This window comes from Acidovorax sp. Root217, assembly GCF_001428645.1.
Classification (GTDB): Bacteria; Pseudomonadota; Gammaproteobacteria; order Burkholderiales; family Burkholderiaceae_C; genus Acidovorax.
Genome location: NZ_LMIH01000005.1, coordinates 289748 through 374426, shown reverse-complemented (window position 1 = coordinate 374426; position 84679 = coordinate 289748). Strand labels below are relative to the sequence as shown.

Annotated in this window: 67 protein-coding genes and 1 pseudogene (1 of these 68 only partly in view); 21 read left to right on the top strand and 47 right to left on the bottom strand. The window is 66.1% G+C overall.

Going from position 1 to position 84679, the window contains the following annotated elements; genetic code table 11:
* Nucleotides 1–114: 114 nt before the first annotated feature.
* The 21 genes from ASE31_RS03260 to ASE31_RS03160 form a co-directional block, all read right to left on the bottom strand.
* Nucleotides 115–891, bottom strand: coding sequence for an enoyl-CoA hydratase (locus ASE31_RS03260; RefSeq protein ID WP_057200246.1), 777 nt, complete (start codon nt 889–891; stop codon nt 115–117).
* A gap of 89 nt (nt 892–980) precedes the next feature.
* Nucleotides 981–1862, bottom strand: coding sequence for an acyl-CoA thioesterase II (locus tag ASE31_RS03255; RefSeq protein ID WP_255357664.1), 882 nt, complete (start codon nt 1860–1862; stop codon nt 981–983).
* Between the two features lie 27 nt (nt 1863–1889).
* Nucleotides 1890–2774, bottom strand: coding sequence for an alpha/beta fold hydrolase (locus ASE31_RS03250; protein WP_057200079.1), 885 nt, complete (start codon nt 2772–2774; stop codon nt 1890–1892).
* A 200-nt stretch (nt 2775–2974) separates the two neighbouring features.
* Complete coding sequence (locus tag ASE31_RS03245) at nt 2975–4174, bottom strand: acetyl-CoA C-acyltransferase (RefSeq protein ID WP_057200078.1); 1200 nt, start codon at nt 4172–4174, stop codon at nt 2975–2977.
* Nucleotides 4175–4189: 15 nt separating this feature from the next.
* Nucleotides 4190–4708, bottom strand: coding sequence for a DUF4442 domain-containing protein (locus ASE31_RS03240; protein WP_057200077.1), 519 nt, complete (start codon nt 4706–4708; stop codon nt 4190–4192).
* An 18-nt stretch (nt 4709–4726) separates the two neighbouring features.
* Nucleotides 4727–7147, bottom strand: a complete 2421-nt coding sequence (locus ASE31_RS03235) for a 3-hydroxyacyl-CoA dehydrogenase/enoyl-CoA hydratase family protein (protein WP_057200076.1) — start codon at nt 7145–7147, stop codon at nt 4727–4729.
* 90 nt (nt 7148–7237) lie between these two features.
* Nucleotides 7238–7678, bottom strand: a complete 441-nt coding sequence (locus ASE31_RS03230; protein ID WP_057200075.1) for a DUF2147 domain-containing protein — start codon at nt 7676–7678, stop codon at nt 7238–7240.
* Between the two features lie 47 nt (nt 7679–7725).
* Nucleotides 7726–9522: an acyl-CoA dehydrogenase C-terminal domain-containing protein gene (locus ASE31_RS03225; RefSeq protein WP_057200074.1), complete on the bottom strand. Its 1797-nt coding sequence runs from the start codon at nt 9520–9522 to the stop codon at nt 7726–7728.
* A 5-nt stretch (nt 9523–9527) separates the two neighbouring features.
* Entirely contained in the window at nt 9528–10262 is a 735-nt protein-coding gene (locus ASE31_RS03220; protein WP_057200073.1) for a TetR/AcrR family transcriptional regulator, read from the bottom strand.
* A gap of 136 nt (nt 10263–10398) precedes the next feature.
* Nucleotides 10399–11067, bottom strand: a complete 669-nt coding sequence (slmA, locus tag ASE31_RS03215) for a nucleoid occlusion factor SlmA (RefSeq protein ID WP_057200072.1) — start codon at nt 11065–11067, stop codon at nt 10399–10401.
* Between the two features lie 178 nt (nt 11068–11245).
* On the bottom strand, nt 11246–12697 hold the full coding sequence (locus tag ASE31_RS03210) for a sensor histidine kinase (protein WP_057200071.1): 1452 nt from the start codon (nt 12695–12697) through the stop codon (nt 11246–11248).
* 69 nt (nt 12698–12766) lie between these two features.
* On the bottom strand, nt 12767–13459 hold the full coding sequence (locus tag ASE31_RS03205; RefSeq protein ID WP_057200070.1) for a response regulator transcription factor: 693 nt from the start codon (nt 13457–13459) through the stop codon (nt 12767–12769).
* A 16-nt stretch (nt 13460–13475) separates the two neighbouring features.
* Nucleotides 13476–14366, bottom strand: a complete 891-nt coding sequence (gene argB, locus ASE31_RS03200; RefSeq protein WP_057200069.1) for an acetylglutamate kinase — start codon at nt 14364–14366, stop codon at nt 13476–13478.
* A gap of 164 nt (nt 14367–14530) precedes the next feature.
* Complete coding sequence (locus tag ASE31_RS03195; protein WP_057200068.1) at nt 14531–15631, bottom strand: glycosyltransferase; 1101 nt, start codon at nt 15629–15631, stop codon at nt 14531–14533.
* A gap of 196 nt (nt 15632–15827) precedes the next feature.
* On the bottom strand, nt 15828–17213 hold the full coding sequence (locus ASE31_RS03190) for a TolC family outer membrane protein (protein WP_057200067.1): 1386 nt from the start codon (nt 17211–17213) through the stop codon (nt 15828–15830).
* A gap of 4 nt (nt 17214–17217) precedes the next feature.
* On the bottom strand, nt 17218–18576 hold the full coding sequence (locus ASE31_RS03185) for an HlyD family type I secretion periplasmic adaptor subunit (RefSeq protein WP_057200066.1): 1359 nt from the start codon (nt 18574–18576) through the stop codon (nt 17218–17220).
* Between the two features lie 58 nt (nt 18577–18634).
* Nucleotides 18635–20383, bottom strand: coding sequence for a type I secretion system permease/ATPase (locus tag ASE31_RS03180; protein WP_057200065.1), 1749 nt, complete (start codon nt 20381–20383; stop codon nt 18635–18637).
* A 21-nt stretch (nt 20384–20404) separates the two neighbouring features.
* The gene (locus ASE31_RS03175; protein ID WP_057200064.1) at nt 20405–22165 is read right to left on the bottom strand and encodes a type I secretion system permease/ATPase; all 1761 of its coding nucleotides are present in this window, start codon (nt 22163–22165) and stop codon (nt 20405–20407) included.
* Nucleotides 22162–22770 (bottom strand): hypothetical protein, encoded by a 609-nt coding sequence (locus ASE31_RS03170; RefSeq protein ID WP_057200063.1) that lies wholly within the window; start codon nt 22768–22770, stop codon nt 22162–22164. Before ASE31_RS03170 ends, ASE31_RS03175 begins: the two co-directional genes overlap by 4 nt.
* Nucleotides 22771–22934: 164 nt before the next feature.
* Nucleotides 22935–24251, bottom strand: a complete 1317-nt coding sequence (locus ASE31_RS03165) for a M12 family metallo-peptidase (RefSeq protein WP_057200062.1) — start codon at nt 24249–24251, stop codon at nt 22935–22937.
* Nucleotides 24252–24987: 736 nt separating this feature from the next.
* Complete coding sequence (locus ASE31_RS03160; protein WP_057266349.1) at nt 24988–26097, bottom strand: carboxypeptidase regulatory-like domain-containing protein; 1110 nt, start codon at nt 26095–26097, stop codon at nt 24988–24990.
* A 313-nt stretch (nt 26098–26410) separates the two neighbouring features.
* On the opposite strand from ASE31_RS03160, the gene ASE31_RS03155 reads away from it, so the two are divergent.
* The 8 genes from ASE31_RS03155 to ASE31_RS03120 are packed head-to-tail and all read left to right on the top strand — an operon-like array spanning nt 26411 to nt 35786.
* Nucleotides 26411–27139: a TetR family transcriptional regulator gene (locus ASE31_RS03155; protein ID WP_057200060.1), complete on the top strand. Its 729-nt coding sequence runs from the start codon at nt 26411–26413 to the stop codon at nt 27137–27139.
* A 3-nt stretch (nt 27140–27142) separates the two neighbouring features.
* On the top strand, nt 27143–28054 hold the full coding sequence (locus ASE31_RS03150) for an SDR family oxidoreductase (protein WP_057200059.1): 912 nt from the start codon (nt 27143–27145) through the stop codon (nt 28052–28054).
* The gene (locus ASE31_RS03145) at nt 28051–29664 is read left to right on the top strand and encodes an acyl-CoA carboxylase subunit beta (RefSeq protein ID WP_057200058.1); all 1614 of its coding nucleotides are present in this window, start codon (nt 28051–28053) and stop codon (nt 29662–29664) included. The genes ASE31_RS03150 and ASE31_RS03145 overlap by 4 nt, the downstream gene beginning before the upstream one ends.
* A 54-nt stretch (nt 29665–29718) precedes the next feature.
* The gene (locus ASE31_RS03140; RefSeq protein ID WP_057200057.1) at nt 29719–30900 is read left to right on the top strand and encodes an acyl-CoA dehydrogenase family protein; all 1182 of its coding nucleotides are present in this window, start codon (nt 29719–29721) and stop codon (nt 30898–30900) included.
* A 13-nt stretch (nt 30901–30913) separates the two neighbouring features.
* Nucleotides 30914–31729, top strand: coding sequence for an enoyl-CoA hydratase/isomerase family protein (locus ASE31_RS03135; protein WP_057200056.1), 816 nt, complete (start codon nt 30914–30916; stop codon nt 31727–31729).
* Nucleotides 31726–33696, top strand: coding sequence for a biotin carboxylase N-terminal domain-containing protein (locus tag ASE31_RS03130; RefSeq protein WP_057200055.1), 1971 nt, complete (start codon nt 31726–31728; stop codon nt 33694–33696). The genes ASE31_RS03135 and ASE31_RS03130 overlap by 4 nt, the downstream gene beginning before the upstream one ends.
* A gap of 13 nt (nt 33697–33709) precedes the next feature.
* Nucleotides 33710–34882, top strand: a complete 1173-nt coding sequence (locus ASE31_RS03125; RefSeq protein WP_057200054.1) for an acyl-CoA dehydrogenase family protein — start codon at nt 33710–33712, stop codon at nt 34880–34882.
* Between the two features lie 13 nt (nt 34883–34895).
* Nucleotides 34896–35786 (top strand): 3-keto-5-aminohexanoate cleavage protein, encoded by an 891-nt coding sequence (locus ASE31_RS03120; RefSeq protein ID WP_057200053.1) that lies wholly within the window; start codon nt 34896–34898, stop codon nt 35784–35786.
* A 55-nt stretch (nt 35787–35841) separates the two neighbouring features.
* On the opposite strand, the gene ASE31_RS03115 is transcribed toward ASE31_RS03120, so the two are convergent.
* The 9 genes from ASE31_RS03115 to ASE31_RS03075 all read right to left on the bottom strand — a co-directional run bounded on the left by ASE31_RS03115 (nt 35842) and on the right by ASE31_RS03075 (nt 51474).
* Nucleotides 35842–36387, bottom strand: a complete 546-nt coding sequence (locus tag ASE31_RS03115) for a hypothetical protein (RefSeq protein WP_157412329.1) — start codon at nt 36385–36387, stop codon at nt 35842–35844.
* 210 nt (nt 36388–36597) lie between these two features.
* Complete coding sequence (locus ASE31_RS03110) at nt 36598–37941, bottom strand: IS110 family transposase (RefSeq protein ID WP_057200244.1); 1344 nt, start codon at nt 37939–37941, stop codon at nt 36598–36600.
* 273 nt (nt 37942–38214) lie between these two features.
* A complete protein-coding gene (locus ASE31_RS03105) occupies nt 38215–39858 on the bottom strand; it encodes a hypothetical protein (protein WP_162261374.1) in 1644 nt (547 codons plus the stop codon).
* A gap of 77 nt (nt 39859–39935) precedes the next feature.
* On the bottom strand, nt 39936–41471 hold the full coding sequence (locus ASE31_RS03100) for a methyltransferase regulatory domain-containing protein (RefSeq protein WP_057200243.1): 1536 nt from the start codon (nt 41469–41471) through the stop codon (nt 39936–39938).
* A 105-nt stretch (nt 41472–41576) separates the two neighbouring features.
* Entirely contained in the window at nt 41577–43895 is a 2319-nt protein-coding gene (locus ASE31_RS03095; protein WP_057200050.1) for a tetratricopeptide repeat protein, read from the bottom strand.
* A 232-nt stretch (nt 43896–44127) separates the two neighbouring features.
* Nucleotides 44128–45837 (bottom strand): bluetail domain-containing putative surface protein, encoded by a 1710-nt coding sequence (locus ASE31_RS03090; protein WP_057200049.1) that lies wholly within the window; start codon nt 45835–45837, stop codon nt 44128–44130.
* Between the two features lie 413 nt (nt 45838–46250).
* Nucleotides 46251–47804, bottom strand: coding sequence for a c-type cytochrome biogenesis protein (locus ASE31_RS03085; RefSeq protein ID WP_057200048.1), 1554 nt, complete (start codon nt 47802–47804; stop codon nt 46251–46253).
* Between the two features lie 55 nt (nt 47805–47859).
* Nucleotides 47860–49932, bottom strand: a complete 2073-nt coding sequence (locus ASE31_RS03080) for a CHASE2 domain-containing protein (protein ID WP_057200047.1) — start codon at nt 49930–49932, stop codon at nt 47860–47862.
* Nucleotides 49933–50025: 93 nt separating this feature from the next.
* A complete protein-coding gene (locus ASE31_RS03075) occupies nt 50026–51474 on the bottom strand; it encodes a FecR domain-containing protein (protein WP_162261373.1) in 1449 nt (482 codons plus the stop codon).
* Nucleotides 51475–51793: 319 nt separating this feature from the next.
* Here ASE31_RS03075 and ASE31_RS32030 point away from each other — a divergent pair, with 319 nt between their 5' ends.
* The 9 genes from ASE31_RS32030 to ASE31_RS03030 all read left to right on the top strand — a co-directional run bounded on the left by ASE31_RS32030 (nt 51794) and on the right by ASE31_RS03030 (nt 60818).
* Entirely contained in the window at nt 51794–52492 is a 699-nt protein-coding gene (locus ASE31_RS32030; RefSeq protein WP_162261372.1) for a Crp/Fnr family transcriptional regulator, read from the top strand.
* A gap of 81 nt (nt 52493–52573) precedes the next feature.
* Nucleotides 52574–53365: an ABC transporter permease gene (locus ASE31_RS03065; RefSeq protein WP_157412327.1), complete on the top strand. Its 792-nt coding sequence runs from the start codon at nt 52574–52576 to the stop codon at nt 53363–53365.
* Entirely contained in the window at nt 53355–54692 is a 1338-nt protein-coding gene (locus tag ASE31_RS03060) for an ABC transporter ATP-binding protein (RefSeq protein ID WP_057200043.1), read from the top strand. The genes ASE31_RS03065 and ASE31_RS03060 overlap by 11 nt, the downstream gene beginning before the upstream one ends.
* On the top strand, nt 54689–55699 hold the full coding sequence (locus ASE31_RS03055) for a GNAT family N-acetyltransferase (RefSeq protein ID WP_057200042.1): 1011 nt from the start codon (nt 54689–54691) through the stop codon (nt 55697–55699). Before ASE31_RS03060 ends, ASE31_RS03055 begins: the two co-directional genes overlap by 4 nt.
* Nucleotides 55700–55776: 77 nt before the next feature.
* Entirely contained in the window at nt 55777–56637 is an 861-nt protein-coding gene (locus ASE31_RS03050; RefSeq protein WP_162261371.1) for a hypothetical protein, read from the top strand.
* Nucleotides 56638–56652: 15 nt separating this feature from the next.
* Nucleotides 56653–57414 (top strand): hypothetical protein, encoded by a 762-nt coding sequence (locus ASE31_RS03045; protein WP_157412326.1) that lies wholly within the window; start codon nt 56653–56655, stop codon nt 57412–57414.
* Nucleotides 57411–58595, top strand: a complete 1185-nt coding sequence (locus ASE31_RS03040; RefSeq protein ID WP_057200039.1) for a bifunctional 2-polyprenyl-6-hydroxyphenol methylase/3-demethylubiquinol 3-O-methyltransferase UbiG — start codon at nt 57411–57413, stop codon at nt 58593–58595. Before ASE31_RS03045 ends, ASE31_RS03040 begins: the two co-directional genes overlap by 4 nt.
* Nucleotides 58586–59719, top strand: coding sequence for a glycosyltransferase (locus ASE31_RS03035; RefSeq protein ID WP_057200038.1), 1134 nt, complete (start codon nt 58586–58588; stop codon nt 59717–59719). The genes ASE31_RS03040 and ASE31_RS03035 overlap by 10 nt, the downstream gene beginning before the upstream one ends.
* A 268-nt stretch (nt 59720–59987) precedes the next feature.
* The gene (locus tag ASE31_RS03030) at nt 59988–60818 is read left to right on the top strand and encodes a hypothetical protein (protein ID WP_157412324.1); all 831 of its coding nucleotides are present in this window, start codon (nt 59988–59990) and stop codon (nt 60816–60818) included.
* A 243-nt stretch (nt 60819–61061) separates the two neighbouring features.
* On the opposite strand, the gene ASE31_RS03025 is transcribed toward ASE31_RS03030, so the two are convergent.
* The 13 genes from ASE31_RS03025 to ASE31_RS02965 form a co-directional block, all read right to left on the bottom strand.
* A complete protein-coding gene (locus ASE31_RS03025; RefSeq protein WP_200961060.1) occupies nt 61062–62246 on the bottom strand; it encodes a hypothetical protein in 1185 nt (394 codons plus the stop codon).
* Nucleotides 62247–62313: 67 nt separating this feature from the next.
* Nucleotides 62314–63486, bottom strand: coding sequence for a hypothetical protein (locus ASE31_RS03020; protein ID WP_157412321.1), 1173 nt, complete (start codon nt 63484–63486; stop codon nt 62314–62316).
* Between the two features lie 373 nt (nt 63487–63859).
* Nucleotides 63860–64375 carry a hypothetical protein gene (locus ASE31_RS03015; protein WP_057200034.1) on the bottom strand — a complete coding sequence of 172 codons (516 nt, stop codon included), beginning with the start codon at nt 64373–64375 and terminating at the stop codon, nt 63860–63862.
* 33 nt (nt 64376–64408) lie between these two features.
* The gene (locus tag ASE31_RS03010) at nt 64409–66205 is read right to left on the bottom strand and encodes a methyltransferase domain-containing protein (protein ID WP_157412319.1); all 1797 of its coding nucleotides are present in this window, start codon (nt 66203–66205) and stop codon (nt 64409–64411) included.
* A 57-nt stretch (nt 66206–66262) separates the two neighbouring features.
* Nucleotides 66263–70135 (bottom strand): glycosyltransferase, encoded by a 3873-nt coding sequence (locus ASE31_RS03005; protein WP_162261370.1) that lies wholly within the window; start codon nt 70133–70135, stop codon nt 66263–66265.
* A 352-nt stretch (nt 70136–70487) separates the two neighbouring features.
* Nucleotides 70488–71384, bottom strand: coding sequence for a hypothetical protein (locus tag ASE31_RS03000; RefSeq protein ID WP_057200031.1), 897 nt, complete (start codon nt 71382–71384; stop codon nt 70488–70490).
* The gene (locus ASE31_RS02995) at nt 71381–72496 is read right to left on the bottom strand and encodes a DUF1972 domain-containing protein (protein WP_057200030.1); all 1116 of its coding nucleotides are present in this window, start codon (nt 72494–72496) and stop codon (nt 71381–71383) included. Before ASE31_RS02995 ends, ASE31_RS03000 begins: the two co-directional genes overlap by 4 nt.
* A complete protein-coding gene (locus ASE31_RS02990; RefSeq protein ID WP_057200029.1) occupies nt 72493–73464 on the bottom strand; it encodes a glycosyltransferase in 972 nt (323 codons plus the stop codon). Before ASE31_RS02990 ends, ASE31_RS02995 begins: the two co-directional genes overlap by 4 nt.
* A 32-nt stretch (nt 73465–73496) precedes the next feature.
* Nucleotides 73497–74060 (bottom strand): dTDP-4-dehydrorhamnose 3,5-epimerase, encoded by a 564-nt coding sequence (gene rfbC / locus ASE31_RS02985; RefSeq protein ID WP_057200028.1) that lies wholly within the window; start codon nt 74058–74060, stop codon nt 73497–73499.
* Between the two features lie 18 nt (nt 74061–74078).
* Nucleotides 74079–74963 carry a glucose-1-phosphate thymidylyltransferase RfbA gene (gene rfbA / locus ASE31_RS02980; RefSeq protein ID WP_057200027.1) on the bottom strand — a complete coding sequence of 295 codons (885 nt, stop codon included), beginning with the start codon at nt 74961–74963 and terminating at the stop codon, nt 74079–74081.
* A gap of 11 nt (nt 74964–74974) precedes the next feature.
* Nucleotides 74975–75865 carry a dTDP-4-dehydrorhamnose reductase gene (gene rfbD, locus ASE31_RS02975; RefSeq protein ID WP_057200026.1) on the bottom strand — a complete coding sequence of 297 codons (891 nt, stop codon included), beginning with the start codon at nt 75863–75865 and terminating at the stop codon, nt 74975–74977.
* Nucleotides 75862–76950 carry a dTDP-glucose 4,6-dehydratase gene (gene rfbB, locus ASE31_RS02970; protein ID WP_057200025.1) on the bottom strand — a complete coding sequence of 363 codons (1089 nt, stop codon included), beginning with the start codon at nt 76948–76950 and terminating at the stop codon, nt 75862–75864. The genes rfbD and rfbB overlap by 4 nt, the downstream gene beginning before the upstream one ends.
* A gap of 111 nt (nt 76951–77061) precedes the next feature.
* On the bottom strand, nt 77062–79047 hold the full coding sequence (locus tag ASE31_RS02965) for an SDR family oxidoreductase (RefSeq protein WP_057200242.1): 1986 nt from the start codon (nt 79045–79047) through the stop codon (nt 77062–77064).
* A gap of 206 nt (nt 79048–79253) precedes the next feature.
* Here ASE31_RS02965 and ASE31_RS02960 point away from each other — a divergent pair, with 206 nt between their 5' ends.
* The 3 genes from ASE31_RS02960 to ASE31_RS02950 all read left to right on the top strand — a co-directional run bounded on the left by ASE31_RS02960 (nt 79254) and on the right by ASE31_RS02950 (nt 81610).
* Nucleotides 79254–79868, top strand: coding sequence for a phasin family protein (locus ASE31_RS02960; protein ID WP_057200024.1), 615 nt, complete (start codon nt 79254–79256; stop codon nt 79866–79868).
* Between the two features lie 246 nt (nt 79869–80114).
* Nucleotides 80115–80777 (top strand): TetR/AcrR family transcriptional regulator, encoded by a 663-nt coding sequence (locus tag ASE31_RS02955; RefSeq protein WP_057200023.1) that lies wholly within the window; start codon nt 80115–80117, stop codon nt 80775–80777.
* Nucleotides 80778–80836: 59 nt separating this feature from the next.
* The gene (locus ASE31_RS02950; RefSeq protein ID WP_057200022.1) at nt 80837–81610 is read left to right on the top strand and encodes a hypothetical protein; all 774 of its coding nucleotides are present in this window, start codon (nt 80837–80839) and stop codon (nt 81608–81610) included.
* 24 nt (nt 81611–81634) lie between these two features.
* On the opposite strand, the gene ASE31_RS02945 is transcribed toward ASE31_RS02950, so the two are convergent.
* Entirely contained in the window at nt 81635–82402 is a 768-nt protein-coding gene (locus ASE31_RS02945; RefSeq protein ID WP_057200021.1) for a type III pantothenate kinase, read from the bottom strand.
* A gap of 192 nt (nt 82403–82594) precedes the next feature.
* On the opposite strand from ASE31_RS02945, the gene lysM reads away from it, so the two are divergent.
* Nucleotides 82595–83077, top strand: coding sequence for a peptidoglycan-binding protein LysM (gene lysM / locus ASE31_RS02940; RefSeq protein WP_057200020.1), 483 nt, complete (start codon nt 82595–82597; stop codon nt 83075–83077).
* Nucleotides 83078–83140: 63 nt separating this feature from the next.
* On the opposite strand, the gene ASE31_RS32400 is transcribed toward lysM, so the two are convergent.
* The 3 genes and pseudogenes from ASE31_RS32400 to ASE31_RS02930 all read right to left on the bottom strand — a co-directional run.
* On the bottom strand, nt 83141–83632 hold the full coding sequence (locus ASE31_RS32400) for a rhodanese-like domain-containing protein (protein WP_369819434.1): 492 nt from the start codon (nt 83630–83632) through the stop codon (nt 83141–83143).
* A gap of 120 nt (nt 83633–83752) precedes the next feature.
* Nucleotides 83753–84253, bottom strand: a pseudogene (locus tag ASE31_RS32395) (MBL fold metallo-hydrolase); the annotation flags it as partial.
* A gap of 66 nt (nt 84254–84319) precedes the next feature.
* Nucleotides 84320–84679, bottom strand: the end of a protein-coding gene (locus ASE31_RS02930; RefSeq protein ID WP_057200241.1) for a M48 family metallopeptidase. 585 nt of this gene lie beyond the right edge of the window; the window shows 360 of its 945 coding nt (coding positions 586–945); its start codon lies off the right edge, out of view; the stop codon is at nt 84320–84322.

The following is an 84679-nucleotide window of genomic DNA, read 5'->3' as shown; positions in this document are numbered from 1 at the left end:
TCTTTGGCGAAGCAAAGAACAAGTACCTCGGCCGCCGGGCCGAGACCCGGCCTCCGCCCTCAATCAAGGCAGGCAGCAACCATTAGCTCAACAAACGCGAGGCAGAATCAGGGATCAAACCTTGCTGAAATCCGGCTTGCGCTTCTCCATGAACGCCGAAAACGCCTCGCGCGCAGCAGGCTCGCGCAGCATGCGCCCAAAGCTCGCGCCCTCTTCCGCCATGCGCTCCAGCACCGGCTGAATCTGCCCCATCTTCATCAACCGCTTGGTCTCGATCAACGCAGACAAGGGCTTCGCAGCCAGCTTCTTCGCCTGCGCCTGCGCGATGCCATTGCACTCCGTCGGCGGCACCACGCGGTTCACCAGCCCCACTTCCAGCGCAGCCTCGGCCATGAAGGGCTCGCCCAGCAGCAAGGCCTCTGCGGCACGGTGGTACCCCATCATCTGCGGCACCAGCAGACTCGACGCCGCCTCGGGGCACAGGCCCAGGTTCACGAAGGGCATGGAGAACGCCGCGTTGTCACCCGCGTAGACCAGGTCGCAATGGAACAGCATCGTCGTGCCGATGCCCACCGCCGGGCCGCATACGGATGCGATGACGGGCTTGGGAAACGCGGCAATGCCATGAAGGAAGCGGAACACGGGCGAATCCTGCGTGGCCGGTGGCTGCTGCAAGAAGTCGCCGATGTCGTTGCCGGCGCTGAAGATCGCCACATCGCCCTGGAACACCACCACGCGCACGGCAGCATCCGCTTCGGCCGCAACCAGTGCATCGGCCATGGCCGCGTACATGGTGGTGGTGATGGAGTTCTTCTTGTCCACCCGGTTGAAGGTGATGGTGGTGACACCGGCTTCGGTGTGGACGAGGATGTCTTGGGTGGAGGCGGTCATGGCTGGAATCTCGGGGTTCGGGGTGAGTGGGGCATCGAAGGGCAGATGCGGTGGGCGCAGGATACTGGGTGCTGCCTCGCATCCATCCATCATTCCTTGTAATAAACGATCTGGTGGCTCGTGGCCAGCATGGTGCCGGCCTCGTTCCACAACTGGGCGGTCTGGTCGAAGAAGCCGTTGCGGAACTCCTGGCCGCGCGCCTGGCCCAGCAGGTGGCCGGTGCCGGTGGCTTGCAATTGCTCCGCACTGGCGTGGAAATACACGGTGATGGACACCGTGCCCGCCGGCACGCGGCGCGCGCGGCGCAGCCAGACGCGCGGGTAGAACACATCGGCCAGGGCTGCGAGCGACAGAAAATCCAGCGGCCGTGGTGGCGCATCGCGCATCCACAACTGCGTGGTGCTGTGGTCTCCGCTGCCATCCCAGGTGTTGGGGATGGGACCTTTCAACGGGCGCATTTCATAGCGGTTGATCCACTCCACCCCTTGCCGGGCAATGGGCGCCAGCTCGCCGGGCGGTGTCACCTCGGGCATGGGCAGGTCCCCCACGCTCCAGGTCTCGCGGCGCACAGCCGTCACCGCCGTGCCGGTGGTGGTCACCACCAGCGCACCCTCGGCATCGGCCTGCAGGATGGACAGTGTCCAGTGCTGGGTGGAGCGGTTGGTGCGCACGGGCACGGCCTGGATGGTGAAGGCGCCCTCCACCAAGGCCCCCGCGTAGTTGACGGTGAGCGACAGCGGATCGCCCAGCCGGTCCGGGTGCAAAAGGATGGCATTCAGCAGGCTGGCCGCCGTGATGCCGCCAAACGGACCGACCATGTTCCAGTAACCGGGGTGGGTCTGCCCCTGGTACCGCCCCAGGGCACCAGCGCTGGTGGACAGCTGCAGCGCTTCGTCGAGCGGGTGGCGGTGTTGGTCGGCGGGTGTTGCCGAAGCGTGGTCGCTGACGTGCGGGGTCTTGGTGCTGGTCATGCGCTGAGTGTGCCGCGAATTACGGGACTACACCGTCGTGCCGGTGACTGTGGCCGCACCCAGCCCCGCCAGCAAGGCCGCCGCCGCGCGCGGCCACAGGCTGCTGCTGAACTGGTCGCGAAAGAAACCGAAATGCCCGATGCGGCGCACCTGCAGATCCGCAGGGGTGATGCTCTCGACCCGGCGCTCGGTGTTGGCATACAGGTTGACCAGGTTGTGCGTGCCGCGCAGCGTCATGAGTTCGTCGTCGCTCATCGACAGGGCCAGCACCGGAAAGCGCACGGCCCCGTAGCTCTGTGCCACGGCAGCCCCTTCGGCCCCCACACTGTAGGCCGGGTTCAGGCACCAGCGGCGCCATTGCAGGATCACGCCGGCCGGCAGGTCGCCGACCTTCTTGAGCGTGCGCCCCGGAAAATAACCGCACAGCCGCGTGGCCAGCGGCACCAGCACCCACCAGAAATACGGAACGATGCGCTTGAGCTGCGGCGCATTGTCGCGCCAGTACCCACTGCCCGCCGCCACGCTGAGCAGCCCATCGACCTGCGCCGGGTTGCGCAACAGCCCCGGCAACTGTGCACCCAGGCTGTGCCCCAGCAGGTACAGCGGCGACGCAGGCAGCGCCGCCTTGGCAGCCGAAATCACGGCCTCGTAGTCCTGCGCCCAGTCGAACAGATCCGCCTTCACGGCCCGCATAGGACCCTGCAGCGAATCCCCATGCCCCCGGTAGTCGAACGTGGTGACCCGAAACCCCTGCTGCGCCAACCAGCGCGCAAACGCTTCATAAAACGCCTGCCGCACCCCCATGGCCCCGCCAATCACGACGCTGGCGCGAGCGGCAACACCGCCCTCGGGCTCGTACACGCGCAGCGCCAACGGCACCCCGCCAACCACCTGCAAAGTCTGCTTGTCCATGTCCGTCTCCTGTGAAGACCGATCTGCGCCGGTTCAATGGAAAACACTTCAAACAATCCCGCTCTTCAAACCCCGCCCTCAAGGGCGTAGCGAGCGGGATGAGCTGCTAGGCGGACGGAGCGGAGCCACCGGAACGTACTGGAGGTACGTGAGGATGGCGAGCACCGCCCAACGACGCAGATCGCCCGCTCGGTAGCCAGTTAAACAGCCTCGAAGATGCCGGCGGCGCCTTGTCCCATGCCTACGCACATCGTGACCATTCCGTACTTGAGCTTGTTGCGCTTGAGCGCATGCACCACCGTGGCCGAGCGGATCGCCCCCGTCGCCCCCAGCGGATGCCCCAGCGCAATCGCGCCGCCCATCGGATTGACCTTGGAGGCATCGAGCCCCAGCGTGTTCATCACCGCCAGCGACTGCGCCGCAAAGGCTTCGTTCAGTTCGAACCAGTCGATGTCCTCGTGCTTGAGGCCGGCGTAGCGCAGCGCCGCAGGAATCGCCTCGATCGGGCCGATGCCCATGATGTGCGGCGGCACGCCCTTGGCGGCATAGCTCACGAAGCGCGCCAGCGGCGTCAGGCCGAAGCGCTTGACGGCGGCCTCGCTGGCCAGGATCAGCGCACCGGCGCCGTCGCTGGTCTGCGAGCTGTTGCCGGCCGTGACGGAGCCGCGCGCGGCGAACACCGTCTTCAACTTGGCCAGGCCTTCGAGCGTGGTGTCGGGGCGTGCGCCTTCGTCCAGGCTCACGGTGCGGCTCTTGGCGATCGACTCGCCGGTTTCCAGGTTGGCCGTGCGGTCAGTCACTTCGATGGGTGTGATCTCGTCGGCAAAGTAGCCGGCCTTCTGCGCGGCCAGGGCCTTCAGGTGCGACTGCAGCGCGAATTCGTCCTGCGCGTCGCGGCTGACCTTCCACTGCTGGGCGACCTTTTCGGCCGTGAGGCCCATGCCGTAGGCAATGCCCACGTCGCCTTCGCGCTCGAAGATCGAGGGCGACAGCGAGGGCGAGTTGCCCATCATGGGCACCATGCTCATGCTTTCCACGCCGGCGGCGATCATCACGTCGGCCTCGCCCACGCGGATGCGGTCTGCCGCCATCTGCACGGCCGACAGGCCCGATGCGCAAAAGCGGTTGACGGTGATGCCGCCCACGCTGGTGGGCAGGCCGGCCAGCACGGCGCCGATGCGCGCGACGTTCAGCCCCTGCTGGGCTTCGGGGATCGCGCAGCCGCAGATGATGTCCTCGATGGCCTTGGGATCGAGGCCGGGCACTGCGGCCAGCGCTGCCTTGAGCGTGGTCGCCAGCAGGTCGTCAGGCCGGGTGTTGCGGAAGAAGCCGCGGTGCGAACGCCCGATGGGCGTGCGCGTGGCAGCAACGATGTAGGCTTCCTGGACTTGTTTGGCCATGGTGGTGAAACTCCTTCAATTCTTGGCTGGGCGGCTGGAGGGAATCCAGGCCCAGGTAAATGCACATTCGACCGGCTCGGCGCCGGCCTCATCGGTCACGGTGACGGTGACCTGGACCTCGCCCTTGTCACTGGCCTGCATGGCGGCGCGCTGCTCGGCGCTGAGCACGGCCACGGCCTTGAGGCCGCCCGTGGCGCGCTTGCGAAAGGCCATGCTGAGCTCCTTGGCCAGCGGGATGCAGTCGTCGCGCACGTTCATGCCCACGACCATGCCGGTGGCCGTCTCGGCCAGCAGGTTCATGGCCGAGGCGTGCACGCCACCGATGTGGTTCTGCACCCGGTGATCGTTGGCCAGGTGCACCTCGACCCGTTCGGACGTGAGCGACACGAACTTCACCCCGGCCGTTCCCGTGAAGGGAACGGCGCGGCGCAGGATGATGTTCTGCACGAAGCCGCGCATGAAGGCCGGGGCTTCGTCCAGCCGCATCAGCGAGCGCTGCAGCTTGTTCGGCGGGCGGGTGGTGGTCTCGCTCATCGTGGCTGGCCTGGTCAATCAGTTGCGCACGGGCTTGCCGGTGGACAGCATCCCGAGGATGCGCTCCTGCGTCTTGGGGTGCTCGATGAGCGCGCAGAACGCCTTGCGCTCCAGCGTCATCAGGTACTCCTCGCTCACCAGGGTGCCGGCATCCACGTCACCGCCGCAGACCACTTCGGCGATCAGGCCGGCGATATGGAAGTCGTGCTGGCTGATGAAGCCGCCGTCGCGCATGTTGACCAGCGAGCCCTTGATGGTGGCGATGCCGCTGCGGCCGACCACCGGGAACAAGCGCTTGGCGGGCGCACGCCAGCCGCCCTTGGCCAGGGACTTGGCCTCGTTGATGGCCACGAACAGCAACTCATCCTTGTGCGGCACGATCACGTCGCTGTCGAGCAGGTAGCCGAGCTTGCGCGATTCGAGCGCGCTGGTGCCCACCTTGGCCATGGCCGCAGCGGTGAAGCCTTCGGTCAGGAAGGGCAGGATGTCCTTGCCCGTGGAGGTGGCCGCGTTCTCGGCCGCGCGGCGGGCGATGTAGGTCAGGCCGCCGGCGCCGGGCACCAGGCCCACGCCGACCTCGACCAGGCCGATGTAGCTTTCCATGTGCACCACACGGCGGGCCGAGTGCACGGCCAGCTCGCAGCCACCGCCCAGTGCCAGGCCGCGCACGGCAGCGACCACAGGCACGTTGGCATAGCGGATGCGCAGCATGGTGTTCTGCAGCTCGGCCTCTGCCCCCTCGATGGCGCTCACGCCCGCCACCATGAAGGCGGGCAGCATGGCCTGCAGGTCGGCTCCGGCGCTGAAGGGCTCGTCGCCCGACCAGATCACCACGCCTTCGTAGTCCTTCTCAGCGATGTCCACGGCCTGGGCCAGGCCTTCGGCCACGTCGGGGCTGATGGCGTGCATCTTGGTCTTGATGCTGGCGATCACGATGCCGGTGCCAGGGGCGCGGTCAGCGCCCTCCAGCGTCCACAGGCGAATCGCATCGTCCTCGTGCAGCGTGGTGCCGGCGGTGGCGAAGTCGGGCAGCGCCTCGCCGAGCAGCTTCTCGGGGAAGTGCTGGCGCTCGTACACGGGCAGCGCACGGCGCGCGATGAACTTCTGCGCCGATGCGCTCCACGAGCCCTGTGCGGTGTGCACGCCACCGGCCTCGGCCACGGGGCCCTTGAACACCCACTCGGGCAGCGGCGCCTTGGACAGCGCCTTGCCGGCGTCGATGTCTTCCTGGATCATCTTCGCCACGTCGAGCCAGCCGGCTTCCTGCCAGAGCTCGAAGGGGCCTTGCTTCATGCCGAAGCCCCAGCGCATGGCCTGGTCTACGTCGCGCGCGTTGTCGGCAATGGTGCCGAGATGCACCGCTGCATAGTGAAAGCTGTTGCGCAGGATGGCCCAAAGGAACTGGCCCTGTGCGCCCTCGGCGTTGCGCAGCAGGCGCAGGCGCTCGGCGGCGGGCTTCCTGAGCATGCGGCCGTACACCTCGTCGGCCTTCTGGCCGCCGGGCACGTACTCTTCGCTCTCCAGGTCAAAGCGCAGCACGTCGCGCCCGACCTTCTTGTAGAAGCCGGCCTTGGCCTTCTGGCCCAGGTTGCCCAGTTCGAGCAGCTTCTTGAGCACAGCGGGCGTACCGAAGCTGGCGTAGAACGGGTCGCTCTTGTCGTCCAGGTTGTCCTGCAGCGTCTTGATGACGTGGGCCATGGTGTCGAGGCCCACCACGTCAGCGGTGCGGAAGGTGCCGCTCGACGCGCGGCCGAGCTTCTTGCCCGTGAGGTCGTCTACCACGTCATAGGTCAGGCCGAAGTTCTCGACTTCCTTCATGGTCGCCAGCATGCCGGCAATGCCCACGCGGTTGGCCACGAAGTTGGGCGTGTCGTGGGCGCGCACCACGCCCTTGCCCAGGCCGCTGGTGACGAAGGCTTCGAGCTGGTCGAGCACTTCGGGCGAGGTCGTGGGCGTGTTGATCAGCTCCACCAGCACCATGTAGCGCGGCGGGTTGAAGAAGTGGATGCCGCAAAAGCGTGGCTTGATGCTTTCGGGCAGGGCCTCGGAAAGCTTGGTGATAGACAGGCCCGAGGTGTTCGATGCCACGATGGCATGCGGCGCGACGAAGGGCGCAATCTTCTTGTACAGGTCGAGCTTCCAGTCCATGCGCTCAGCAATGGCCTCGATGATGAGGTCGCAGTCGCGCAGTTGCTCCAGGTGCTCTTCGTAGTTGGCCTGGCCGATCAGCGCGGCGTCGTCCGCCACGCCCAGGGGCGAGGGCTTGAGCTTCTTGAGGCCTTCGACGGCACGGGTGACGATGCCGTTCTTCGGGCCTTCCTTGGCCGGCAGGTCGAACAGCACCACGGGCACCTTGACGTTGACCAGGTGCGCAGCGATCTGCGCGCCCATCACGCCCGCGCCCAGCACGGCGACTTTCTTCACTTGGAATCTTGACATCGGTATTTCTCCTGGGGGGCGGCAGCGTCGTGGCGCCTCCGTTGTTGCACACGCCGGCAGGGGCCGGTGCGTGCGGTTGTCTTTCTTTGCTTACTGGACCCGCACCCAGGTCTGCGTGCGGCCAAAGGGGCCGATGGAGCCGCGCACCTCGAGCTTCTTGCCGCCCTCGATGGGTGCCATGCGCAGCGTGTAGTTGCGGCCGTTCTCTGGGTCGAGAATCTTGCCGCCCTCCCACACGTCCTTGCCATCGGCCTTCTTGGCGCCGCGGATGAGCTCCAGGCCCAGCAGCGGCTTGCCCTTGCGGTCATCGCTGCACTCCGCGCACACCTCGTCGGGCTTGGCGTCCTTGGCCAGGCGCTTTTCCAGCACGCCGGTCAGGGCACCGCCACCCGCGTCGCGGATGCGGATCTCGGCCTTGGCCTCGCCGGTCTTGTCGTCAACGTTGCGCCACAGGCCTTCGGGCGTCATCTGCGCCCAGGCCGGTGCCGCGAGGGCGACGAACGCAAGGGCGGCTGTTGCTGCTTTGTACATGGACGCTGCTCCGTAGTTCAAGAGGTCGGGATCCGAAGGCCAGCGACTCAAGCCAGGGCCAGGTCGGTGTCCATCAGCACCTTGCTGCCGGCGCGGGCCGTGCGCATCAACGTCGCCGTCTCGGGGAAGAGCTTGGCGAAGTAAAAGCGTGCTGTCTGCAGCTTGGCCTGGTAGAACGGGTCGGTGTTGCCGGCAGCGATCTCACGCAGGGCGACCTGGGCCATGCGGGCGAACAGGTAGCCGAACACCAGATGGCCAGCCACGCGCAGGTAGTCCACAGCGGCAGCACCCACTTCGTCGGGGTTCTGCAGGCCCTTGAAGCCGATCTCGGTGGTGAACTTGGTCATCTGGTCGGCCAGATAGGCGACGGGGTTGATGAACTCGGCCATCTTCTCGTTCACGCCTTCTTCCTCGACCAGCTTGCCCACCAGCTTGCCGAACTTCTTGAGCGAGGCGCCGTTGTTGCCCAGGATCTTTCGGCCCAGCAGGTCCAGCGACTGGATGGTGTTGGTGCCTTCATAGATCATGTTGATGCGGTTGTCGCGCACATACTGCTCCATGCCCCATTCCTTGATGAAGCCATGGCCGCCGAAGACCTGCATGCACGCATTGGTGGCAATGTGGCCGTTGTCGGTGATGAAGGCCTTGACGATGGGCGTGAGCAGGGCCACGAGCTCCTCGGAGTCCTTGCGCACCTTCTCGTCGGCGTGGCCGTGGGCCTTGTCCAGCAGCAGCGTGCAGAAGATCTGCAGCGCGCGGCCGCCTTCGGCATAGGCCTTGGCCGTGAGCAGCATCTTGCGCACGTCGGGGTGCACGATGATCGGATCGGCATCCTTGTCCTTGGCCTTGGTGCCCGACAGGCTGCGCATCTGGATGCGGTCCTTGGCGTAGGCCAGGGCGTTCTGGTAGGCCACTTCGGTCAGGCCCAGCGACTGGTTGCCCACGCCCAGGCGGGCGGCGTTCATCATCACGAACATGGCGGCCAGGCCCTTGTTGGGCTGACCCACCAGGGTGCCGATGGCGCCGTCGATGGCGATCTGCGCGGTGGCGTTGCCATGGATGCCCATCTTGTGCTCCAGGCCGGTGCAGAAGATCGGGTTGCGCTCGCCCAGCGAGCCATCGGCATTGATGTTGAACTTGGGCACCACGAACAGGCTGATGCCCTTGCTGCCCTTGGGCGCATCGGGCAGGCGTGCCAGCACCAGGTGGACGATGTTTGCGGCCATGTCGTGCTCGCCGGCCGAGATGAAGATCTTGTTGCCGGTGATCTTGTAGCTGCCGTCGGCCAGGGGTTCGGCCTTGGTGCGCAGCAGGCCCAGGTCGGTACCGCAGTGGGGTTCGGTCAGGCACATGGTGCCGGTCCACTCGCCGCTGGTGAGCTTGGGCAGGTACAGGGCCTTTTGCGCGTCGGTGCCGTGCGCGTGCAGTGCCTCATAGGCGCCGTGCGACAGGCCGGGGTACATGGTCCAGGCCTGGTTGGCCGAGTTCATCATCTCGTACAGGCACTGGTTGAGCACGAACGGCAGGCCCTGGCCGCTGTAGGCGGGGTCGCAGGAAAGAGCCGCCCAGCCGCCTTCGACGTACTTGGCGTAGGCGTCCTTGAAGCCCGTAGGGGTCTTCACCTCATGCGTGGCCTTGTCCAGCACGCAGCCTTCGGTGTCACCGCTGATGTTGAGCGGGAAGATGACCTCGGCAGCGAACTTGCCGGCTTCTTCGATCACGGCATTGATGGTGTCCACATCCACCTCGGCATGGGCCGGCAGGGCCTTCAGTTCGTCGCTGACCTTGAGCACTTCGTGCATGACGAATTGCATGTCGCGCAGGGGCGGCGTATAGCTGGGCATGGGGGTTACTCCTTGGATATGGTGGTTTGGTTGGAAACTTTGCGGCGTGCCGCAGCGGGTGCTGCGGCCACAGGTGCGGATGCCTGCGCGCTGTAGCGCGACAGGATGTTGCGAAAGCCCGTGACGGAGCGCGCCATGGAGCCGGGGGTTCGCAGAAAGCGCGCCTCGTAGTGCAGCGCGAGGATCAGACCGTGAATCTCGAAGAGCATCTGCTCTTCATTGGTGTCAGGGCGCAGCTCGCCGCACTCCTTGCACTGCTCGATGGCCCGGCGCATGGCGGCCAGCCAGGTGAGGACCGAGCTGGCCAGCGCGTCGCGCACGGGGCCGTTGCGGTCATCGAATTCGACCGCGCCACTGATGTAGATGCAGCCTGAATCGATCTCGATCGAGGTGCGCTTCATCCAGTTGTCGAACAATGCACTCAGGCGGCCCACGCCGCGCGGCGCCGACATGGCGGGGTAGAACACTTCCTGCTCGAAGCGCGTGTGGTATTCGCGGATGACGGAGATTTGCAACTCCTCGCGCGAGCCGAAGTGGGCAAACACGCCCGACTTGCTCATGCCCGTCACGTCGGCAAGTGCGCCAATCGACAGGCCTTCAAGCCCGATGTGCGTGGCCAGACCCAGCGCCGCCTCGACGATGACCGCCTTGGTATGCTGGCCTTTTTGCAGGGCGCGCCCCGTACCGCTGCGGGCGCGGGGGATGCGGGTGACCGCAGGAGAGTCGGAGGTGGCGGGCATGCGTGCAAATAAAAACGAACGTTCGTACTATTCTGCAGCAAATTCGCCCCACCGCCAAAAGCCTCTCCAAAAATAGGGAGACCGCACCAAAACTCTGTTGCACCGCAGCGACCTGCGGGCGCTGCGCCAATGGCGCTTACTTCTGGATCATCAGCGCCAGGCTGGCGTCGAGGTGTTCGGTGGGCAGGCGGCGAAAGCCCGAGCGCGCATAGCGCTGCAGGCGCCCCAGCGCAAACGCGGTGAGCACGCTGGCGGCCACTTGGGCGTCGACCGTGGGCGTGGCGGATGCTGCGCTGGCCGGCCGCAGGCACTGGCGCAGCGTGGACTCGATGCGGTCGAAGAACTGGTTCATGCGCTGCTGCAGGCGCTCGTGCTCGAACACCAGCGCATCGCCCACCATCACACGCACCATGCCCGGATTGCGCTCGCCGAACTGCAAAATCACCGCGACGATGCGGGCCGTCTGGCGCAGGCCCACTTCGGCCGGCTGGTCCGGATCGGGCACGTCGCGACCCGTGATCTGCTGCACGAGTGTGAACACGGACTGCTCGATGAAATCGATCAGCCCTTCGAACATCTGCGCCTTGCTGGCGAAATGCCGGTACAGCGCGGCCTCGCTGACGGAAAGCCGTGCCGCCAGTGCGGCGGTGGTGATGCGCTCCGCCCCCGGCTGCTCCAGCATGGTGGCCAGCATTTGCAGGATCTGTACTCGGCGCTCGCCGGGCTTGGGCCGCTTGCGCGTGGCAGGGCTGTCCTCTGCATCGGCGGTGCTGGCTGGCTCGGGAGGCGTGAAAAGATCGGACATGCGCAAAGAGGAAGTGAGTACGCCCCGGGGCTGGCAGCCCCAGAGCCCTGGGGCCTGTGGTCCCCACCACCTGGAACGCATGCCGGGGTAACAGCATGCCCAGTCTGCGGCAGGGCGTAAATCATGTATGGAAATGATTCTCGCACAGCCCCTGGGGAGCCCCAGGCCAGCAGCCCCGCTAGAGCGGAAACACCACAGTCACCACCAGACCACGGCCTTGCGCGCCGGTGCTCAGGGTCAGCGACGCGCGGTGTACGCGGGCAATCTCGTCGGCAATCGCCAGGCCCAGGCCCGTGCCCTCCCCCACCGTGCCCGGCACCCGGTAAAAACGCTGCATCACCCGGGTGCGCTCGGCATCGGGCACGCCGGGGCCATCGTCTTCCACCTGCAAAAAAACACGCGGCGGTCCGCTCTTGCCCTGGCGCATACCGCAGCGGATGGTAACGATGCCCGAGGGCGGGGTGTACTTGATGGCGTTGTCCACCAGGTTCGACAGCAACTCGCGCAGCAGCCAGCCGTGACCCGTGACGTGCACGGGTTGCACCTCCAGGCCCAGGTCCAGGCCCTTGCCGGTGGCGGGGTCGAGAAAGGTTTCGAGCAGGGTCTCGCACAGGTCCTTGAGGTCCACGCGCTGCGGCTGCTGGGCATCGAGGCTGCGCGCATCGGCGCGCGACAGGGCGAGCAACTGGTGCGCCAGCTGCGAGGTGCGGCGCGTGGCGTTGCGCAGCTTCTCGATCTGGTCCACGCCCAGCACGATGGCGCCCTGGGTACGGCCGTCGGTTGACACGGGGCCCTTCTTGTCCAGGCCAGTCGATGGCTGCCGCTGGGGCGCAGCCGCCTTGGCCATCATGGCCCAGGCCTCGACCTGGGCCTGCAGGCCTGCGAGCGGCGTGCGCAGCTGGTGTGCGGCGTCGGCCACAAAGCGGCGCTGCCCCTCGGCCTGGGCATTGACCAGGGCGAACAGGCGGTTGAGCGAGTGCACGAGCGGCCGCACCTCGGACGGCGAGGAGGCTTCGTCGATGGGACTCAGGTCGCGCGGCGAGCGGTGCTCCACGGCTTCGGCCAGGTCCACCAGCGGCTTGAAGGCCTGGCGCACAGCCCAGTGGATGGCCAGCGCGGCGGCGGCCACCAGCACCAGGTTGGGCAGCAGCACGCGCAGCAGCAGTTGCTGGGCCCATTGCTGGCGCGGGTCGGAACCATCGGCCAGGGCCACCACCATCTCGCCGGCCCCCGTGCGCCCGCGCTGCACGGCCACGCGGTAGGTCACGCCGCCGTACTCCATGCTGTGGAACTCGGGTGCCTGGGTGGTGGGCACGGCACTGTGCACCCAGTCGTCGCCCAGCAGCAGCTTGCCCGAAGGGTCGCGCACGCTGTAGCCCGAGAAGCCAGCGTTCTGGCGCAGAAAGTCCTCCAGCGGCGGGGCCAGCAGCAGCAGGGGCGGATCGTTGTCGCGAATGGCCGGGGCCAGCACCGAATCGGACAGGGCGGGCAACAGGCGCAGCAGGCGCTGGTCGTGCTGGCCGGCGGCCTCGTCCGCCGAGCGGTAGTCCAGCCAGACGCCGATGGTCGCCAGCGCGCACAGGGGCAGCACCAGCAGCAGTAGCAAGCGGTTGCGCAGGTCCGAGGTCATGGCACGCAGCCCGGGCCGTCGCGCAGGAGGGATCCGGGGTTCCATGGTCGGGGCTGTGAAAGAAGGGGTTCAGCCGGCCTGGAGTTCGAGCCGGTAACCGAACCCCCGGATGGAGCGCAGCGCCACGCCATGCGGCTCCAGCTTGCCACGCAGGCGGGAGACATACACCTCGACCGCGTTGGGCGTGATCTCCTTGTCCCAGCCGGTGAGCGCCTGCAGCAGCTTGTCCTTGCTGGCGGGCTTGGGCGCATTGATGAGCAGGTACTCCAGCACCGTCCATTCGCGCGGACCGAGTTCGATCACCTGCTCACCGGTATCGGAGCGGATGCTGGCGCGCCGGCCTGCCGTATCGAGCTCCAGGGGCCCGAAGCTGAGCACGGCGGTGGTGGCAGCCTGCGAGCGGCGCAGCAGGGCGCGCAGCCGCGCCAGCAGCTCGGGCAGTTCGAAGGGCTTGACCATGTAGTCATCGGCCCCCAGATCCAGCCCCTGCACCCGATCATGCAGGGCATCGCGCGCGGTGAGGATGAGCACGGGCATCGAAGGGCTGGCCATGTCCGGGCGGCGCAGGCGCCGCGTGAGTTCGAGCCCGTCCATGGCGGGCAGGCCGATGTCGATGATGGCCGCATCGAAGGATTCGACGCGCAGCACCTCTTCGGCGCGCTCGCCGCTGCCAACCCAGTCCACCGCGTAGCCGGCGTCGGACAGCCCCAGCTTGATGCCGCTGGCCACCATCACGTCGTCTTCGACCAGCAGCAGTCTCATGCCGTCACCAGAATCATCAATGGCTGCGGATCATCGTGCCGTAAGCCTGGTCGGTCAGGATTTCAAGCAGCATGGCATGGGGCACGCGGCCGTCGATGATGTGCACCGCATGCACGCCGGCCTTGGCCGCGTCCAGCGCGCCGGCGATCTTGGGCAGCATACCGCCGGAGATGGTGCCATCGGCAAACAGTGCGTCGATCTCGCGCGCTGTCAGGTCGGTGAGCAGCTTGCCCTGCTTGTCCAGCACACCGGGGGTGTTGGTCAGGAGCATCAGCTTCTCGGCCTGGAGCACGGTGGCCAGCTTGCTGGCCACCACGTCGGCATTGATGTTGTAGCTCTCGTTGTTCTCGCCGAAGCCGATGGGGCTGATCACGGGGATGAAGGCATCGTCCTGCAGCGCCTTGACCACGCTGGGGTCGATGGAGAGGATGTCGCCCACCTGGCCCACGTCATGCTCGATGCTCGGGTCTTTGGTATCGAGCAGCTTGAGCTTTTGCGCGCGGATCATGCCGCCATCGCGCCCGGTGAGGCCTACGGCCTTGCCGCCGGCCTGGTTGATCAGGCCCACGATGTCCTGCTGTACTTCGCCGGCCAGCACCCACTCCACCACTTCCATGGTTTCGGCATCGGTCACGCGCATGCCCTGGATGAACTCGCCCTTCTTGCCCAGGCGGTTCAGGGCCGTCTCGATCTGGGGACCGCCACCGTGGACCACCACAGGGTTCATGCCCACGAGCTTGAGCAGCACCACGTCTTCGGCGAAGTCGGCCTGCAGGGCCGGGTCGGTCATGGCGTTGCCGCCGTACTTGATGACAATGGTCTTGCCATGGAACTTGCGGATATAGGGCAGCGCCTGGGCCAGTATTTCAGCCTTGTCGCGGGGCGCAATCGAGAGAAGATCGGTCATGGGGGCGTGCCATCAAGAGAAAACGAGGATGCGCAAATTGTGCCGCATTCGCGGGCCGGTCTGGCAAGCAGTGCCTGCGCGCCGTCCAAGGAACTGGCGCGGCCCATGCCACACCCCTTGCAAAGCCCCCGGGGAAGACGCGAAGCGTCTCAGGGGCCAGCCGGCTATCTACGCAGCCAGTCAGGTACCTTGAAGCGCACGATGGCCAGATAGGCCACCACGTAGCTGATGACGAAAAGCCAGCAGAAACCCATCAGCACCAAGGTGTTGTTCCAGAACAGGATAGCGGGCACCACGGTGAGCAGCGTGAAGCCCCACAGATAGGGCGAGGTGCGGTTGTTGCGCATGAGCACGCGGCGCGACTCGTCGTCGTGGAACACCCCGCGCACGATGCGCCGGTAGATCAGTTGGTGGAAATGCAGGGCGTCGGCCACCCCGGGCGAAACGCCGCGAACCGCCTTGCGGTAGATCGAGAACACGGTCTCCCAAACCGGGTAGATCAAGAGCAGCATGGGGAACCAGGGAGAGACATCGGCATTGCGCTGTACCAGGGAGATACTGGCCAGGGCAATGACGACGCCCCATACATAGGCCCCGCCATCGCCGGCAAACAGCATGCCTCGCGGGTAGTTCCACACCAGGAAGCCCCCTGTGGCGGCGGCGGTTGTGACCAGTAGCGCCGCCAGGGAGCGGTCCCCGACCTGCAGGGCCACGTGCGCCAGGGCCAGGCAGACGATGATGGCGACCATGCCGGCCAGGCCGTTGTAACCGTCGATGATGTTGAAGGCATGGGGCAGGCCCGCCACGGCCAGCACCACGATGGCCAGGCCCAGCCAGGGGCAGGCCGATAGCAGCATGTCAACCCAGGGCAAACCGATGCGGGGAACGGAAAGATCCAGCAGGAAGATGGCCAGGAGCCCCGAGGCGCCGGTCAGCGCCAGGCGGTAGCGCACGGCCAGCCGCTGGGTCATGTCCTCGGCAATGCCGCCGAGCACGGCGGGCAAAAGCACCAGCAACCAGCTGCCAACCCACCAACCGAGCCGCAGGGAGCCGGGGTCGCCCAGGAAAGACTGCAGCATGCCCAGGCCCCAGGCGCTTGCCAGGCCCAGCAGCAAGGCTGCGCCCCCCAGGCGCGGTACGTCCCCCATGTGGAAACGCTGGGGCATGCCATTGCCATACGCAGATGCATGACCCCGCACCCAGCGTACGACGAACCCTGCAGCCATCGCCGCCACCAGAAAACCCACCACGGACAACCAGATCATGAGGCGCCAATCGTAACTGCAGGGACCGTGTCGTTGCGTAACCTCATGTACCCCGGCGTGCCGCCGGTCACACAATCCGTCCGGGCACCAGACAATAGAAATGCGTCTCGCTTCGGATGAGGCACGCCGCGAGGAACCCCTCCCACTTGCCAGCGACCACCGGCAAGAGAGGCATTTGCGGGGCTACGGCTGCGGGTCAGAGGGCCAGCCAGGCATTGATTTCCGATACGCTGGCCGCACGCTCGTCCCCCGCCAGAGATTGCAGGCGCAGGCGGGAGGCCACGTACAGATAGCGGGCCTGGGCCAGATCGCGCAGCGCTGTGGTCTTTTGCTGCTCGGCGTTCAGCACGTCGAGCGTGGTGCGGGCGCCGGCCTTGAACGACATCTGGTTGGACAGCACGGCCTGCTCGGCCGAGCGCACGGCCTGCTCCAGGGCACTGATGCGCAGTACGCCCTCGGTCATGCCGCGGAATTCGCGGTGCACCCGCACGCTCAGGTCCAGGCGCGTGGCCTCCAGCAGCTCACGGGCCCGCTCTGCACTGGCGACCGCCTGGCGCACCGTGGAGTTGACATAGCCACCGGAATAGATCGGAACGGTCAGTTGCAAGCCTACGGACTTGTTGTCATAGCGCGAATTCACGTTGGTCACGCTGTCGCTGCTGTTGCGCGACCACTGCGCCACCGCATCCAGTGTAGGCTTGTGCCCTGCCTTGGCCTTGTCGATCTCGAAGGTCGCTGCCTCCAGCCGCGCTCGCAGGGCCTTCACATCAGGGCTGGCCTGCTCGGCACGGGCAATCCAGTCTTCCACCAGGCTGGGGGTGGGCGCCCCTGGCGTGAAACGCGCCAGATCCAGCCGCGCTAGGGTTCCCAAGGGCTGCCCCGTGATGGTCTCCAGCTTGCGGCGGGTGAACTCCACGTTCTGCTGGACTTCGAGCTCCTGCGCATAGGTCAGGTCCAGCCGGGCCTGGGCCTCGTCGATGTCGGTGCGCGTGCCACTGCCTGCCGCAAAGCCCTTCTTGGCCGCATCGAGCTGGGTGGTGTAGGTGCTTTTCTGCGAGCTGACAAGAGCGAGTTGCTCCTCGGCCAGGAGGGCTTCGAAGTAGGCTTCGCCCACACGCACCACGAGACTCTGCTCGGCGCTTTCCAGCGTGGCATCTGCATCCTTCACCACCGCCTCGGCCTGCTTGACCAGCGCGCCGATGAACGGGCGGTACAGCGGCTGGCGAATGGTCAGCCCCTGGTTGCCGCTGTAGTACTTGTTATCTGTTGTGACCGGCTGACCCAGAATGTTCTGGGTTTCGCTGGTGAGGTCGTTCTTGTTGCGGCCCGCAGTGAAAGAAACGTTGGGCAGCCGCTGCGCTTTCGCCTGGGGCAATTGCTCGCGGTTGGCATCGGCCGCGGCACGGGAGGAGCGGATGGTCGCATCGTTGGCCAGCGCGGCTTCATAGGCCTGGCGCAGGTCGATGGACCAGGCGGGCGCTGCCGCCAGCAGCCCGGCCACGGCAGCGGCCATGCAGGTCAGGCGGGATGCATATCCGCGCCGGGCGCAGCCCGCAGGCAGGATGGCATATTGCAAAGTCATTGCATCACTCCTCGGTCATGGACGCCGCCAGCCGCTTGGTCAGCGGGTGCAGCAGATAGGTCAGCATCGAGCGTTCGCCGGTCTTGAAGATGACCTCCACGGGCATGCCCGGTTGCAGTTGGCGCGTACCCAGTTTCTTGAGGCCTTCGGGCGTCACCTGGATGCGCGCCAGGTAATAGCTGACATTGGTTTGCGGCTCGACCAGCAAATCGGCGGAGATGGACACCACTTTGCCCCCCACCACCAGCTGGGGCGAATGGGCAAAGGACGAGAACCGCACATCCACCGGCAACTCTGAACGCACGCGGTCAATCAGGTGCGGAGCCACATGCGCCTCCAGCAGCAGCGAGGCATCCTTGGGCACGATGTCCATGAGCTTTTGCCCCGGCGAAATAACGCCGCCCACAGTCTGGACAGCAAGGCCCACCACTTGGCCGGATGCAGGCGCCTTGATTTCGGTGCGCCCTAGGTCATCAGTGACAGCATGCAGTTTTTCGTTGTCCGACAGCACTTCGCGGCTGACCTCGGCCAACTGGGTTTCCACTTCTTTGCGGTACTCCTGCTGGCGTGACAGGGCGCGCTGGCGCAACTCGCCAATGGCACGGCGACCCCGGATCGTATTGCCCACCAGGTCGGCAATCGCGGTGCTGGAGTCCGCGACCATGCGCTCCATCTCCAACTGGCGGTTGCGTGGTGCATAGCCTTCCTTGACCAAACCACGCAAATTCCCCAGTTCCTCATTGAGCAGCGACAACTGGCTCTTGCGGCTGGCCAGCATGCCGTCATAGGCCTGCAGCAGACCCTCCTGGCCCTGGATGTTTTCTTCGATGGATTGCAGGTCAGAGCGCAGCAGGCTGCGCCGGGTCATGAACAACTGCTCCTGGTTCTGCATCTGCTGACGGATCAGCGGGTCCGATGCCGCAGCCTGCAGGTCGGCGTGATAGCTGATACTGGCAAGACCACCCTGCTCTGCCAGCAATCGCCCCTGCATCGCGCGCAGACCCAGGTAGCGCTGACGCACGGATTCGTAGTTGGCCTTTGCCACAGCCGAATCCAGACGGATCAGCAACTGCCCCTCCTTGACTTCATCACCTTCGCGCACCAGCACCTCCTTGACGATGCCGCCACTCAGGTGCTGCACCGCCTTGCGCTTTGTGTCGATGGCAACAATACCTGCGGCCGGAACGCCTTCGTCCAGAGGAGCAAAAGCGGCCCATAGCAGAAAGCCACCAAAGCCAATGGCCAGGGCCCACAGGCCCAATCGGCCCGGCCGAGAAGAGCCCCCGGGCGAATCCGTGGCCGCTTTGTCGGCGTCGAACGAAGCCTCCGGCTTTTTATTCAAAGGAAACAGTGATTTGACCATGTCAGTACCCGACAGAAAGAGGGTTCAATAAAACAGTGCGTGCCATCAGAGCGTGGGCTCAGGCGGTCGTGGGCTGCAGCCCGCCCGTGGCAGCGGCGGGCGGCGGCGATTGCGCAGCAGCCTGTGCTGCACGCAAGGCATTCAAAATTGCATCGCGCGGGCCGTCCGCCTGTACCTCGCCGTCCTGCAAGATCAGTAGGCGATCAGCAACTGCCAGAATCCCCGGCCTGTGGGTCACGAGGAACACCGTGCACCCCCGGGCCTTGAGTTGCTGCACGCTCTGCACCAGAGCTGCTTCACCCACGTCATCCAGATTGGCATTGGGTTCGTCCAGCACCACCAGCACAGGATTCCCATAGACAGCGCGGGCCAGGCCCACGCGCTGGCGCTGACCGCCCGAGAGCAGATTTCCGGCCTCACCAATGGGCGTGTCATACCCTTTGGGGAAACGCAGGATCATCTCGTGCAAACCCGTGCTGCGCGCTGCGGCAATGACCTTCTCGGGCTCGACCTTGCCGAAACGGGCGATGTTCTCGGCAATCGTGCCTTCGAACAGCTCGATATCCTGCGGCAAGTAGCCCAGATGGGGGCCCAGTTCATTGCGGTCCCAGCCATCAATGGGCAGCCCGTCGAGCAACATTTCGCCCGACACATCCGGCCAGATGCCCATGAGGCAACGCGCCAATGTGGATTTCCCGGAACCCGAGGGCCCAAGGACTACCGTCACCGTCCCGGCCTGCACGGAGGTGCTCACACCTTTGAGAATGGGCATGGGCCGGCCTGGAGCCGTTGCGACAACATCGCGCAGAGTCACCGAGCCCTGGGGAGCCACACGAGATAGTGCCGGGTCGCGCTCGGGATGGGCCTGCAGCAGCGACTCCAGCCGCTCGAAGGCCCCCTTTGCACCGATGAAGCCGCGCCAGGTTCCGACCAGCATGTCGATGGGAGCCAGCGCTCGGCTCATCAGCACGTTGGCCGCGATCATCCCACCTGGGGACAGCTGGCCATCGATCACCAGAAGCGCACCGAGACCCAGCGCCAGGGACTGCTGGCTGTAGCGGATGAATTTGCTCCAGGCACTGATCCGGTGCGACAGCGCCTGAGCCTTGCCATGCAGCTCCAGCGCCTTGTCATGCCGGGCCTTCCAATGGGGACGCAGGTTGTGCACCATGCCCATCGACTCCAGCGCTTCTGCATTGCGCAGCTTGCTTTGCAGATACATGCCCGATTCTGCGGTCGCCTTGGACGCGGCTTCCGATGGCGCGACGGTGTGGCGGTGGCCAAACCATGCCAGGGCGCCCTGGATCGCGGCGAAGACCAGCGCCGCATAGCCCAGCACAGGATGCAGGAAGAACAACACGGCCAGATAAATGGGCGCCCAGGGAATGTCGAAAAACGCCAGGATGCCATTGCCCGTGAGGAACTGGCGGATCTGAATGAGGTCGCTGAATGCCCGTGCAACGGAAGCCCCGGTCTGGCCGAGGCGTGCCTCGAAGCTGGCATTGAAGACGCGCGTGCCAAGCACTCCATCCAGCCGCACCCCTGCATGCACCAGAACGCGAGAGCGCATCCATTCGGCAAAGGCCATCACCAGGAACAGGAACAGCGTGATCAGCGACATCACAATCAGCGTCAGGTCGCTGCGACTTGCCATGACACGGTCAAAAATCTGGAGCATGTACATCGTGGGCGCCAGCATGAGCAGGTTGGCCACCATGCTGAAGATGCCGACCACAATGAACTCCTGCCGAAAGGACCACAAGACCTCAGCCAGCTCGCTGCGGTGGAAAAAACCCGTTTTCTTCATGAATGTGAACTCGCGTGGGTATCAGGATGCAGCCAGTGCAGGTGCTGCTGGAACAGGTTGTGCTGCAGGCGCCTGGGCTTCGGCCTGCGCCTGCTGCGCGGCCTTGTTCAGCGCCGCCAGCACCTCATCGCGGGGGCCGAAGACCTGCTGGGTGCCATCGCGCAGCACCAGCAACTTGTCGACCACGGCCAGGACACTCATGCGGTGGGTCATGATGACAAAGGTAGTGCCGCGGGCCTTGGCCGCCGCGATGGCATGGTTCAGCGCGGCATCTCCTTGCTCGTCCAGGCTGGAGTTGGGTTCATCGAGCACGACAAATACGGGATCCCCATACAGCGCCCGAGCCAGGCCCACACGCTGCCGTTGACCACCCGAAAGCCTTGCCCCATCCGGCCCTACTGGGTTGTCATATCCGTGCGGCAGGGACAGAATGAATTCGTGCAGGCCGACACCGCGTGCAGCGGCTTCCACCTTGGCCATGTCCACCTCGCCGAACCGGGCGATGTTCTCCGCCAGCGTACCCTCGAAGAGCTCCACGCCCTGTGGCAGGTACCCCATATAAGGGCCCAGTTCCGCCTTGGCCCAGGTATAAACGTCGGCACCATCGAGGCGCACCTTGCCGCCGGCGGCAGGCCACAAGCCGACCAGCAGACGAGCCAGTGTGGTTTTTCCCGAGGCGGAGGGGCCGACCACGGCGAGCGCCTCACCAGGAGTCAGTGCGAACCCCACACCCCGAAGAATGTGGCCGGCAGAGTTGGGAGCCGAAGCGATGAGTTGCTCCACCTGCAGCACGCCGCGCGGCGCGGGCAGGGCCATCCCCTGCATTGGCGCAGGCAGCGCGGTCAGCAATTGGTCCAGTCGCATCCATGCATCCCGCACGTTTACCACTGACTGCCACTGCGCGACCACCTGGACCAGCGGGGCGAGCATGCGCCCCCCGAGAATGGATGCAACGATCATCATCCCCGCACCGCCGTTGAGTTCATTGCGCAACAGCAACCAGCACCCAAGCCCGAGCAGCAGCGAGCCCAGGATGTTCTGCACCAGCTTGGAGAGGGCCTGAAATCCGCCAGCGCGCTCGGAGGCCAGTGCCTGCAGCCGCAGAAAGTCGCGCTGCCTGTTCAGCCAGCGCTTGTGCGTGTCGCGCAGCATGCCCATGGATTCGATCACCTCGGCATTGCGCAAGGCGCCATCGGCATACTGCTGGGCAGCGATGGAGCTGCCATTGGCCTGCATCAGCGGCGGCTTGGTGGCGCGCTCGTTGAACCACGCTACCGCCACCTGCACCACGCCGAACACCAGCGAAGTCCAGCCCAGCACGGGACTGATCATGAAAAGCAGCACCGCCATCACGAGTGCAATGGGCGCCTCCATTGCGGCCAGAAGCGCCGGCGAGTACAGAAAGTCCCGCACGGAACGGAAGTCATTGAGCGGCTGCTGCGAGCCACCCGGCAGGCGACGCAGGCTCGCATCGAATATCACGCCAAAGATCCGATTGCTCAGCGAGTGATCCAGCTCGACGCTCGCGGCTCGCATGACTTCGCTGCGCGCCCACTCCAGCACCTCCATCAACACATAGGCACCGAGCACAATCAAGGTCAGCATCACCAAGGTAGTATGGTTGCGCGTGTTCACCACGCGGTCATACACCTCCAGCATGTAGCCCGAGGGTGCCAGGATCAAAAGGCTGGAGAAGACGCTGAACCAGCCGGCGCGGACAAAATAAGGTCGCAAGGACGAGATGGCTTGGCGCAGTTCAGAAGGAGGGGCGTTGGGTTTCATACTGTCTCTTGGACCATGATGTATTCAGGAATTTCGCCGTCAGGCATGGGCGTGTCCGGCCGGGTGTCCTTGCCGTCGGGCTCATCTCCCAGCAGAAACGACAGCTCGTAGACGCCATCGGCTCGTCTGGACAGCACAATCTCACGCAGCTTCTTTTCATGGAAGCTCGCTTCGTCCTCCGTGCGCAGCGCCAGCTGAAAGCGCATGCGACCGTCCAGGGTGAACATCGACAGCTGCCCCGCCTTGACGCTCAAGGTGTGGCGGTCAAAGTACACAGGACAGGTATCTGCAAATTGCAGCAGAGGCAGGGGTTTGTCCCCCAGGCGCGAAAGATTGAATGGGCTGGCGGGGTGCTGAAAAATCAGGCGCCCGGTGCGGGACACCGAATAGATGGCGTTGCACACCATCTGTGAGCCCATCTCAGGAAACTGCTCTCGCAACGGCCGGTAGGTCAGGTGGTGTAAGGCCACCCTGTTCCACACCCTGGTCTGCCGAACGACAGGCGCAATGGCATTGCAGACCTTGGCAAACCCCATCTGCAACGCACGCAGCCGCTCCACCTGTTCAGGCGTCGCTTCGAGCGGAATGCGCAGTAGGGAATTCATATAGGAAACGGAGTGTACCAGTTCCTATATGAATTTTTTACCGCAAGCGAAGGCACCTTCTCGTCGGAGTGATTTGAATCACAGTCAGCGCAAGATGGAGCCCAGGCACACGCCACCCTGGGCGGAGAAAAACCCAGCGTCAGGGCATCTGGCGACCGGCGTGGTCAGACGTAGTCGAGCCCCCGTGTGCTCAGCCCCACCAGGTCGATATGGGTCGCATTGATGTCCAGGTTGGCCACTGCCACCGTGAACGAGGCATTGGTGTAGGTACCCGATCTGATCAGGCCGGCCAGCGACTGCACCGTGGCGGCGTCGGCCGACGCCCCCACCACGTTGCCGAACAGCAGTACCACCACCTGCTCCGGCGTTGCCGAAGCACCCAGCACCGCATTCAGGCCCAGTTGCGCCAGTTGCAGCTGCGACGTGCCCGAATCCACCACACCGAGCACCGCCCCCACAAGTTCGCGGCTGCCCAACCCTGCCGGACCGACCAGCGCCCCCAGCAGGCGCGCCGTCGTGCCCGCCGCGCCATCCAGGTCCAGCGCCACCGAGCGGTCCGAAAAGCGCACGCGCTCGATCTGCACCAAGGTGTCCGTACCATCGCGGCCCGCAGTGCCATCCACCAGTTGCCAGCCACCATCCTTGCGGGTGAGCGAGTAGCCGCTGCGCGCGCCGTGGGCCACCAAGGTGTCTACACCTCCCGCACCGTTGAATGTCTCGCTGGCCTGCGTGCTGGTAAGCACGTCCGGCCCCGCAGTACCACTGGGCTGGCTGGCGAAGTTCAGCGTCGGGCCGTTCGTGGAATTCATGCCCCAGGTCCCGCCCAGGCCATCGCGCCCGTAGATCCAGTCCAGCGCCAGTAGATCAAATGCCTGGAACGTGGTCTTGTAGGGGCCAGCACGTGTGTACGACATGACGGTGTTGTTGGTGTTGTCCTGCGCCGATGGCAACGGCCGCGAGGAGTCGAACGGGTGCGCCAGCCCCAGCGCATGCCCTACCTCGTGCAGCAGCACCTCGTAGCCGGCACCGCCCGCCGTGGGCTGGTTGTTGATGCCGGCATGCTCCACGTTGTCCAGGTACACCACCGACTCCGCATTCAGCTGGGTCAGCGTCTGGCTGCCGTTGTAGCTGTAGTTGTAGAACGTCGATGCCAATCCCGCCGTCGATGCCCCCGGGATATTCGTCGCAACAAAATGGAGGTCCGCCTGGGCCGAGCTGCCCACCTCGGTGAACACGATGCCCGTGACCGCCGCCGCATGCTGCAGTATCTGCCGGGTGGCCTGCTGCTGCGCTGTGTTGAATGCCGTGATCGGACGCCCCGCATCGGAAGCCGCCACGCTGCCGGGGCTTGCGTCAAACGTGTAGTAAAGCACCTTGCGGCCATCGGGGAAGAAGTTCCACGGCGACGGGTTGTCCAGCAGGGCATCGGCCTGCGGGTTGCCGGAGTACACGATGCGCTGGAGATCGGAGACGTTGGCCATGGCAGGGCTTTCTTGCGTGTGGTCATCTCCTTCCAAAACCGCCCCAGCCCGCCGTGAAGCAGGCAGCAAGTCAGTGTGAAAAGGCAGGATCTGGCCGCAGGGTGAATCGCTGCACCACTGTATCACCGGTGCCCACACGCCGTTGATACAGAAAACCAATGATCACCATCCGGTGGTGCAGCGAAGTTATCACCCACCGGAGTGCAGACCACCAAAGCAAACGCCGCCCATCCGCAAGGCGGATGGGCGGCGTGAATGCGGTTTTCGGTGCCTTACTTGCCTGCGGGCTTGTCGGCAGAAGGCTTGCCCGGCTGCGGCACAGCCTGGCGAAACAGGTTCTCCAGATCTGCGCGTACCTTTTGGGGGTCCAGACCGGAGGGCGAAGGCGTAGGGGTTTGGTTCGGTGTATTCATGCGCTTACGTTATCACCGTGGCCAGCGTGCCGCCGCATTAACCCTGCAAATGTCTCTGTTAAACGGGCACTACGGATTGTGAGCCAGGCTAACCCATAGGGCTCAAAAGCAGGGCCAAATTGCTGGAAGACTTCGCCGAAATTGCCTCCATCGCTATCAAAAGCATTGCAAACCTGGCGAAGAGCCACATGGTTGCGAAGAACAATCTGTCACCCCTCAGACAATCGCGACGCAATGCAAAAAGCCCCGGCACCTTGGGTGCCGGGGCTCGAATTGGGCAGGACGCGGACACTTCAAGCGCCTTGCGGCGTCTGCCTGCGCAGTTATTTCGCCAGGTTCCGGAACACTGAAGGGCTCTCCGCCTGGCCCAGGCCGGTGCCTTCGGCAATCGGCAGTTCGCGGGCCACGCTGCTCGACGATACGTTCGCCATCACCGAATTGACCGGCGCCACGCCCACCGACCCATCGGCCAGCACCGTCAGCTCATAAACCGTCCAGACATTGTTGGAGCCGGTATAGGGTGCTGCTGGCGGCGTGAAGGTGTAGGCCTGGCCATTGGAAAGCTCCAGCCGCACGTTGGCATTCGACGTGCCGAGGTTGCCAGAGCCCGCATAGTGGTGCACCGAATAGCGGTAGACGCCCGGGCGCAGCGCGCTGGCTGCGCTGGCCGTGGGCGGGCAGGTCACCGTTTCCGGGCCATAGGACGAGATGTCATCCACATCGAGCGCGCACATGTCGCCGGATGTCTTGGCGCCAAAGTACACATGCCAGCGCGAATTGGCGCTTGCAGCAGGGCCCGTCAGGTGCGAATCCAGGTCGCGCGGGTTCTCACCCCAGGTCAGGATGGTGCGGAACTGGCCGGCAGCCAGCCCGCCCGCGCTGCCGCTGGCCGGCGACAGGGCCACCGCCACCTGGTTGGGGGCGGAGCAGTTGAGCAGCACCGTCTGGTTGGCGGGTGAGTAGTTGGGCGCCGTCGTGGTCACGGTGAAGAAGCCTTGCGCCAGCCCCGCGAAAGAGGCCACGCCCTGTGCATTGGTGGTGGCCGAGCGCGTGCCCAGCGTCACCGACGCATTGGCCAGGGGCTGGTTCGCGCCCCGCAGCGCATCGAACACCGTCACCTGGGCCGTGGCGCACTGCACCGAGCCCGACCCGCCGGTCTGCTGCAGGCCCACCGGCACCAGGTGCAAGGTGGCAGGGTCGAAGCGGAACAGGATGTTGTAGTTGGATTCCACCGTGGTCGTGGTACCCGGCTGTTGCGGGTTGGGAACCGGCACCAGCAGGCGCAGGTTTTCCAGCAGCACGTCCGTCTGGTTGACGCCCGCGCCACGCGTGCCGGAGAAATCGATGACCTGTGCCTGCGCACCAAGCGCCAGGGCGGCGGACGCGGCGACCACTGCGCAACGCGCCCAGCGGGCAATGCCGTATGTGTTCATGAAACCAGCCTCTCGTTGAATGGATCGCGGAGCGTAGGAGATAACTGCCGCCGTGCCAAATCACCGCCAATGCGCAAAAGAACACTTTTACGAACATTAAACCGACAAAGCGTGACAGATTTCGCAAAAACCGCCATTTTTGCAGCGCGGCCTGTTTCAACTTGATGGATGAATCAACGATTGGGAACAATTTTGTGGGCGTCGTCCGTGCACTCTGTCCATACACCGGAACCACGAACGCCAACAACCTGATCCGTTATTTTTACAAAGCACTTGCTTGCTAAAAATAAAGTGTTTTGCTATCGTGCAGAGCATGGAAACCCCCGCTGTCCGGCGCAAACGTCCCTCGCCCCCCCGCCCCCCTGAAGCCCCGCCCACACCTGCCGCCCGCATCCGCAAAACCGCCGTCGGGGTGGCAGAGGAACCCCGGCGCCCGCGCGGCCGCCCGCGCAAGACCGCCGAAGAAGTGGATGACGGCAACCGCCGCCGCAAGCTCATGGACGGCGCGGCCAAGCTGTTCCTGACCAAGGGCTTTGCGGCCACCACCACGCGCGACATCGCTGCGGCGGCGGGCATGCACAGCGGCTCGCCGTTCTACCACTTCGAGAGCAAGGGTGCCCTGCTCCATGCGGTCATGAACGAAGGCATGGTCATGGCCCTGCAAAGCCAGCAGCAGGCGCTGGCCGCCCTGCCCCTCGACGCCTCGCCGCGCGAGCAGCTCCAGGTGCTGATTCGCCACCATTTCGAGATATTGCTCGGCCCACGCAGCGGCTTCATTCCGGTGATGCTGTACGAATGGCGCTCACTGACGCCCGCGCAGCGCAAGGGGATCGCCCGCGTCAAGGACGCCTACGAGGCCGCCTGGATGCCCACGCTCGACGCCCTGTCACGGCAGGGCGCACTGCAGGCCACCCCCGGCGTGGCACGCCTGTTTCTTTTCGGGGCACTGAACTGGGCCGTGCAGTGGTTTGCCCCCAAGGGCGGCAAGTCGCTGGACGAGCTGACCGGCGAGGCGCTCGCACTGTTCATACGGGAGGCCTGAGCCATGTACCAGAGCGTGTTCGCACCCGGCCTGTTCGCGGGGAAGGTGGTGATCGTCACCGGCGGCGGGTCGGGCATCGGCCGCTGCACGGCGCACGAACTGGCCCGGTTGGGTGCGCAGGTGGTGCTGGGCGGGCGCAAGGCCGACAAGCTGCAGGCGGTGCAGGCCGAGATCGCGGCCGACGGCGGGCAGGCCTCCTGGCATGCCTGCGACATCCGCTCCGAAGAGGCCGTGGCCATCGTGGTGCAGCAGGCCCTGGCCGAGCATGGCCGCATCGACGCGCTGGTGAACAACGCGGGCGGCCAGTTCATGGCACCGCTGGCCAGCATCTCCGCCAAGGGCTGGGAGGCCGTGCTGAACACCAACCTCACCGGCGGCTTTTTGATGGCGCGCGAGTGCCACCGGCAGTGGATGCAGGCCCAGGGCGGCGCCATCGTCAACATCGTGGCCGACATGTGGGGCTCCATGCCGGGCATGGGGCACAGCGGCGCGGCGCGCGCCGGCATGGTCAGCTTCACCGAAACCGCCGCCCTTGAATGGGCAGCAAGTGGTGTGCGCGTGAATGCCGTGGCACCCGGCTACATCGCATCGAGCGGCATGGACAACTACCCGCCCGCCGCCGCCGACATGCTGCGCGCCATGCGCCACACGGTGCCGCAGGGGCGCTTTGGCACCGAGGCCGAGGTCTCGGCAGCCATCGTCTTTCTGCTCAGCCCTGCGGCCAGCTTCATCAGCGGGACCACCCTGCGCGTCGATGGCGCACGGCCCCAGGCGCGCCTGGGCTGGCCCATGCAGGTGCCCGATGCGGCCACCCAGCAGCGGCCTGCCGTGCGGCCATTCGAGGGCTTTCACCGCGCGCAGGTGCCGCGCGTGTTTGCAGAGCAGCCACAGCAGCCTCTGGAGGCAGCGCCATGACGGCCTTCGCCTCGCGTTTCAATGCCTTGGCGCCCGACGTGCAGCGGCGGCGCAGCGCCCAACTGGCGCGCCTAGAAGCCCTGCGGGCACTCGAAGACCGCGCCGCGGCTGCCTCGGCCCGTTCGCAACCGCAGTTCGACAAGCGCGGCCAGTTGCTGCCGCGCCAGCGCGTGGCCCTGCTGCTCGATGCCGGCACGCCCTGGTTGCCCCTGGCCACGCTGGCCGGCTACCTGCAGGACACGAAAGACCCGGCCCAATCCGTCCCCGGCGGAGGCATCCTCGCAGGCATCGGCATGGTGTCGGGCGTGCGCTGCATGGTGGTGGCCAGCGATTCAGGCATCGAGGCCGGTGCCATCCAGCCCATGGGCCTGGACAAGATCCTGCGCGTGCAGGAGATCGCGCTACAGAATCGCCTGCCCTTCGTGCACCTGGTGGAAAGCGCGGGCGCCAACCTCATGCGCTACCGGGTCGAGGGCTTCGTGCATGGCGGCAGCCTGTTCCGCAACCTGGCGCGGCTGTCGGCGGCCGGCATTCCGGTGATCACCGTGCAGCATGGCTCGGGAACAGCCGGCGGGGCTTACATGCCCGGCCTGTCGGACGTGGTGATCATGGTGCAGGGGCGCTCGCGCGCCTTTCTGGCTGGGCCGCCCTTGCTCAAGGCCGCCACGGGAGAGATCGCCACCGAGGAGGAACTGGGCGGCGCCGAGATGCACACCAGTATCTCGGGCCTGGGCGAGTACTTGGCACTGGATGACCGCGAGGCCATTGGCATGGCGCGCGACGTGGTGGCGGCATCTGGCTGGGCGAGCCAGCCCTGCGCGTCCACGGCCTCAGGCCCGACACTGGATGCCGATGACCTGCTGGCCCTGATGCCCGACGACCTGCGCCAGCCCGTGGACATGCGCGAGGTGATCGCGCGCCTCGTCGATGGCTCCGAGCTGCTCGAATTCAAGGCACGCTACGGCATGGCCACCGTCTGCGCCCAGGCGCGCATCGATGGCCGCCCCGTGGGCTTCATCACCAACAACGGCCCCATCGACGTGGCCGGCGCTAACAAGGCTGCGCACTTCATCCAGTGGATGTGCCAGTTGGGCCACCCCATCGTCTACCTGCAGAACACCACGGGCTTCATGGTGGGCAAGGACAGCGAACAGGGCGGCATGATCAAGCATGGCAGCAAGATGATCCAGGCAGTGGCCAACGCCACGGTGCCGCAGATCACCATCCAGTGCGGCGCCAGCTTTGGCGCCGGCAATTACGGCATGTGCGGGCGCGGCTATGCACCGCGTTTTCTGTTCAGTTGGCCCGGCGCCAAGACGGCCGTGATGGGCGGCGAGCAGGCCGCGCGCACCATGCAGATCGTGACCGAGGCAGCGCTGGCGCGCAAAGGCATCACGCCCGACCCGGCCGAGTCGCAGGCCCAGTTCGACAAGATCGTGGCCATGTTCGAGGCCCAGGCCGATGCCTTCTACACCAGCGGCCTGCTGCTGGACGACGGCGTGATCGACCCGCGCGATACGCGCGCCGTGCTGGCCCTGTGCCTGGCCACCTGCGCCGACGCACAGGCGCGCGGCCTTCACCCCATGCAGTTCGGGGTGGCCCGAATGTAGACACCCATCCCTCTTTTTTGCACTGGTCCACACAAAAATCAACGGAGACAAACCATGCAGTTCACGCACGAGCACCGCGAGATCCAGAAGACCCTCAAGCGCTTCATCGACGAGGAGATCAACCCCCATGTGGACGAGTGGGAGGCGGCCGAGATCTTCCCCGCGCACGAGGTCTTCAAGAAGATGGGCAAGCTCGGGCTGCTGGGCCTGTGCAAGCCCGAGGAATACGGTGGCTCGGGCCTGGACTACTCCTACTCCGTGGCCATGGCCGAGGCGCTGGGCCATGTGCACTGCGGCGGCGTGCCCATGGCCATTGGCGTGCAGACGGACATGTGTACGCCGGCCCTCGCGCGACATGGCAGCGAGGAGCTCAAGCGCGACTTTTTGGCCCCTGCCATTGCGGGCGACACGGTGGGCTGCATCGGCGTGAGCGAGCCTGCTGCGGGCAGCGACGTGTCGGGCATCAAGACCACGGCGCGCAAGGATGGCGACGACTACGTGATCAGCGGCCAGAAGATGTGGATCACCAACAGCCTGCAGGCCGACTGGATGTGCATGCTGGTCAACACCGGCGAAGGCCCCGTGCACCGCAACAAGAGCCTGGTGATGGTGCCGCTGCGCGACGGCCCCGGCGGCCAGCTCACCAAGGGCGTGGAAGTGGCACAGAAGATCCGCAAGATCGGCATGCACAGCAGCGACACGGGCCTGCTCTACTTCGACGAGGTGCGCGTGCCGCAGCGCTACCGCATTGGCGCCGAAGGCCAGGGCTTCATCTACCAGATGCAGCAGTTCCAGGAAGAGCGCCTGTGGTGCGCCTCCAGCACGCTGGAGGCGCTGAACAACTGCATTGGCTGGACGATAGAGTGGGCACAGGAGCGCAAGCTCTTTGGCGGCGCGCTGGCCGACCAGCAGTGGGTGCAGTTCAAGCTGGCCGAGCTCAAGACCGAGGTGGAGGCCCTGCGCGCGCTGACCTACCGCGCCTGCGAGCTCTACGTGGGCGGGCAGGACGTGCTGGAACTCGCCTCCATGGCCAAGCTCAAGGCCGGCCGCCTGAACCGCGAGGTGCCCGATACCTGCCTGCAGTTCTGGGGCGGCATGGGCTTCACGCTGGAGAACAAGGTCTCGCGCATGTACCGCGATGGGCGCCTGGCCTCCATCGGCGGCGGCGCCGACGAGGTGATGCTGGGCATCCTCGCCAAGACCATGGGCATCGCCAAGCGGCCCGCCGCCCACTGAGCCAGGACACCGCATGCACGACGCCCTGCTGATCGACCGCGCGCCGCTGGGTACCGGCCTTTTCTGCGAGACCTGGACCCTCAACGACCCGGCCAGCCGCAATGCGCTGACCGATGCCATGGTGGACGCGCTGCTGGGTGCCTGCACGCGCGCGCAGAGCGATGCCGCGCTGCGCGGCGTGGTGCTGCGCGGCGCGGGCGGCCACTTCTGCGCGGGCGGCAGCCTGGGCGGCTTTGCCAAGGCCATCGGCCAGCCGCTCGGTGCGGGCATGACCGACCCGCTGGTGCCGTTGAACCGCCGCTTCGGTGCCTTGCTGCAGGCGCTGTGCGGCCTGCCCCAGTGGCTGGTGGTCGCGGTGGAAGGCCCGGCCATGGGCGGCGGCCTGGGCCTGGCCTGCTGCGGCGACCTGGTGCTGGCGGATGCGGGCGCCCAGTTCGGCGCGCCCGAGGTCACGCTGGGGCTGGTGCCCGCGCAGATTGCGCCGTTCGTGGTGCGGCGGCTCGGCCCTGCGGCGGCCCGGCGGTGGCTGCTGTCGGGCGCGCGCAGTGGGGCGGCTGCCGCGCTGCAGGCGGGGCTGGTAGATGAAGTCATCGAGGGCGCGATGGATGACGCTGTGCAGGCCGCCGTGCAGCGCATGGCCACCACCGCACCCCAGGCTATTGCGGCCACCAAACACCTGCTGCTGCAGGTACAGAGCGCCCTGCCGCTGCCCGCCCTGCTCGACGATGCCGCCCACCAGTTTGCCCGCGCGCTGCGTGGACCGGAGGCATCCGAGGGGCTGGCCGCCTTCACGGCCCGCAAGGCACCACCCTGGAACCCTGCGGCATGAAAAAAATACTGATTGCCAATCGCGGAGAGATTGCCAGGCGCATCGTGCACACCGCACACACCATGGGCATTGCCACCGTGGCCGTGCACTCCGACCCCGATGCCCAGGCCCTGCATGTGCGCGAGGCCACGCAAGCCGTGGCGCTGGGCGGCAGCGCCAGTGCCGACAGCTACCTGCGCATCGACAAGCTGCTGGCGGCAGCACGCGCCACCGGTGCGGACGCCGTTCACCCGGGCTATGGCTTTCTCAGCGAGAGCGCAGAGTTCGCGCAGGCTGTTGCCGATGCGGGCCTGGTCTGGATTGGCCCATCGGCCGGCGCCATACGCGCACTGGGCAGCAAGGCCGGCGCCAAGGCGCTGGCCCAGGCGCAGGGCGTGCCCTGTCTGCCGGGCTACGCGGGGGCCGACCAGAGCGACGAGCGCTTTGCGGCGGAAGCTGCGCGCATCGGCTTTCCCCTGATGGTCAAGGCCGTGGCCGGTGGCGGCGGGCGCGGCATGCGGCTGGTGACCGAAGCCGCCCAGTTGCCCACAGCCCTGGCCAGCGCACGCTCCGAAGCGCTGGCGGGCTTTGGCAATGGCGACCTGCTGATCGAGCGAGCGCTACTCAACCCGCGCCATGTGGAGGTACAGGTGTTTGCCGATGCGCAGGGCCACTGCATCCACCTGGGCGAGCGCGATTGCTCGGTGCAACGGCGCCACCAAAAACTGATCGAAGAATCGCCGAGCCCCGCTGTGGACATGGCCCTGCGTGAGCGCATGGGCGCCTGTGCCGTGGCGCTGGCCCAGGCGGCAGGGTACGTGGGTGCCGGCACCGTTGAGTTTCTGCTCGACGATTCAGACCAGCAAGGCAGCTTCTACCTGATGGAGATGAACACCCGCCTGCAGGTGGAGCACCCCGTGACCGAGGCGCTCACGGGCCTGGACCTGGTGGAGTGGCAGATCCGCGTGGCACGTGGCGAGCCGTTGCCGCTGGTGCAGCACCAGGTGGCACTGCAGGGCCACGCCATCGAAGTGCGGTTGTGCGCGGAAGACGCGCACTTCACACCGCACACGGGGCAGGTGCTGTACTTCGCCGCGCCCCCGGCGACGGCATTTGAGCGCGCCGCCCTGGGCAGGCTGCGCTTTGACCATGCGCTGGAGCAAGGCACCGAGGTCACGCCCCACTACGACGCCATGCTGGGCAAGCTCATCGTGCATGCCGCCACGCGCGGCGAGGCCATCGATGCACTGGTGCGTGCGTTGGAGGGAACCGCGCTGCTCGGGTTGCCCAGCAACCGCGCCTTTCTGGCAGCGTGCCTGGGCCACCCGCAGTTCCGCGCCGGGCAGGCACGCGTGCCCTTCCTCGCACACGAGGGTGATGCGCTGCGCGCCACACTGCGCCAACAAGAACAGACCGCCTTGCTGCCCAGTGCCATGGCAGCCTTGTTCCCGCCCCGCACCACCACCCTGCCCTGCAGCTTTGCGCGCCCCATGCGGCTGCGCCACCAGGGCGAGGTGCTGCCGCTGGCCGTGCGTGAATTGGGCCCTGGACAGCTGCGCGTTGAACAACAAGGTACCGAGCCGGAATTCGTCGGCATGTACCTCACGCCGCTGCCCGACGGGCGCGTGCAATGCGCCATGGAGGGCGTGACACGCGCCGTGCGCACGGCGGCAGTGGGCCCGCACCGCTGGCACTGGCAGGCCGGTGGTGTGGAGGGCTGGGTGGAAGATGCCTCTTGCGAACCCGCCGCACGCGCAGGCACGGCCGGCGGTGCCAACGAGCTGCGAGCCCCCTTCAACGGGCGCGTGGTGGCGGTGCCCGTCTCTGCTGGCGAGGCCTTGCAGGCAGGTGCCACGGTGGTGGTGCTCGAATCCATGAAGCTCGAACACAGCCTGGCCTGCCCCACGGCAGCCACGGTGGCCGAGCTGCTGGTGGCGCCGGGCCAGCAGGTGGCGCCGGGCCAGGTGCTGGCGCGCTTTGCCATGTAGGAGGCATGAGCCGATGAGCAACCCATCACCCGCCAATACCGAATTGCTCGCTGACAGGGCGGCGCTGACCGACACGGTCACGCGCTTTGCCCGCACCGAGATCGCCCCGCATGTGGACGGCTGGGACGCGGCGGGTGAATTCCCCCGCACGCTATACCGCCGCGCGGGCGACCTCGGCCTGCTGGGCCTGGGCTACCCCGAGCAGTACGGCGGCACACCCGCCAGCTATGCGCTGCGCCTGCCGCTGTGGCAGGCCCTGTGCCGCTACGGCACCAGCGGTGGCGTGCTGGCCAGCCTGCTGTCGCACAACATCGGGTTGCCCCCCGTGCTGGTGCATGGCAGCGATGCAGTGCGCAACGAGGTGATCCCGCCGGTGCTGGCGGGCGAGCGCATTGCCGCGCTGGCCATTACCGAGCCCGGTGGCGGCTCGGACGTGGCGCAGCTGGCGACCACCGCGCGGCGCGAGGGCGACGAATACGTGGTCAACGGCGAAAAGGTGTTCATCACTTCGGGCATGCGCGCCGACTGGATCACCGTGGCCGTGCGCACGGGCGAGGCGGGCAGCCGGGGCAGTGGCGGCCTATCGATGCTGCTGGTGCCGGGCGACAGCGCGGGCCTGTCGCGCAGCGCACTGGCCAAGATGGGCTGGCTGTGCTCGGACACGGCGCACCTGCGCTTTGACAACGTACGCGTGCCCGCGCGCTACCTGCTGGGTGCCGAAGGCGACGGGTTTCGCATGATCATGGGCAACTTCAACGCCGAGCGCTTTGGCCTGGCGGCATCGGCCCTGGGCTTTGCCGAGGCCTGCTACGACGAGGCTTTGGCCTGGGCGCGCCAGCGCAAAACCTTTGGCGCCCCGCTGGTGGCGCACCAGGTGATACGCCACAAGCTGGTGGACATGCAGATGCGCATCCACTCCACAGCCGCCTGGCTCGAATCGGTGGCCACGCAGGCCGATGCGGGCCACACCGGCGCCGAGTGGGTGGCCCAGGTCTGCCTGCTCAAGAACCACGCCACACAGACCATGCAGTTCTGCGCAGACCAGGCCGTGCAGATTTTGGGCGGCATGGGCTACATGCGCGGCACCGTCAGCGAACGCATCTACCGCGAGGTCAAGGTCATGATGATCGGCGGCGGCGCCGAAGAAATCATGAAGGACCTGGCGGCCCGGCAACTGGGTATCTGAAAGAGACATCGCCATGACGACGACCACAGACAAAGCCATCATCACCTGCGCCATCACCGGCGTGCTGACCGACCCCACACAGCACCACGTGCCCGTGACGCCCGAGCAACTGGCGCGCGAAGCCCGCCGCGCCGTGGATGCCGGCGCCGCCGTGGTGCACGTGCACTTTCGCCAGCAAGAGGCCGGCAAGGGCCACCTGCCCTCGTGGGACCCGCAGGTAGCGCGCGATTGCGTGCAGGCCATGCGCGAGGAGTGCCCCGGCCTCATCATCAACCAGACCACCGGCGTGGTGGGGCCGCACTACCAGGGCCCGCTGGACTGCCTGCGCGCCACCCGGCCCGAGATGGCGGCCTGCAACGCCGGCTCGCTCAACTACCTGAAAGTGCGCAGCAACGGCACCTGGGCCTGGCCGCCCATGCTGTTCGACAACCAGCCCGCCAAGGTGAAGGACTTCATCGATGTGATGCTGGAGACAGGCACCCTGCCCGAGTTCGAGTGCTTCGACGTGGGCATCGTGCGCTGCGTGGAGATGTATGTGCAGACCGGCATGTACACCGAGCGCCTGCCCGAATACAACTTCGTGATGGGGGTCGAGTCGGGCATGCCGGCCGACCCGGACCTGCTGCCCATCTTGCTCAAGCTCAAGATCAAGAATGCACCGTGGCAGGCCACCGTGATCGGCCGCCAGGAGATCTGGCCCGTGCACCAGCGCGTGGCCGAGCTGGGCGGCCACCTGCGCACGGGGCTGGAGGACACGTTCTATTTACCCGATGGCAGCAAGGCCACCTCGAACGGGCCACTGATAGAGCAACTGGCCCAGATGGCGCGCGGCGCGGGGCGCAGCGTGGCGTCGCCGCAGGAGGCGCGGGAGCTGCTGGGCTTGCAAGCGACGACCACTGCTTGACGAGGGCCGGCTGCCCACGGCCTTAGGCCAGCGGCCCGGCAGCGATGTGCCGTCCTCAGACCAGCAAAGCACCGGCGTCGACGCCCACCAACTGCACGATGGCTGCGTCGACCGGCTGGTGCTCCGCCGCCGAACTCCAGGCTGCGGCGCCTGCAGGCGCACCCTTGGGCGAAGGGACGCCGTTGGCCGAATTGGTCGAGTACATGTAGGCCTCTGCGATCTCCTTGGCCCAGGCCGCAGCGGGGGCGTTGTAGACGGCCATGTCGCCGGTGGCATTTTCCAGGCCCAACAGGGCATGGCCCAGTTGCACGGCCACGATGCCCACATTCTCCTTGCCTATGGCGTCGAGGTAAGAGACCAACGCGCCTTGCAGGCCAATGTCGTACGACATACCCATGTTGGTCACGATCTTCAGCGCCAGGGCCCCCGACGACAGGTGCTGGTAGTTGGCGCCGAACTGGAAGGCGTAGGCCTCCCAGCTTTGCGGCGTGGCACCAGCAGCCATCTTCTGCTGGTAGAAAATCGTGCTCGAAGGGGACTGGTCGTTGAACGCACGGTTCAGAATGCTGACTTCGAGTTCGGCAGAGAGGACAACGGCCACAAACAGCTCCAAAAATAGTGAAACGTGCAGAGCATAGAGCCTATGTGCCAGTGGCTTCAAGAAAACATTGCTCGCCAATATGGGGCATGGACATTCTCCCTCGTAGTGGCCCTACCCTTTGGTGTTGGGCTTTTGTGGATGCTCCATCCTGCCCCCCCCGCTATGACCTCTCAAGAAACACCAGATAACTGATTGATTTTTCTGGTGTTTTCAGGCGGCGTTGTCGGAGGGGACGAGTTGCATGCCCATGGCCTTGGCCTTCTGGGCGAGGTTGTGCAACACCCGCTGGCGGTAGCGCTCCTCGAAGTAATCCTGCCCCCGGTCGGTGTACTCCTGGCCGTGGGTCAGCATGGCGTAGATCAGTCGAGCCAGCTTGTGGGCCGCGGCCGTGACGGCTTTGGGCTTGTCCATGCGCGCGCACATGCGCCGGTAGTACGCGCCCAGCGCCGACTGGCTCGAACGCAAGGCCGCCGCCGCCAGACGCAGCGCCTGGGCCGCGCGGTTGGCACAGCGCTTGGTCTTCCCACTCATGACCTTGCCCCCGGTGATCTTGGTGCCCGGACACAAGCCCAGCCAGGAAGCGAAGTGCTTGTCGCTGGGGAACTTGCCCATGTCCGCACCCACCTCGGAGACCACCACCAGCGCGGTGGTCACATCGATTCCGTCGATGCGAGTGAGGTCCACGCCGCACATCTGGAAGAGCTGTGTGCGCAGATCGAACTTCGGGGCATTGCGCGAGCGCCCGCGCTTCTTGCCTTTGGCCGGGGCGTCCTCGCGCACATGCAGGGCCTGCAACTGCGCCTGAACCTGCGCGTCGCACTCGGCCAGTTGGGTGCCACAGAAGTCAAACGCATCCAGGGCCTGCTTCAGGGCAAAGAGATGCTCAGCGCGCCAGCTGCCTTGCAGGCTCTTGGCGATCTCGTCCTTGCTGGCACGGATGCGCGCGTTCTTGAGCTGGGCCAGAGCTTGCCCGTCACGCTCGCCCGCGACGATGGCGCGCAGGATCTTCTGCCCTGTCTCGCCGGCCACGTCGGAGATGACATTGGCCAGCTGGATGTTCATCTGTGTCAGGGCCTTTTGCATGTGCTGCACGAAGCGGCCCTGGCTGCGCAGCAGCATGGTGCGTTGGCGACTGAGCGAGCGAAGCACGCAGACCTGCTCGGCCGGGCGGAAGGCACCGCGCAGCAGGCCAAAGCTCATGAGCTGCTGCAGCCACTGGCAGTCCAGCACATCGCTCTTGCGGCCCGAGACGTTCTTGACGTGGCGGGCGTTGACCAGCAGCACGGAGAAGCTGCGCGATTCGAGCAGCTCGTACAAGGGTATCCAGTAGACCCCGGTGGACTCCATGGCCACGGTGTCCACGCCGCAGGCGTCGAGCCAATCGGCCAGGCGGTGCAGGTCGGTGGTGAAGCTGGCGAACTCGCGCACGGGTTCATCGTCGCGGTCCGGCGGCACGGCCACGAAGTGCGCGGCGCTGCCGATGTCGATACCGGCGGCGTTGGGGTGGGTCAGGGAGATGGCCGACTGTGTGGTGGGCCGCTTGCGTTGTGCCATGGCATCCTCCATCATGAGAAGTGGAACGTGGCACCGGCTCGGGTACGTCGTCTTGATCACTCTCTCAAACGGGATGTCTGCATCGGACCAAAAGGCCCGCTACAGGCTCACCAATGTCGATGACGCAGCCCATGACCACGCTAACCCGCGGGCAATGTGCACCATTGCTATGTCGGTCTTCGCCGGTGCCGCGTTCCACCTTGCCACATTCAGCAGGCCAACGCCACGTGTTTCTTCGGAACGGTTTGCGGCGCGGGCGGGCCGATTACTTCGCTAACCCGCCAACCCTCCCAGGATGGCCGTGTTGCCAACCGCTACCCCACGCGTTCCCGGTGGAGTGGCAGCTCGCCGGTCGAAGGCCGGGCCGCTGAACGACTGTGTCGACACGAACTTTCCGGCCGTCGCTACACGCACCATCGCGCCCGCAGCAGTAGCCTCCTGGGCAATGCCCAGAATGGAGGCTGCTTGGGGAACGGACAGATGGATGGTTGCCGCACCGGTGGATGGCTGGCCACACACCACGCTGGCCAGCATGCCATTGGACAGCACCTCAGTCCACGCATACGACAAGGGATATGAACTGGATGTGCTCAAGGTGAGCGTGTTTTCAACGGCCGACAGGTCGGCACTCCAGCTGCTCAGCACGACGGTGAACCCGCCGCCCACCAAGTGCGACACCATGACCGGCCCATTGCCCGCACGGTCGATCAGCATGAACGGTGCAAAACCGGCCACCACCGACTGCCGCAGGCTGACCCCCGCATTGTCGTACTCGTACAACTGCCCTCCCACCGCCAGCCAGAAGCCGCCAAACTGGCGAGGGCAGATGCACACGGTGTTGGGCATGCCTGCGCCCCCCGTGGCAGCCAACACCGTAGTGAGAAAATTGCCTGCGGCGTCGTACAGGCGCACGGCTGCGGCGGTGCTGCTGGACGGGTCGACAAAGGCCAGGTTGCCATTGCCCAATTCCATCGCATTGCGCTCCGCAGGAGTCACATTGCGGTTGGCGGTCACGGCCGCCAGCGTGGTCAACGCCCCTTGCAAGGCCCCTGCGGCATTGAAGCGTGCAAATCGGTAGGCGGTGGCCGCAGCACTGCGGTAGTAGTGCAGCACAAAGCCCCCTGCGGCCAGGGGTAGCACGCCAACACAGCTCGGGTTGGCGCCCGCCTCCACCACCACCTCGCTGCCCTGCAGCACCCCCGACACGTTGAAGCGCTTGAAGGCCAGGTCATTCGACCCATTCTTGGCATAGGCCACCACGACATCTCCGCCGGCCAGGGTCGCCACGTTCCAGCTCTGGTTGTCATTGTTGGCAAGCGTTGCCAGCGTGGATTCCGGCACCACCAGGGCACCCGTCACGGCGGAATGGATGGCCAGCTTGAGGCTCACGCTTTCCAGCCAGACAATGGCGATGCCGTCACCGCCTGCCCGCGCCAGGCGGGTGCCCACCACCCCACTGGTGCTGGTGACCGAAATCCTCGAAAACAGCGGCACACGCATCGGGCCGTAGAGCCGCAGGTTGGCGCCGGTGTCAGACTGCGAACCATTGCCGCTGTAGACAACCGCAAAGCTGCCATTGTCCAACGCCAGTAATGCCCGGAAAATCTGTGCATTAAAGGCTGAACGCCCCCAAGCACTCCCACTGCTCTCAACGGTAGCCGCCGGGACCAGGGCGGTCACCCCGGCCGGCGCATTCTGCAGCGCCAGAGACACGCCATCAGCCGCCCGCCGCACCAAGCCCCCTGCACCCAATTTTGCATAGTCCCCTGCGGTCAGTGCTGTTTCGGCCACCACCGATACCGCCTGGTTCAGCGCGTCCGTGCCTGGTACGAGATGACGTCCCATGGTGTACTTCCTTTCCCCGGGCCATTGCGTGCCCATTTGCCCGGGCAGATTGCCCGTGGCAGCAATGTCCACGGGACGGCCAGGGCGGGAAAGGCTTGGCATATATGCAGCAGGCCCCGGCAAGGGCGCGGCGCGCTGACTTGCGCTTCTCAAGCCACCATCAAGGCCTTCAGGATCGGCAACTGCTTCTGGGCAAACGCCGTGGCCTGGGACAGCAATTCCGCCAGGTTCTCCTCGGGCGTTTCCAGGGCCTGGCCGTCCTTGATGAGTTTTTGCCCTTGTGCCTGCAGCAGCGCCCAGACCACAGGCACCCAGTCTGAAGGCTGCTTCTTGCCCTGCGACAGGGCCACCAGGAACAACTGGGGAAAGCGCGTCACCGCCACAGCGCCACCGCTCACAGGGCTGGCCAGGTAGCCCACTTCGTGGCTGCCGCGCGCCTTTTGCATGATGTAGGCGTTGAGCTTGTCCGTGTGTTTGCGCGCCTTGGCGATCAGGGCATCGTCCTGCACGGCCATGAGGTGGCCCGCCCCGCTGAGCACCAGCATGGCCTGCAGCACCTGGATGAAGGGAACCCCCTTGTCCCTGACCGCCTGCTCGACCTGCGCCAGCGTACGCGGCTTGTGATCGGCCAGAAAATCCAGGATGGGCGTGTAGACCGCCTCGCTCATTTCCGCCGAACCCAGCATGCCCGTGACCTTGAGGGTCACATCGGCGCGGGGGGTGGTCAGCAACACCTTTTGCGCTCGCAGTGCTTCGCTTTGCTCCAGCGGGCTGAGCTTGCGCGCACCACGCACCCAGTAGTCGCGCCGGAACTGCTGGTTGCCGATGAAGTCCCGCGTGGTCTCACGCAAGGTGACGTCGCTCGTGCTGTTGATGAGTGTCTGCTGCTGGGGCGTCAGGTTGAGCGGGTCCACATGGTCCAGGATATGGGCCGAGCAGGCGAACTGCAGCTTGGCCGGCTCCAGCCACTGGGCCAGCGTGGCAAAGTGCATGGGCTCCCAGTCGCGGTTGAAGTACTCGTGGGCCACGTAGTGGCGGTTCTGCTCCTTGACCTTCTTGAAGCGCTCAGGCACCCCAGGGTTGGCACGGGTGTAGCCCGGGTTGGCTTCGAGCAGCTTGTCTGCGAACTCGAAGGCCCCGTCGATGCGGCCCACGATGCCCTGTCCCTCGGACCCCTGCACCTGGGCATGCAGCGTCAGCAAGTGGCGCATGGGCGCAAAGGCCGCCCAACCCGGCAAGGTGTTATAGCTGATATACAGCACGCCCCCCACCTTGAGGCGGGTGCGGATGAACTCCACGATCAGGGCGCGGTTCTCGTCGCTGATCCAGCTCCAGATGCCGTGCAAGCCGATGTAGTCGAACTGCGGCAGGTCCGTGCGCGCCGAAAATTCGGCGAAGGACTCGTCGGTCAGTTGTGCCCCTGCCCCCGCTGCGGCGGCCAGTTCCTGGGCAAAGCCGGCCTGCGCAGGGTTGAAGTCGTTGCCATGCCACTGCACCAGGGAGGCTGCGGCGTGCATGTTGGCGCTCAGCCCCTGGCCAAAGCCCAGCTCGCAGGCCGCGCCCACCTCGGGGAAAGCCAGGCCCTGGTTCAGGAATGCCAGGCGCAGCCGCAAGGGGTTGAGCTCGGAGTAATAGCCGTAGGTGTATCCAATGTCGGCCACATAGCCGGCGGTCCATTCAGACATGCAGAGCAACTCCTTGTTGAGGTGCCGCATTTTGACATGGCGCTGACAACCGCCTGCTGCAGCCCTTGCCAGGAATCTGCCGCCAGCCATGGCTGGCGCAGGCGTTCAGTGTGTGCGCTTGCGCGCCTGGGCCAGCATGCCCACGTAAGCCCCCTCCACCGCGCGCGCAAAGCCCGCTTCGTCCATCAGGGGCCCTTGCTCCATCTGCATGCGCAGGTCGGCCCTCAGCGCGGCCAGCGCCGGCAGGTTGCTGGCCAGGGCCACGGCCTTCTCCACATATTCTTGCTCCGTGGCAGCCACCCATTCGGCATGGCCGGCCCCGTGCAGAACGGCAGCGCCTAACCGCCCCACGCCGGGCCGGCCGCTGAGCGTGACATAGGGAACGCCCATGTACAGGGATTCGATCAGGGTGGTGCCGCTGTTGTGCGGAAAGCAGTCGAGGGTGATGTCCACCTGCCTGAGCACGTCCCACGGCGGGCTGTGGAATCCGCATTCGACGCGCGCGGCATCGATCCCCAGCGCGGCAAACCGCGCCTCGATGCGCCTGGCGAAACCCGCATCCTGCATGTTCTTGCAGTCCAGCACTAGCCGAGATCCAGGCACCCGCTCCAGGATATGGGCCCATGCAGCCAGCAGCCCTTCGTTGAAGCGGATGGCGCGGCTCAACGAGGCGAAGGTCACATGCCCTTTGGCGAGCGCGGGCAAGCCACCGACCTCGCCCATCCCGGTGGCCGGCCGGTATGCCAGATAGGGCCTGTCCATCCGCCAGGGCTTTTCAGCGAAAAAGGGGGCGTCCTGTTCGGGTAGTGCCTGGGCATCGGAAAGGTAGAAATCAATGGCACCGAGGCCGGTGGTGGAGCCAAAGCCCATCCAGCTCACGGACACCGGGGCGGGCTTGAGCGCGAACACGTCCAGGCGGTTGCCCGCCGTGTGGCCGGACAGGTCCACCAGCACATCCACGCCTTTCTCCCGTACCAGCGCCGCCACCTCCGGGGCCGTCATTCCCTTGGTGAAATGCCAGTGCTCCACCAGGTTGCGGTAGGGCGCCCACACCGCGTCCGGGCCGGCCATGCCGGCAAAGGCCGACACCTCGAAGAAGGTGCGGTCATGGTGGGCGAGCAAGGGCATCAGAAAGTGCCTGACCGCGTGGGGCGTGAAGTCTGCAGAGACGTAGCCGATATGGATGCGGGGCTTGGCAGTTCCCCCGCCGGCGGGGACGGGGGCCTGCAAGGCCTCTTGCCCGGCAGGCTGAAAGCGGACCTGGAAGGCCTGGTACTCGGCAAAGATGTCTTCTGCCGTCTTGTCGGGGTGGTTGTTGAGCACGAAAAACCACTTGCTCCAGATCTGCCGGTCCTGGGGCCGCAGCGCCAGCGCCTGGCGGAACAGCGCCTCACAGGGTGCATGCACGCCCAGCGACGCATGGGCCGAGCCCAGCTCGGCCAGCGCATCGGGGTACTGGGGGTGGTTGCGGGGTGCGTTCTGCAAGGCCTGCTCCAGGCAGGCAATCGCATCCGAAATTGCCTGCGCTTCGCGGTGGAGTACGGCCAGGCCCAGCAGTGCCCCGAAGTGGCGGCCATCAAGCTGCAGCGCGGACCCAAACGCCGCCGTCGCCTCGGCGGCCCGGCCCTGTTCGCGCAGCACATTGCCCAGATGGACCCAGGCATTGGCATTGCGCCCTTCGAGCTCCAGCTTGCGGCGGATCAGGGCCTCGGCCTGTGCCAGCTGCCCCAGGTTCTGGTGGGCCAGGGCCAGGTTGTTCAGGACCATGGTGTCGCTGGCGTCGAATGCGAGCGCCCGGGCCAGCGCCCCCTGGGCTTGGTGCCACTTGCGCTGCGCGATCAGGCTCACCCCGAGCGCAGACAAGGTGTCGCGCGGGCTGTGGCCCAGCTGCAGCGCCTGCGCCAACGCAGGTTCTGCACGCTCGCCCTGGCCCAGCGCTAACAGGGTGATGCCCTGGTTGAACCATGCCTGTCCCAGGCCGGGGTGCAATGCGGTGGCGCGCGCAAAAGCAGCCTGGGCCTGTGCAAAGCGATCCAGTTGGTAGAACACGTCGCCGATCTTGTTGCAGAGCAAGGCTACAAGTTCTGCATGTTGCCCGGAGGCTGCTAGATGGGCATCGGCCAGCAGCAGAGCTTGCTCGAAGGCGGCAAGTGCCCCTGTCTGGTCGGCCAACTGCAACAGGCAGTCTCCAAGGAGCAGATGCATCTGCGCATCGCCCGGATGGGCCTCACAGCACTGCTGCGCCCATTGGCGTGCCAATGCCGCCTGCCCCAGGGCCAGCGCACTGCGCCCCCCCCAGAACAGCGACGCAACATCGCGCGGGTTGCCCGCCAGCCCCTGCTGGGCCACGGCCAGGCAGCCCGCGTATTCCCGGGACGCATAGAGCTGGCTCAGACCCAGGGGATTCAGTAGTTCATTCGTCATAGGTAGGGCGTTTTGGCGCAAGCCGCCTAAAAACGCCGCAATGGTAAATCGAGCCGATGGCTTGCGTGGTCAACGGCGCTCAGCCATCGCACAAGGTGCATGGCGAACTGCGCATGCTCCAGACAAGGACAAACTGCGAGCCGGGGAGGCATTCTGAATGCCCATAAAAAAGGCCGCCCGAAGGCGGCCTTTTGGTGACCGGGGAGCAAACCCCGGCAACGAAGCGCTGTGATTAAGCGAACGTGATGGTGGCAGGAGCAGCCACACCGGTCAGCTGGATCAGCACGTCGCCAGCATCCAAGGTTGCAACGTTGTTGTTCACGAAGATGTAGGTATTGCCAGCCAGCGTGAAGCTCACGGCTTGGTTCACACCGATCTGCGTAGCGATCGTCGTCGTCGTGCCAGCACCAGCAGGCAGAGCCGTGTCGGTCAGATCGGAGATGATGTTCAGCAGGTCGCCGGTGGCAGCCAGGTTTTCAGCGATCGTGCCAGTCAGCTTGGTCACGTTGGCAGCCGTCGTGTGGTCAGCGGTCTTCAGGATCAGCGTGTCGCCAGCGGCGAAGTCGGTGATCTTGACAGAAGCAGCGATCAGCTTGGCAGCGGTCGTCAGATCGGTGGCGGTCAGGCTACCGGTCGTGGCGGCCTTGGAGCCCACGTCCAGCGTCAGCACGTCAGCGCCAGCACCCAGGGTGATGGAGTGAGCCTTGTTGGCCGTCAGCGTGATCGTGTCAGCACCGGTGCCGCCGTCGACCGTCACGGCCTTGGTAGCGCCCGTGGCAACGATGGTGTCAGCAGCCGTACCGCCCTTGATGGTCAGTGCGTTCACAGCGCCGGTGGCGGTGATCGTGGCAGCAGCAGTCAGGGCCGAAGCGTCGATGGTCTTCAGCGAAGCAGCGGCTGGGCCCGAAGCGGTCAGGGTCAGGCCCTTGTCGCCGGTCACGGTCAGCGTTTCCAGGGTGTTGCCCACGATGGTCGTGGTGTTGGCCTTCACGGTGCTTTGCAGCGCCAGCGTTTCGATGGAGTCCACTTGCACGTTGCCGCCGGTGGAGCCGCTCAGAACCACGGTAGCAGCGTCAGCCGTACCGGTAGCCTTGGCGAATTCAACGATGGTGTTTTGGCCGGTATCCTTCACGCCGATCGTGGTGCCCAGGGCAGCATTCTTGACGGTCAGGGCAACGGCGGATTCTTCGTTCCAGAATTGCTGGATGCCGGTCACGTTCTTCAGGTCAAAATCCACTGCAAGAGCCGTGGCCTTGATGAAGAAGTTTTCGACGTTGGTCACGGTAGGTGCTTGGGTGGCAGCGATATCAAGCGTAGCGCGCAGCGTGTCGGTGCCAGCGCCGCCGTCGATCACGTCACCGCTCTTCAGGGTAGCAACGGTCGTGGCAACGATGGTGTCGTTGTTGGCCGTGGTCTTGAACTTGGCTTCAGCAGCTTGGGGCGACAGGAAGTCGTCAGCCGTGGTCAGGGCCAGGGTCACGCCGGTCACAGCGCCGTCATCGGTACCAACAGGCGAAGCGCTGGTGTTGGCTGGGTTGGCCGAGTAGGTGTACGAAGCGGTCACTTCGGCGTTCCACTTGACAGCAGCGGCGTTGAAAGCAGCTTGGTCGCCCGTGGCGTTTTCCAGGCCGGACAGGATGTCAGCCAGTTGCAGAGCAACGATACCAACGTTGGCCTTGCCCACGGAAACCAGGTAGTCCTTGACTGCGGCTTGCAGGCCGGTGTTTGGCAGCACGCCCAGGTTGCCCAGGATCTTGGTGGACAGAGCGTCTTCGGTCAGACCGACGAAGCTCGAGCCGAAAGACAGAGCGAAAGCATTGTTGCCAACCGAGGTGGCTTGCGTCACTTGGTTGTTGTAAACCGCGTTGGCAGGGGATTGGTCGTTGAACGCGCGGTTCAGCGAGGTGACAACCGAATCGACACCAAAAATTTGCTTAGGCATTTGAAACTTCCTATTAACAGTTGAAAAATGAAAACAAGTTGCTAAAGCAAGGCCAGCCCGTCTAGTGCACCACGCTTGTCTGCCGTGCGTGCCAGTTCAGCCCCATCTTTACAAGTTTGCTCTGGCATTATCACACGCACTTTTAAAAAAATGCCAGCGAATCAAGAGCAATGCCTAGCCAACTTGGGATGAAGTGTAGCAAGCAACCCACCAGAGGGGGCGTGACGCGGATCACAAGTACTGTGCGCTTGTGGGCGACGCCGCTGCGCGGCCCTCTATGTTGCAGCAGGCCAACAACCAGGGGCGGCTCGGCAGAGCACGCATGGGCGGCAACGCCCGAGTAACCAGACGCGCCGGCCATTACCCAGGGACCCAGGGCACGCAGGGGGCACCACGCAAGCCGCCCCTGCCAGCTACCACTGCCCGCGGATGGCGATATACGGCCCGCTGCTGCGGATGGCGAACAGGGGCAGGTTGGCGGTCTGCCGGAAGCCTTCGAAGCCGAATACCGCCACGGCGCCCGGCGCCAGCTGGCGCAGGGGGTGCTGGTACTCGGCGCGCATGGACACACGGGTGGTGTTGCGCACGCGCCCGTTGTCGAGGATGGCACTGTAGGCAGTGGTGTCGCGGTTGTGGCCCAGCTCGGCGTCGACGTACCAGCGGGGCCCCAGGTGGGCGGCAGCGCGCAGGCTGTATTGCTGCTGGCGGCCGCCGGGGCGGGTGGCGTCGGTGGGCATGTCCACCCCGGCGCGCAGGCCTATCTGCCATTGGCTGACGCTCAGGCCCAGGCTGTCTGCCAGCACCTGCTGGGGCTGCGCATTGCAACTCCACTGCAGGGCCAGGCCCGCATAGCGACCCGACAGCACAGGGTTGCTGTACAGGTTGCGCAACTGCGCCTCAGCCCCCACGCGGGTGTTGCAGATGGACGACATTTCAGTTTTGCCAGCCAGGCCTGGGCCGTTGCTGGGCATGTATTTGTCTTGCAACTGCAGGCCCGAGCCCAGATGAAAGCTTGCGTAACGTGTGCCACCACGTGTGTGCAGGCTGGCCATGGCGGCACCTGTGTAGTGCTGCAGCAGGGTGGTGTCGCCAGCAGAGCCGATTTCTCCGGCCACGCGGGAGTATTCGCCCGCCAGTTCGGCCTGGGTGGTTTCGGTCTGCGGGGCACGGGGACTGGAGCGGGAGAGCACGGCAGCGGCCACTTCCACGCGCTGGCCGTCGGCCCATTGGCGCGCCAGGTCCATGCGCACGTCGGCGCGGGTATAGATGCCGGGGCGCGGGAGGCTGGCTTCTTCCACCGGCAGGGTGACGTTGCCGGTGGGCAGGGTGAGCGTGAGGCTGGTGATGCCGGGGGCGCCGGCGAGGTTGCTGTCGCGCCCCAGCCGCAGGCCGGCGTGGCGGCGCCACTGCCAGCCGGTGCTGGCCCGGCCTGCGGCGGCATAGCGCTGCTGGGCCTGGGCCAGGCTGGCGCGCAAGGTGTCGGGCAGGTCGGGGCGGGCCAGCCACTGGCCCAGCAACTGGGTGGCGCTGAGCAGGTCGCCCACGCCAGCCAGGGCCACGGCGTAGTCGAGCCCGGCCTGGATCTGGTCGGGCTCCAGCATGAGTGAGCGCTCCAGGTGCTCGGCGGCCTCGTCGTAGCGGCCCTCCTTGTTGAGCAGTGCGCCCAGCTGGGCCAGCCATTCGGGCACCCGCTGGCAGGTGATCACATAAGGAGTCAGGCGGTCGGCAGGCGTGCCGTCAGGCACGGGGACGCACACGGCAGCCGCAGCGGCCTGCGCGGCGCTGGGTTCTGCACCTGCTGGCGGCACCTGGGGGACGTTGAACGCAGGCGCCATCTCCTGCGCCGGTGCCGACAGCGGAGGCAGGGCACTGCCCTGCCCCTGTGCAACAGGTGCCCGAGGCTGCTGTGCGTGCGCCGCCGCGGCGGCGCACAGGGCCATGGCAAGCATCCACACCGTGCGGGGCATTGAACCCGGGGGGGTGGATGCTGCGCAGGATTCGGCAGAGAAATGGAAGTGCCGCCTACGCTGTGCCATGGGCTGTGGGTTGGTCCGCCTGGTCATCCCCCGGTGCAGGCGGGTGCTCGGCCACCAGGGTGTCCAGGGGCACTGCATATATATGGTGGGGCACGCGCAGGCCTTCGAGCAGGAAGGTGCCCATGGACTGCAGGTGCTGGGTTTCCTGGGTGCCGCTGCCACCGGCCCGTGCGCCCAAAGAGAACTGCCCGCCCAGCTGCGCGGCCATGCCTTCGCCGACCAGGATGGGGTGCGCCAGGTCCACCGTCAGGTCGACCAGGCGGCTGGCAATGGTGATGGTGCGGCCCATGACCGTGTGGGTGCGGCGGCTGGCGAGGCCGAAGGAGCCCACCATGGCAGGGCCTGTCTCCAGACCCAGCCCCAGGCTCAGAGGTTCCAGGCCCGCAGGCGCGGGGTCGGGCAGCAGCTTGAGGGATTCCGTGAGCAGGTCGAGCGCGGCGGCGACTGCCTGCCGTGAGTGGATCTGGGCGTGCTGCTCGTCGGTGGCCGACGGCAGGGGGACGTCGTCTGCCCCATTCCACACGGCAAGGACGGCATCGCCCTGGAAGGACTCGATGACGCCCCCGTGCGCCTGCACGATGCGGCTGGCGGCAGAGAAGAAGGCGTGCAGCACGGCTGCAGCTTCCTCGGGCGGGCGGGCTTCGCAGTAGGCGGAGAAATTGCGAATGTCTGCCAGCAGCACGCTGACCTGCCGCGTGCTGGCGCGGATGGCGCTTGATGGCGGCTGCAGCGCCAACGCCGCGGCCACCGGTGCCGGCAGATAGCTGGCCAGGTGCTGGTAGAGGCGGTCACGCTCACTGCGGCTGCGGGCGTGCTCGATGGTGCCGGCAAACACCCCCGCCAGCAGCACGAAGAGTGCGGGCAGCAGCCAGCCCACCCATACATCGGCCAGCCACAGGGCCAGGGCATGCGCAACGACCAGTGCCAGGGCAAAGGCCAGGGCTGCCAGGGGCAGCAGGTACACCGGCATGCGCAGCATGGGCGAGGGCGTGAGTGCCTGGGCATCGCGGGCGGCGCTGCCGCCCTGCCCGGCCAGCCGCACCAGCAGCCACAACAGCAGCGCGCCCAGTGCTGCCGCCACCGCCTGCAGGGGCAGCGCTGCGCGAGGGGTGTAGGGCGTGTGCCCGTCTACCAGGGCGCTCAGGATCTGGGCATGCGCCAGCAGCCCGGCACTGGCACCGCTGTAGGGGGTGGCAATGGTGTCGTTCATGCCGAAGGCGCTGGCGCCCACCAGCACCCACGCGCCGGTCATGATGTCGGTAGGCACCCGGCCGGCCAGCACGTCGGCGGCAGGAATGCTCACGAAACTGTCGGGGTGCAGGCGCCAGGCCACACGCATGTTGCCCCGCTCATCGAGGGGCAGCGCAGGCAGCGCCTGGCCGGCGCTGCCCAGGGTCCAGGGCGCGTCCCACCAGCCGCCGCGCTGCAGCAGCAGGCTGGTTTCGGAGGTGGCGCGCAGCAGCGAGGCAATGGCCAGCGAGGGGTAGGACTTGCCTTGCCAGCAGATGATGGCCGGCTGGTGGCGCACCACGCCATCGTCCGCAATGCGGGGGCTGATGTGGCCGGTGCGCCCTTGCGGCATGTCTCCCAGCGCGGCCAGCGCCGGGAAGTTGGACAGGTGCCCCAGCGCCTCGGAGAAAGGTGCCGGGCAGCTGGCCCAGTCGAGCGCGCCCGAGGGCTGACCCACGCGCGGAGCGGCCTGTTCGCTGAGCTGCGGCAGACCCGTGCCGGGACCAGATGCGCCCAGCGCAAACACCTGCGCCAGCACCGGCCGGTGCTCGGCCACGGCGGCAAGCAGCGAGGCGTCGTCGTCACGCGGGTCGGTGAAGACCACGTCCAGGATCTGCTCGCGCGCACCCAACTGGGCAATCTGTTCGATCAGGCGTGCCTGCGTGCTGCGCGGCCAGGGCCAGGGGCCGACTTCGGCGAGCGATTTTTCATCGATGTCGACAACGAGGACACGGCGCTCCTCGGTCTTCTGAGAACCCAGGCGCCAAACCCAGTCGCCCGCCCGCTCTTCAACCGCCTGCAGTGCAGGGCCAAAAAGCAGCGAGAGCAACAGGCTGACAATGGCAGCGGCTGCCAGACCTGCCAGCAGCGCCCGGTGTCGTCCTGCCGGACGTCTGTCCGCTGGCGGCTGGCGTGGCGTCAATCAGCGCCCCCAGAGGGTTACGCCACTGAGCGAACCTTGGGGCAGGGTTTTCTCAAAACCATAGGCGGCTTCAGTGCCGCTCGCATTGAGGGCGCCAGTGATGTTGGCGTTGGACGCAGTGGGGACGAACTGCCCCGTCGCGCCCACATTCCCCGAGGCCTGTATGTTTTGCGAGCCCACGCTCTTGCTGGCCATGAACAACGAGGTCTGGAACAGCGAGCGGCCGAAGTCCACCTGCAAGGCACCGCTCTGCACCGCCACCGATTCAATGGCGGTTTGGGCGTCCTTGTAGAACTGGGCACTGGCGTTGGCCAGGCGGAAGTTGACAATGCCCTCCTGGGGCAGCTTGCCCTGGGCGTCAGGCGCCTGGAAGAGAACATTGGATACGTTGCCCACCACGCGATTCCAGCCCGACTTCAATGCAGCTTCGTAGTCCACCACAAAACCATCACCCTCGACACGCGAGGTCCAGGACTGGCGCGCCCATGCCAGCTGTGTCACCTGGGGCGGCTGCACGGGTGCAGGGGGCTGAACCACCACAGGAGGAGGCGCCGGCGCGGGCGGTACGGGTGTGGGTGCAACCGTTACTGGAGGCTCGGGCGCGGGAGGAGGGGGTGGCGCCACAGGCGCTACCGGGGGCGTGTAGACAGCCACTTCCACCGCCTTCTGCTCGCTGGTGAGCGATTTGACGGGGGTGGGCTCGGCGCGCAGGTCGTCCAGTGCCTGGGACTGGGTCTTGTCCGTGCGTGCCGCCGTCATTTCCACCGCGCGGGCATTGCGCGTCACGGTGTCGGTGGCCACCAGCAGGGGCGTCGCGTCGCGCCGGCTGTACTCAAGAATCTGGCCCTTCATGTCGTCGGACAGCAGCTTTTCATGGCCGCTGATGCAGGGGCCGACACTGGCACCGCAGCCGTTGTTGGCCAGCGGAGTGAGCGTGATGGCGCCGGTGTAGACCGAGGCAGCCGTGCGCTCCATGTCGGAGCGCACGACGAAGTCCGTGCCCTTGACGCCAATGGCGGCCACGGGCGTGTTCAGACGGAAGCGCTCGCGCGCGGCCTCGCCCCAGCTGCCCGTGATGGAGCGCACCACGCCTTCATCGAGGCGGAACTTGATGGCACCCAACTGTGGCTGCTGGGCGGAATGGCTGTAGCTTTCAATGTGCAGACGGCTGGCCGGCCGCACGCTCAGGCGTCCACCGTCCACAAAGCGCAGGTGCACATGGCCACCAGCCTTGGTTTCGATGCGGTCGCCCACGCGCACGGCGGCGCCGCGGTCCAGGGCACGGCTGCTGCCGTCTTCCTGGAGGATGGAGGCCGCGCCAATGACAAACGTGGCTTCGCCCACGACGGCGCCCAAGGGTTGCCCGGGCGTGGAGGCATGCGCAGCGCCACCCATCCCCATCAAGGGAAAGGCAAGGCAGGCGGCAATGGGGAGCAATCGGTGGTTCATGGTGTGCCTTTCGGACAGCAGAGAATGCCTGGCGGCGCCAAAGAGGGGCGCAAGGCCAGGAAATGGCTCTGACGCTGTATTTTCGCTCATGTCTGTTTCACAGTGTGTGAGCGCGGTCACACACCACTTGCCGCAGCGCTGGCAATATGCTGGGAGCGTTGCCAGTGGTGTAATGCCGCCATGTGCTGCTTGGCGCAGCCCGGCACACTCCTACTGGTGCATGGCGCGATCCGCAGCGGATCGACACCTTCTGGCGCCCGTTTGGCACCGTGTTTCAGCGGCTTCGTATTATCGGCTCAAGCCGCGTTTTTCCCTATCTATGCCCGTTTCCGTTCAGTTGTTGAGCCAGTTTCCTTTGCTGCAGCCGTTGGCGCGCGAAGCCCTGGAACCACTGTCGGCGCGCATGGCATTGCGCTCGTTTCCCCGCCGGGCCATGGTGATGGGCAAGGAAAACCCGACACAGGAACTGGGTTTTCTGGTGGAAGGACGGCTTCAGGGGGTGGATTTCACCGTGGATGGCCGCAGCGTGGGCATGTACTTCGTCGATCCCGGTGACTATTTCGGCGAGTTGGCGCTGGTGGATGGCAAGCCTCCGTCCGAATTCGTCATCGCCGCTGTGAAGTCCACGGTGGCGTTTCTCGATGGCGCAGCGGCGCGCGAGCTGATCCTGGGCCACCCTGCGCTGGCGCAGGCGGTGATGGCCCGGCTGGCGCAGCGGGTGCGTACGGTGATGGCGCAGCGCACGCTGCTGAGCCTTCCCAACCCGTTTCAACGGCTTTGCGTATTGCTTTTACAATTACCGCAGCGCCCGGTCGACGGGGTGGCCGAGGTCGCCCAGGCCCCAACCCACCAGGAGTTGGCCATCATGATCAATGCCAGCCGGGAGACGGTCACCCGCGCGTTTCAGGTGCTGTTCCTGCACAAGGTTCTGGTGCGTGAAGGCAACATTCTCAAGCTGATGCAGCCCGAACTGATGCGCGATATCGCCGAGGGCCGGGCCGATCCGCCCAAAGCCTGACACCTCTTGCCACGGGTCTTTCCGCAGGAAACCCTGGTGGCCTTCCTCCCTGTTTTACGGTTACCGCCCTTGAGAGTCTTGTTGTCGTATTTGTGGCCCTGGCGCCACATGTCGCTGGTGATGCAACTGGCACGCCGCGAAGTGCATGCACGCTACCGCCAGTCGTGGCTGGGCATGGTGTGGGTGGTGCTCACCCCACTGCTGATGCTGGGGGTGTACACCCTGGTGTTCCGCCACGTGATGCGCGTGCGCTGGTATGGGGTGGATGAGGGCAACATGGCCTTCGCACTGCGCATCTACGCGGGGCTGGCGGTCTTCGGCTTTTTTGCCGAGTGCGTGAACCGCGCGCCCAACCTGGTGCTGGAGCAGCCGCACCTGGTCAAGAAGGTGGTGTTTCCCCTGGAGATCATGCCCTGGGTGAATGCGGTCAGCGCATCCGTGGGGCTGGGGGTGTCTGGACTGCTGCTGGTCGGCCTGGCATTGCTCAGCGGCCATGGGCTGTCCGTCACCATGCTGGCGCTGCCGCTGGTCTGGCTGCCCTTGCTGCCGCTGGTGCTGGGCCTGGGCTGGCTTCTGGCCGGGGTGGGCACTTACGTGCGCGATGTGGGGCAGTTGCTGGGCATGGTAGTGGCCGCGCTGATGTTCCTGAGCCCCATCTTCTTTCCGGTGGAGGCCCTGCCCGAGGCAGTGCGCCCCTGGCTGCTGCTGAACCCGCTGGCCTGGATCATGACGGGGACGCGCGAAGTGCTGCTGCATGGCCGCTGGCCCGACTGGCAGGCCCTGGCGCTGCTGCTGGCGGCCTGCACGGTCATCGCCGCTGCGGGCGCCGCTTTCTTCCACAAGGTTCGCACGGGGTTCTCCGATGTCGTTTGATACCCCCGCAGACACCGCCCCGGCGCTGGCCATCGAGGCCCGTGGCGTGGGCAAGCGCTTTTCGCTGTTCGAGCAACCCAGCGACCGGCTCAAGCAATTGCTCTGGGGCCGCTACAAGCAGTACAGCCGCGATTTCTGGGCGCTGCAGGACGTGAGCTTCGACATCCGCCGCGGCGAGGTGGTCGGGCTGGTGGGCCGCAATGGCGCCGGCAAGTCCACTTTGCTGCAGATGGTGTGTGGCACGCTGGCCCCAACCACGGGTTCGCTGGCAGTGCGCGGGCGTGTGGCAGCCCTCCTGGAGCTGGGTGCGGGCTTCAGCCCCGATTTCAGCGGGCTCGAGAACGTGTACATGAACGCCGCCATCCTGGGCATGGGGCGCGCTCAGGTGGACGAGCGGCTGGACAGCATCCTGGCGTTTGCCGACATCGGCCAGTTCATCCACCAGCCGGTCAAGACGTATTCCAGCGGCATGTTCGTGCGTCTGGCGTTTGCCGTGGCGACGAGCGTGGAGCCCGACATTCTGGTGATCGACGAGGCGCTGTCGGTCGGCGATGGCGCGTTTGCACGCAAGTCGTTCGACCGCATCATGGACCTCAAGGACAAGGGCGCCACCATCCTGTTCTGCTCGCATGCGATGTACCACGTGCAGGCCCTGTGTTCCCGCGCCCTGTGGCTGGAAGGGGGACGCATGCGCATGTGGGACGATGCACCACGGGTAACAGCGGCCTACGAGACTTCGCTGGTGATGGAAGCCCCTCCCAGCCAGCAGTCCACCCTGGGGGCACACGATGCCGAGCCGGCATCGCCCGCCACGGATGGCGACGCACGATCCAGTGACACCGATCGCTTTGAAGCCCGCATGAAGGCCGATGGCGCCCTGGTGCGCAAGGCGCCAGACGGCACCGCCGTGCTCACCGGCATCGAGGCATTGGCCGATGGCGTTGCTGCCAGCGAGTTGGCCATCCACTCCGGGGTGACCACGCTGGAGGTGCGCATCCGCTTTGCCAGCGACCCGGCATTGCCCTGCCCTTCGGTGGCCATCGGCATCGCCCACGCCAATGGCACCGTGGTGGCCAGCGCTGGAAGCGCCAACGATGGAGTGGAACTGTCCCGCAACGCCTCGGGCGCCGGCATGGGCGTGCTCACGCTGCCGCGCCTGCCGCTCCTGAAGGGTGACTACACGGTATCCATCATCCTGGCGTGCGAGCGCGGCCTGCATGTCTATGAAGTCGTGGAGCGCGCGATCACGCTGCGCGTGGTGCAGACCGGGCTGGAGCAGGGATTGGTCAGCCTGCCCCACCAATGGAACAGCGGAGCCGGTGCGTGAGCGTGCGGCCATGGCATGCCGTCGAGCTGGGCGAATCGCAGATGGGCGAGACCCGCGCCCTGTTTGAGCAGGTGTTCGGCCATTCCATGAGCGAAGCGCTCTGGCGCTGGAAATACGACGGCGGACGGGGGTGCGCCACCGGCACGCGGGACGAAGATGGCGCCCTGCTAGCCCATTACGGCGGAACAGCCCGAACGCTGGTCTGCGAGGGGCAACCGCTGCAGGCCGTGCAATTGGGCGATGTGATGGTGAAAGTCCAGGCGCGCGGCATTCTGTCGCGCCAGGGGCCGTTTGCCACAGCCACCCAGGCATTTTTGCACGACCATATCGGCTCGCCCGGCGGGTTTGCATTGGGGTTTGGCTTTCCGAGCGCGCGCCACACACGCCTGGGTGAAAAGCTCGGCCTGTACACCCCGCTGGGCGAGGTGCTGGAGGTGCGCTGGAACACGCCCTCCTGCCCCACTCCATTCTGGAAACGCCCCTGGGTCTGCGCCCCCGTGGACTGGAGTGCAGCGCACACCGACGCCCGCCTTGATGCCTTGTGGGATGCCTTGCGCCAGACCGCGCAGGGCTTCGTGCTACCCCAGCGCGACGCGCGCTGGTGGCGCCACCGCTTTGCCAACCATCCTGATGGACCGTACCGGTGCTGGTGGGTGCGCGGCCGCTTTTCGCGCCGCATTCTGGGCGCTGTGGTACTGCGACCTGGGCAGGGCCCGGCGGCGGACTGGGAGCTGCTGGACTGGCTGGGTGCCGTGCAGGACACTCCCACCCTGCTGGCTGCCGCCCGCGAGCTGGCCGCGCACGGTGGGGCCAGGGCCTTGAACAGCTGGCTGAGCCAGCCTCTGGTACGCCACCTGCAGGCGCTCGCGCCCCCGCCGGATGGCGCACAGGCATCCGAACAATCCGCCTGCCCCTACTGCGTGACACAACGCACTGCACCAGCGGTGCCTGCTGCCCTGCGTAACCAGCCCTGGTGGCTGACGGGTGGCGATACGGACTTTCGCTGAGCATGTCGGCAGCCGCTGCATTGTCCCCATGGAGTCTCAGGGCGCAGGCGCCCGAGTACGGCTGGCTGGTGCCCGCCATGGCACGGTTGCCTGATGCCCTGGCCTATCCCATGGCCCGCTGGCGCGGCGCTATCAATGCCCACCACGACCGCGACTGGGTCTCGCTGAGCCTGGGTCACCGGCATGTGGCGGCCATGGTCGAACAGGGCCTGGCACAGCTCCTGCCGCCCGAACAAGTGGCCGACGCAGTGGTGGAGCGCTTCGAAACCGTGGCCCGCGAAGAAATGGAAGCGCGGGCATTGCAATTGCGGGGCCTTTCGCATTTCGACATCGAGGCGGCGCAAGCGCTGGACACGCTGGCCACCCGCCCACCGGGGCGCGGCCTTGTGCTGGTGACACCGCATCTGGAAACCTTCGTGCTGGGTATTGCGGCCCTGGCCAGCCGCGGCACGCGCGTCCACCCTGTCATGTCCATCGTGTCGGAAGACCCGCGTGTGCACCCTGCCATCAGGGCCCATTTCCGGCTGAAGTACAGCGGGTTGGAGCGCCACTTGCAGGGCGGCAAGCTGGCGGATGCGGAAACCTCGATGCGCTATTTTTACCGCATGTTGGCCCAGGGCGACGTGGTCGTGGTGCTGGCCGATGCCCCGGCACCGCCCGACGGCCCCGGCGTGTGCCTGCCTTTTCTGGGCGCGCAACGCAAGGTAGCCCAGGGCGCGCTGCGCCTGGCCACGCAGTCGGGCAGCCTGCTGGCGGCCTTTGCCTGCCATGCCCACGGTGGCCGCCGGCATTCGGTGGCCCTGTCGCCGCTGTGGGACCCCCAGGACGATGCCCAGGCCACCTATGCACGGGCCTTTGCGTTCATGGAGCAACACATCCGCGTGAACCCTGCGCGGTGGTGGGGATCTCACTTGCTACCGCTGTACCCGGCCTGCTGAAAGACACCTCCAACCATGACCTCTTGCGTGGATGATGATGAATTCCTTTTCCTGGCCTGTGTCAGCCGCTGGGAGGTGGCCCGCGAGCGGCTACTGACCTCGCCCTGCCTGCAGGCGGGCAAGCGCCCCCTTTGGCTGCGCTGGAATGCCAGCTCAGCGGCAGAGGCTTTCAACGACGTGATGGATGCGAGCCCCCCCCAACGCTGGGTGGTATGGCTGCACCAGGATGTGGTGCTGCCTGAGGGCTGGGACACATTGTTCAGCCAGGCCATCGCGCAGGCCGAGCAGCGACTGGGCCGGCTTTCCATCGTGGGCGCCTACGGTGTCATCGGCGCCGGCGTACAGGCACGCCATGCAGGCCACGTGCTTGACCGCGGCCATGTGCTGCGCGGCCCTGCGGAACTGCCCAGCCTGGTGGACAGCCTTGATGAACTCCTGGTGGCGGTGCGCAGCGACAGCGGCCTGCGCATGGATCCCGCGCTGGGATGGGACTTCTACGCCACCGACCTGGTGCTGCAGGCTCAGGATGCAGGCCAGCAAGCGGCCGCAGTGGATGCTTTTTGCGAGCACTGGTCGGACACGCCTTCGCAGCCCCCTCTACCCCGCGCCACGGCCCAGCGGATTGCGCACAGCGGCACGGCCTTCGAAGCCAAGTGGGAGTCCCACTTGCCTGTGACGACCACCTGTGTGGCGATTCAGCAGCGCGGCGACGTGCGCGCCATGGCGCAGTCGCTGCTGGGCGACGGTGTTGACCCCCTGGAAAAGGCAGCCCCATGACCCCCATTGCCCTGGTCATCGTCTCCACCGCGTCGAGCCCGCTGTCGTCGGAAGAATTTCGCCATGGCTGGGACCAGTTGCACCGCGTGCTGCCACCACCCACCGTGTGGCTGGAAACGCAGGCGCTGGCCAGCCCGCAGGCATGGCATCAGGCCCTGGAGCAAGCACCGGCCGCGGCCCCGCTGGACGGGAACGCCCGCGTTCTGCTGCTGCGCCATGGCCACGCCATGATCGACCCCGATGTGCTGGAGCGGCTGGGGCAGGCGCTCGACGATGCACAGGATGCGCCCACGGCGGTGCACGCTTTCGACCCGGGCTTTCCCCCGGCCCTGGCACCCGACTACTGCACGGTGCGCGGCATGGAGCGCTACCTGGAGCAACTGGGTGCGCGCGAGCTCCCCCTCCTCCCCGACAGTGGCCAGCATGTACCGCTGGTGACGCTGACCACGGTGGCCGCCGTGCGCGCCGGCACCGTGCGCAGCAGCGCCCATTGGGTACCCGGTGCCTTCGTGCACGACTTTGCCAGCTACCACCAGGCGCGGCGCGAGGACATGCTGCCCCTGCTACCTGCCGGCGTGGCCCGTGTGCTGGACGTGGGCGGTGGTGAGGGCGGCTTCCTGCAGGCTGTCAAGGAACTGCGCGGCTGCGAGACCCACCTGGCCGAGTATTCGCAAGAGGCCTGCCGCACCGCACGCACCCAGGTGGACCATGTGTGGCAGGGCGACTTTCTCACGCAGCCGTTCGACGGGCTGCTGGGGCAAGGCCAGGGCGCGTTCGACTGCATCAGTTTTCTGGACGTGCTGGAGCATGCCAACGACCCGCGTGCCTGGCTGGCCAGGGCCCGGGGCCTGCTGGCGCCGGGCGGATCGGTGCTCATCTCCATTCCCAATGTGGGCCACTGGGGCGTGATGGCCGACCTGATCGAGGGGCGTTGGGACTACTGCCCGCTGGGCATCCACTGCGTCACCCATGTACGCTTCTTCACCTGGAAGACCCTGCAGGACTTGCTGGCCAGCGCGGGATTTGCGGTGGAGCACCTGGAACGCGTTCAGGTACCTGCCCCCGCAGACTGGGCCAGCCATTGGGCGCACACCCCGCGCCTGAAGGCGGATCCGGTGAGCTGGAATACCTATGCCTTCCTGGTGCGCGCCACCCCGCTCAAGGAGGGCCCATGGGCTTGAGCTGCTGCGCCGTTCTGGTGAACTACCGGGATGCCGCCGAGGTTGCGGCGGCAGTGGCGTCGGTGCTGGCGGATGCGCCGGGCATCGAGGTGCGCGTGGTCGACAACAGCGATGACGATGCCGAATGGGCCTTGCTGCGATCACTGCTCCCGCAGGCAGTCCACTGCCATCGCGCCGAGGGGAACATCGGATTCGGCCGGGGCTGCAATCTGGCTGTGGCTGCCTCTTCGGCCGACTGCTTTCTCCTGGTCAACCCTGATGTACGCCTGGTCAAGGGCTGCACGGCGGCACTGATCGAAGGGCTGGCCCACGACCCCATGCTGGGGGCGATCGCCCCTCGTCAGTTTCTTGATGCGGACCTGCAGTGGCGTCTGCCGCCCAGTTGGCTGCCCACGGCCGTGCGCGCATGGGCCACCGAGCGCGCCCGCAGGGAGCCCCCCATCCGGGATCGGGTTCGCCACGCCACGGGGGCTGAGGCCTTGCGCTACTGGCAAGCCCGCCATGCACCGCTGCGCCAGCGGGCGCTGTCCGGTGGCGCGGTCATGGTGCACCGCCGTGCACTGGACGCAGGCGGAGACCTGTTCGACCCGCGTTTCTTCATGTACTTCGAGGACTCCGACCTCTGCCTGCGCTTGCGCCGGCAGGGCTTGGGCATGGCCATGGCGCCGGAGGCGCAGGCCATTCATGCCTGGCGCAACGCCCCCCACAAGCAGGGCCTGATGGAGGCCGGCGCCGCCGTCTACTTCGCCAAACACCATGCCGACGACGGTTGGCTGCACAAGGCCCACCGGCTGCAGCAGGTACCGCCCGGGCCGCTGGGGGACCTTAGCCAGCCAAGCCGACGCACCCTCGAAGGCATAGAGCTGGAGGTGCCCGCACCTCTGCAGGCAGGCTGGGTGCTGGAGCTCAGCCCCGATCCTTTGCGGCAGATCTGTGTCGGGTACCTGGGAACCGGGGCACGGGCATCGGCCTCATACCAGACGCTGGGGCATTTCGGCTCCGGCACCGTGTTTGTGCGCTTGCGCAGCAGCCGGGTGGATGACGGCGATGGACCCGAAGTGATGGCCATGCTGGAGCCGCCACATACCGCCCCACGGGAGACAGGAACAGGTTCCACAGGTTGAACGGTGCGTCACTGGCCCGGGACCCGACACATCCTGTAGCGCGATGTGCACCCGCCACTCTGCGAAAATCACTCCCGATAGGGCATGCCGACAAGCCGCCCGAGGCACCTTTGCCACCCACCGCCTTCATGTCCTGACCGCCCCGTCAGGCCGTGCCAGCAGCACTTTTCCCCGCCAGGCTTGCCCGGCATTTCGACTTCTTGGGAGTGAGTACATGTCTACTCTTGGTTTCCTTTCACCCCCGCCGGACAAGCCGTCGCCCAGCGCCATGGCTATGCAGTTGGCAATGGCCGTCGCCGGCATCGCCCTGGGTGGACAAGCACTGGCGCAGACCGCCCCCCAGGGTACCGCTCCTGGCGCGCTCGCGCGCCCAGGCACTGTGGTGGCTGCCCCCTCGCCCGCAACTGCGCCTCCTGCGGCCGCCTCCCTCCAGGCGGGGGGCGCCAACCCCTTCGACGCCCAGCGCAAGGCATGGCCGGACCGCGTCCCACCCGTCCCGCCGCCACCACCACCGCCGCCACCCGCCGTGGTTACCGACCAGGACCTGCAGTTGTACGGTGTGGTGATTGCAGGCAGCGTCAAAATGGCCAATGTGCGCCTGGGGCCGCGCTTTGCCAGCTCGGCCACCGAGGGGCGCCCCTTCTCGACCTTCCGCGAGGGGCAGACACTGGGCGAATTCACGCTGACACAGGTGCACCCTACCCACGTGGTGCTGTCAGCACCCGGCGGGCAGCAGAGCATCTATTTCACCAAAAAGACGGACAGGGCCGCCGGCCCGGGGGCACCGGCCCCTGTGGCGCAAGGCCAGGCCCCCGTTCAGGGCGCGACGCCGGTAGTGCAGGCGCCAGCCGGAGATCCAGCCGCCACGCAGGCAGCCGCCGCAGCGGTCGCGCCCCCACCAGGGGCCAATGCCGGGCAGGTTGCCCAGCAGCAGGCAGCGGCAGCCCCGGCGGCCCCACCGGCAGCCAACTCACCGAACGCAGCCAACACGGTGTTCAACAGCCTGTCCGAGGCACTGAATGCTGCACGCAACAATGCCAACATGCAGCAGAACCAGGGTGCCAACCCTTTCCAGGTTCCCAGCGCACCCCGGCAATGAAGCCCACTTAGGAGGCTGCGCGGCAGAAAGCATCGAAGCGAAACGGTTCACAACCGAGGAACCGGTTTGTCGGGCGTTGCTCCTTCTGCCCCGCGGCGTCTTGGCCCCGGCGCTGTGCGCGGGACCAGCAGCGGTGGCGAAGAGATCGCAGCAATCGATCCGACCCGCCGCGCGATCACTTCATGGAATAAAAAAAGGCCCCTCGGGGCCTTTTTTACGTATGAGCAAAGCGCTGGCTGGTGTTTACCAGATCTTGCCCTTGTTGACGAAGGACCCGTTGCTGTTCTTGAAGCCGAAATAGATTTCGACGTTGAACGCACGCAGGTCATCAGCCGTCAGATCCATGGTGGGTGTGAACTTGAGGGTTCCTGCATTGGTGATCTGACTGGAGTAAGCAACGGTTTCGGGGTTTGGCAGTCCGAGCTGAACCCAGCTGTCAACCTTGCGGAAAAACCACACATCGGTCGTGAAGAACAGGCCATTGGCTGGAATGCGCGCCGCGATCCACACACTGGTCTTCTCGCTGGCAGCGACGTCTGCAGTGGTCTGCGTCAACGTGATATCCAGCTTCAGAGGCTGGCCTGCTGTGGACACCACGTTGGTGGTCACCGATCCAGGCGTGGTGGGCGCGGTCGGTGTGGTGGGGATGGTCGGAATCGTCGGCGTAGTAGGTGTCGTCGGCGTGGTGGGCGTCGTCGGGGTCGTCGGGGTCGTAGGCGAAGCAGCGTCCACGGGATCCGGGAAGGGGCTGGTCGTCCAGGAGATCTTGGCGTAACCGGCCGCATACTTGGGCATGTCGACGTCGAGGGCGCCCTGGTAGTCATAGAGCCCGGCGCCGCTCAGCTGGCGCACATAGAGCCATTTACCCTGGTCAGTGCTGCTGCGGTTGGCATCGAGCTGGCCGCCCACGAAGCGCAGGGTGCCACCACCGTCGTGCACGACGAAATGGTCGACGTCTTCATTGATGAGGCGTGTGAACGAGGAGTCGATGCGCTCGCCGGTCTGTGCAGCCTGGTACTCTGCGCCGCTCAGGGGAGCGACACGGGTCGGCTCCTTGCCGTAGCGCAGCACGAAGGCCGACTGGGTAGTTTGGGCCGCGTAGCCCGAGAACAGGAACGAGCGCGTGCCTGCAGGAATGAAGATCTTGAATTCCTGGCTCTGCATCTGAAAGCCGGTGAACTCAGGCAGGGACAGCGATCCGCCGCCAGGGAAGGCACAGCCGCCGGTGCCAAAACCGATGGCACAACCCGTCACGCCGGTAGGCGCGTACTGCTCCTTGAAGCCGACCTTGGTGTCAAAGGTATAGCTGCTGCTGCCGGACGGCAGAGACAGGGCAATTCTGTGTGCTGACTGGTGCATCGAAACAAAATTTGCAGCCTGTGCAAACGTGCCCATTGCAGCCAAAAAAATAACAATTAGATACCGCATTGCATCCGCCCAAAAAAAAAAGGCCGCGAGCTCTCGCCGGCGGCCTTTTTACTAAAGTCGCAACTTCTTAGTTAGAAGGAGCGTAGTGCCACGTGACTTCTGGGCCAATCGTGTTGATGTAGGTAACAACGCCAGGACCGCCCGACTTGCCCAGGTTCACAGAAGGAGCCGAGGTTTGGCCAACGGAGACCGTTGGGTTTGCGTAGCGAACGTTAGCCCAGCCAGCGGTGAACGTGCCCACGCTGATCTGGCTACCGAAGGCCAGCCAGTCGTGTTCGAACACGCTGGTCGACGATGCTGGTGGCAGAGGCGAGATGTTGAACGTTGGACCGGCGATGGTGTTTTCGCTGTAATCGAACACGTCAGCAGCAATCTGCACCTTCTGTTGGAAGGGGTACTGGCCGCTGATGACGTTACGGTACGTCAGCTTCGTGGGGAACGTGAAGGACACCAGCGAAGATTGCGAACCGCCGACCACGTAAGGCACGACGAAGGAGGTCTTCCACAGTGCGTCTTCGATGTCAGCAACCGTAGCTTGCGAACGTGGAGCGCCCAGGCTGGAGTCAACACCGATGTTTTGCTTGATGCGGTTGTTGTAGTCAGCCAGTGCCAGGGTAGGCAGCGAAGCGTTCTGACCGTTCAGCGAGTTCGAGATGGTCAGGAAACCGGCCAGCACGTTAGGCGTGTTGGTGTCAGCGACCACAGCTGGAGCTGCGTCAAATGCGGCCTTGATGGCAGCCTTGGCAACGCCAGGACGGTTAGGAGCGAGGTCGAATGCTTGCGATTCGATGATCGTGATGTAACCGATGTTGGTCAGTGGCGAGCGGCCTTCGCCAGCACCGCTCACGATCACTGCTGGGGTAGCAGCGGATGCGAAGGTGTTGGAGTTAGGCAGCAGGATCGAGTCGTCGCTGGACGTCACAACCGAACGCGTCGTTTGGCCGTTGGCGGCAGCAGCTTGGCTTGCCAGGGTACCGACCCACACGTCGCCAGGCGACAGGTAGATCAAGAAGTCAAGACGTTCTTCGGAGCGCTCATTGTCGTGAATCACGACCTTGGCGACGACGGATTGCGTCAGGCTAGTGTTGATAACCTTCAACTCACTTTGCCATCCCCCACCGATGAAATACGAGGGAGCGACCAGCAAATCACCCAAACCAGCGTGATTCACGGTCACAGCGTTTGCAGCACCAGCAGCGAGCATGGCGCCCATTGCTACAGCAAGAAGTTTCTTCTTCATCACAGATTTCTCCATAAAAATTAAAAAAAGCACCTGAGCAAGCCCACACTCATAGCTTTACAAGTTTACACCAGATACTTCAACAATCCGCCCCGCGTACACAATCTAGACAAGCGGACTCTATGGACTGTTGATTCGCATCCTACACAATCGCCCCCCGGTTTGCGCAGGGGTGCGTAGATAAAATGTGTTTGGTGTCACAACTAGGGCGAAGGATGTTGCACCTCAGCAACAAGCGCCCGTTGTCCTTTTCCTGCGCCCGACACGGCAAGCCTGCGGCCTGCCCTGCTGCGGCACAGCGGGCCAGAGGCAAGTCGCCAGAGAGCCAGCGGGCGTACCCAACTGACCCTTGCGGCGCTGCCACGGCCCCTCATCAGCGAGACTTCAGAACAGCGTCGAGATTGACGTGCTTCCACTGCCCATCCACGATCTCCCAGATATCGGAGGTGCGGAAATTGGAGTCAGACTTCTTCCCGGTCGGATCGACCAGTGTGAGTTCGACTTCCACATTGGCATTCTTGCCATCCTGGGTGACATCATGCACCTTGATGGATTTCAGGATCCATGCTTTCGCATGGTAATCGGCATAGAACTTGGAATCCGTCCGCTTGGGGTCGATCCCGTGCTCCAGATCGTAGCGCACGCCCCAGTTGCGGTCCACATGGGCTTGCCAATAGCGTTTGAAATTGGTAAGCACGCCAATTTGCGCCATTTTGGGCTCAAGCGCAGGCGATGCGAACACCAGGTTCAGCGGCTTGGACTCCTTCGAAACCGTACTCGGTGCGGCGGTTGCACTGCCTGCAGTCTGCGAGGTCGCGCAGCCGGCCAGCCATGGCAACACCGCGACCATGGCAGCGGCGAGCGTGATCTTTTGTGCAAAATTCTTCATGCGTGTCTCAAGATAGTGTGGAAGTTCAACGAATCACGGGGGAGCGACTCGCAGGGATGAGGGCTCTTGCAGCGTGTGAAAAAGCACCAATGGGATATGGGCGACCTGCTGATAGTTCACATCAATGATGCTGCGGCCACCATTTCGGCGCAATGCGTCACCCGCGAGCAGGACGCAAGGCGCCAAGACAGCAAACGAACTGTCGGTCTGCGGCACCGGGGCGCTCAGGCAGCGCATGGGCGGCATCACGTCATCGCGCCCCAGGAAGGCGTCGTAGTCTGCCATGATGGCCCAGGTATCGGGGCGCACTTTGGCCAAGGTGAATATCTCCTGCAGCGCGTTGAAGGAGAGCGTGGTGCCCTCCTGCAGCACCAGGCGATACTGTCCGCGCCAATCGTAGTCGCCTTCGGGATCCGTCCGCGCAACGATGGTCAGCCGCGAATCGAGTCGGGCAAAGTCTTCCATGGCCCTGCGCACTGCAGGTGACTGGTCGGGGTGCCCCAGCAGCAGCAGCTCCCAGCCCGAGTAGGTCTGGTGCACCAGCGAGAAGAAGGTGGCGGTGAGCGCCGCCACATCAAAAGGCTGCACCACGGCCGAGACGAACGGCGCGGCCACCGCCTGAGAGGGGACTGTTTTCGCGCCCTGCGCGGCGCTTGCGCCAGACAATGTGCGCCAGCCATCCCTCATGAACCGCCACATGCCTGGCGGCACCACGGCGCGCACCATGTTCTTGGCGTGGAACAAGGCATGCACTCGCCGCCCAGCCCCGAGGGATACCTCTTCGCCAGCATCGGCGATCAGGCGGTAGTACTGCGCCATGTAGCGCGCCTGGTCGTTGGCGAGCAACTGGCGCTCATGCACCGTGGTCAGCTCCGAGCGCAGGTACTCCAGGTCCATGCGCGCAGCCGCCAGCTTGCGGTCCAGGTCAGTCGCCACGACGGGAGACGCCCCCGCCAGGGATGGCATCGATGTCGAAGACAAGGTCTTGGGAGGATTGACCGCCCGGATGGACACCCCCGCGGCCAGCGTGCGCAGGTGGTGCTCGGGCAGCGCGCCGAGGGCATCCATGATGGCCACGTCCTGCGGCTGGGCCGCCCCCGTGCCGGAACGCTGCAGGGCGTCGACCACCTCGCCCAGCGGCGCGGTGCGCAGCAGCGCTGCCGCATCGGCGGGCAGGCGGTCCAGGTAGACCCCGAGGAACCAGCTCAGCGACCACCGCGGGTGCTGGTGGGGTTCCACACCGCTCCAACGCAGGTCAAACTCGCGGAACCACTCGCGCAGGCCGGTTTCGGTGGCGTTGTAGAAATGGTGGGGGTAGCCGTGTTCGGGCTGCAGGAAGGCGGTGTCGATCTTGACCACGCCGCCCGGCTTGAGCACGCGGCGAATCTCCTCCACCGCCGCCTGAGGGTACTGCAGGTGCTCGAACACCGCCTGGCTGATCACCGCGCCAAAGCTGTTGTCCCGGAACGGCAGCCGGTCGGCAGAGCCGACCACGTCCGTCATGGGGTAGCGAAAGATGTCGATCTGCACCACGTTGTCCCAGCGCTGCAGCTTGCCGCCTGCGCCCAAGTCGAGCACCCATTCGTCCCGGTGCTCCTCGATGATCCTGAGCGACTCCTGGCTGTAGGGGTGGCGCGATACCGGATCGTCCACCGAGGCCTCCCCCGTTCCCGCCTCCTCGATGGTTTCCGGCAGCAGCACGGGCACCCCATTGCGCAGGGGGTAGGCCGCCTCGCAGCCGCCACACACCACCCGGCTCTCGTGCTGGATCAGTCTGGAGCCGCAACGCGGGCAGGCCAGCAGGGGCAAAAGGGAGTCAAGTCGGCTCATACGGTGGATTCAAGGAAGGAAACGGTCAGGCAAGTGAGGACGGCGACAAGCGCCGTTTCAGGAAACCCGGGGGGGCCAGGCCAGCGAAAAATCTTCGGCGTCGATGGTCAAGTTGGGGTTGTAGCAGGGGTCGTTGGCCAGCAAGGCAGGCCAACGGGTCTGCAGGATCTTCACTTCCGAGTTGAAGCGCTTTTGCTTCTCGGGCGTGTCCTCATAGCCGCGCGAGACGGACTCGTGGTGGATCAGTTCGGCATAGGGCGTCCAGTGGTTGCGGTAGCCCGCCTCACGCACGCGCAGGCAGAAGTCCACGTCATTGAAGGCCACGGCCAGGCTCTCGTCCAGGCCGCTCACCTCTTCGTAGACCGACTTGCGCAGCAGCAGGCAGGCCGCCGTCACGGCCACAAAGTCCTGCGCCAGCACCGCGCGGCCCATGTAGCCATGCTGGCCGCGCGCCAGCAGCTTGTGCGCATGGCCGGCTACGCCGCAGACCAGCACCACGCCCGCGTGCTGGATGCGGCCATCGGGGTACCACAGCCGGGCGCCCACGCAGCCCACGCCGGGCTCCAGGGCCGGGCCCACCATCTCGTCGAGCCATTCGGGGTGGGTGGCCTCGATGTCGTTGTTCATGAGCAGTACGAACTCGCCACACGTGGCTTCGTGCACCGCACGGTTGTTGATGGCCGAGAAGTTGAACGGGCCATCGTCGCGCAGCACCCGGATCTGCCCCGACGCCGTGCGCTCGGCCAGCAGCTGCAGCGAAGCGGCTTCGTCGCTGCCGTTGTCCATCACGATGATTTCGTAGTTGGGGTAGCGGGTCTGCACCAGACTGTCCAGGCACTGGCGCAGGATCTTCTCGCCATTGCGGGTGGGGATGACGATGCTCACCAGCGGCGGGTTGGCCGGTATGCCCCAGCGCACGCGGTACATGCCCGAGGCCTCGGGCGCCTCCAGCACCTCGCCCTGCAGGCCACGGCGCTGCAGGTGCTCCTGCAGCGCACGCCGGCCGGCCTCGAAGGCATAGCTCTTGTTGCCATGGCCAGAGGCCGTGCTGCCGGTTGCCGTGCGCCAGTGGTAGAGGATCTGCGGCACGTGGAGCACAGCGGCGGCTTCCACGCTGTCGATGGCGCGCAGCGCCAGGTCGTAGTCTTGCGCGCCCTCGAAGCCCACGCGCGGGCCACCGAGCTGGCGCATGAAGTCGGCGTCATAGACCGCGAAGTGGCACATGTAGTTGTGCGAGCGCAGCAGGCCCAGGTTGAAATCGGGCTTGAAATACGGATCGAAGCGCCGGCCGGTCTGGTCGATCTTGTCCTCGTCGGAATACAGCACCTTGCCCTGCGGGTGGCGCGCAAAGGCCTGCATGGCGCGCAGCAGCGCATGGGGCGTGAGTTCGTCGTCGTGGTCCAGCAGGGCGATGTACTGGCCCTTGGCCAGGGCGATGGCCGTGTTGGTCGCCGCGGAGATGTGCTGGTTCTTGTCGTGAAAGGCCAGTCGGATGCGCGGCTCTCCGGCGGCTGCAGCCTCCAGCAATTCACGCGTACCGGCCTTGGTCGAGGCATCGTCGCAGATGCACAGCTCCCAGTGCGGGTAGACCTGGCTCTTCACCGATGCGATGGCACGGCCCACATCCTGCGGGTCGGGGTTGTAGACCGGCATGACGATGGAAACCAGCGCCTTGCGCGGCAGGTCGGCCGCCTCGGCCACCAGACGCGAGAGCTTGACGGGGTCCATGGTGTCGTATTTCGCCACCCAGTCGGCATAGCTGCGTGGTGTGGCACCGGGCACGGTGTCCAGCACAGGTGCGCCGGAATCCAGGGCTTCCAGGCCATGTTCGGAGCCATGCAGCATGCGGCGCAGGCGCTGGCGCACGCCCTGCACCCCCTGGGTGCGCAGCACCGATACCGTGCGCTTGGCGAGGTGCGACAGGCCCAGACCCCGACTGCGGGCCACCGAATAGGCCGCCACGACGCTCCTGGCGTAGCGCGGCAGCCGGACCACCAGGCGCAACGGCCGGGTGATCTTCCACGAGCGCGACCCTGTTACCAGGCGCAACTGGTGCTGCGTGCCATCGAGCATGGTCTGCAGGTTGTGCGCGTGGTTGCGCGCCAAGGCGATCTCGGCCGAGAGGGCAGCGGCAGAAGCCTCCAGGGAACCGATGTGCGCCTGGGCGTCGGTGTACAGGTCCAGCACGTTCGCGCCGTGCTGGTGGGCCAGGTCTCGCTCGCGCATCACGGCATGGAGTTCGACGATGGTGGCATCGCGCTCTTGCTGCACCACGTCGCGCGCGGCGCAGGCCAGGTCATGCGCCTCGCCCAAGTGGTGAGCATCCTGACGGGCCTTGTCGGCCGCCTGCATGGCATCCATGGCGCGCTGCTGCTGGTCCACCAGGTCCTGCGCCAGGCGCTTCACATCCTTGCTGCGCTCTACCAGTTGCGACAGCACACTGCGCCGCGACAACGAGCGTGTGACCAGTTCCTCGAAGGTCTGCTTGGACTGCAGCACCTGCCATTTGGCATACAGCTGGGCAGTGGCATCGGCGGCGCGCTGGCGGTCGGCCTGCACGCCCTCCCCCGCCCCGGCATGGATGCGGTAGGCAGCCGATACGCCGGGCACGAACTGGAACGGCGTGCGGCTTTCCACCTGCAGCCAGAAATCCCAGTCCTCGTACAGATCGAAGCGCTCGTCGAAGGCGGCCCCGCCGGCCTGCACCAGGCTGCGATGGAACAGCACCGAGTGGATGGGCATGAAGTTGCCGTAGCGCAGCTCGCCCGAGGCATAGGGGAACTGGAAGATCTCTCCCACGGGCTCGCTCTGGGCGTCGACGCACTCCACCGCCGTGTGCACCGCCTTGACCGTGGTGCTCTGGCGCACGGCCAGCACCAGCTTGGCAATGTGGTCCGGGTAGAACCAGTCGTCGTCGTCCAGGAAGATGAGGTAGTCGCCCGTGGCCGCTGCCATGCCGGCATTGGCCGCCAGCGCGCGATTGAGCTTCCTGCCCTGGGAGACCAGGGTGACCGGCACGGGGCCTTCGGCCCATTGCGTACCAGGCAGGCCATCGCCGGCAGCATCCACCAGCACGATGTTCAGGTGCGGGTAGGTCTGCAGTCCCACGGAACCAAGCGCCTTGGCCAGCGTGGGCCGGCCCATGGTACGCACGATGACCGATACCAGCGGCAAGTCCTGCGGCAGCACGGCCACGCCGCGCCCGAGCAGGCGCTGCTTTTCACCCTCGATCAGCAGCGGGCCGCCAGCGCGCAGATCGGCCGAGGTATAGCTCTCGAAGGCCTCGGCATATTCCGACGCCGGGAACAGCGTGAGCGCACGAAAACGGTTGAGCGCGGAAATGAAGCTCGCATACGGCAGCTTCTTCTCCTGGCTGGCAAAGACCTGCATGGCCTGCTGCTTGAGCGCCCACACGGGCGTGATGTCCAGCAGCCGGTTGGGCCTGAGCGGCGCGCTCACCTCGTACAGGTGCAGGCCCACGCCCTGCAGCCGGCGCACGGCCTCGATGGCGCACAGCGCCGTGGCGCGGTGGTCGGGGTGCAGCTCCCAGGGCGACGGGGCGTACACCACGTCGGCGCCGGTATCGGCCACCGCCTGGATGATCCTGTGCACCAGCGCTTCGCCATAGGTGACTTCACGGTCCTGCAGGCCCCAGCACTGGGGCGGCGGCAGGCCCAGCACACGGGCCGCGTCGGTACTTTCGGAGAGGCGGGTGTCTGCATACCCCTTGGCCGCACCTTCTTCGCCATGCCCGCCTGCGGTCAGCAGGACGACGTGCACAGAGTGCCCCGCCTGAACATGCCCGATGATGGCCCCGCCGCATCCAAAGACTTCGTCATCGGGATGGGGCGCCAGGACGAGTACGCCCCCTGGGGCGGGAGGCACGGGTGAGGCGTGGTAGGGGATGATCTCAGCCTCGCTAGGGTGCATGTTGTGCATTCAGATCAGGAAAGGAACGTGGGAACGGTCTGTGGCGCATGGAAACCGGTGTGCTTCCGCAAAAAAAGACGCAGGCACGGCAAGGGCCGGTCCCTCGTCAACGAAAAGGACCGCCGTGGATGCCAGGCAGAGACCAGGTCTGTGGGATTTTTCGCTTGAAGCCCGCCGCAGCGGCCTTCAGAACAGGTCTGCAATTCTATATTCTGTCGTATGCAGCCACGATCATGCGCTTATCCTGGTAATGGCAACGGATTGTTGCACCACACGGCCCTCTTGCGTCCAAAATATTGCGCATTGGTGCGACACCGGTCACACCCGGCGGCATCTCCCTCGGCGCACGGCCTTACCCAGGCGGGCGTTGCAACAGCCCGTGCACCCCGCCCCGGACTGCGGCGAGCAGGCGCGCCAGCCGCCGCTCGGGCAGCAGTGGCTGCAGCAGCAGCTTGCGCGCCAGCGGGGCGAGCAGCTTGCGGCGCCAGCCACGGGGCACGTCATGGGAACGCATTAGCCACAGCGTGTTGCGCACCTGGAAGTAGATGCGCTGCGGCGGATGCGCCAGCACCTGGCGCCCCAGCACCTTCACGCCCGCCTTGCCAATGGTGTGCTGCAGTACCACCGCCCCCGTCTGCATCACCGCCCATCCCCGGTGGCGCGCACGCCAGCACCACTCGGTATCGACCATGTCCACAAACCAGCCCCCTCTGAACGGGCCTACGGCGGACAACGCTGCAGCCGGGTACAGGCAGCCGGAGGTGATCACGTGGTCCACCGCCACCGCCTGCTGCGCGGACCAGGGGTCTGCAGACGGCACCAGGCGCAGATGCGCATCCACGCGCTGGACGGGCAGTGCCCGTCCCGTGGTTTCGTCGTGCACGGCGGGGCCGAGCGCCGCCCAGCCGCCAGCGGCTTCACCGGCCCGCGCCCAGATGTCCAGCAGGCCGGTCAGGTACCCGGCGGGGGGCAGGGAATCCTGGTCAAAACTCAGCAGGAAGTCAAAGGCGCCATCCAGCGCCCGCTGGCGCGCCAGGTTGAGCGCAGCGCCCACGCCCAGGTTGCCTGGCGCCAAGTGCCACTGCACGGCGGTCATGCCCGACCAGGGCCCCGCCGCCGGGTCGATGGTCTGGCCGTTGTCGATGACCAGCACCTGCGCCACATCCGGCAGCAGTCGCGCAATCAAGGCCGACAGCCTGTGGCTGTCCGGGTGGTACGCCACCACGCAGGCCAGAACGCGCGGCGTCATGGCGTGGCACCTGGCCCGCTGCACAGTGCCTCGTAGGCGTCGGCAATGGCCTCCCAGCGATAGCGCTGCGCCAGCGATGGCCCTGGCACCCACGCGCTCTCCTGCGGGCTTTGCAACTGCCGGGTGAGCATGGATACGTCGGCAAAGTAGCCCCCCCCGTCCCCCAGCGTGTAGCGATTGAAGACGCAATCGAAGGCCAGCAGCGGCCGCTGGTACGGCAGCATCTCGACCAGCGAGGGATTGGTGCCCCCCACGCTGTGCCCGTGCAAATAGATATGGCAACCGGCGCGCAGGGCCGCCAGCGCCTTGGGGTCGAACAGGGAATCGATGAAGCGCACGCGCGGCTCGCCCTGGTAACGCGCGAGCAGCTCACGCCCCAGCGGCGTGGCGCTGAAGTTGCCCACCAGCACATACAGCGGCTGGGGCGATGCCAGAAAGGCCTGCAGCATCTCGGCGATGTGGTTCTCGGGTTCGATGCGCGCCACGGTCAACAGGTAACCGCCGGGCGCCAGGCCAAAGCGTTCCTTGAGCAGCGCGTGCGCCTGGTCCGCAGGCAACTGCAGCACATGGTCGCAGCCATAGGCGATGACGCTGCTGGTGCGGCCATAGCGGCCCAGCACCATGTCGGCAATGCCCTGGTTGTCGCTGACCACCACATGGGCGTGGCGCACGGCCAGGGCCTCGCTGCGCTCGAGGAACCAGCGCTTGAACCCGGTCCATTTGTCGCGCCGGGTCTCCAGCCCGTCCACATTCACGATGATGCGCCGTGGGCCGGCCATGCGGCGCAGCAGGGGCAGGAAGATGCCGCCCGACACGCCCATCACCAGCATGGCATCCACCCTGCGCCAGCACACCAGGAAGTTGAGCAGGTCATAGGGCACCGACCACAGGCCGTTGGCACGCAATGGCAGGTAGCGGTGCGCCAGGCGCTCGCCATCCGCCGCCAATGCGGTGCGGCCCACAGAGGAACCGAAGACCAGTGTGGCATGCCCCCGCCGCGCCAGCCGGGGGGCAAGCTGATCGACGCAGGTCTCGAAGCCGCCATAGCGTGCCGGCAGGCCATCGGTACCGATGACCGCGATGCGCAGCGGTCCCCTGGAGGAATCGGTCATCGCTGCGTGCCTTGGGCCGACGGGCGCAGCGCCTGCAGCACCAGAAAGAGCCCCATGGCCCGGCGCCGCCGCGTGGGCCCCGACACCAGCGCGTGCCATGCGAGGTGCAGCGCCACCCGCACACGGCTGCGGCCAGCCCAGGGCATCGACAGCCAGCCGGGCACCTGGGCCGCCGGGGACGCCCCAGGCAGTGCGCCACCCTGCTGCGCCCGGGCCCAGGCCATGGACTGCACCAGCACCCGCTCGGCCAGCTGCATGCCGCGCCCCAGTTGTTCGCCCAGCGAGCGCTGGCGCGATGCACCCAGCAGGTTGGCGCCGTGCTGGCGGTACAGCGACAGGCATTGCGGCACGCATGCCAGGCGCTGCATGCGCTGCGCCACCAGCGCCACGGCCCAGTCGTGCATCACATAGGCCGAAGGCTCGAGCAGGCGGGCCACGCAGGCCAGCATGTCGCCCGAGAGCACCAGCGTGTGCCCAATCACCGGGTTGACCAGCAACAGGCGCCGGGCGTCGAGGTCACGGGGCACGGCATAGGGGTTGCCGGTGTAGAAAGTGGGCTGCAGGGGCGCGAGCGCCTCGTCCACCACCTGCACGTCGTGGAACAGCGCCCAGGGCTGCGGCAGCCCGGCGGCGGCATCGAGCATGGCCGCCACCTTGCCAGGCAGCCATACATCGTCCTGGTCGGCCAGGAAAATGCAATCGCCTGCGCCCACCTTGGGGGCCAGTTGCGCCATGGCATTGAAGAAGGACAAGGCGGGGCCGGGGGCGTTGTCGACCCAGTGCAGTTCCAGCGGTGCCTCGCCTGCATCCTGCGCCAGCTGCGCCAGCACTTCACGCGTGCCGTCCTCCGATGCATGGTCGAAGACGTGGATCACGTCAACGGCCCGGGACTGGGCGCGGATCGAGGCAATCTGCTGTGCGATGAAAGGTGCCCCGTTGTGGCTGCACAGGAGCACATGCAGGGTCATGCCGGACTTTTCAGGTGCGCCACGGCCCGCCGTCAGCGGGCGGCGACAGCAGCGAAGACTTCCGCATTCTCCAGGGTCAGGCCCTGCTGGTCCTTGGCCGACAGCAAAGGGTTGGCACCGATGTCGGGCCACTCGATGCCGATGGAGGGGTCGTTCCAGATGATGCAGCGCTCGTGCGCCGGCGCGTAGTAGTCGGTGGTCTTGTACAGGAACTCCGCCGTCTCGCTGAGCACGAGGAAGCCGTGCGCAAAGCCTGGCGGCACCCACAGCTGGCGGTGGTTGTCTTCGCTCAGCTCTTCGCCGACCCACTGGCCGAAGGTGGGCGAGGCCTTGCGGATGTCCACCGCCACGTCGAACACGGCACCGCGCACCACGCGCACCAGCTTGCCCTGGGGCTGCTGGACCTGGTAGTGCAGTCCACGCAGCACGCCGCGGGCGCTGCGGCTGTGGTTGTCCTGCACGAACTGGTGGTCGGTACCGGTGGCCTCGTTGAAGGCACGCTGGTTGAAGCTCTCGAAGAAGAAGCCGCGCGCATCGCCGAACTTCTTGGGTTCGATCAGCACGACATCGGGAATGGCCAGGCGGGTTGCTTGCATGGAGTGAATTTCAGGAAATCAGTAGATCTTTTCTTTGAGCACGCGCATCAGGTACTGGCCGTACCCGTTCTTGGTCAGCGGCTGGGCCAGACGCTCGAGTTGGGCACTGTCGATCCACTGGCTGCGCCAGGCGATCTCTTCAGGGCATGCGATCTTCAGGCCCTGGCGGTGCTCCAGCGTGGCGATGAACTGGCCGGCTTCGAGCAGGCTCTCGTGCGTGCCGGTATCGAGCCAAGCGTAGCCCCGGCCCATGATCTCCACATTCAACTGGCCGCGCTCCAGGTACAGACGGTTGAGGTCGGTGATCTCGTACTCGCCGCGGGCCGAGGGCCTGAGCCCCTTGGCCAGCTCCACCACTTGGTTGTCGTAGAAGTACAGGCCCGTCACCGCATAGCTCGACTTGGGGACCTTGGGCTTTTCTTCGAGCGACAGCACCTTGCCCTGGGCATCGAACTCGGCCACGCCATAGCGTTCGGGGTCATGCACATGGTAAGCGAACACGCTGGCGCCACTCTGGCGCTCGGTCGCGCTACCCAGCAGCTCATGAAAGTCATGGCCGTGGAAGATGTTGTCACCCAGCACCAGCGCGCTGGGGGAATCGCCGAGGAAGGACTCGCCGATCACGAAGGCCTGGGCCAGGCCGTCCGGGCTTGCCTGCACCGCGTACTGCAGATTGATGCCCCACTGGCTGCCATCGCCGAGCAGTTGCTCGAAGCGCGGCGTGTCCTGCGGCGTGCTGATCACCAGGATGTCGCGGATGCCCGCGAGCATCAAGGTGCTCAGCGGGTAATAGATCATGGGTTTGTCGTACACCGGCAGCAACTGCTTGCTGATGGCCAGGGTGGCCGGGTGCAGCCGGGTACCGGAGCCTCCGGCGAGGATGATGCCTTTGCGTGCCGTCATGGTGGTCGTTCTCAGAGAATCTCGGTGAGCATGCGCGCCACGCCCGTCTGCCAATGCGGCAGGGTCAGACCGAAAGTGCTGCGCAGCTTGGTGGTGTCCAGGCGCGAGTTGTGGGGGCGCACGGCCGGGGTGGGGAAGGCGCTGGTCGGAACGGGCGCCACTTCCTTGGCAATGATCTTTTCAGCCACCGGGTGCCTGGCGGCCACCGCCAGCACGTACTTCGCGTACTCGTTCCAGTTGGTCTCGCCAGCCGCCACCAGGTGGTACAGGCCCGCATCTTCGGGGCGCTGCTGCAGGTGGCGGATGGCATGGGCCGTCACGTCGGCCAGCAGGTCCGCGCCGGTGGGGGCGCCCCACTGGTCGTCGATCACCGTCAGGCGCTCGCGCTCCTGGGCCAGGCGCAGCATGGTCTTGGCGAAATTGCCGCCGCGTGCCGCATAGACCCAGCTGGTGCGCAGGATCAGGTGCCTGGCACCCGACTGGGCGATCAGCTGCTCGCCTTCGAGCTTGGTGCGGCCGTAGACGCTCAGGGGCGCAGGCGCGTCGGTCTCCACCCAGGGGCGGCTGCCGCTGCCATCGAACACATAGTCGGTGCTGTAATGCACCAGCCAGGCGCCGAGCTTCGCGGCCTCCTGCGCAATGGCGCCGGGCGTGGTGGCGTTGAGGGTGCGCGCGAAGTCGACCTCGCTCTCGGCCTTGTCCACCGCGGTGTGGGCGGCAGCATTGACGATGACGTCAGGGCGCAGGGCGCGCACCGTCTCGGCCACGCCGGCCGGGTTGGCGAAGTCACCGCAGTGTTCCGTGCTGTCGAAATCCAGCGCCGTGACGGTACCGAACACCGACAGGCTGCGCTGCAGCTCCCAGCCGACCTGGCCGCCCTTTCCAAAGAGCAGGATGTTCATGCGCTGGCATCCGCCACGGCTGCAGGCTCCTGCGCATACTGGGTCTGCACCCAGTCGCGGTAGGAACCGGTCTGCACGCTGGCCACCCAGTCGGCATGGTCCAGGTACCACTGCACCGTCTTGCGGATGCCGGTGTCGAAGGTCTCGGCGGGCTTCCAGCCCAGCTCGCGCTCGATCTTGCGCGCATCGATGGCGTAACGGCGGTCGTGGCCGGGACGATCCTTCACATAGGTGATCTGGGTGCGGTAGCTCTGGCCGTCGGCACGCGGGCGCAACTCGTCGAGCAGGCCACAGACCATGTTCACGATCTCGATGTTGGGCTTTTCGTTCCAGCCGCCCACGTTGTAGGTCTCGCCGGCAGTGCCGGCTTCCAGCACGCGGCGGATGGCGCTGCAGTGGTCCTTCACGTACAGCCAGTCGCGCACCTGCATGCCGTCGCCGTAGACCGGCAGGTTCTTGCCGGCCAGGGCGTTGACGATCATCAGCGGGATCAGCTTCTCGGGGAAGTGGTAGGGCCCGTAGTTGTTGCTGCAGTTGGTGGTCAGCACCGGCAGGCCGTAGGTGTGGTGCCAGGCGCGCACCAGGTGGTCGCTGGCGGCCTTGCTGGCGCTGTAGGGGCTGTTGGGCTCGAAACCGCGCGTCTCGGCAAAGGCCGGGTCGGTGGGTGCCAGCGATCCGTAAACCTCGTCGGTGGAGACGTGCAGGAAGCGGAAGGCTTCGCGCTCGCCCTCGGGCAGCGCGCTCCAATAGGCACGCACGGCCTCCAGCAGGCGGAACGAGCCAACGATGTTGGTCTGGATGAAATCCTCGGGTCCGTGGATGGAGCGGTCCACATGCGATTCGGCCGCGAAGTTGACCACCGCGCGGGGTTGGTGCTCGGCCAGCAGGCGGGCGATGAGGGCGCTGTCGCCGATATCGCCCTGCACGAAGACATGGCGTGCATCACCCTGGATGCTGTCCAGGTTGTGCAGATTGCCCGCGTAGGTGAGCTTGTCGAGGTTGACGACAGGCTCGCTGGAGGCAGCAAGCCAGTCAAGAACGAAGTTGGCGCCGATGAAACCCGCGCCGCCGGTAACCAGAATCATAGGGTGGGCTGTGTGAAATGCCTGCTCGGCAGAACCCGCGATTATCCCACCCTGCCCGGTTACCCGGTAACAGAGTTCAACACGGGCTCCCCGGGGCGGGTTGAAAGGCCATCAGAAATGGATACCGCGCATCATCTGCTGCAGCGCCACCGCCTCGGCCGACAGCTGTGGCTTGGCGTCCTTGCTGCCCTTGGCGGCAGTGGAATCCGGGAACATGCGAAAGCTGGTGTTCATGGTGATCTGCGCCACGCGGGGCACCAGGGCATGCAGTAACTGGCCGGTGATGCCCAGGCGCGTGGCGATGCGCACCGGCTTGAAGATACAGGCCTGGGCGATCATGTCCGCCGCCTCCTCGGGGCTCAGCGTGGGCACGTTGTTGTAGATCTTGGTCGGCGCGATCATGGGCGTGCGCACCAGCGGCATGTTGATGGTGGTGAAGGTGATGCCCTGGTCGGCGAACTCGCTCGACGCGCAGCGCGTCCAGGCATCAAGCGCCGCCTTGCTGGCCACATAGGCCGAAAAGCGCGGCGCATTCGTCAGCACGCCGATGGAGCTGATGTTGACCACATGGCCCTTGCGCTTGGCCACCATACCCGGCAAAAAGCCCATGGTCACGCGCAGGCAGCCGAAGTAATTGAGCTGCATGGTGCGCTCGTAGTCGTGGAAACGGTCATAGCTCGACTCGATGGCGCGGCGGATGGAGCGGCCCGCGTTGTTGATGAGGAAGTCCACGCCGCCATGCTTGTCGACCAGGAGTTGCACGAAGCGGTCGCAATCGGCCATGTCGGCGATGTCGGCGGCGTAGGCGATGAACTCGTAGCCCTTGGCCCGGGCCTCGGCGCAAGCCTCGTCGAGCTTGTCCTGGTCGCGCCCGCAGATGACGGTGGTGGCACCGGCCTCGGCGAACTTGTGCGCCGCTGCCAGGCCGATGCCCGAGGAGCCCCCCGTCACCAGCACCACCTTGCCGGCCACCGTGCCCTTGAGGCTGCGGTCGATGAACAGCTCGGGGTCGAGGTTGCGCTCCCAGTAGTCCCACAGGCGCCAGGCGTAGTCCTTGAGATTGGGGCAGGTCACGCCCGAGCCCTTGAGCGCCGCCAGGGTCTCGCGGCAGTCAAAGCGCGTGGGGTAGTTCACGAAGGTCAGCATGTCCTCGGGCAGGCCCAGGTCCTTCAAGACAGCGTTGCGCACCCGGCGCACCGGCGCCATGGCCATCAGGCTCTTCTTGATGCCCTTGGGGATGAAGCCCAGCAGCGCGGCATTGATGAACAGGTTCATGCGCGGCGCATGCGCGGCGCGGCTGAAGATATCCAGCACGTCGCCCACGCGGTAGCCCACCGGGTCCACCAGGTGGAAGCACTTCTTGCCGATGTCCTTCTGGTGGCTGATGACGTTGAGCGCGTTGACCACGAAGTCCACCGGCACGATGTTCACGCGCCCGCCTTCCAGGCCCACGGTGGGCATCCAGGGCGGCAGCAGCTGGCGCAGGCGCTGGATCAGCTTGAAGAAATAGTAGGGGCCGTCGATCTTGTCCATCTCGCCGGTCGTGCTGTCGCCCACCACCATGGCCGGGCGGTACACCGTCCAGGGCACCTTGCAGTCCTGGCGTACGATCTTCTCGCTCTCGTGCTTGGTCTGGAAGTAGGGGTGATCGAGGCCCTCGGCCTCCTCGAACATGTCCTCGCGGAACACGCCCTCGTACAGGCCGGCAGCCGCGATGGACGAGACGTGGTGGAAATGCCCGGCGTCGATGGCCTTGGCAAGATCGACCGTGTTACGCGTGCCCTCGATGTTCACGGCCACTTGGGTCTCTTCGTCGGCACCGAGGTCGTAGACCGCGGCCAGGTGGTAGAAATGGTCGATCTGACCCTTGAGCTTTTTCACGTCCTCGGAGGCCACGCCGAGCTTCTTGGCCGTGAGGTCGCCGAACACCGGCACGGCCCGTGCGGCCGACACGCCCCAGTAGCTGCGCAGGTCGGCCACCTTGTCCGCGCTTTCTCGCCGGATCAGGAAGTGCACCACGGCGCCCTTTCGCTCCAGCAGCTTCTTTACGAGCCGCTTGCCAATGAACCCCGTCGCTCCCGTCACGAAATACTGCATGAAAAACTCCTGTGAGATCTGTTCATTCTTGCCCAAGCGCATCGCCGACCGATTCAGCACAAACCCGCGCAGCCTTAGACGCTGCGCTCTACGTTTTTAGGAGCGCGCGCCTACACCTGGCCTGCCGCGCGGCGTACAGTTCGGCCATGCGCCAAAGCCAACCGGCACTGGCAACCCCCACTACCCACCCGCATACCGGAGGCCCCATGGTCAAGAAACTGCAGAAACTCAGCGCCGACAACAAGAAGAGCAACGCCCAGCTGTCGAGCACCGTCAAGGACTCGGCCCAGCAGATCTGGCTGGCGGGCCTGGGTGCCTTCTCCAAGGCCCAGGAAGAAGGCGGCAAGGTGTTCGAGTCCCTGGTCAAGGAAGGCCTGTCCATCCAGCGCAAGACCCAGGCCGTGGCCGAAGAGAAGATCTCCGAAGCGACGAGCCGCGTGACCACCATGGCCAGCGACATCGGCTCCAAGGCCCAGGGCCAGTGGGACAAGCTCGAGAACATCTTCGAAGACCGAGTGGCCAAGGCCCTGTCCAAGCTCGGTGTCCCCTCGGCGCGTGACCTGGAAGCCCTGACGGCCCGCGTGGACGCACTCACCAAGGGCGCCGGCAAAGCGGCCGCGACCAAGGCACCTGCCAAGGCCGCCGTGAAGGCAGCAGCCCCCGCGAAGAAGGCCGCTGTCAAGAAGGCAGCCGCTCCCCGCAAGGCCGCCGCCAAGCCTGCAGCCAAGGCCGCGCCCGCCAAGAAGGCCGCAGCAGCCCCTGCCAAGAAGGCCAGCGCCAAGGCCGCAGCTTCCGCCTCGGCACCCGCCGCCTCCAACTGACCTTCTGCCAGCGGCCCGCCCGCTGCGGCAAGCGGCTGACACGCCTTGTGCGTGCCAGCCGCTTTTGCGTTGTGGAGCGCTTCGGGCCATGGGCCGCGCTCTCTGCGCGGGTGGCCGCAGCCGGAACGTCAACACGTTCCAAGGACATGCCAATATTGATGCAGTGCAGCATCTGCGGCTCGGTTAGAGTAGGCCCCAGAGACATACCAACACCGATCCAAAACGACGCGAAGAGGGCCCGCACACATGGTGAAGAAAGCGCCGCGACGCACCGCAGAACGCATTCTGGAAGTCACGCTGGACCTGTTCAACCGGTTTGGCGAACCCAACGTCTCCACCACCCTGATCTCGGCCGAGCTGCGCATCAGCCCCGGCAACCTGTACTACCACTACCCGGCCAAGGACGAGTTGATCAATGCGCTGTTCGACCGCTACGAACAGTCGCTGACCGAGCTGCTGGCTGCCGCCGATGGCGTGCGCAACGTGGAGGACGCCTGGTTCTTCATGCACACGCTGTTCGAGCTGATCTGGCAGTACCGCTTCCTGTACCGCGACCTGAACGACCTGCTGTCCAAGAACCGGCGCCTGGAAACGCATTTCCAGGCCATCCTCAAGAACAAGACGCGGGCCGTGCGCGCCATGCTGGACGGCATGGGCCGATCAGACGCGCTGCACATCGACACGCGTGAGCTAGAGGCCACCGCGACCAGCATGGTGGTCGTGCTGACCTACTGGCTGAGCTTCGAGTACGTGCGCGACCCGCGCCGCGCGCTGGAGCCCGAGAGCGCCCAGGCAGCCCTGCTGCGCGGAGCCCACCACGTGCTCAACCTGCTGATGCCCTACCTGGAAAGCGGGCAGCGCGCACACCTGCTGGAACTCGTCGGCGCCTATGCCACCGCGCCGGGCTAAGCGCCAGGGCGCCCTGTCCACACCCTACACCCGACCCCAAGAACCACAGGAGACACACCATGGCCAAATGGACCCCTTTTCCCCATGCGGGTGACTACAGCTTCGATGCCACGAGCGTGAAGAAGCACTGGGCGCGACTGCACAGCGGCGACGCCGAACCCTGCCCCAAGGATCCGGCCGTGCTGCAGGCCTGGGCGCTGTTCCACAGCGGTGATTTCGAGAAGGCGACGGCCGCCGGCCTGGCCGCTGGCGGCCCCGGCATCACCGTGGCCAACAAGGCCACGGCCATCTACGCCAACTACCTGGAGCAAAAGGAAAAGACCCGCCTGGACCTGTTCACCCAGGTGGCCGAGCGCGCCGAAGCCCAGGCCGGCGAAGACCCGAACAACGCCAACGCCTGGTACTGGCATGCCTATGCCCTGGGCCGCTACAGCCAGGGCATCAGCGTGGCCAAGGCCCTCGCCCAGGGCCTGGGCGGCAAGGTCAAGGAATCGCTGGAAAAATCCATTGCCCTGGCACCCAAGCATGCCGACGCCCGCATTGCGCTGGGCGCTTTCCACGCCGAGGTGATCGACAAGGTGGGCTCGCTGATCGGCGGCATGACCTATGGCGCCAAGAAGGACACGGGGCTCAAGCTGTTCCAGGAGGCCCTGAAACTCAACCCCGGCTCTGCCATCGCCATGGTGGAGTACGCCAATGCGCTGGTCATGCTCGAAGGCGACAAGAAGATGAAGGAAGCCACCCAGCTCTACGAGAAGGCCGCCGCCTGCGAGTCCGCCGACGCGATGGAACGCCTGGACGTGGAAATGGCGCGCGCAGAACTGGAGGACTGACGCCGCCGGGCGACGCCCCAACGCTCAGCTGGCGAAACGCCGTGAGGCGATCTCCAGCAGGCCGTCGAAGATCAGGTTGTCCACCAGTTCGAAAGGCCGGGTCATGCTCGGAGCCATCTTCCAGCCGGCGCCGCCGGTCATGATGCAGGCCGGCTCCTCGCCGCAGTGCTGGATGACATGCTGCACCATGCGCTCCACCGCGCCGGCAATGGCGTAGGTGCCGCCGCTGGTGAGCGCGTCGCTGGTGTTGGTGGGGAACATGCGCACATCGCCCGTGGGCACGTGCAGGCCGGCGGTACCCGTTTCGAGTGCGCGCAGCATGATGCCGTGGCCCGGCAGGATGAGACCGCCCAGGAAGCGCCCGTGCGCATCGATGCATTCCACCGTGACCGCCGTGCCCACCATCACCACCACCAGCGGCCGCGCGGGCCCCTGGGCCAGCACATGGTGGCGCGCACCGATCATGGCCACCCAGCGGTCCGAACCCAGGCGCGAGGGGTGGTCGTAGCCGTTGACCAGCCCCGCCTCCTCGTCGGATGAGACCACCCACTGGGCGCCCACGTCCCACAGTTCCATCTGCTCCTGCACGCGGCGCTTGGCGGCATCGCCCGCCACCACGCAGCCCAGCATGCGCTCGGGCGCTGGCAGGGCTGCCCAGCTGCCTTCGGCGAGCTTCTCGATATGGTCCAGGAACTCGGCGCCATGCGCCAACAGCGCAGCCCCGGGGCGGTGGGCGTCGTACAACGCCCATTTGAGACGGGTGTTGCCAACGTCGATGGCCAGAAAAGTCATGCGGCGGATTATCCCGAGTTTTGGCCATGCGCACTTGGCGCATTTGCCAAAGGCAGCAGCGCAGCTCGTCGCCCCGGCGACAGCGGTACCTGCCAATGTGAAAAATCGTGTCGCGCGCCCGTCTTACACCAGGGTGTCGCACTTTGCCGCTACAGTGGCCCTTCCTGTTTCTGCAACCTTAGGAGATACGACATGGGTCTTTTCAGTTTCATCAAGGAAGCCGGCGAAAAGCTGTTCGGTGGCAAGGAAGCACAGGCCGCCACGGCCGCCGCTCCATCGCCGGACGAACTCAACGCCAAGGCCGCCAAGGCCATCGAGACCTACATCGGCACGCAGAACCTGGGCGCGACCAACGTGCAGGTGGCGTTCGATGGCAGCCAGGGCAAGGTCACCGTCAAGGGCGACGCCCCCACGCAGGCGGCCAAGGAAAAGATCACCCTGTGCTGCGGCAACGTGGCCAGCGTCACCAGCGTCGAGAACCTGATGAACGTGACCAACCCCGAGCCCGAAGCCCAGTACCACGACGTGGTGCGCGGCGACACGCTCTCGGCCATTGCCAAGAAGTTCTACGGCGACGCCAACAAGTACCCCCAGATCTTCGAGGCCAACAAGCCCATGCTCACGCACCCCGACAAGATCTACCCCGGCCAGAAGCTGCGCATTCCGCCACTCTGAGCGCACAGCGCTCCCCAACGAACAGCGGGCCACATGGCCCGCTTTTTTCATGGCGCCTTGTCTTCAGCCCTGACGCCATGGCAGGCCGCGGTAGCGCCAGCCGCCCTTGCGCCCGCGGTGGGCCTGGCCGTCGGCGTCGCCCTCGAAGCCCTCGAGGATGTTGTAGGCCGTGATGCCCAGCTCCGTCGCACGCTTTGCGGCCGCCACGGAGCGCACGCCGCTGCGGCACAGCAACACAACGCGCCCGCCTTCGGGCACGGCCAGGCGAATCTGCGCATCGAAATCGGCATTCATGGCCATGCCGGGCCACTGCTTCCAGGCCACGGGCACGGCCCCCGGCACCTGGCCCACCCATTCGCGCTCGGCATCGCTGCGCACGTCGACCAGCACGGCCTGGCCGTCCTGCACCCACTGCCAGGCCAGCGCTGGTGACACGTCGCCGGCATAGCCATCGGCGACGCGCGGGGCCTGCAGCGCGGCGCCATCGGCGTCCTGGCGCTGGCCCGAGTGCTGGTTGGCGGGCACGGCCTCGTCCATGCGGCGCGGACGCGGCAGGTTGAGCGAGTCCATCAGCGCGACGAATTCGGCCTCGCTGCGGCCCGCCACGCGCGCATTGCCGGCCTTTTCGGCAGCGATGCTGCTGTGGCTGCGGCCCTGGTAGTCATGGCCGGGCCAGACGGTGGTGTCGCCCGGCAGTGCGAACAGCACGCCGGTGATGCTGCGGTACAGCTCGGCCGCATCGCCCGACTGGAAGTCCGTGCGGCCGCAGCCGTTGATGAGCAGCGCATCGCCCGTGAACACATGGTTGCGCCAACGGTAGGACATGCTGCCCGACGTGTGACCAGGCGTGTGCAGGGCCTCCAGCGTCTCGCCGCCGAAGGCCAGCGCGTCGCCATGCTGGAGCTGCACGACCGCCGTACCGATGTCGCAGCCTGCGGGCACCGCGGTCTGCGCGCCCGTGTGCTCGGCCAGGCGCGCCGCGCTGGTGATGTGGTCGGCATGGGTGTGCGTCTCCAGCGTCCAGCGCAGCCTGAGCCCCAGGGACTGCAGCGCGGCCAGGTCGCGGTCGAGCTGCTCGTCCACCGGGTCGATGATGACGGCCTGGCGCGTGGCGGGGTCGTGCAGCACGTAGGTATAGGTGCTGGAGGCGGGATCGAAGAGCTGCAGGGGGATCATGGTGGGCCTGAATGCGGTGGTTTCCGCCATTTTGCCGCGCCCGGTTTCGCCCCGCCCTGCGCGCGCTCAATCCCAGAGCGGTGCTGGCTCGTCGCGCAGGTGGTTGCGCAGGGTTGCGTAGTCCGGCACTACCGTGGCCACCGTGTCCCAGAAGCGCGGGCTGTGGTCCATCACGCGCAGGTGGGCCAGCTCGTGCGCCACCACGTAGTCGATGACCGCAGGCCGGTAGTGCAGCAGGCGCCAGTTCAGGCGAATGGAGCCGTCGGCCTTGGCGCTGCCCCAGCGCGTCTGCGCGCTCGACAGGCGCAAGCTGGTCCAGCGCACGCCCAGCAGCGGCGCGAAGTGCTCCAGCCGCTCGGTGAAATGGCGCTTGGCATCACGCATCAGCCAGGCCTGCACGGCATCGCGGATCTGCGCGGGCCCGGC

Coding starts and splice junctions, on each gene's coding strand:
- ASE31_RS02995 (WP_057200030.1), bottom strand. CDS start 72,496: ATGACCGATTCCTCCAGGGGACCGCTGCGCATCGCGGTCATCGGTACC.
- ASE31_RS03245 (WP_057200078.1), bottom strand. CDS start 4,174: ATGGCCAAACAAGTCCAGGAAGCCTACATCGTTGCTGCCACGCGCACG.
- ASE31_RS03195 (WP_057200068.1), bottom strand. CDS start 15,631: ATGATCTGGTTGTCCGTGGTGGGTTTTCTGGTGGCGGCGATGGCTGCA.
- ASE31_RS03000 (WP_057200031.1), bottom strand. CDS start 71,384: ATGACGCCGCGCGTTCTGGCCTGCGTGGTGGCGTACCACCCGGACAGC.
- rfbD (WP_057200026.1), bottom strand. CDS start 75,865: ATGAACATCCTGCTCTTTGGAAAGGGCGGCCAGGTCGGCTGGGAGCTG.
- ASE31_RS03180 (WP_057200065.1), bottom strand. CDS start 20,383: ATGAAGAAAACGGGTTTTTTCCACCGCAGCGAGCTGGCTGAGGTCTTG.
- ASE31_RS03160 (WP_057266349.1), bottom strand. CDS start 26,097: ATGAACACATACGGCATTGCCCGCTGGGCGCGTTGCGCAGTGGTCGCC.
- ASE31_RS03135 (WP_057200056.1), top strand. CDS start 30,914: ATGCACGACGCCCTGCTGATCGACCGCGCGCCGCTGGGTACCGGCCTT.
- lysM (WP_057200020.1), top strand. CDS start 82,595: ATGGGTCTTTTCAGTTTCATCAAGGAAGCCGGCGAAAAGCTGTTCGGT.
- ASE31_RS03165 (WP_057200062.1), bottom strand. CDS start 24,251: ATGGCCAACGTCTCCGATCTCCAGCGCATCGTGTACTCCGGCAACCCG.
- ASE31_RS02965 (WP_057200242.1), bottom strand. CDS start 79,047: ATGCAGTATTTCGTGACGGGAGCGACGGGGTTCATTGGCAAGCGGCTC.
- ASE31_RS02960 (WP_057200024.1), top strand. CDS start 79,254: ATGGTCAAGAAACTGCAGAAACTCAGCGCCGACAACAAGAAGAGCAAC.
- rfbC (WP_057200028.1), bottom strand. CDS start 74,060: ATGCAAGCAACCCGCCTGGCCATTCCCGATGTCGTGCTGATCGAACCC.
- ASE31_RS03130 (WP_057200055.1), top strand. CDS start 31,726: ATGAAAAAAATACTGATTGCCAATCGCGGAGAGATTGCCAGGCGCATC.
- ASE31_RS03020 (WP_157412321.1), bottom strand. CDS start 63,486: ATGAAGAAGAAACTTCTTGCTGTAGCAATGGGCGCCATGCTCGCTGCT.
- ASE31_RS03260 (WP_057200246.1), bottom strand. CDS start 891: ATGACCGCCTCCACCCAAGACATCCTCGTCCACACCGAAGCCGGTGTC.
- ASE31_RS03005 (WP_162261370.1), bottom strand. CDS start 70,135: ATGCACCCTAGCGAGGCTGAGATCATCCCCTACCACGCCTCACCCGTG.
- ASE31_RS32030 (WP_162261372.1), top strand. CDS start 51,794: ATGCCCGTTTCCGTTCAGTTGTTGAGCCAGTTTCCTTTGCTGCAGCCG.
- ASE31_RS03060 (WP_057200043.1), top strand. CDS start 53,355: ATGTCGTTTGATACCCCCGCAGACACCGCCCCGGCGCTGGCCATCGAG.
- ASE31_RS03085 (WP_057200048.1), bottom strand. CDS start 47,804: ATGCCCCGCACGGTGTGGATGCTTGCCATGGCCCTGTGCGCCGCCGCG.
- ASE31_RS03140 (WP_057200057.1), top strand. CDS start 29,719: ATGCAGTTCACGCACGAGCACCGCGAGATCCAGAAGACCCTCAAGCGC.
- ASE31_RS03025 (WP_200961060.1), bottom strand. CDS start 62,246: ATGCGGTATCTAATTGTTATTTTTTTGGCTGCAATGGGCACGTTTGCA.
- ASE31_RS03035 (WP_057200038.1), top strand. CDS start 58,586: ATGGGCTTGAGCTGCTGCGCCGTTCTGGTGAACTACCGGGATGCCGCC.
- ASE31_RS03205 (WP_057200070.1), bottom strand. CDS start 13,459: ATGAGACTGCTGCTGGTCGAAGACGACGTGATGGTGGCCAGCGGCATC.
- ASE31_RS03155 (WP_057200060.1), top strand. CDS start 26,411: ATGGAAACCCCCGCTGTCCGGCGCAAACGTCCCTCGCCCCCCCGCCCC.
- ASE31_RS03100 (WP_057200243.1), bottom strand. CDS start 41,471: ATGTCTGAATGGACCGCCGGCTATGTGGCCGACATTGGATACACCTAC.
- ASE31_RS03190 (WP_057200067.1), bottom strand. CDS start 17,213: ATGACTTTGCAATATGCCATCCTGCCTGCGGGCTGCGCCCGGCGCGGA.
- rfbB (WP_057200025.1), bottom strand. CDS start 76,950: ATGATTCTGGTTACCGGCGGCGCGGGTTTCATCGGCGCCAACTTCGTT.
- ASE31_RS03220 (WP_057200073.1), bottom strand. CDS start 10,262: ATGCCCGCCACCTCCGACTCTCCTGCGGTCACCCGCATCCCCCGCGCC.
- ASE31_RS03255 (WP_255357664.1), bottom strand. CDS start 1,862: ATGACCAGCACCAAGACCCCGCACGTCAGCGACCACGCTTCGGCAACA.
- ASE31_RS03125 (WP_057200054.1), top strand. CDS start 33,710: ATGAGCAACCCATCACCCGCCAATACCGAATTGCTCGCTGACAGGGCG.
- ASE31_RS03170 (WP_057200063.1), bottom strand. CDS start 22,770: ATGAATTCCCTACTGCGCATTCCGCTCGAAGCGACGCCTGAACAGGTG.
- ASE31_RS03225 (WP_057200074.1), bottom strand. CDS start 9,522: ATGCCCAGCTATACGCCGCCCCTGCGCGACATGCAATTCGTCATGCAC.
- ASE31_RS02945 (WP_057200021.1), bottom strand. CDS start 82,402: ATGACTTTTCTGGCCATCGACGTTGGCAACACCCGTCTCAAATGGGCG.
- ASE31_RS03010 (WP_157412319.1), bottom strand. CDS start 66,205: ATGAGCCGACTTGACTCCCTTTTGCCCCTGCTGGCCTGCCCGCGTTGC.
- ASE31_RS03030 (WP_157412324.1), top strand. CDS start 59,988: ATGGCTATGCAGTTGGCAATGGCCGTCGCCGGCATCGCCCTGGGTGGA.
- ASE31_RS03045 (WP_157412326.1), top strand. CDS start 56,653: ATGACCTCTTGCGTGGATGATGATGAATTCCTTTTCCTGGCCTGTGTC.
- ASE31_RS02950 (WP_057200022.1), top strand. CDS start 80,837: ATGGCCAAATGGACCCCTTTTCCCCATGCGGGTGACTACAGCTTCGAT.
- ASE31_RS03040 (WP_057200039.1), top strand. CDS start 57,411: ATGACCCCCATTGCCCTGGTCATCGTCTCCACCGCGTCGAGCCCGCTG.
- ASE31_RS02990 (WP_057200029.1), bottom strand. CDS start 73,464: ATGACCCTGCATGTGCTCCTGTGCAGCCACAACGGGGCACCTTTCATC.
- ASE31_RS03150 (WP_057200059.1), top strand. CDS start 27,143: ATGTACCAGAGCGTGTTCGCACCCGGCCTGTTCGCGGGGAAGGTGGTG.
- ASE31_RS03250 (WP_057200079.1), bottom strand. CDS start 2,774: ATGGACAAGCAGACTTTGCAGGTGGTTGGCGGGGTGCCGTTGGCGCTG.
- ASE31_RS03145 (WP_057200058.1), top strand. CDS start 28,051: ATGACGGCCTTCGCCTCGCGTTTCAATGCCTTGGCGCCCGACGTGCAG.
- ASE31_RS03230 (WP_057200075.1), bottom strand. CDS start 7,678: ATGTACAAAGCAGCAACAGCCGCCCTTGCGTTCGTCGCCCTCGCGGCA.
- ASE31_RS03240 (WP_057200077.1), bottom strand. CDS start 4,708: ATGAGCGAGACCACCACCCGCCCGCCGAACAAGCTGCAGCGCTCGCTG.
- ASE31_RS03095 (WP_057200050.1), bottom strand. CDS start 43,895: ATGACGAATGAACTACTGAATCCCCTGGGTCTGAGCCAGCTCTATGCG.
- ASE31_RS03210 (WP_057200071.1), bottom strand. CDS start 12,697: ATGACCTCGGACCTGCGCAACCGCTTGCTACTGCTGCTGGTGCTGCCC.
- rfbA (WP_057200027.1), bottom strand. CDS start 74,963: ATGACGGCACGCAAAGGCATCATCCTCGCCGGAGGCTCCGGTACCCGG.
- ASE31_RS03090 (WP_057200049.1), bottom strand. CDS start 45,837: ATGCCTAAGCAAATTTTTGGTGTCGATTCGGTTGTCACCTCGCTGAAC.
- ASE31_RS03075 (WP_162261373.1), bottom strand. CDS start 51,474: ATGAACCACCGATTGCTCCCCATTGCCGCCTGCCTTGCCTTTCCCTTG.
- ASE31_RS02955 (WP_057200023.1), top strand. CDS start 80,115: ATGGTGAAGAAAGCGCCGCGACGCACCGCAGAACGCATTCTGGAAGTC.
- ASE31_RS03120 (WP_057200053.1), top strand. CDS start 34,896: ATGACGACGACCACAGACAAAGCCATCATCACCTGCGCCATCACCGGC.
- ASE31_RS03110 (WP_057200244.1), bottom strand. CDS start 37,941: ATGGCACAACGCAAGCGGCCCACCACACAGTCGGCCATCTCCCTGACC.
- ASE31_RS03050 (WP_162261371.1), top strand. CDS start 55,777: ATGGCACGGTTGCCTGATGCCCTGGCCTATCCCATGGCCCGCTGGCGC.
- ASE31_RS03185 (WP_057200066.1), bottom strand. CDS start 18,576: ATGGTCAAATCACTGTTTCCTTTGAATAAAAAGCCGGAGGCTTCGTTC.
- ASE31_RS03175 (WP_057200064.1), bottom strand. CDS start 22,165: ATGAAACCCAACGCCCCTCCTTCTGAACTGCGCCAAGCCATCTCGTCC.
- ASE31_RS03235 (WP_057200076.1), bottom strand. CDS start 7,147: ATGTCAAGATTCCAAGTGAAGAAAGTCGCCGTGCTGGGCGCGGGCGTG.
- slmA (WP_057200072.1), bottom strand. CDS start 11,067: ATGTCCGATCTTTTCACGCCTCCCGAGCCAGCCAGCACCGCCGATGCA.
- argB (WP_057200069.1), bottom strand. CDS start 14,366: ATGACCGATCTTCTCTCGATTGCGCCCCGCGACAAGGCTGAAATACTG.
- ASE31_RS03015 (WP_057200034.1), bottom strand. CDS start 64,375: ATGAAGAATTTTGCACAAAAGATCACGCTCGCCGCTGCCATGGTCGCG.